Annotated in this window: 103 protein-coding genes, 1 other RNA gene and 5 pseudogenes (1 of these 109 running past the window's edge); 52 read left to right on the forward strand and 57 right to left on the reverse strand. The window is 66.8% G+C overall.

What is annotated here, in order from left to right; all coding sequences use genetic code 11:
* Positions 1-124: 124 nt before the first annotated feature.
* Positions 125-1540, reverse strand: a complete 1416-nt coding sequence (gene aspA / locus ON40_RS25540; protein WP_040826945.1) for an aspartate ammonia-lyase — start codon at positions 1538-1540, stop codon at positions 125-127.
* Between the two features lie 229 nt (positions 1541-1769).
* Here aspA and ON40_RS25545 point away from each other — a divergent pair, with 229 nt between their 5' ends.
* Positions 1770-2684 carry an aldo/keto reductase gene (locus tag ON40_RS25545; RefSeq protein WP_040826947.1) on the forward strand — a complete coding sequence of 305 codons (915 nt, stop codon included), beginning with the start codon at positions 1770-1772 and terminating at the stop codon, positions 2682-2684.
* Between the two features lie 80 nt (positions 2685-2764).
* Here the strand turns inward: ON40_RS25545 and ON40_RS25550 are convergent, their stop codons facing one another.
* The 4 genes from ON40_RS25550 to ON40_RS25565 form a co-directional block, all read right to left on the reverse strand.
* Positions 2765-3532: a 3-oxoacyl-ACP reductase gene (locus tag ON40_RS25550; protein WP_040827094.1), complete on the reverse strand. Its 768-nt coding sequence runs from the start codon at positions 3530-3532 to the stop codon at positions 2765-2767.
* A gap of 67 nt (positions 3533-3599) precedes the next feature.
* Positions 3600-4961 (reverse strand): aldehyde dehydrogenase family protein, encoded by a 1362-nt coding sequence (locus tag ON40_RS25555; RefSeq protein WP_040826949.1) that lies wholly within the window; start codon positions 4959-4961, stop codon positions 3600-3602.
* Between the two features lie 18 nt (positions 4962-4979).
* On the reverse strand, positions 4980-6353 hold the full coding sequence (locus ON40_RS25560) for a glutamine synthetase family protein (protein ID WP_040826951.1): 1374 nt from the start codon (positions 6351-6353) through the stop codon (positions 4980-4982).
* Positions 6354-6584: 231 nt separating this feature from the next.
* Positions 6585-7643, reverse strand: a complete 1059-nt coding sequence (locus ON40_RS25565) for a zinc-binding dehydrogenase (protein WP_218008866.1) — start codon at positions 7641-7643, stop codon at positions 6585-6587.
* A gap of 242 nt (positions 7644-7885) precedes the next feature.
* Here ON40_RS25565 and ON40_RS25570 point away from each other — a divergent pair, with 242 nt between their 5' ends.
* The 3 genes from ON40_RS25570 (at position 7886) to ON40_RS25580 (ending at position 10583) form a co-directional block, all read left to right on the forward strand.
* A complete protein-coding gene (locus ON40_RS25570; RefSeq protein ID WP_051193553.1) occupies positions 7886-8719 on the forward strand; it encodes a helix-turn-helix transcriptional regulator in 834 nt (277 codons plus the stop codon).
* Between the two features lie 302 nt (positions 8720-9021).
* Positions 9022-9684 carry a PadR family transcriptional regulator gene (locus tag ON40_RS25575; RefSeq protein ID WP_051193554.1) on the forward strand — a complete coding sequence of 221 codons (663 nt, stop codon included), beginning with the start codon at positions 9022-9024 and terminating at the stop codon, positions 9682-9684.
* A 212-nt stretch (positions 9685-9896) separates the two neighbouring features.
* Complete coding sequence (locus ON40_RS25580; RefSeq protein ID WP_040827102.1) at positions 9897-10583, forward strand: DUF899 domain-containing protein; 687 nt, start codon at positions 9897-9899, stop codon at positions 10581-10583.
* Positions 10584-10730: 147 nt separating this feature from the next.
* Here the strand turns inward: ON40_RS25580 and ON40_RS56120 are convergent.
* The 3 genes and pseudogenes from ON40_RS56120 to ON40_RS25595 form a co-directional block, all read right to left on the reverse strand.
* Positions 10731-10898: pseudogene (locus ON40_RS56120) on the reverse strand (methyltransferase family protein); the annotation flags it as partial.
* A gap of 906 nt (positions 10899-11804) precedes the next feature.
* Entirely contained in the window at positions 11805-12419 is a 615-nt protein-coding gene (locus ON40_RS25590; RefSeq protein ID WP_040826953.1) for a nitroreductase family protein, read from the reverse strand.
* A gap of 29 nt (positions 12420-12448) precedes the next feature.
* The gene (locus ON40_RS25595; RefSeq protein WP_040826954.1) at positions 12449-13345 is read right to left on the reverse strand and encodes an NAD(P)H-binding protein; all 897 of its coding nucleotides are present in this window, start codon (positions 13343-13345) and stop codon (positions 12449-12451) included.
* A 70-nt stretch (positions 13346-13415) separates the two neighbouring features.
* On the opposite strand from ON40_RS25595, the gene ON40_RS25600 reads away from it, so the two are divergent.
* Positions 13416-14000: a TetR/AcrR family transcriptional regulator gene (locus ON40_RS25600; protein WP_040826956.1), complete on the forward strand. Its 585-nt coding sequence runs from the start codon at positions 13416-13418 to the stop codon at positions 13998-14000.
* 13 nt (positions 14001-14013) lie between these two features.
* Here ON40_RS25600 and ON40_RS25605 read toward each other — a convergent pair whose 3' ends face one another.
* Entirely contained in the window at positions 14014-14886 is an 873-nt protein-coding gene (locus ON40_RS25605) for a sulfurtransferase (RefSeq protein WP_040826957.1), read from the reverse strand.
* A gap of 197 nt (positions 14887-15083) precedes the next feature.
* On the opposite strand from ON40_RS25605, the gene ON40_RS25610 reads away from it, so the two are divergent.
* Complete coding sequence (locus tag ON40_RS25610) at positions 15084-16436, forward strand: FAD-binding oxidoreductase (RefSeq protein WP_083895922.1); 1353 nt, start codon at positions 15084-15086, stop codon at positions 16434-16436.
* A gap of 3 nt (positions 16437-16439) precedes the next feature.
* Here the strand turns inward: ON40_RS25610 and ON40_RS25615 are convergent, their stop codons facing one another.
* Positions 16440-17318: a LysR family transcriptional regulator gene (locus tag ON40_RS25615; RefSeq protein ID WP_040827107.1), complete on the reverse strand. Its 879-nt coding sequence runs from the start codon at positions 17316-17318 to the stop codon at positions 16440-16442.
* A 264-nt stretch (positions 17319-17582) separates the two neighbouring features.
* On the opposite strand from ON40_RS25615, the gene ON40_RS25620 reads away from it, so the two are divergent.
* The 10 genes and pseudogenes from ON40_RS25620 (at position 17583) to ON40_RS56125 (ending at position 29744) form a co-directional block, all read left to right on the forward strand.
* Complete coding sequence (locus tag ON40_RS25620) at positions 17583-18770, forward strand: LLM class flavin-dependent oxidoreductase (protein WP_040826959.1); 1188 nt, start codon at positions 17583-17585, stop codon at positions 18768-18770.
* Positions 18767-19957: an acyl-CoA dehydrogenase family protein gene (locus ON40_RS25625; protein WP_040826961.1), complete on the forward strand. Its 1191-nt coding sequence runs from the start codon at positions 18767-18769 to the stop codon at positions 19955-19957. The genes ON40_RS25620 and ON40_RS25625 overlap by 4 nt, the downstream gene beginning before the upstream one ends.
* Positions 19958-20022: 65 nt before the next feature.
* Positions 20023-21690 carry an ABC transporter substrate-binding protein gene (locus tag ON40_RS25630; protein ID WP_040826963.1) on the forward strand — a complete coding sequence of 556 codons (1668 nt, stop codon included), beginning with the start codon at positions 20023-20025 and terminating at the stop codon, positions 21688-21690.
* On the forward strand, positions 21687-22643 hold the full coding sequence (locus ON40_RS25635; RefSeq protein WP_040826965.1) for an ABC transporter permease: 957 nt from the start codon (positions 21687-21689) through the stop codon (positions 22641-22643). Before ON40_RS25630 ends, ON40_RS25635 begins: the two co-directional genes overlap by 4 nt.
* Position 22644: 1 nt before the next feature.
* Entirely contained in the window at positions 22645-23538 is an 894-nt protein-coding gene (locus tag ON40_RS53730; RefSeq protein ID WP_083895923.1) for an ABC transporter permease, read from the forward strand.
* The gene (locus ON40_RS25645) at positions 23535-25205 is read left to right on the forward strand and encodes a dipeptide ABC transporter ATP-binding protein (protein WP_040826967.1); all 1671 of its coding nucleotides are present in this window, start codon (positions 23535-23537) and stop codon (positions 25203-25205) included. The genes ON40_RS53730 and ON40_RS25645 overlap by 4 nt, the downstream gene beginning before the upstream one ends.
* The gene (locus ON40_RS25650) at positions 25202-25948 is read left to right on the forward strand and encodes a DUF1684 domain-containing protein (RefSeq protein WP_040826969.1); all 747 of its coding nucleotides are present in this window, start codon (positions 25202-25204) and stop codon (positions 25946-25948) included. The genes ON40_RS25645 and ON40_RS25650 overlap by 4 nt, the downstream gene beginning before the upstream one ends.
* A gap of 284 nt (positions 25949-26232) precedes the next feature.
* Entirely contained in the window at positions 26233-27261 is a 1029-nt protein-coding gene (locus tag ON40_RS25655) for a mechanosensitive ion channel family protein (protein ID WP_157186418.1), read from the forward strand.
* A gap of 594 nt (positions 27262-27855) precedes the next feature.
* Positions 27856-28468, forward strand: a pseudogene (locus ON40_RS25660) (CatB-related O-acetyltransferase).
* A gap of 101 nt (positions 28469-28569) precedes the next feature.
* A pseudogene (locus tag ON40_RS56125) lies at positions 28570-29744 on the forward strand (macrolide family glycosyltransferase).
* An 846-nt stretch (positions 29745-30590) separates the two neighbouring features.
* Here ON40_RS56125 and ON40_RS25670 read toward each other — a convergent pair.
* Positions 30591-31991 carry a helix-turn-helix domain-containing protein gene (locus tag ON40_RS25670; protein WP_505788920.1) on the reverse strand — a complete coding sequence of 467 codons (1401 nt, stop codon included), beginning with the start codon at positions 31989-31991 and terminating at the stop codon, positions 30591-30593.
* Here ON40_RS25670 and ON40_RS25675 point away from each other — a divergent pair.
* Entirely contained in the window at positions 31970-32278 is a 309-nt protein-coding gene (locus tag ON40_RS25675) for a hypothetical protein (RefSeq protein ID WP_040826973.1), read from the forward strand. The genes ON40_RS25670 and ON40_RS25675 overlap by 22 nt on opposite strands.
* The gene (locus tag ON40_RS25680; RefSeq protein ID WP_157186419.1) at positions 32275-32568 is read left to right on the forward strand and encodes a hypothetical protein; all 294 of its coding nucleotides are present in this window, start codon (positions 32275-32277) and stop codon (positions 32566-32568) included. The genes ON40_RS25675 and ON40_RS25680 overlap by 4 nt, the downstream gene beginning before the upstream one ends.
* Positions 32569-32680: 112 nt before the next feature.
* On the opposite strand, the gene ON40_RS52100 is transcribed toward ON40_RS25680, so the two are convergent.
* Together ON40_RS52100 and ssrA are read right to left on the reverse strand one after the other, a co-directional pair.
* Positions 32681-32905: a hypothetical protein gene (locus ON40_RS52100; RefSeq protein ID WP_040826977.1), complete on the reverse strand. Its 225-nt coding sequence runs from the start codon at positions 32903-32905 to the stop codon at positions 32681-32683.
* 53 nt (positions 32906-32958) lie between these two features.
* Positions 32959-33328, reverse strand: a transfer-messenger RNA (tmRNA) gene (ssrA, locus tag ON40_RS49300).
* A 25-nt stretch (positions 33329-33353) separates the two neighbouring features.
* On the opposite strand from ssrA, the gene ON40_RS25690 reads away from it, so the two are divergent.
* The 3 genes from ON40_RS25690 to ON40_RS25700 all read left to right on the forward strand — a co-directional run bounded on the left by ON40_RS25690 (position 33354) and on the right by ON40_RS25700 (position 35260).
* A complete protein-coding gene (locus ON40_RS25690; protein ID WP_245567990.1) occupies positions 33354-34067 on the forward strand; it encodes a WD40 repeat domain-containing protein in 714 nt (237 codons plus the stop codon).
* Positions 34068-34165: 98 nt separating this feature from the next.
* Entirely contained in the window at positions 34166-34609 is a 444-nt protein-coding gene (locus ON40_RS25695; protein WP_218008868.1) for a nitroreductase/quinone reductase family protein, read from the forward strand.
* Positions 34610-34771: 162 nt separating this feature from the next.
* Positions 34772-35260, forward strand: coding sequence for a MarR family transcriptional regulator (locus ON40_RS25700; RefSeq protein WP_040826981.1), 489 nt, complete (start codon positions 34772-34774; stop codon positions 35258-35260).
* Positions 35261-35301: 41 nt separating this feature from the next.
* Here the strand turns inward: ON40_RS25700 and ON40_RS25705 are convergent, their stop codons facing one another.
* The 3 genes from ON40_RS25705 to ON40_RS25715 all read right to left on the reverse strand — a co-directional run bounded on the left by ON40_RS25705 (position 35302) and on the right by ON40_RS25715 (position 37845).
* Positions 35302-36165 carry an EamA family transporter gene (locus ON40_RS25705; RefSeq protein ID WP_174435070.1) on the reverse strand — a complete coding sequence of 288 codons (864 nt, stop codon included), beginning with the start codon at positions 36163-36165 and terminating at the stop codon, positions 35302-35304.
* Positions 36162-36635, reverse strand: a complete 474-nt coding sequence (gene smpB / locus ON40_RS25710) for an SsrA-binding protein SmpB (RefSeq protein ID WP_040827117.1) — start codon at positions 36633-36635, stop codon at positions 36162-36164. Before smpB ends, ON40_RS25705 begins: the two co-directional genes overlap by 4 nt.
* Positions 36636-36798: 163 nt before the next feature.
* Positions 36799-37845, reverse strand: a complete 1047-nt coding sequence (locus ON40_RS25715; protein WP_040827119.1) for a YeiH family protein — start codon at positions 37843-37845, stop codon at positions 36799-36801.
* Positions 37846-37946: 101 nt separating this feature from the next.
* Between ON40_RS25715 and ON40_RS25720 the strand changes: the two genes are divergently transcribed.
* Complete coding sequence (locus ON40_RS25720) at positions 37947-38870, forward strand: LysR family transcriptional regulator (RefSeq protein ID WP_040826983.1); 924 nt, start codon at positions 37947-37949, stop codon at positions 38868-38870.
* 17 nt (positions 38871-38887) lie between these two features.
* On the opposite strand, the gene ON40_RS52105 is transcribed toward ON40_RS25720, so the two are convergent.
* The 3 genes and pseudogenes from ON40_RS52105 to ON40_RS25730 form a co-directional block, all read right to left on the reverse strand.
* Positions 38888-39109 (reverse strand): hypothetical protein, encoded by a 222-nt coding sequence (locus ON40_RS52105; RefSeq protein ID WP_169541905.1) that lies wholly within the window; start codon positions 39107-39109, stop codon positions 38888-38890.
* 232 nt (positions 39110-39341) lie between these two features.
* Positions 39342-39650: pseudogene (locus ON40_RS56580) on the reverse strand (DUF8020 domain-containing protein); the annotation flags it as partial.
* Positions 39647-40963 (reverse strand): MFS transporter, encoded by a 1317-nt coding sequence (locus ON40_RS25730; protein ID WP_040826987.1) that lies wholly within the window; start codon positions 40961-40963, stop codon positions 39647-39649. The gene ON40_RS25730 and the pseudogene ON40_RS56580, both read right to left, overlap by 4 nt.
* 206 nt (positions 40964-41169) lie before the next feature.
* Between ON40_RS25730 and ON40_RS25735 the strand changes: the two genes are divergently transcribed.
* On the forward strand, positions 41170-42207 hold the full coding sequence (locus ON40_RS25735; RefSeq protein WP_040826989.1) for an AraC family transcriptional regulator: 1038 nt from the start codon (positions 41170-41172) through the stop codon (positions 42205-42207).
* 32 nt (positions 42208-42239) lie between these two features.
* Here the strand turns inward: ON40_RS25735 and ON40_RS25740 are convergent.
* The 15 genes and pseudogenes from ON40_RS25740 to prfB form a co-directional block, all read right to left on the reverse strand.
* Positions 42240-43829 (reverse strand): annotated as a pseudogene (locus ON40_RS25740) (long-chain-fatty-acid--CoA ligase).
* A gap of 61 nt (positions 43830-43890) precedes the next feature.
* Positions 43891-44472, reverse strand: a complete 582-nt coding sequence (locus ON40_RS25745) for an RBBP9/YdeN family alpha/beta hydrolase (protein WP_040826991.1) — start codon at positions 44470-44472, stop codon at positions 43891-43893.
* 100 nt (positions 44473-44572) lie between these two features.
* Positions 44573-45625, reverse strand: a complete 1053-nt coding sequence (locus tag ON40_RS25750) for a beta-keto acid cleavage family enzyme (protein ID WP_040826993.1) — start codon at positions 45623-45625, stop codon at positions 44573-44575.
* A 40-nt stretch (positions 45626-45665) separates the two neighbouring features.
* Positions 45666-46559, reverse strand: coding sequence for a TauD/TfdA dioxygenase family protein (locus ON40_RS25755; protein WP_040826995.1), 894 nt, complete (start codon positions 46557-46559; stop codon positions 45666-45668).
* On the reverse strand, positions 46556-47548 hold the full coding sequence (locus ON40_RS25760; protein WP_040826997.1) for a quinone oxidoreductase family protein: 993 nt from the start codon (positions 47546-47548) through the stop codon (positions 46556-46558). The genes ON40_RS25755 and ON40_RS25760 overlap by 4 nt, the downstream gene beginning before the upstream one ends.
* Before the next feature lie 456 nt (positions 47549-48004).
* A complete protein-coding gene (locus tag ON40_RS48335) occupies positions 48005-48643 on the reverse strand; it encodes a DUF4232 domain-containing protein (RefSeq protein ID WP_157186421.1) in 639 nt (212 codons plus the stop codon).
* A 606-nt stretch (positions 48644-49249) separates the two neighbouring features.
* On the reverse strand, positions 49250-50215 hold the full coding sequence (locus ON40_RS25775; RefSeq protein WP_040827001.1) for an AraC family transcriptional regulator: 966 nt from the start codon (positions 50213-50215) through the stop codon (positions 49250-49252).
* Positions 50216-50326: 111 nt separating this feature from the next.
* Entirely contained in the window at positions 50327-50569 is a 243-nt protein-coding gene (locus tag ON40_RS25780) for a WLR motif membrane protein (RefSeq protein ID WP_040827003.1), read from the reverse strand.
* A gap of 90 nt (positions 50570-50659) precedes the next feature.
* Positions 50660-50893 carry a WLR motif membrane protein gene (locus ON40_RS25785; protein ID WP_040827005.1) on the reverse strand — a complete coding sequence of 78 codons (234 nt, stop codon included), beginning with the start codon at positions 50891-50893 and terminating at the stop codon, positions 50660-50662.
* Positions 50894-50948: 55 nt separating this feature from the next.
* A complete protein-coding gene (recQ, locus tag ON40_RS25790) occupies positions 50949-53051 on the reverse strand; it encodes a DNA helicase RecQ (RefSeq protein WP_373281972.1) in 2103 nt (700 codons plus the stop codon).
* 123 nt (positions 53052-53174) lie between these two features.
* Positions 53175-54080, reverse strand: coding sequence for a permease-like cell division protein FtsX (gene ftsX / locus ON40_RS25795; RefSeq protein WP_040827009.1), 906 nt, complete (start codon positions 54078-54080; stop codon positions 53175-53177).
* Positions 54080-54769 (reverse strand): cell division ATP-binding protein FtsE, encoded by a 690-nt coding sequence (gene ftsE / locus ON40_RS25800; protein ID WP_040827011.1) that lies wholly within the window; start codon positions 54767-54769, stop codon positions 54080-54082. The genes ftsX and ftsE overlap by 1 nt, the downstream gene beginning before the upstream one ends.
* Positions 54770-54844: 75 nt before the next feature.
* A complete protein-coding gene (locus ON40_RS52110; RefSeq protein WP_157186422.1) occupies positions 54845-55003 on the reverse strand; it encodes an Rv3103c transmembrane domain-containing protein in 159 nt (52 codons plus the stop codon).
* Complete coding sequence (locus ON40_RS25805) at positions 54990-55850, reverse strand: mechanosensitive ion channel family protein (protein ID WP_040827012.1); 861 nt, start codon at positions 55848-55850, stop codon at positions 54990-54992. Before ON40_RS25805 ends, ON40_RS52110 begins: the two co-directional genes overlap by 14 nt.
* Before the next feature lie 148 nt (positions 55851-55998).
* Entirely contained in the window at positions 55999-57117 is a 1119-nt protein-coding gene (prfB, locus tag ON40_RS25810) for a peptide chain release factor 2 (protein WP_040827014.1), read from the reverse strand.
* 291 nt (positions 57118-57408) lie between these two features.
* Between prfB and ON40_RS25815 the strand changes: the two genes are divergently transcribed.
* The 5 genes from ON40_RS25815 to ON40_RS25835 all read left to right on the forward strand — a co-directional run bounded on the left by ON40_RS25815 (position 57409) and on the right by ON40_RS25835 (position 63318).
* Positions 57409-58218, forward strand: coding sequence for an SDR family oxidoreductase (locus ON40_RS25815; protein ID WP_040827016.1), 810 nt, complete (start codon positions 57409-57411; stop codon positions 58216-58218).
* A gap of 23 nt (positions 58219-58241) precedes the next feature.
* Positions 58242-59027 (forward strand): histidinol-phosphatase, encoded by a 786-nt coding sequence (gene hisN, locus ON40_RS25820; protein WP_040827018.1) that lies wholly within the window; start codon positions 58242-58244, stop codon positions 59025-59027.
* Positions 59028-59159: 132 nt separating this feature from the next.
* Positions 59160-60341: a citrate/2-methylcitrate synthase gene (locus tag ON40_RS25825; protein WP_245567991.1), complete on the forward strand. Its 1182-nt coding sequence runs from the start codon at positions 59160-59162 to the stop codon at positions 60339-60341.
* A gap of 272 nt (positions 60342-60613) precedes the next feature.
* Positions 60614-62005: an acyl-CoA dehydrogenase family protein gene (locus ON40_RS25830; protein ID WP_373281974.1), complete on the forward strand. Its 1392-nt coding sequence runs from the start codon at positions 60614-60616 to the stop codon at positions 62003-62005.
* A 71-nt stretch (positions 62006-62076) separates the two neighbouring features.
* A complete protein-coding gene (locus ON40_RS25835) occupies positions 62077-63318 on the forward strand; it encodes an acyl-CoA dehydrogenase family protein (protein ID WP_040827020.1) in 1242 nt (413 codons plus the stop codon).
* Positions 63319-63447: 129 nt separating this feature from the next.
* Here ON40_RS25835 and ON40_RS25840 read toward each other — a convergent pair whose 3' ends face one another.
* The 5 genes from ON40_RS25840 to ON40_RS25860 form a co-directional block, all read right to left on the reverse strand.
* Complete coding sequence (locus ON40_RS25840; RefSeq protein ID WP_051193558.1) at positions 63448-64416, reverse strand: DMT family transporter; 969 nt, start codon at positions 64414-64416, stop codon at positions 63448-63450.
* Complete coding sequence (locus ON40_RS25845) at positions 64403-65944, reverse strand: AMP-binding protein (protein WP_040827022.1); 1542 nt, start codon at positions 65942-65944, stop codon at positions 64403-64405. The genes ON40_RS25840 and ON40_RS25845 overlap by 14 nt, the downstream gene beginning before the upstream one ends.
* Positions 65941-66966 (reverse strand): FkbO/Hyg5 family chorismatase, encoded by a 1026-nt coding sequence (locus ON40_RS25850; RefSeq protein WP_040827023.1) that lies wholly within the window; start codon positions 66964-66966, stop codon positions 65941-65943. The genes ON40_RS25845 and ON40_RS25850 overlap by 4 nt, the downstream gene beginning before the upstream one ends.
* A 197-nt stretch (positions 66967-67163) precedes the next feature.
* Complete coding sequence (locus ON40_RS25855; protein ID WP_040827025.1) at positions 67164-68192, reverse strand: 3-deoxy-7-phosphoheptulonate synthase; 1029 nt, start codon at positions 68190-68192, stop codon at positions 67164-67166.
* 477 nt (positions 68193-68669) lie between these two features.
* A complete protein-coding gene (locus ON40_RS25860; protein ID WP_040827027.1) occupies positions 68670-69206 on the reverse strand; it encodes a TetR/AcrR family transcriptional regulator in 537 nt (178 codons plus the stop codon).
* A 135-nt stretch (positions 69207-69341) separates the two neighbouring features.
* On the opposite strand from ON40_RS25860, the gene ON40_RS25865 reads away from it, so the two are divergent.
* The gene (locus tag ON40_RS25865) at positions 69342-70310 is read left to right on the forward strand and encodes a zinc-binding dehydrogenase (protein WP_040827029.1); all 969 of its coding nucleotides are present in this window, start codon (positions 69342-69344) and stop codon (positions 70308-70310) included.
* A 39-nt stretch (positions 70311-70349) separates the two neighbouring features.
* Here ON40_RS25865 and ON40_RS25870 read toward each other — a convergent pair whose 3' ends face one another.
* Positions 70350-71030 carry a hypothetical protein gene (locus ON40_RS25870; protein WP_040827031.1) on the reverse strand — a complete coding sequence of 227 codons (681 nt, stop codon included), beginning with the start codon at positions 71028-71030 and terminating at the stop codon, positions 70350-70352.
* A gap of 223 nt (positions 71031-71253) precedes the next feature.
* Between ON40_RS25870 and ON40_RS25875 the strand changes: the two genes are divergently transcribed.
* The 7 genes from ON40_RS25875 (at position 71254) to ON40_RS25905 (ending at position 80367) form a co-directional block, all read left to right on the forward strand.
* The gene (locus ON40_RS25875; RefSeq protein ID WP_040827129.1) at positions 71254-71823 is read left to right on the forward strand and encodes a dihydrofolate reductase family protein; all 570 of its coding nucleotides are present in this window, start codon (positions 71254-71256) and stop codon (positions 71821-71823) included.
* Positions 71824-71837: 14 nt separating this feature from the next.
* Positions 71838-72191: a YciI family protein gene (locus tag ON40_RS25880; protein WP_040827033.1), complete on the forward strand. Its 354-nt coding sequence runs from the start codon at positions 71838-71840 to the stop codon at positions 72189-72191.
* 13 nt (positions 72192-72204) lie between these two features.
* Positions 72205-73497: an RNA polymerase sigma factor gene (locus ON40_RS25885; RefSeq protein WP_040827036.1), complete on the forward strand. Its 1293-nt coding sequence runs from the start codon at positions 72205-72207 to the stop codon at positions 73495-73497.
* A 170-nt stretch (positions 73498-73667) separates the two neighbouring features.
* Positions 73668-75320, forward strand: a complete 1653-nt coding sequence (locus ON40_RS25890) for an acyl-CoA synthetase (protein ID WP_040827038.1) — start codon at positions 73668-73670, stop codon at positions 75318-75320.
* Positions 75321-75467: 147 nt separating this feature from the next.
* The gene (locus ON40_RS25895; RefSeq protein WP_040827040.1) at positions 75468-77126 is read left to right on the forward strand and encodes an acyl-CoA synthetase; all 1659 of its coding nucleotides are present in this window, start codon (positions 75468-75470) and stop codon (positions 77124-77126) included.
* A gap of 57 nt (positions 77127-77183) precedes the next feature.
* Entirely contained in the window at positions 77184-77762 is a 579-nt protein-coding gene (locus ON40_RS25900; RefSeq protein WP_040827042.1) for a hypothetical protein, read from the forward strand.
* A gap of 706 nt (positions 77763-78468) precedes the next feature.
* On the forward strand, positions 78469-80367 hold the full coding sequence (locus ON40_RS25905) for a PepSY-associated TM helix domain-containing protein (RefSeq protein WP_245567992.1): 1899 nt from the start codon (positions 78469-78471) through the stop codon (positions 80365-80367).
* A gap of 334 nt (positions 80368-80701) precedes the next feature.
* On the opposite strand, the gene ON40_RS25910 is transcribed toward ON40_RS25905, so the two are convergent.
* The 3 genes from ON40_RS25910 to ON40_RS25920 are packed head-to-tail and all read right to left on the reverse strand — an operon-like array spanning position 80702 to position 81902.
* Positions 80702-81319: a maleylpyruvate isomerase family mycothiol-dependent enzyme gene (locus tag ON40_RS25910; protein WP_040827044.1), complete on the reverse strand. Its 618-nt coding sequence runs from the start codon at positions 81317-81319 to the stop codon at positions 80702-80704.
* Positions 81316-81570, reverse strand: a complete 255-nt coding sequence (locus ON40_RS25915; RefSeq protein ID WP_040827046.1) for an SRPBCC family protein — start codon at positions 81568-81570, stop codon at positions 81316-81318. The genes ON40_RS25910 and ON40_RS25915 overlap by 4 nt, the downstream gene beginning before the upstream one ends.
* Complete coding sequence (locus tag ON40_RS25920) at positions 81567-81902, reverse strand: ArsR/SmtB family transcription factor (protein WP_040827048.1); 336 nt, start codon at positions 81900-81902, stop codon at positions 81567-81569. The genes ON40_RS25915 and ON40_RS25920 overlap by 4 nt, the downstream gene beginning before the upstream one ends.
* A gap of 128 nt (positions 81903-82030) precedes the next feature.
* On the opposite strand from ON40_RS25920, the gene ON40_RS25925 reads away from it, so the two are divergent.
* Positions 82031-82894 carry a helix-turn-helix domain-containing protein gene (locus tag ON40_RS25925; RefSeq protein WP_218008869.1) on the forward strand — a complete coding sequence of 288 codons (864 nt, stop codon included), beginning with the start codon at positions 82031-82033 and terminating at the stop codon, positions 82892-82894.
* Positions 82895-83161: 267 nt separating this feature from the next.
* Here the strand turns inward: ON40_RS25925 and ON40_RS25930 are convergent, their stop codons facing one another.
* Both ON40_RS25930 and ON40_RS25935 read right to left on the reverse strand, forming a co-directional pair.
* Complete coding sequence (locus ON40_RS25930) at positions 83162-84646, reverse strand: HNH endonuclease signature motif containing protein (protein WP_051193560.1); 1485 nt, start codon at positions 84644-84646, stop codon at positions 83162-83164.
* A 517-nt stretch (positions 84647-85163) separates the two neighbouring features.
* Positions 85164-85742 carry a TetR/AcrR family transcriptional regulator gene (locus ON40_RS25935; protein WP_040827050.1) on the reverse strand — a complete coding sequence of 193 codons (579 nt, stop codon included), beginning with the start codon at positions 85740-85742 and terminating at the stop codon, positions 85164-85166.
* An 83-nt stretch (positions 85743-85825) separates the two neighbouring features.
* Between ON40_RS25935 and ON40_RS25940 the strand changes: the two genes are divergently transcribed.
* Positions 85826-86755, forward strand: a complete 930-nt coding sequence (locus ON40_RS25940; protein WP_040827052.1) for an NADP-dependent oxidoreductase — start codon at positions 85826-85828, stop codon at positions 86753-86755.
* An 11-nt stretch (positions 86756-86766) separates the two neighbouring features.
* Here the strand turns inward: ON40_RS25940 and ON40_RS25945 are convergent, their stop codons facing one another.
* Complete coding sequence (locus tag ON40_RS25945; protein ID WP_040827053.1) at positions 86767-87618, reverse strand: LysR family transcriptional regulator; 852 nt, start codon at positions 87616-87618, stop codon at positions 86767-86769.
* Between the two features lie 116 nt (positions 87619-87734).
* Here ON40_RS25945 and ON40_RS25950 point away from each other — a divergent pair, with 116 nt between their 5' ends.
* A complete protein-coding gene (locus ON40_RS25950; RefSeq protein ID WP_040827055.1) occupies positions 87735-88733 on the forward strand; it encodes a substrate-binding domain-containing protein in 999 nt (332 codons plus the stop codon).
* A gap of 71 nt (positions 88734-88804) precedes the next feature.
* Here ON40_RS25950 and ON40_RS25955 read toward each other — a convergent pair whose 3' ends face one another.
* Positions 88805-89041 (reverse strand): hypothetical protein, encoded by a 237-nt coding sequence (locus ON40_RS25955; protein WP_040827057.1) that lies wholly within the window; start codon positions 89039-89041, stop codon positions 88805-88807.
* A 12-nt stretch (positions 89042-89053) separates the two neighbouring features.
* Positions 89054-90799 carry a sodium:solute symporter family protein gene (locus tag ON40_RS25960; RefSeq protein WP_083895929.1) on the reverse strand — a complete coding sequence of 582 codons (1746 nt, stop codon included), beginning with the start codon at positions 90797-90799 and terminating at the stop codon, positions 89054-89056.
* Between the two features lie 228 nt (positions 90800-91027).
* Here ON40_RS25960 and ON40_RS25965 point away from each other — a divergent pair, with 228 nt between their 5' ends.
* The 3 genes from ON40_RS25965 to ON40_RS25975 are packed head-to-tail and all read left to right on the forward strand — an operon-like array spanning position 91028 to position 93836.
* Complete coding sequence (locus ON40_RS25965) at positions 91028-91576, forward strand: pyruvoyl-dependent arginine decarboxylase (RefSeq protein ID WP_083895935.1); 549 nt, start codon at positions 91028-91030, stop codon at positions 91574-91576.
* Positions 91573-92193 carry a hypothetical protein gene (locus ON40_RS25970; RefSeq protein WP_245567993.1) on the forward strand — a complete coding sequence of 207 codons (621 nt, stop codon included), beginning with the start codon at positions 91573-91575 and terminating at the stop codon, positions 92191-92193. Before ON40_RS25965 ends, ON40_RS25970 begins: the two co-directional genes overlap by 4 nt.
* Complete coding sequence (locus ON40_RS25975; protein WP_051193561.1) at positions 92193-93836, forward strand: GGDEF domain-containing protein; 1644 nt, start codon at positions 92193-92195, stop codon at positions 93834-93836. The genes ON40_RS25970 and ON40_RS25975 overlap by 1 nt, the downstream gene beginning before the upstream one ends.
* A 448-nt stretch (positions 93837-94284) precedes the next feature.
* Here ON40_RS25975 and ON40_RS25980 read toward each other — a convergent pair whose 3' ends face one another.
* Complete coding sequence (locus tag ON40_RS25980) at positions 94285-94767, reverse strand: MarR family winged helix-turn-helix transcriptional regulator (protein WP_051193562.1); 483 nt, start codon at positions 94765-94767, stop codon at positions 94285-94287.
* 169 nt (positions 94768-94936) lie between these two features.
* Between ON40_RS25980 and ON40_RS25985 the strand changes: the two genes are divergently transcribed.
* Together ON40_RS25985 and ON40_RS25990 are read left to right on the forward strand one after the other, a co-directional pair.
* On the forward strand, positions 94937-95407 hold the full coding sequence (locus ON40_RS25985; RefSeq protein WP_040827062.1) for a hypothetical protein: 471 nt from the start codon (positions 94937-94939) through the stop codon (positions 95405-95407).
* The gene (locus ON40_RS25990; RefSeq protein ID WP_040827064.1) at positions 95404-95793 is read left to right on the forward strand and encodes a nuclear transport factor 2 family protein; all 390 of its coding nucleotides are present in this window, start codon (positions 95404-95406) and stop codon (positions 95791-95793) included. Before ON40_RS25985 ends, ON40_RS25990 begins: the two co-directional genes overlap by 4 nt.
* Before the next feature lie 29 nt (positions 95794-95822).
* On the opposite strand, the gene ON40_RS25995 is transcribed toward ON40_RS25990, so the two are convergent.
* Positions 95823-96563: a DUF6319 family protein gene (locus tag ON40_RS25995; RefSeq protein WP_245567994.1), complete on the reverse strand. Its 741-nt coding sequence runs from the start codon at positions 96561-96563 to the stop codon at positions 95823-95825.
* A 381-nt stretch (positions 96564-96944) separates the two neighbouring features.
* Here ON40_RS25995 and ON40_RS26000 point away from each other — a divergent pair, with 381 nt between their 5' ends.
* The 4 genes from ON40_RS26000 (at position 96945) to ON40_RS26015 (ending at position 100737) form a co-directional block, all read left to right on the forward strand.
* Positions 96945-97730 carry a DinB family protein gene (locus ON40_RS26000; protein WP_040827068.1) on the forward strand — a complete coding sequence of 262 codons (786 nt, stop codon included), beginning with the start codon at positions 96945-96947 and terminating at the stop codon, positions 97728-97730.
* A 131-nt stretch (positions 97731-97861) separates the two neighbouring features.
* Entirely contained in the window at positions 97862-98671 is an 810-nt protein-coding gene (locus tag ON40_RS26005) for an SAM-dependent methyltransferase (RefSeq protein WP_040827144.1), read from the forward strand.
* Positions 98672-98700: 29 nt separating this feature from the next.
* Positions 98701-100014 carry a sensor domain-containing diguanylate cyclase gene (locus ON40_RS26010; RefSeq protein ID WP_040827070.1) on the forward strand — a complete coding sequence of 438 codons (1314 nt, stop codon included), beginning with the start codon at positions 98701-98703 and terminating at the stop codon, positions 100012-100014.
* Between the two features lie 78 nt (positions 100015-100092).
* On the forward strand, positions 100093-100737 hold the full coding sequence (locus ON40_RS26015; RefSeq protein WP_040827072.1) for a trimeric intracellular cation channel family protein: 645 nt from the start codon (positions 100093-100095) through the stop codon (positions 100735-100737).
* 12 nt (positions 100738-100749) lie between these two features.
* Here the strand turns inward: ON40_RS26015 and ON40_RS26020 are convergent, their stop codons facing one another.
* Together ON40_RS26020 and ON40_RS26025 are read right to left on the reverse strand one after the other, a co-directional pair.
* Complete coding sequence (locus tag ON40_RS26020; RefSeq protein WP_040827074.1) at positions 100750-102354, reverse strand: ABC transporter substrate-binding protein; 1605 nt, start codon at positions 102352-102354, stop codon at positions 100750-100752.
* A 56-nt stretch (positions 102355-102410) separates the two neighbouring features.
* Positions 102411-103397, reverse strand: coding sequence for an ABC transporter substrate-binding protein (locus ON40_RS26025; protein WP_040827076.1), 987 nt, complete (start codon positions 103395-103397; stop codon positions 102411-102413).
* Positions 103398-103697: 300 nt separating this feature from the next.
* Here ON40_RS26025 and ON40_RS26030 point away from each other — a divergent pair, with 300 nt between their 5' ends.
* A complete protein-coding gene (locus tag ON40_RS26030) occupies positions 103698-104264 on the forward strand; it encodes a TetR/AcrR family transcriptional regulator (RefSeq protein ID WP_040827078.1) in 567 nt (188 codons plus the stop codon).
* 64 nt (positions 104265-104328) lie between these two features.
* Here the strand turns inward: ON40_RS26030 and ON40_RS26035 are convergent, their stop codons facing one another.
* Positions 104329-105177 (reverse strand): hypothetical protein, encoded by an 849-nt coding sequence (locus ON40_RS26035; RefSeq protein WP_040827079.1) that lies wholly within the window; start codon positions 105175-105177, stop codon positions 104329-104331.
* 213 nt (positions 105178-105390) lie between these two features.
* Here ON40_RS26035 and ON40_RS26040 point away from each other — a divergent pair, with 213 nt between their 5' ends.
* Positions 105391-105924 carry a hypothetical protein gene (locus ON40_RS26040; protein ID WP_040827081.1) on the forward strand — a complete coding sequence of 178 codons (534 nt, stop codon included), beginning with the start codon at positions 105391-105393 and terminating at the stop codon, positions 105922-105924.
* 21 nt (positions 105925-105945) lie between these two features.
* Here ON40_RS26040 and ON40_RS26045 read toward each other — a convergent pair whose 3' ends face one another.
* Positions 105946-107475, reverse strand: coding sequence for an FAD-binding protein (locus tag ON40_RS26045; protein ID WP_040827083.1), 1530 nt, complete (start codon positions 107473-107475; stop codon positions 105946-105948).
* A gap of 149 nt (positions 107476-107624) precedes the next feature.
* On the opposite strand from ON40_RS26045, the gene ON40_RS26050 reads away from it, so the two are divergent.
* Positions 107625-108947: a hypothetical protein gene (locus tag ON40_RS26050; RefSeq protein WP_040827086.1), complete on the forward strand. Its 1323-nt coding sequence runs from the start codon at positions 107625-107627 to the stop codon at positions 108945-108947.
* A gap of 35 nt (positions 108948-108982) precedes the next feature.
* Here the strand turns inward: ON40_RS26050 and xdhC are convergent, their stop codons facing one another.
* Genes xdhC through ON40_RS26065 form a run of 3 tightly spaced genes read right to left on the reverse strand, consistent with a single transcriptional unit; the run spans position 108983 to position 113788 of the window.
* Entirely contained in the window at positions 108983-109864 is an 882-nt protein-coding gene (xdhC, locus tag ON40_RS26055) for a xanthine dehydrogenase accessory protein XdhC (RefSeq protein ID WP_218008870.1), read from the reverse strand.
* Positions 109857-112355 carry a xanthine dehydrogenase molybdopterin binding subunit gene (gene xdhB, locus ON40_RS26060; RefSeq protein WP_083895932.1) on the reverse strand — a complete coding sequence of 833 codons (2499 nt, stop codon included), beginning with the start codon at positions 112353-112355 and terminating at the stop codon, positions 109857-109859. The genes xdhC and xdhB overlap by 8 nt, the downstream gene beginning before the upstream one ends.
* Positions 112352-113788, reverse strand: a complete 1437-nt coding sequence (locus ON40_RS26065; protein ID WP_040827088.1) for a xanthine dehydrogenase small subunit — start codon at positions 113786-113788, stop codon at positions 112352-112354. Before ON40_RS26065 ends, xdhB begins: the two co-directional genes overlap by 4 nt.
* Before the next feature lie 595 nt (positions 113789-114383).
* On the opposite strand from ON40_RS26065, the gene ON40_RS26070 reads away from it, so the two are divergent.
* A protein-coding gene (locus ON40_RS26070) for a nucleobase:cation symporter-2 family protein (RefSeq protein ID WP_051193563.1) crosses the window boundary here: on the forward strand, positions 114384-115343 show its 5' portion. 411 nt of this gene lie beyond the right edge of the window; 960 of the gene's 1371 nt are visible here — the first part of the coding sequence; the start codon lies at positions 114384-114386; its stop codon lies beyond the right edge, outside the window.

Below are 115343 nucleotides of genomic sequence, written 5' to 3' on the forward strand. Positions count from 1 at the left end.
GCCGCGCTGAATTTCACACCGATTCGTCGGCGATGACGCGGGGCCCGGTCCGTATCCCCACGGACCGGGCCCCGTCTCTGTGTGCGAGCGCGGGATACCTTCGCCCGCAACGCATTCGCCGGAATCAGACGACGACGGGCTTCACCCCGGCGACCAGCTCGGGACGCAGGATGTCGGCGAGCCGCTCGGGCGGCAGCAGCCCCTTCTCCAGCACCAGCTCGGCCACGCCGCGTCCGGAAACCAGTGCCTCCTTGGCGATCTCGGTCGCGGCGAGATATCCGATATAGGGGTTCAGCGCGGTGACCAGACCGATGGAGTTCTGCACCATCGCGCGGGTCACCTCGGCGTTGGCGGTGATCCCCGCGACGCACCGTTCCGCGAGGGTGCGGCAGGCCGCACCCAGATGCACGATGCTCTTGGACAGCGAGTGCAGGATGATCGGCTCGAATGCGTTGAGCTGCAACTGACCCGCCTCCGCGGCCATGGTGATCGTCATATCGTTGCCGATCACCTCGAAGGCCACCTGATTGACCACTTCCGGAATCACCGGATTGACCTTGCCGGGCATGATCGACGAACCCGCCTGCACCGCGGGCAGATCGATCTCGTTGAGCCCGGCGCGCGGCCCCGAGGACAGCAGGCGCAGATCGTTGCAGCTCTTGGACAGCTTCACCGCGATCCGCTTGAGCACACCCGAAAGCTGAACGAACGCACCGCAATCCTGGGTCGCCTCGACCAGATTGGCCGCGGTCACCAGAGGCAGCCCGGTAATGGCGGCCAGATGGCCCCGTGCGGACTCGGCGTACCCCTCGGGAGCATTGAGGCCGGTGCCGATCGCGGTGGCGCCCAAATTGATCTCCTCCATCAGCACCACCGCCTCGGCCAGCCGGCTCTGATCCTCCTCCAGCATCACCGCGTAGGTGGAGAACTCCTGGCCGAGCGTCATCGGCACGGCGTCCTGCAACTGGGTGCGGCCCATCTTGAGCACGTCGTGGAATTCGGTCGCCTTGTCGGCGAAGGCGTTGCGCAGCACCGTCATCGACTCGAGCAGCTCGCGCACGGCCAGAATCGTCGCCACCCGCACCGCGGTCGGATAGGCGTCGTTGGTGGACTGACTGAGGTTGACGTCGTCGTTCGGATGCAGGTGCGCGTATTCGCCCTTGGCGTGTCCGAGAATCTCCAGGGCCCGGTTCGCGATCACCTCGTTGGCGTTCATATTCGTCGAGGTGCCCGCACCGCCCTGAATGACGTCCACGATGAACTGATCGCGCAGCCGACCCTGTTCGCGGATCTCCCGGCAGGCCGCCGAGATGGCCGCGGCCTTGTGCGGGGCGAGCAGACCGAGTTCCTCGTTGGCTCGCGCGGCGGCCTCCTTCACCGCGGCCAAGGCGGTGATCAGATGCGGATACGCGGCCAGCGGGGTGCCGGTGATCGGGAAGTTCTCGCTCGCGCGCAGGGTGTGCACACCCCAGTAGGCGTCGGCGGGAACGTCGCGGTCCCCCAGCAGATCGTGTTCGCGGCGGGTCACGGCGGTCGTCATCGTGCGGGCATTCCTTCACTGGGACGGGATGCGCCGTGGCCGGAAGGGTACCGCGGGCCGCGGCGCATCCCATAGGTTTCGCGCCGGTCGGCGCCCGGATGACCCTACGCCGATCCAGTGGTATATGCCACCATTTACTGGCATATACCAAATTTCGTTGGCCCATAGGCAGGTGGTGCAGCGGAGGGAACTGCTGCTTCGGTGGCCCGGGGTGGCTAGGGTGGTGGCCATGTCCACCGACTCACGTCCCGCCGCCGCATCCGGAATCTTCACCCTCGGCGGCGATCTGCCCATTCACCGCCTCGGCTACGGCGCCATGCAGATCACCGGTTCGGGCGTGTGGGGCGAGCCGAAGGACCCGGACGAGGTGGTGCGGCTGCTACGCCGCGCGGTGGAACTCGGCGTCAACTTCATCGACACCGCGGACTCCTACGGCCCGTTCGTCAGCGAGACCCTCATCCGCACGGCCCTGCACCCCTACGCCGACGATGTCGTCATCGCGACCAAGGCCGGTCTGACCCGGCCCGGCCCGGACGTGTGGCTGCCGCTGGGACGGCCCGAATATCTGCGCCAGCAGCTGGAATTGAGCCTGCGACACCTCGGGCTCGAGCGCATCGACCTGTACCAGCTGCACCGGATCGACCCGAAGGTGCCGCTGGCCGACCAGATCGGCGAGCTGGTGGCGCTGCAGAAGGAAGGCAAGATCCGGCACATCGGCCTGTCCCAGGTCACCGTCGCGCAGCTGGAGGCCGCGCGCAAACTGGCGACGATCGTCTCGGTGCAGAATCTGTACAACCTGGCCGACCGCAGCTCCGAGAAGCTGGTCGACCACTGCGAGACGAATCAGATCGCCTTCATCCCGTGGTTCCCGATGGCCACCGGTAAGCTCGCCCGCTCCGGCGGCCCGCTCGACGAGATCGCCAAGAACCACGAGGCCACCCCGTCCCAGCTGGCCCTGGCCTGGCTGCTGCGCCGCTCACCGGTGATGCTGCCGATCCCGGGCACCTCGAGCGTCGCCCACCTCGAGGAAAACGTTGCCGCGGCGACGGTTTCGCTGTCCGACGAGGACTACGCGGCGCTGTCCGCGGTGAGCGCCCCGCCGAATTCCTCGGGCGGCGTTTCACGACTGTTCAAGCGGCGCTGAGCTGAATTATCCTTGCTACCAACGCAATTCGGGCTGAGGCAGACGAGACTCCCGACTGCCCCAGCCCGAATTGCGCGTCCCTACAGCGGCGTCACGTACGCGCCCGCGATGCCGCCGTCCACCAGGAACTGTGACGCGGTGATGAACGACGAGTCGTCGCTGGCCAGGAAGGCCACCGCGGCCGCGATCTCCTCCGGCTCGGCGAAGCGGCCGATCGGAATGTGCACGAGGCGGCGCGCGGCGCGTTCGGGATCCTTCGCGAACAACTCCTGGAGCAGCGGAGTGTTGACCGGTCCGGGGCACAGGGCGTTCACCCGAATTCCCTGCCGGGCGAACTGAACTCCGAGTTCGCGGCTCATCGCCAGCACGCCGCCCTTGGAGGCGGTGTAGGAGATCTGCGAGGTGGCCGCGCCCATGACCGCGACGAAGGACGCGGTATTGATCACCGATCCCTTACCTCGGGTCAGCATGTGTTCGATGGCGTACTTGCTGCACAGGTAGACCGAGGTCAGATTGACCTGCTGCACCCGCTGCCAGGCGTCGAGGCCGGTGGTGAGGATCGAATCATCTTCCGGCGGTGAGATTCCCGCATTGTTGAACGCGATGTCGAGCCCGCCGTAGACCTCCACCGCAGTCTGGAACAGCGCCCGCACCTGCTCCTCGTCGGTGACATCGGTGCGCACGAACCGTCCGTCGACCTCCGCGGCGGCGGATTCGCCCGCGGCATCATCGATATCGGCGACCACCACCCGCGCGCCCTCCTGCGCGAAGCGGCGGACGGTGGCCAGGCCGATACCGCTGCCGCCGCCGGTGACGACGGCCACGCGATCCTGTAAGCGCTGCACGATGACTCCTCTGCGAACGAACTCCGGACGTTCCGGAGCGGGGAGATGTGAATGCGATGGTGCCGGACGGCTATTCGGTGGCGATGAAGACGTTCTTGGTCTCGGTGAACGCACGCGCCGCGTCCGGACCGAGTTCACGCCCCAGGCCGGACTGTTTGAATCCGCCGAACGGTGTCCAATACCGCACGGAGGCATGCGAATTCACCGACAGGTTCCCGGCCTCCACGGCACGCGAGACGCGCAGCGCCCGACCGACATCGCGGGTCCAGATCGAACCGGACAGCCCGTAATCGGTGGCATTGGCCAGCGCGATCGCCTCGGCCTCGTCCTCGAACGGCAGCACGGCCACGATCGGACCGAAGATCTCCTCGGTGGCAATCCGCTCGGACGCGCTGGCGGGCAGCACAACCGTTGGCGGATACCAGAATCCGGGCCCGGACGGATTCGTCCCGGTGTAGGCGACCGTGGTCGAGGAATCGACGAATCCGGCGACCCGCTCGCGGTGTTCGGCCGAGATCAGCGGGCCCATCTCGGTCGATTCCTCGGCCGGATCACCCACCCGCACCGCCCGCACGGCCGGTTCGAGAAGTTCCAGGAACGTATCGAAGACGCTGCGCTGCACCAGAATCCGCGATCTGGCACAGCAGTCCTGACCGGCGTTGTCGAACACCCCGCCGGGTGCGGTGGCCGCGGCGGATTCCAGATCGGCGTCGGCGAATACGATATTGGCGCTCTTACCGCCCAGTTCCAGGGTGACGCGTTTGACCTGCCGCGCGCATCCGGCCATGATCTCGCGACCCACCTCGGTGGATCCGGTGAAGACCACCTTGCGCACGGCCGGATGGGTCACGAACCGCTGCCCCACCACGGAGCCCTTTCCGGGCAGGACCTGGAAGACATCCGGCGGCAGCCCCGCCTCGAGGGCGAGTTCGCCGAGCCGGATCGCGGTCAGCGGGGTCAGCTCGGCCGGTTTGAGGACCACGGTGTTCCCCGCGGCCAGCGCGGGCGCGAAACCCCAGCCGGCGATCGGCATCGGGAAATTCCACGGCACGATCACCCCGACCACGCCCAGCGGTTCGCAGAAGGTGACGTCCACCCCGCCGGGCACGGGAATCTGGTTGCCCAGCAAGCGTTCCGGCATACCCGCGCAGTAGTCGAGCACATCGCGGACGTTCCCGGCCTCCCAGCGCGCATTACCGATGGTGTGCCCGGAATTGGCGACCTCGAGCCGGGCCAGACGGTCCAGATCGGCGTCCACGGCCGCGGCGAAACGACGCAGCAGCCGGGCCCGATCCCCCGGCGCGACCGCGCGCCAGGACGCCGCCGCTTCGGCCGCCCGCGCGATCGCGGCATCGGTCCGCGCGAGATCGGTCGATTCCACCGTGGCCACGGGCTGTTCGGTGGCAGGGTTGATCACCTGGACGGTTGGCACGCTATCACTCCTTTCGCCTCAGAGCCGTTCGAAGCCGCGCACGCGTTCCCAGTCGGTGACCGCGGCGTCGAAGGCGTCCAGTTCGACCTGCGCCGCGTTCCGGTAGTGCCGCACCACGTCCTCGCCGAACGCCGCCTGCGCCACCGTGCTCTCGCCGAACAGCTGCGCGGCTTCGCGCAGCGTACCGGGCACGCGCGGCCGCTGCGACCGGTAGGCGTTGCCGTGGAATTCGGGCTCGAGCGGAAGGTTGCGCTCGATGCCGTACAGGCCCGCCGCGATCAGTCCGGCCACGGCCAGATACGGATTCACATCCCCGCCGGGCACCCGGTTCTCCATGCGCAGCGACGAGCCGTTGCCGACCACGCGCAACGCGCAGGTGCGGTTGTCCCGGCCCCACGCGGCGACCGTCGGCGCGAAACTTCCGGAGACGAATCGCTTGTAGGAGTTGATGTTCGGCGCGTACAGATAGGTGAACTCGCGCAGGCAGTCCAGCTGTCCGGCCAGGAAGTGCCGCATCAGCGCCGAGGGTTCACCGTCGTCCTTCGCGAACACCGGCCGGTCCTGCTCGTCCCGCAGGCTCAGATGGATGTGGCACGAATTCCCCTCGTGCTCATCGAATTTCGCCATGAACGACAGGCTCCGGCCCTCCTGAGCGGCGATCTCCTTGGCGCCGGTCTTGTAGATGCTGTGGTTGTCGCAGGTGTTCAGCGCCTCGTCGTAGCGGAAGGCGATCTCGTGCTGGCCTGGTCGGCATTCCCCCTTGGCCGATTCGACATACAGTCCCGCGCCGGACATCTCGCCGCGAATGCGGCGCAGCAGCGGTTCGATCCGGGCGGTGCCGAGCAGGGAGTAGTCGACGTTGTACTGATTGGCCGCGGTGAGATCGCGATAGCCCGAACGCCAGGCCGACTCGTAACTGTCGTCGAAGACCAGGAACTCGAGTTCGGTGCCGACGTAGGCGCGTAATCCGTGCTCCGCCAATCGATCCAGCTGCCTGCGCAGCACCTGTCGCGGCGACACCGCGACCGGCACACTGCCGGATCTGCCGGTCGCGTCGACATGGGCGATATCGCACAGCACCAGCGCGGTGCCCGGCCACCACGGCACCAGCCGAGCGGTGCTCATATCCGGCCGCAACGCGAAATCGCCGTATCCGGTGTCCCAGGAGGACATCGCGTAGCCCTGCACCGGCGTCATCTCCACATCCACCGCCAGCAGGTAGTTGCACGCCTCGGCGCCGTGCGCGAGCACCTCGTCCACGAAATACCGTGCCGAACAACGTTTCCCCTGCAACCGGCCCTGCATATCGGTCACCGCGACCAGCACGGTGTCCAACGTCCCCTCCTCCACCAGCTCCACCAACTCGACCACACCCAGCATCCCCGTGCGCATCCCGAACCCCTCTCAGCGTCGACCAGCCCCAACGCTAGAGGACCTCGGGCTCGTCGGCCCGCCGAACACGCAATCGCGCTCGACGCCCACACCACCTCATGGCGCTGCCGTCGTCCACGCCACGAGGCCGCACGGAGCGATGCACCGGCAGTCCGGCTGTGGCCTGCGGACTTTCTCGCCACACCGTCCGGAGCGACCTCGACCGGGCCGCACTACTCGGGAGAGCAGTGGTCAGGGAACGAGGACAACCACATTCAGGCCGTGCGCATCGGCCGCGGTGGACAGCGCCGCCGCGGGATCGGCCAGACCGACGACGGTGACGTCCAGGACCGACAGATCCACAACGCCGTGACGAATCATCGACCAGATCTCGCGCACCGTCGTGTCCTGGCCCATCCAGGATCCGCGCACGGTCAGTCGGCGATGCATCAGGTCGTGGTAGGGAATGGGCAGTTCGTGGCGCACGCCGCCGACCAGAACCCAGGTCCCGTCGGTGCGGATCGCGTCGTACCCGGCCATGGTCGGCTCCGGACCGGGCACCATGCCGAGGGTGTCGATCACCGCGTCCAGCGGCCCGGCCGCCGCGCGGATCGCACGGGCGTCGGCCGCGCGATCACCGGACAGCGGCACGGTCAGCACGCGCGGATCCAGGCCGGCCAGCGCGTCGAGCGTCGTGCGATTGCGGCCGACCGCGACCACTGCGGCCGCGCCGCGCGCGAGTGCCAACAGGACGGCCGCCGCACCGAGCTGCCCGGTCGCACCGACGACGCCGACCGTGTGACCAGGGCGAACACCGGCCCGCTCGATTCCCTCCCCGGCGATGGACAGCCACGGCAGGAAGGCCAGCCGTTCGGGTGCGGGGTAGGCGTCCGCGCCGGGCAGCGCGACGAGGGTGCGCTCGGGTTGCAGCGCGCGCTCGGCGAACAGGCCGTCGCGCCAGATATCGCGCATGCGGTCCGTGGTCGGGGTGGGCCGCCCGTCGCCGCCGATGCCGGTCCAGCCCAACAGCGCCTCCTGCGCGTCGTCGGTGCGATTCGACCGGAATATCGCGGTGGCGACGGCGATATCACCCGGCTGCACCGCGAACACGTCGTCGGCGGTCGCGGTGACCCGTGCAATTCCGCCGGGGCCCAACACGATCGGTGTGGGGAACCCGCCGCGCCCTCCGGCCACCAGGTTCGCGGTGTACGCGGGGATCATCGCGGCGAGCACGTCGAGGGTTGCCCCGCCGCCGCGCAACCGCGGTTCGGGGACGTCAGCGAGGTGCAAGCCACTGTCGAGTGCTGTCATCTGCCATGCCTTCATGACCCCCAGTCCACCGCCGATCCGGAATGGTATCCAGAACCGCGTGATCGTGGAATCGGGAGTACCAGCATGAGCGGCTCGGCATGTCATAGCGTGCACCGACAGCAGCGCCTGGTCGCAGGCCACGATGGACGATGTCACAATCCGCACGACTCGGCATCGGTGGTTCGCGCCCCGGCGGCAGATGGTATCCAGGGGTATGTGATCGTGGAATCGGAGGCAATAGCATGAGCGGCTCGGTGAACGTCCGCACGAGGGTCGATGCCCGCCGATCGCAAACCCTGGCACGCCGCCGCGAACTCGGCGCATTCCTGCGCGCCCGCCGCGAACGCACCAGTCCCGCAGAGGTCGGCCTGCCCGGTTCGGACCGCCGCCGCACGCCCGGTCTGCGCCGGGAGGAACTCGCGGTGCTGTCGGGTGTCAGCACGACCTGGTACGCGTATCTGGAGCAGGGCCGCGATGTGAACCCCTCCGACCAGGTGCTCACCGCCATCGCCGACGCCCTGCGCCTGACCGGGGACGAGCGCGCTCATCTGCGCGCCCTGGCCGACGGCACGGCCGAGTCCGTTCCCCGGCCTCCCGCGGAAACCCTGACGCCCGAGGTCGCCGCCATCCCCGCACTCCTGTCCCCCGCCCCCGCGTACATCACCGGCGTGACCACCGACGTCCTGGCCTGGAACGACGCCGCGGCGGAATACTTCTCGGGCATGATAGGCCAATCTGCTTCCGCCACACCGAATCTCGCACGCTGGGTATTCCTCGACCCCGCCGCCCGGCGAATCCTGCTCGACTGGACCGAGGTTGCCCAATCCGTCCTGGCCCGGCTGCGCGCCAACGCCGGTCGCCACCCCGGCGACGCCCGATTCTCCTGCCTGGCAACCGAACTCCGCGAAGGCAGCGCCGAGGCCGCCGGTTGGTGGCCCCGCTACGACATCGCCACCAGCCACTCGGGCACCAAACGCCTGCACCACCCGACGCGCGGGCCGCTCACCCTCACCCACGCGTCGTTCACCGTCACCGACGCCCCGGACCAGATCCTCGTCGTCTATTCCGAGCCCTGACAACACCATTCGAGATACCAGGGTCCCCGGACTTGCAGGGATACAGTTCGCACAACTGCACCCCTACAAGTTGTGGCGGACTCCGTCCCCACCAACGCCGAGGCCGGTCATCGATGCAGACTCGGTCACGCCAGGATCTCCTGCCCGAGCGCCAGATCGCCGCTCCACAGGGCCGCCCACTTGTCGAACAGCTCGATCGCGAAGACTCGCACGATTCCTCCAATAGTATCATTGATACGGTCTCAAGGGACTAACTTATAGTCTCAGCGATACGGTGTCAACGGAACGACAGGGAGACGCGAATGCCTGAACTCGGGGCGCAGGACCACATCGTGCTCGGCCTCGTCGCACGTCACGGCCCGCTCACCCCCTACGAGCTCAAGGCCAGGGTCGAGGAGAGCGTCGACTATTTCTGGCCGGTCCCGCACGCGCAGCTGTACCGAATCCCCGCACGCCTGGCCGAACAGGGCCTGCTACGCGAGGAGGCCGAGGAGACCGGCCGCCGCCGCCGGGTATTCCACTTGACCGACGCGGGCCGCGAAGAACTCGAACGCTGGCTATCCGAACCGAAATGCCCGCCCGCGGAGACCCGCGATCCGGCCCAGCTGAAACTGTTCTTCGCCGACGTCGGCGCACCGGACGACGTGATCGCCCTCGCCCACGACCAGGCCGCCCAACACCTCCACTGGCTCGACCTGTACCGCACCCTCCAGGCCGAGATCGATCCCGAGGACAGCGTCCGCGCCGAATCCCGTTCCCGCATCCTCGAACTCGGCATCATGCACGAGCAGGCATACGTAGACTTCTGGAAGTCCTTGGCGCACAACCCAATTCGTTCGCCGAGCACGGGCCCCGGCGGAGCGTGTCAGCCCGACGAAAGCGAGGATCGCCAGGGCGATCGACGCGATCATCACCACGCCCATCGCAAGCGCGGTTCGCTCGCCCCACAGACCGACCAGGGGTGATACCGCAGCAGCCAGCGTGAACTGGAGAAAGCCGAGGAATGCCGAGCCGGTACCGGCATTCGCACCCGGTAGCCGAAATGCCGGAATGGGCCCCAACGACAACAGACGTTCGGAAATCCGGCCGAGAAAAGGCGGCGATCACCGATGAATTCCGCGAACGGACGCGGTCCACATCGATGACCCGCACGCTGCGGACCGTCAGGGAGGAACCCATGAGCACCGAAGCACTGCCGCCCGTCGTCGACGCCGACACCTGGCAACGCGAACTCGACGCGCTGCGCATCCGGGAGAAGGCCGCGACCCGCGAACTCGACGCGATCGCCGCCCAGCGCCGCCGCCTGCCGATGGTCGAACTGCCCGACTACACCCTCGAGGGCGAGCAGGGCCCGATCCGCCTGGCGGACATCTTCGACGGCCGATCGCAGCTGATCGTCTACAACCACATGTGGTTCGAGGGCGAACAGTGGCAGTGCCCCGGCTGCACCGGATTCACCTCGCAATTCACCCGCCTCGAGTTCCTGGACAACTACGACGCCCGGTTCGTCATCGTCACCCAGGGCCCGATCGACGAGGCCCTGGCCTACAAGCGCCGCGTCGGCAACAAGATGCCCTGGTACTCCACCGCGCACAGCCCGTTCGGCGCCGAGGTCGGCGCACCCCCCGACAGCGGCTTCGCGGTCAACGTCTTCCTCCGCCACGACGACACCGTCTACCGCACCTGGCACACCAACGGCCGCGGCACCGAACAACTCAGCCACACCTTCTCCCTCATCGACCTCCTCCCCTACGGCCGCCAGGAAGAGTGGCAGGACTCCCCCACCGGCTGGCCCCAATCCCCCACCTACACCCGCTGGGCCAGCTCCCAGGACATCGCCGCCGCCTACGGGGAGCCGGACTGAGGCACGTTCCGCCCGGAACAGCCGATCGGCCGAAAGATCAACGGGCCGAGACGAATCGGATGACCTGGGCATGGTCGCGGCCCGCAGCGAATCACCCAGCGGCGTAAGCACATATCCGTCGCCGACCCGGCTGACCAGCCCGAGCGAGGCGAGGTAGCGCAACAGCCGCGCGAGCCCGCCCTGGTCCACGGCCATCCGGTCGGCGAGTTCGGCGATCGAGCCGGGCGCTCCGGCCCGCGCGGCGGCGGCCAGCGCGTCCGCAACGCCCAATTCCGCTGCCACCGCGATGGTTCGGGTGGTCCACGCGCCGGTCATCAGCTCCAGCAGTGGCTTGGCCTGCTCGTGCGGCCCGCTCGAGCCGTGCGACCGCAGCGCCGCGCCTGCCGGGTAGCCGAAGCGCAAGTCGCCGATGGCCGCGCCAACCGGTCCAGCTGCGAAAGTACAGTGTCGTGCGGTCCGCGCCGGGGTCGTAGCCGCTCCCGTCCGCGACCAGGCCGCCCTCGGAGATCAACAGCGCGCGCAGCCCGGCCACCGTCACCTCATCCGGCGCGTCGAGGTGAAGCGTGAGATGGAATTCGTTGCGCTCCACGCGTTCCCGGTCGACCGGCTCGGCTAGTTCGGCGCGCGGCGTCGCCGAGAACACCTCGACCTCGCGTGCGCTCCCGTCCGGCGCAGGCACACGAATCCGCACGGCCCCGACCTCCAGCGCATCCACGCCGTAGCGCTCGGCGAGCCGGTCGCGCACCGTGATGCCGGGTGCCGCGTCCTCGACCTGCAGCCCCGCGGCTCGCAGACCGCCGACCAGCTTCTCGATCGACGTGCTGAACACCAGTACCGCGGGCGCACACCGACGTGCAGTACGCCGCCAGCGCCATGCGGCGATCGGCCGCCAGCCGCGGCGTCAAACCTGCCAGGACAGATCGGCGTCGGATTCGGGCACCGCGGAAAGACACTCGCCGATCACCTCGGCATCGACCGGTTCGAGCCCTTGTACCCACTGCCACATCACATCTCACTCCTCACCGCTGCAGCATGCTGGTTATGACCGAAGCACTGCCACATGGTCATGTGATGATCCGCCGGTTACCGCTAAATTTCCATCCGGAGGGAAGAATCCGGATCGAGCCGCAGGCACTCACAGCGGCCTGTGGCACCAGCCACTGCTGATCCGAGTCACCGGACTCCCGACAGAATTGAATGCTCCAGGCAGCAACACATCGGTCAGGCCGGGCTGCCCCACCGGTTGCGGTACGTGATGCGGTCGATCGCGGGGCGGGCACCGGGACGGAAGGTGTTCGTCGTCGTGTAGGCGACGGCGAGCATGGCTACCTGGGTGACGTCGTCCGGGATGCCGAGGATGTGTGCGACGTCCGACTCGTGCTCGGCGAGGTGGTAGCCGACGATGGTACTGCCGAGGCCGCGTGATCGCAGGGCGAGTTGCAGGCTCCACACCGCCGGATAGACCGAACCGTAGAAGGCGCTGAGCAGCGCGTTGTCGCCGGATGGCCGACCGTGCAGGCACGCCGTGACGTACACCGGGACCTGTTCCAGGACCGAGAGCAGATGCCGCCCGGAGGCGAGGGCGCGCGGCGGCACCCGGTCGCCGTATCTCGCGAACGAGGACTCGCCATCGGTGCGGACGATCTGCGCCAGAGCGCTTTTCGTGTCCGGGTCATCGATGACCAGCCAGCGGAAGCTCTCGGCGAACGCTCCGGCGATGGGAGCCTGCTGAGCGATCCGAAGGCATTCGGTGAGTACCTCGGGTTCGACCGGGCGACGCAGGTCCAGTTTGCGCCGGACCGAGCGGGTGGTGGTGAGCAATGTGTCGACGTCCATGAGCCGTTCCTTTTCGCGTCGGGGTGTACTTACTCGGCCTTTTCGACAGCCGCTCCTGTTGGCCACTGCCGCAACAGGTCTTGCTCGCGGGCCAGGAATTCGGCGAAGGTCGTGGCCGGTCGGCCGGTGAGATCGCGGACGGCCGAAGTGATTCCGGCGAGAGAGCCGCACGCGACATCGGCGTACAGCGCGGCAACGTCGGCGGCGAACCGGTCGGGAAGCCCCTGGGCTACGAGGTCGGCCGCGAAATCCACCGGGGGACGGTCGATGTAGACGATGGTGCGGCCGAGCGCCTCGGACAACCGAGCGGCGATCTCGGCGTGGGTGAGCGCCTCGGGGCCGGTCAGCACGAACCGCTGCCGGGTACCGAGATCGCCCCTCAGCAGGACGTCCGCGCAGGCCGCGATGTCGGCGCAGTCGATGTACGACACCCTGGCGCTACCGTAGGCGCCGAGGAGATCGCCGCCGTCGGTGAATGTGCCTGCGCCGGTGAGGAAGTTCTGCATGAACCCGCTCGGCTGCACGATCGACCAGTCCAGCCCCGACGCCTCGAGCCGCGCCTCGATCTCGGCGTGCCCACCCTCGGCCAGCAGACCACCCGGCCGGGCGCCCCGGACCGAGACCTTCACCACCCGACGGACCCCCGCGCGGACCGCCGCATCGATCACCCTGGTCTGCTGAGCGACCATCGGCTGCGGCCCCGGGGCCGGTCCCGCTCCCGGAGAACACAGAAACACCCGCTCGACACCGGACAGCGCGGCCTCGATCGAATCCGGATCGTCGAAGTCGCCTACCGCCAGTTCGCAGCCCAGCTCTCGCCCGCGGTCCGGGTCGCGCACGAACGCCCGCAACGGTATGTCCTGTTGCCGCAACCGCCGGACCAGATGGCGGCCGATCGAACCGGTAGCACCTGTCACCAGGATCATCAGCTACTCCTTCTAAAATCGAGGGACCCTCGGAATATATCTCGAGGGTCCCTCGACTTAGAAGGGTGCGATGGAGGAAACCACGCCACGAGTCCGCCGCCCGCGCGCGGATGCCCAGCGCAATCGAGAGCGGCTGCTCGCTGCCGCCGACGAGATCTTCGGTGCGAGCGGTGCCGACGCGCCGCTGGAGCATGTCGCGCGGCGGGCCGGTGTCGGCATCGGCACGCTGTACGGACACTTCCCGACTCGCCGCGCACTCACCGCCGCGCTACTGGCCGACCGGAACGAGGGCCTGTTCGAACGCGGCGACCGGCTGCTGGGCCGGCGGGTCACTGCCGACACCGTGGACGAGTGGGTGCGCGCGGTGGTCCAGCATGCCGCCACATATCGGGGACTGGCCGAGGTGCTCGCGGAGAGCATGGACGACGACAGCAGTGAACTGCACGCATCCTGCCTGCGCATGAACGGCATCGGCGCCGAACTCGTCGCCCGCGCGACCCGGTCGGCGACACTCGGTCCGGGTGTCACCGCCGCGGATGTGTTCACCCTCATCAACGCGGCCGCCTGGACCCGCGAGCACGCCGGACCCGATCAGGCAGATCGCTTGATCACCTTGGTATTCAACGGATTACGCGCATCGAACCGCTCGGCATAGGGCTCTGGGCGGGTCAGCTCGCCGGTGCGGTGTCGCCGGTCGCGATCGGCCGGGCGGTGTCCGCACTCCACTGCGACCACGACCCGGGGAACAGTGCCGCATCGACACCCAGAGTTCGCAATGCCGCGATGCCGACGGTCGCGGTGACGCCGGACCCGCAGTAGACGCCGACGACGGATGCGTCGGGGAGACCGGTGCGGCGGAACAACTCTTCGAGTTCGCTTGCGGGACGGAAGAATCCGCGATCGTCCAGGATGGCCGAGCCCGGTATGTTGCGCGCGCCGGGGATGTGGCCCGCGACGGGGTCGACCGGTTCGGTGTCGCCGCGGAATCGCTCCGGCGACCGCACATCGATGAGGACGCCGCGGTCGGGCACGGCGGCGGCCTCGCCGACGGTCAATGTCGCCGACTCGCCGTCGTAGAGGGTGCCGGGGTGGACGATGATGTCACCCTGCTCGGGATGTTCTATGCCGGTTGCCAATTCGTGCCCCGCGTCGGTCCAAGCCGCCAGACCGCCGTCCAGGATGCGGACATCCTGAATGCCCGCCGCACGCAGCACCCACCAGGCGCGCGCGGATCCCGCTCGATTCCAGTTGTCGTACAACACGATCGGGACGCCGGAGCGGACGCCCCACCCGCGCGCCGCGACCTGCAACGCCGGTCCGGTGGGCAACGGGTGACGTCCGAGGCCGGTGGCCGAATGATCCGACAGTTCGGAATCCAGGTCCGCGTAGACCGCACCGGGGATGTGTCCGCGCTCGTAGTCGGCGCGGCCGTCGGGACGATCCAGCTGCCAGCGGATATCGACAACGGTGATCGGTTCGGCGCTGTCGATCCGCGCGGCCAACTCCGCCACGGTGATCAAGGTGTCCGATCGCAAGCCCATGTCGCGACTCCTCTCGTCCGGATGAACGCAACTACATCTCCGGCGCCGTAGACACGGTTGGAATCGGCGAGATTACAACCGCGCCTGTCGGTTTCACCCGACACATAAGACATTTCGATCATTCGGCGCCTGTCGATGCCCGCGGTGGTGCGCGAGGATGAATCCCGGCGGTCGCCCGACAACCGAGGAGCACGCGAATGACCCTGCCTACGACCGCAATGCGGGCTTTCACCGGAACGGTGCTGCGGGGCAAGGACATTCCCGCGGCCTATCGGACGGACCGGTCCGGCTACGCGCCGACCGGGGAGCCGGAGGCATTGGTGCTGGCGGCGAACGTCGATGACGTGCGACGGGCGGTGACGACGGCGGCGGAGGCGGGAATGTCGGTGGTGGTGCGCGGAGCCGGCAGCGGGCTCGCCGGTGGAGCCGCCGCGGGCGCCGGATCACTGATTCTCGATGTCAGCGGGTTGAACCGCATTCTGGAGCTCGCACCGGCCGACGAACTCGCGGTGGTCGAGGCCGGAGTCAGCGCGGCGGCGCTCGACGCCGAGGCGAATCGGCACGGACTGTGCTATGCGCCGGATCCGGCGAGCATCGCCATCTCGACCATCGGGGGCAACATCGCGACCAACGCCGGTGGCCTGCGGTGCGTGAAATACGGTGTGACGGGCGATGCCGTGCTGGGATTGGACGTCGTCCTGGCTGACGGGCAGCTGCTGCACACCGGACGACGAACCGCGAAAGGCGTTGCGGGACTGGATCTCACGAGCCTGTTCACCGGTTCGGAGGGGATCTTGGGCGTCATCGTGGCCGCTACCCTGCGGCTGCGGCCCGTACCCATCGACACCATCACCGTCGCCGCATACTTCGACGAGGTCGAACCGGCCGCCGCCGCCTGCGCGGCGGTCCTGGCCGCACGCGTGCGACCGGCGATGCTCGAATTACTGGACGAGTCGTCGCTGCGCGAGGCACAGGATCTGCTCGGGGTGCGCGGGGAGTCGGCCGGTGCGTTCGTGGTCGCGCAAACCGACGGTTTCGGCGCCCGCGCCGAGGCCGATCTCGTCGCGAAGACGTTCGGCGAGTTCACCTCCCGGGTGCGGGTGGGCGACGATCCCGAGGCGGCGGGTGAATTGCTGGCCGTGCGCCGCGCGGCACTGCCCGCGCTGGAGCGGCACGGCCGAGTGCTGATCGAGGACATCGTCGTGCCCCGGTCGCAGATCGCGGCGGCGGTACGGCGGATCACCGAGATCGCCGCCGGGTACCACAGCCGGATCAACACCTTCGGCCACGCCGGAGACGGGAATCTGCATCCGATCATCGTGGTCCCCCGCGACGACGCGCGAGCCTACCCGCGCGCAGTCGCCGCGGCAGACGAAATCTTCGCCACCGCACTGGAATTGGGCGGAACGATCACCGGGGAACACGGTGTCGGCGTGTTGAAGCGCGCGTGGCTCGAGCGTGAGCAGGGACCCGCGGCACTGCGGACGCAGCAGGCGATCCGTCGCGCACTGGATCCGAACGGGCTGTTCAATCCGGGTAAGGCGCTGTAACCCTCACGCCACGCCGCGCAGCCTCCGTCCGGCTACCGATCGATAGTGGGCGGTGATCGCCTCGGCGGCGGAGGTCTCGATATCCGCGCCCAGACCGCGCCGAGTCACCAGCCGCACATCCACCGATCCCATCGCGGGCAGACCCATCACCTCTCCGATCCCGCTCGGAACCGCGGAATGGAACGGCAGCAACGCGATTCCCAGCCCCGCCTTCGCCGCGGCCAGCACACCGTCGAGATTTCCGGATTCGGCGGTCACCGACACCTCGTACCCCAACTCGGTGAGCTTGTGCACCGCGCGACGCCGCAGGCCACAGGGTTCCTCGAACGCCACCAGCGAAATCGGTCCGGGCTGCCTGGGCAGCAGCCACCCCGGCCCGGCGACCCAGCGCAATCCGAGTTCACCCACCTCGACCCCGACCGGATCACCGTTGCCGCCCAATACCACCGCGAGGTCCAGGGCGCCCTTGCCCACCGATTCGGTGAGTGTCGTCGAACGATCGATCCGGAAATGCAAATAGACGTCCGGATAGGCGGCGCGCAGCATGCCGAGCAATTCCGGCAGCAGCCCGTCGGCGGCGTGCTCGGTCGAGCCGACCGTGATGCGCCGCAGATCCGAGGGCAGGAATCGCGCCAGCATTTCGTCGTGCGCGGTCAACAGTTTTCGCGCCTCGACCACCAGCCGTTCACCGTCCGCGGTGAAACGTGAACTTCGGCCGTCCTTCTCCACCAGCGATCGCTTCAAGCGCCGCTCCAGCAGGCGAATGTGCTGGCTGATCGTCGGCTGGCTCAGGTGCAGGGCATCGGCCGCACGCCGGAAACCGCCAGTGTCGGCGATGGCCACCAGCGTACGCAGATGGGTCAGGTCCAGCGGATCTGCCATGAATTCTCGCCACCTCGGATCGACCGGAGATCTCACCGCATCGAAGCGCATTCCGGGCTCGGTGAATATGCTTTGAATCTGCCGGATCATAAATAGCCCGAACATCTTTCGGCTATCGGTTGCTATCGGCGATACGAATTGAAAACCGTGCGCCGAACTCTGGTTCCGGCCGGGTGGTCTACCTAATATTGCGACCTGTCGAGCGATGCTCGATGCCATTCCTTCGCCGCGAACCGGCGACTCGTTCGGCCCGAGAGGAAGATCATGACCGTCGAATCCGGCCCGGACGCGCTGCCCGCCACCGCGTCCCCCGAGGTCGAGTTCATCAGCCTGACCCACACCACCGCCTCGACCGAACTCGAGCCGATCCCTTCCCGGGGCATCGACCTGCCATTCGTGCGCCGGTACGTGCGAGCCCTCGAGGACGGCGGATTCGACCTGACACTGCTGCCGTACGGATCCAGCAGCGCCGATTCGTTCGTGCTGGCCTCGGCCGTCGGCCAACTCAGCGACCGGCTCAAGCCGATCGTGGCGGTCCGTCCGAATACGGTGTTCCCGACCGTCGCGGCCCAGCAGTTGGCCACCCTGGACCAGCTGACCGAGGGACGCGCGGTGGTGCACCTGATCTCCGGCGGCAGCGATGCGGAGCAGGCGCGGCAGGGCGACTATCTCCCGAAAGCCGAAAGGTACGCACGCACCAGCGAATTCATCGATGTGCTGCGCCGATCCTGGTCCGAGACGGGGGCGTTCTCGCACGAGGGAACGTACTACCGGTTCGACGGCTTCGGCCCCGGCTTCCCGCCGTACGCGACGCCGATTCCGATCTCCATCGGCGGACAGTCCGATGCCGCGTTCGAGATCGGCGGGGCCAAGGCCGACATCTTCTCCTTCTGGGGAGAACCGTTGGCGGACATCAGGTCTCAGATCGATCGAGTACACGCGATCGCCGCAGCCGCCGGACGCACCGACCGCCCGCGCATCTGGGTGACATTCCGTCCCATCACCGACCGCACCGACGACCTGGCCTGGGCCAAGGCCCGCGACTACGCCGATCGGATCTCCCACACCTTCGAAACCGGCGCCTACCGCAAGCGCGACCAGAGTGCGCCGCAGAACGTCGGCTCGCAGCGAGCGCTGGAATTCGCCCGCCGCCAGGAGGTGTACGACCGCGCGCTGTGGACCCGGACCGCGGCAGCCACCAATGGCCAGGGCGCGTCGACCGCGCTGGTCGGAAGCCCGGAGACGGTGGCCGCGGCGATCCTGGACTACATCGATCTGGGCGCGAGCCTGGTTTCGATCCGCGGCTACGACACCCTCAACGACGTGATCGACTACGGGCGCTACATCCTGCCGCTGGTCCGCCAGGAACTCGCGCATCGCAAGGCGACCGGGCGGCGCGGCGACCTGCAAGCGGATCATCCCGGCGCCCTGGTCGCGGCGGGCCGCCCATGACCGCGGTCACCGGTCGGCAGTCGCTGCTCGTGCCGGACACCACGCCGACGGCCCTGGCCGCGCTGACCGACGAAATCTCCTCGACCGCAGCGCAATACGATCGCAGCGCGGAGATTCCCGAAGCCGGGCTGCGGGTGGCGCACCGCGGCGGATACCTGACCGCGACCGTGGCCGGACGATACGGCGGCCCCGAACTGAGTCATCGTGAGGTGGTGCGGATCCTGGCCGCGATCGGCGAGGGCGATCCGTCGGTGGCGCTGATCGCCGCCAACACCCTGGCCGCCCACCAGGCACAGGCGGTGAACGGCAGCTGGCCCGAGGACCTCTACGGCGGCGAACTGGTCGGCCGCTCGGCCGAGCAGCCGACGCTGGTGAACGTCATCCGCGCCGAGCCCGAACTGGGCGCTCCGGCACGCGGCGGCCTGCCCGCGACGACCGCGCGCCGCACTGCCGACGGCTGGATTCTCAACGGCCGCAAGACCTTCGCCACCGGCGGCGCGGCACTGGCCTATCACCTGGTGTGGGCACGCACCGACGAAAATCCCGTGCGGGTGGGTCATTTCATCGTCCCCGCCGATTCCGGCGGCATCACCTGGCACGACACCTGGGATCATCTCGGTCTGCGCGCCTCCAACACACACGATGTCACCTACACGAATGTTGTTGTGGCGGCGGAGAACTTGATCGAGATCCCGTTCCGGGACGGTGTTTACCGGGACCCCGCCTCGGCCTCGGGGCCTACCTCGTTCGGTCACGTGGCGTTGTATGTCGGGGTGGCCCGTGCGGCACGCCGCGCCTTCGCCGACTTCGCTCGCACCCGCGTTCCGGCCGCACTCGGCCACCCGATCGCCGAGACCGAACGCATCCGGACCGTCGCGGGCGAGATCGAGGCACAGATCGTGCAGGCGGAAACCCTCCTGGACGGCACGCTGCGACGCATCGAAGCCGGAGAAAGCATTGCGGCGGAGAGCCTTTCGCTGATCAAGGTGTTGATCGCGCGTTCGGTGATCACCGCCGTGCAGACCGCCGTCGCGGCCCTGGGCAATGCGGCGCTGACTCGCCACCACCCGCTGGAGCGACATCTGCGCGATGTGCTGTGCGTACGCGTGCACCCGCCGCAGGAGGACACGGTCCTGCTGGCCGCGGGCCAGGCCGTACTGCACGCCGCCGACCGCCCCGCCGGATAGTCCGCACTCATCCGAACTTCCACCGGGACAACGTGTTCCGGCCCTGACCCGAGGAATCCTCCGTTATGCCGACCACGATCCGCGCACTGCGCAGGACCGCCGCCGCGGCCGCCGCCGTGCTGACCCTGCTGGCCGCCGCCTGCGGCGGGGCCGACCAGCCCAGCGGACCCACCGGGGTAGGAAAACAGCCCGTACGCGGGGGAACACTGAACCTCGCGTTCTTTCCCGACAACGCGGCTTTCGCCTGCATCGACCCGTTCCAGACCTACTGGATCGAGCACCGCACCCTGATCCGCAACTTCACCGACTCGCTCACCGATCAGAATCCGGACACCGGCGAGATCGTGCCGTGGCTGGCGACCCGATGGCAGATCAGCCCGGACGGGCTCGACTACACTTTCACCCTGCGCGACGGTGTCACCTTCTCCGATGGCGCGCCACTGGACGCCCCCGCGGTCAAGGCCAACTTCGACTCGTTCTTGCAGGAGAGCCGAGCTTCCGGCGGAACCGCCTACGGCGCCAGCTACATTCAAGGACTGCAATCGACCGAGGTCGTCGATGCCAAGACGGTCCGGTTCCACTTCGATCAGCCGAATTCGTCGTTCCTGCAGGCGACTTCGACCACGAACCTGGCCCTGCTCTCCCCGGCGTCACTGCGCAGGACCCCGCAGCAGCGCTGCCTCGGCGGCATCTCCGGGACCGGTCCGTTCACCCTCGACAACTACACCCCCGGACAAGGGGTGACGTTGAGCCGGCGGGCCGGTTACCACTGGCCGTCCCCGCTGACCAAGAACACCGGCGAGGCCTATCTGGACAAGATCCAGGTCAGCTATATCGCCGAGGACAGCGTGCGCACAGGCGATCTGGTCAGCGGGCAGATCGACATCGCGTGGCCGCGCAATCCGTTCACCGTCGAGGATCGGGACCTCATCGCACGTTCGGGAGCCTACCTGCGCTCGCGCTCACTACCGGGGGTGTCGTACGCGCTGTTCCCGAACGTATCCAACGGGCACCCGCTCGCCGACGCTCAGGTCCGGCAGGCGCTGTACCACGCGATCGATGTGAAGACGCTCGGCACAACCGTTTTCGGCCCGGACTATCCGGCGGTAGCGGGCGCGTTCGACAAAACGACACCGTACTTCGCAACGCAGGCCGCGAAGCTGAACTACGACCCGGCCCAGGCCGGGCGCATCCTCGACGCGGCGGGCTGGCGGCTGGCACCCGGTGACCAGTACCGCAGCAAGGACGGCAAACGACTGTCACTCACGCTGGCCGTCGATCCCACCGCCATCGGCTCGGAACTGTTGCAGGATCAGCTGCGCAAGGTCGGGATCGAGGTCCAGCTGAAGGTGATCACCGCGGCCGAACGATCGGCGGTCACCGCGAATGGTCAATACGACCTGCTCGGCAACTATTTCACCCGCGCCGATCCCGGGGCGTTGCAGTTCATTCTCGTTGAGGCGCTCGCCAATTCGAAGGCGCTCGCGCGCAACTCGCAGCAGCCCGAGACGGCGGCGCGCATTGCCGATCTGTTCGCCAGCGCGGTGCGGACCACCGATCCGGTCCAACGCCGGGACATCTATGGCCAGCTACAGAGCGCGCTGATCGACGAGGGCGTCGCCTTCCCTCTGTTCGAAAGGGTGCAGTACGCGGGAATCCGTAACCGGCTCAACGGTTTCCGATTCACTTCCGAGAGTTTCCTGGATCTGCGCGACGTCTGGATCAACCCGTGATCCGGTATCTCGCCGGGCGGATCGCGCAGGCGGTGGTGGTGCTGTGGGCGGCGTTCACGGTCACCTTCCTCGTGCTGTATCTGCTACCCAGTGACCCGGTGTCGATTCAGCTCAGCGCCGCGGGGATCGAAACCGATTCGCTGACACCGCAACAGCTCGCCGCGGCCAAAGCCCAGTACGGTCTCGACCGCCCGGTGCTCGACCAGTACTGGACCTTGCTGACCGGGGCATTGCACGGCGACTTCGGTATCTCGATCGCCAAACACGTTCCGGTAACCCAGCTGATCGGCGACCGGATCGGCGGAACGCTGCTGCTCAGCGCGATCGCAGGTCTGGTGGCCGTGGCGCTCGGCACCGGGGTCGCCTACCTCGCGGCGTTCGTTCGCCTCCGTCCACTTCAGGTGCTGCTGGACCGACTGCCCGCCCTGGGCGTCGCGGTGCCGACGTTCCTGGTGGGACTCGCGCTGATCCAGTACTTCTCGTTCGAACTGGGCTGGCTGCCGTCAGCGGGCACGGGCGACTGGAAACACCTGATCCTGCCGGTGATCACGATGGCTTTGCCCGCCGCCGCGCAACTGGCCCAGGTCCTGGGCCGCAGTTTTCAGGACACCCTGCAGGAGCAGTACATCGTCACCGCCCGCGCGAAGGGGCTCTCGCGCGGGCAGGTGCAGCTACGGCACGCACTCCGCAATGCCGCACTCCCCGCGCTGACCATTGCCGGTCTGCTCATCGGTGTGACCGTCACCAGCGCGATCGTCGTGGAAACCGTATTCAACCGCAATGGGATCGGCCGACTGGCTCAGGAGTCGGTGCTGGTCAAGGACGTTCCGGTGGTGCAGGCGATCGTGGTGCTCGCGGCAGCCGGGTTCGTGCTGGTGAATTTGATCATCGATCTGCTGTATCCGCTGCTGGATCCGCGGATCACCCACACCGCGACGGCCGAGGGAGACTGAAGTGGTACAGACCGTGACGGCAGCCGACACCGCGGTGGCCCCGCCGCAGGACGACGCCATCCACCCGCGCCGCGTCCGCCGGGCGCACTCGGCCCTGCGACTGTTCCGCCGTCCCGGATTCACGCTCGCGACCGTATTCGTCGCATTCGTGATCGTGGCGGCCTTCGCGCCGACGTTGTTCACCTCCGCCGATCCGTACGCCACCGAACCGGCGCAGCGCCTGCGCGAACCCAGTGCCGCACACCTTTTCGGCACCGACGACGTCGGTCGGGATCTGTGGGCCCGCACGCTGTACGGATCCGAGTTGACCGTGCGGGCGGCACTCATCGCCATCGGCATCGCGCTGTGCGCGGGGTTGGTGTTCGGAGTCGTCTCCGGTTTCTTCGGCGGCCGAGTGGACGCCGTCGTGATGCGGGGTATCGATGTGCAACTGGCGATTCCCGGGTTGCTGCTGGCGCTGGCGATCGTGACCGCTCTCGGCTTCGGCACCGTACCGGTGGCTATCGCGGTCGGGGTCGGGACGGTTCCCGGCTTCGCCCGCACGACGCGCGCGGAGGTGCTGCGGGTGAAGACACTGCCGTATGTGGAAGCCGCCCGCGCCGGAGGCGCCGGATGGCCGCGGGTACTGATCCGGCACATCCTGCCGAATTCGTGGGGGCCGGTCTCAGGCCTCGCCGTGCTGGAGTTCGGCACCGCGATCATTTCCGTTGCGGCACTGAGCTTTCTGGGATTCGGTGCCGCGCCGCCGCGCGCCGAATGGGGATCCCTCATCGCGGGTGGCCGCAACTACCTGTTGACCGCGCCGTGGGTGTCGCTGCTGCCGGGCGCGATGGTGGTAGTGACCGTGCTCTCGCTCAATCACATCGCCAAGACCTTGCAGCAGGTGCGGCGATGACCCGGGCGACCGTGGATCGGGTGCGCACCGGCGCGCCGTTAGTCGAAATTTTGGCCCTCAGCGCCGGATACCTGCGGTACGGCACGGTGACGCCCGCGGTACACGATGTGTCACTGTCCATCCATCCCGGCGAAATCGTCGCCCTGGTAGGCGAATCCGGCTCCGGCAAATCCACCACCGCACACGCGATCATCGGCCTGCTGCCCGACAACGGACGCATCACCGGAGGAGCAATCCATGTCGCGGGAGTCGACATCGCCTGTGCCCGAGAGAAACTCGTGCGCACACTGCGCGGCTCGACGGTCGCGCTGATTCCGCAGGATCCGATGGTCGGACTGAATCCGACCCAGCGAATCGGCACCCAGGTCGCGGAGGCCGTACGGCTGCGCGGCGTCCGTGGCCCACAGGTGAGAACCGAGGTCATCGACATTCTGCGCAAGGCAGGACTCGACGCCCCCGAGCGGCGCGCGCAACGCTATCCGCACGAATTGTCCGGCGGCCAGCGGCAGCGGGCGCTGATCGCGATCGCGCTCGCCGGTGAACCGGATGTGATCATCGCGGACGAACCCACCAGCGCTCTGGACGTCACCGTGCAGACACGCATCCTGGACCACCTCGAGTCGCTCGTGCGTGAGAGCGGAACGGCCCTGCTGATCATCACCCACGATCTGGCGGTGGCCGCCGATCGGGCCGACCGAGTCGTGGTGATGCGGCAGGGGCGCATCGTCGAATCCGGCTCTCCCACAGAGATTCTCGTCGATTCCGACAACGCCTATACGCGTCGCCTGATCGCCGCCGCGCCCGCGCTGGCCCACGGCGGAGTGCTTCGACCGCGGTTCGACGTACCGCGCGAACAGGTCGATCCGCCCGAACCGATCATCGAACTCGACTCGGTGACGAAACGTTTCGCGTCTCGGCGCGGGGGCTCGGTGGTCGCGCTGGACGAGGTGTCGGTGCGGGTCGCGCCGGGACGTACGCATGCCATTGTGGGAGAGTCGGGTTCGGGGAAGACGACCGCACTGCGCATCGCCATGGGGCTGACCGAACCCACGAGCGGCGCCGTCCGCTTCGACGGTCACGATATCGCCGGGATGTCGTGGCGGCGGATTCGTCCACTGCGACAACGCTTCCAGTTGGTGCATCAGAATCCGTTCGCCTCCCTGGACCCGCGATTCACCGTGTGCGAGAGCGTCATCGAACCATTGGTGTCGTTCCGGGTCGGCGACCGCGCCCGACGGCGAGCCCGCGCCGCGGAACTGCTCGACCAGGTGGCCCTGCCGCGCACGTTCCTGGACCGCCTGCCCGCCGAACTGTCCGGTGGCCAACGCCAGCGCGTGGCGATCGCGCGGGCGCTGGCATTGCGGCCGGACGTCGTCCTGCTGGACGAGCCGGTCTCCGCGCTCGACGTGTCGGTGCAGGAACAGATCCTCGACCTGCTCACCGACCTGCAACAGGGCCTCGGCCTGACCTACCTGTTCGTCTCCCACGACCTGGCGGTGGTGGCCCGTATCGCACACACCGTTTCGGTGTTCGAGAAGGGACGGGTGGTCGAATCCGGCTCCACGGCAGCCATTTTCCGCGATCCCGCCGATGACTACACCCGGCGACTGCTGGCGGCGATACCCGGCCGCCGCCGTCTCGACCGCAACGAAAGGGAAGAGCCATGACCACATCCTCGGAGACCCGCCGCGCCGACTGGCTGCGCTGGCGCGACGAGCGCGACGCTCTTGCCACCGCCGACCACGGACCCGCCGCCCTGACCGGAACACACTGGCTCAGCGAGCAACCGCTGCACATCGACGGGCTCCCCGGCACATGGGTCGAATCCGATGGCCACGCCATCGGTACGGGCCCCGGGTTCCAGGTCGATCTGACTCCGGGCGAGGAGCACCGTCTCCGAGATCTGCTGCTGCGGCCCATCATCCGCGCGGGACAGGTGGCGCTACGAGTATTCGATCCGCAGACTCCCGGCCGGACCGGTCTACGAGGTATCGACACCTTCGACTTCGATCCCGCGTGGGTGGTGCCCGGCACACTCGAAACCACCTCGGACACACTGCAACTCGAACACATCGACGGCTTCGTCAGCGAGAACGCCCGCGCCGCGGTCCGACTCTCGCTCAACGGCCGGGACATCGCGCTCGAGGGTGCCGGAACACCGGCCGGAGGTCTGCAGATCGTCTTCGCCGACGCCACGAACGGCGTAGAGACACAACGGTTCCGCTTTCTCGACGTCGCCGCTCCGGACGCCCATGGGCAGGTCGAAGTGGACTTCAATCACGCCTACCTGCCGCCGTGCACCTTCTCCGACCACTTCCTGTGCCCACTACCGCCGCCGGGGAATCGGCTGGAGTTCCCGATCCGCGCGGGCGAGACCCGGCTGCGGCGCATTGCCGAGGTCGCACGGTGACCCGCTGAGCGATGATCGGCGTCGGCACGGTCGGCGAGGTGCTCGATCTGCTGCAATCCGGCACCGAGCCCATGCCCACCCGGTGCGGTCTCCTTCGGAGCCGGTGCGCCGCGATGGCGTCCGAGGCGGCGAAGGGATCCATATCATCACCGGATCCATCCCGGCAAGGACTGTTGCTTGCCTGCTCGGGAGTTGTATTCTTCTGTCACACAGGGTGATTGAAGGTGGGCTGGGTCGATCGCTGGCGTCACGCGACGCTCGCTGAACAGGGAGCGTGTGTCACCATGGGAGACCGGGCAGAGTGGGTCAGTCTGGCGGTTACGGCCGCGATCATCATCGCACTGACGGTAGGCACCTGGTTTCTACTGAAACGCCTGGTCAAGACGCTGTCGGCCCGGCGCGGCGCCGAATCCGAGGTCTGGACCCGCATAGATGCGTGCCGCAGCCCCGCGGTCACGGTGCTGTTTCTGATCCTGATTCGCACGTACGGCGCCGTGCTGGAATTCCTTACCCACGGCAACCATTGGATCGGCACCGTGCTCGGACTGCTGGTGCTGCTGTCGTTCGGGTGGCTGGCCAGCCGCGGCGCGGCCGTCCTCATCGCCGTCATGGCGGTGCGGTTCACCCACTCCACCGGGGACGACCATCAGCGCCTGAGCCGGATCCGCACCCAGCTGGGCGTTTTCCAGCGCGCCGCCGCCGCGGTGATCTGGTTGGCAACCCTGATCTTCGCACTGCTGGACTTTCCGTCCACACGTGCGCTGGCCACGAGCCTGTTCGCGTCGGCCGGGCTACTGGGCCTGGTCTTCGGCCTCGCCGCACAGAGCACCCTCGCGAACATGATCGCCGGCCTGCAGATAGCATTCAGCGACTCCGTGCGCATCGACGACACCGTCCAGGTGAACGGCAAACACGGTGTGGTAGAGGAGATTACGCTCACCTACATCAGCATCCGAATGCAGGACAACCGCCGGATGATCGTGCCCGTCACCGATTTCGTGAACCAGCCGTTCGAGAACTGGACCCGCAAGAACGACAGCGCCCACGTCGACAGTTACCTGTATGTCGACCACGCGGCTCCCCTCGAAACCCTGCGTTCCCGCCTGCACGACATCCTCACCACCAGCGACCACTGGGACGGCGCGGAAGGATCGCTCGTAATCGCCGAATCCGACCGCGACTGCCTGAAACTCAAAATCACCGTCAGCGCCCCGTCCCTACACCAGGCGACCCGCCTCGGCGAACAGGTGGCCGAGCAACTCACCCTCTATCTGGTCCGGGAAATACCGACCGCGCTACCTCGCGAGCGATAGCCCCTGCCAGGCCCCGAGACTCGGCCGAACACTCGGACTACAGTCTTGGATGCTCGTGTGTAACAACAACTTCGATTTCAGGCGAGGGCTGTCGTATCAGTCCAGTGATGCATAACGTCTCACGGCGACTCCGACGAGGCATCCACGCCACCGATCAACTCGCCTGGGGCATCTGAAGCCCAACTCGGACTGGCCAGAAAACGCAATACAGCGCAGTCGTCGAAATCGTTTATCCGTCAACGATTGCGCGGCGAACACACGCTATAGCGCGGAAGACACGACCGGAACGCGGAATAAATGCGTCCGAAGGGATGAGCGCGATAACTCTGGCCTGATGCGGCCTGTGCGGCGCACGAGGTTGCTCGTCCCGTCGGTGGTGGAAGATGAGGAGATCCGAAATCCTTCCACTTTCAACGTATAGTGCACCCCCGGGCTCGCGGCAAGACCCTGGTCGTACCGCAGAATCTCTGGCCGAGGCCGGAACCGGTCGGAACGGGAGTAGGGCGACACATGTAGTGACATTTTCGACCGGCCGGACAGCCGCTTGCGAGCCGATCGCGAAGCCCGATCATCCACTCACAGAAGGAGTTTCAGATGCCCACCGGTCCGGCGCCCATCCCTGCGGATCCGACCGTGCTGCACCCCGTGCCCGGCCAGCCGCGGGTGGTGTTGCTGAAGCCCCTGGTCACCTCACCCCTGATCGAGGTCGGCGAGTTCTCCTATTACGACGACCCGGACGATCCGACCGCATTCGAAACCCGCAATGTGCTGTACCACTACGGACCGGAAAAGCTGATCATCGGCAAATTCTGTGCGCTGGGCACGGGGGTGAAGTTCATCATGAACGGCGCCAACCATCGCATGGACGCCCCCTCGACCTTCCCGTTCCCCACCCTGGGCGGCTCGTGGTCGGACCACTTCGACCTGCTCACCGACCTGCCCAACCGGGGCGACACCGTCGGCGGCAATGACGTCTGGTTCGGCCACGGCACAACGGTTCTCCCCGGCGTGCGGATCGGCCACGGCGTGATCATCGGTGCCGGTGCCGTGGTAACCAGCGACGTCCCGGACTACGGCATCTCGGCGGCAATCCGGCCCGACTCATCCGCACCCACTACAACGACCACGACATCGCTCGACTGCTCCGGTGGCCTGGTGGGACTGGCCCGCCGAGCACATCACCGATCACGTCCGGCAGCATCGCTGATCTCGAAGCCGCCGCCCCACACACGGTGTGACGCGCGCGCAAGGTCTTTCCACGAAAAGCCCTGTGCCCGTTCGCCATAGACTTGAAATGAGTGATCGACCATGCCCCGTCGCCCTGCGCACATCTCGATGATCGGCATCCCCATCGTCAGTCACGTCCTGCCGAGCCTCGAGATCATCCGCGAGCTGGTGGCCCGAGGGCATCGCGTGACCTATGCCAACGACCCGGCCGTCGCCGACCTGATCACCGCCACCGGCGTCGAATTCGTCTCGTGCACCTCCATATTGCCTGTTACCGACGACAACTGGCCCGACGATGTCATCGCTGTACAGAACCTCTTCCTGGACAACGCAATTCAGGAACTCCCGCAGCTGCGCGCCGCTTACGACGAGGACCGTGCGGACCTCTACCTCTACGACATCGGCGCCTACGCCACCGCGCGCGCCCTCGCCGAAACCCAGGACCGTGCCCTGCTGCAACTGTCTCCGACATTCGTGGCCTGGAAAGGCTATGAACAGGACGTCGCCGCACACCTGCGAGGACTGCCGGGCGCCGATGCCTACCACGCGAGGTTCGCGCAATGGCTCGCCGACTGCGGCACGTCCACCACGGACGTGGACGCCTTCTCCGGCCCGCCCGCCCGCGCGCTGGCGTTGATTCCCGAGCAATGCAACCGCACGCCGATCAAGTCGACACCGCCGCAATAACATTCGTCGCCCCTGCTTCGAAACCCGTAAGGCCGAGGAGAATTGGGACCGTCCCGCCGATGCGGAAAATGTCCTGTTGATCTCCCTGGGTTCGGCATACACCCGTCAGTCGGAGTTCTACCGCCGATGCCTGGCGGCCTTTGGCGACCTGCCCGGCTGGCACGTGGTCCTCCAGATCGGCAAACACACCGACCCGCAGGAACTCGGCGATATCCCACCCAACGTCGAAGTGCACCCCTGGATCCCCCAGCGGGCGAACCGGGCACGGGCGGACGCCTTCATCACCCACGCCGGTATGGGCGGCTGCGGCGAAGGCCTGCGAGCAGGCGTCCCGATGATCGCCGTCCCACAAGCCGCCGAACAGTTCGTCAACGCCGACCGCCTCGTCGAACTGGGCGTAGCCCGCCGCATCGACACCCAGGACGCCACCCCCAAACCTCCGAACAGCCCTGAACGACCTCATCACCGACCCCGAAGTCACCCACCGCTCGGCACAGTTGAGCGCCGACGCCCGAGCCGAAGGCGGAACCACCCGAGCCGTCGATCTCATCGAGAACATGCTGAACTGAGCATCAACCCGCAGAAACGCAGTGCGATCTCGGCTCAACGAGCCCGGCACCAGGACATCTGTCAACACCATCCGGACCACCTCACGGTCACGCGGTCAAACAACCGTACCCGCCGAATCACATGACCATGAGCCACTCCATTCCTGTGCACGGCAGTCGCATGAGTTGTGTCGTCGATCGACGATGCAATTCGTTCCCGCATGTGCGGCGAGCTCATTGCAACCCGAGCGCGCCCGAATGTTGCCGATTGCACCCAAGGATGAACACAACCGGTCCCCGTCCAGCCAGCTGGCCGCACCAAGGTCTAGGGTCAGCCGCACAGACAGTTACCAGCGATATCGGGCAAGATGCCACATGACGGGCAAGGTTCCCGCATCGGCAAACCCGGCTTGGACGGACCCTCGTCGACTGTGGGTTCCTGCACATAAGGTTTGTAACCCAGCCGGTCACCTTCATCGGCTCGATACCGTGGGGGTTGCTTTTTCCGGCGTATCTCGGCGATCTTATCAACGGTTACTCCGTCGAAGTACTTCTCGGCCGCCGCCGCACAGTCCTCATCGTTGGCTTGGGGATGATCCTTGATCCAAGTTACGACGTACTGATGGAAAACCCGACCATCAGAAGAGCGCATTCAACTACCCCACTCAGCATAGAAGCCTCCGGACGCCTCCTTGCCTGTGGGCGCCGCTCGTGTTGCCGCCAACACCAGCCACGCAAGGTCGGGCGACCTACCGCTCCTGCCAGCTTAGAGCCGAAAGCGGTTATGGTCACCTACTTTTCGGGCTTCAACCAAGTATGGCGATCTTGGCGGCTCGAACTGAAGACGGCAATGGCGCACAGGGACAGTTAAAGATAAGGGCGTCTGCTCTGCCGGCCGGTCCCGTCCAACCGGGCCGGGTAGATGTCACGGAACGCATCCCGCACGAGCGCCGCATCGACCGCGTCCCGCCCCTCGATACCGGTCACGACCTCCGACACCCGCCAATACGTGGAGGGCACCAATCGCCCCGACGTGACGGCCGTCAGCGTGGCATCCGCGGCCTCATCCGGCTTGCCCGCCGCAACGAGCGCCAAACCGAGATCCAAGTTCGCAGAAGCGATCCGGCGCGGCCGAGTGGTCACGGCACCGACGAGATCGGCGAGCACATGCCGGGCATACGATTCGGCTCCCGGGTCGCCGAGCCACGCCAACGTGGTAGCCACATACGCATCCGATTTCGCGGGGTCGTACCGGAAATGGTGTTCGGGCCGGTCGGGCATCCTCAGTCCGGACACCAGCCGCGCCACCTTCCGAAGAGCGCTGTAGGTGCCTGTACTGTCGCCGAGCCGCGCCAACGCCCGCCCTTCCTGCGCGGTCGCCTGGATGAATGCCGAACTGCCCGCCGGAGCGATCTCCTGCGCAGCACGCGACAGTTTCGTCGCCTGCTCGAACTCCCCTCCGGTCAACTGCTGCCAAGCCCTCGTTTCCAGGCACCACGCGGAGATCTCGGGATGCCCGGCCTCATCGGCGAGAGTCCACGTCAAGTGCCCGCGCGCAGCAGCAGCCGACAACTCACCCAGGTCTACATGGCAGGTACTCGCCAGGAGTGAAAGCCACCCGGCCGTCACAAGCAGCCGCCGATGCTGCGTCAGTGTCATCCGCGAATCCATCAGCCGACCGACATAGCCGAGATATGTACGGATCCGCACCAGCAATTCGCCCGGCGGAGTCGTGTTGTACGCCGACGCCAGATCATCGACCGCCGATTCCAGTTGCTCGAGGGTGTCGCCGCCGACGTCCGACACAGCAAGCCGCTGCAACCATTCCGCAGCGGCCTCCTCGCCGTCCGCCGGTTCGGCGAACAGAACGGAACCGATCCCGAGCGCATCGGAGTAGGCGCGCACATGTTCGGCCCTGATGCGACGCTCTCCCGTTTCCAGTTGCCCGAGAAGGGATTTCGAAAAGTGTGTGCGCGTGGCGAGCGTCGAGAGGCTGAGTCCGACAGACTCGCGTGCAGCTCGCAGACGTTCTCCCGTCATCTCGGTATCGCCGAGCACAGAACGCTGGCCCTCGTCCATCCGCTCATCGTATGCGCAGTTGTGGACGGATGTGGACGCGAATCCGTATCGCTGCGCCGACCTCGAAAGCAATGCTCGGAAGTGGGCCGCGACGCCGGGGTGAGCGGGGTGCACCACTTCACCATGCCCCAGCGTCGAGACCCTTCCAACAACGGGAGGCAGGGGAAGTGCGCAAGGTGCCAACAGCATTCGGGATAGTTGCCCCGGACAGCGATGCCCATAAGTGGCATTGGGCCCAAATCCATCGTCTCGCAAAACATCTCGGCTATGCCGTGATCTGGCAACCCGACGATTCGGTTATTCCACTCGCCGACCAGGCACGCAAAGCCGACGTCGATATTGCCATCGTCGCCAGCCCAGACCACCTCGGCCCGCTCGAACTGAACTCGCTCATGGCTGTTGTCGACGTCGAATCGGTAGTTCCACGACTGACGTTCTCCCGATGGGCCGACACACATGCCGGACGGATGGGATGAGCACCGCAGCAGGGTGGTGGATACTCGGCGGACTCATTGTCGTATTCGGCTGCGTGGTACTAGTTTTCGTGCGCAGGGAGCTGGACGACAACGAGGCAACGGAGGAACCGACCCGAATCCTGGTGTGGACCCACACCGCACCACCGCGGCCGTTCACCGTCGCACAGGCGCATCGAGTGATGCAGTTGCACCGGGCATGCCACCGCGACGAGTGCCCGCGCAAGCGCACGGCGTATCGAACGCTCGTCGAAGCGCAGCGATTGCGACCAGACAGTGGGCGCACCTGTTGAGATGCTCCGAACAGATGCGGGCAAAAATGGAATCAACAGTTCAACGGGGGGAATCCTATGCGACGCAACATTTCTCGACTCGCCTCCTCCATCGGTATGGCCGCATCCGAATTCATCCGAACGATCGAGAGAGGGGAGCCGGACCGATGAACCATGCACGCTGGAAGAGACCCTCCAGGAACACAAACTCGCCGAGGGCTACACCGAACCCGAGGACATCACCGAGGCCCGCCGCGAGATCCAACTCTCCATGGCACTGGCCAAGGCCGTGTACCACCGCCGCACCGAACTCGGACTCACCCGAACCGATCTCGCCGAACGCGCCAAGGCGTTGCACGCACCCCCTCCCCCTGAACGACGAAGGCCCGGTCCTGATGGACCGAGCCTTCTCAGTGGAGCTGCCGGGAATCGAACCCGGGTCCTCCGCCGCTTCTCCAGGGCTTCTCCGTGTGCAGTTCGCGGTGTCTCTGCTTGGATCTCTCGGTCTTGCGAACGAGCCGAGATGACGATCCCAGTCGCTGTTGGTTGTCCCGTCCTACTCCGCGACCGAGCAGGACGGTGAGCCTTCTAGCTGATGCCAGGGGCCGGGCCGAAGGCGAACCCGGGCTGACAGACACGCTCTACTGCTTAGGCAGCGAGAGCGTAGTCGCGCTGATGAGAATCGGCGCTTATAGGGTTGCAGCGACGCTTACGGTGGTCTCTTGCCTGCACCGACACGCTTCCCCTGAATCGACGCACGTAGTCGAAACCGTTCAGCCCCGTACTTCAATCCAAGTGCCCGGTTGGTGACCGGGCTGTTCATACTAACACCTCGCACCCCGTGGTCATTCCCGCCACTCCGGCGCATCGTCCTGCACACCGGCTCGGTGCTGTTCGGCTGGCAGGAGACCGCCTCGGTCTACGCCGGAACAAGCACCCACGAGGTGCGCATGATCGCCAAGGACGGCCGGTCCGAGCGCGTCTACCAGTGCGATGCGGCCGTATTCTCCTGCGCCACATCGCCGGACGGCCGCTACGTCTTCGCGGGTGACAACCATTCCTCGGTCTACTGTTTCGACTCCACCGGCCGCCGACTCTGGAAACTCGCCACCGGCTGCGGTTCGGCGTTCTCGATGCAGTACCACGCCGACAGGCTCTACCTGGTCACCACCAATGGCACCCTGGCCTGCCTCGATGTCAGCGAATCCGGCGTGCGCGACGCCGAGCAGGGCGTACTGCCGCAGACGCTGTCGGTGAAGGCTCCCGAGATCGCGGCGGTCACGCCCAGCGCCACCCTGGAGGTGACTGCCGACCCCGGCACCGGCGTCGTGGTCGAGTGCGTGCGCGAGGGCGGCAAACTTCGCGTCCACATAGCCTCGCCCGGTTATCAGAGCTCGTGGAACGTCCAGTTCCCGAAGGAGATTCGCGAGTTCGGCGCGCGAAATGTCGTCGACGGGGTCAATGAGTCGGCGCGTGGTGGCTTCTACCGCGTCCGCGGCGATATTCGCAGACTGAACTGATCACCGAGGCCCGCGGCGGCGATCGGCGACGACCGCTTCCAGAAAATACGAGATCCGTACTATATGTTTCTCATATCATTCGGCGTACGATCGGTCGCATGGATGCAGACAGATACCGTCGGATGACCAACACCATCAACAGGCTCATCACCGGCTTGCAACGCCTGGGCATCGCCTTCGGGCCGATGCAGTTGCTGACCGTCACGGGTCGGCGCAGCGGACGCTTGCTGACCTTTCCGATCGCGGTGAACGAACTCGACGGCGGCCGATATATCTTCCAGGCATTCCCGAAGGCCGCCTGGGTCGCCAATGTGCGCGCGGCCGAGACCGTCACTCTGACGCGTGGACGCAGATCCACCACTGCCCGCCTGGTCGAGCTGCCGGTGGATCAGCGTGGTCCGGTCCTGCGCAATCTGGTTGCCACCAGTCCGGCGAGTGTCGGATCACGGTTCGTCACCACGGGACTCGCCGAGGAGGCAACACCGGACGGGGTCGCCGCGGCCGCGGACCGGATTGCGGTATTCCGCGTCGAACCGGCCTGATCCGGTTCCGCCCCGGACGGATCGGGGCAACACCGCAGACACACGCCGCGATATCGTATGAGTTTCATACGATCCGACGTGAGGACAGCAGATGGGCGAGCGAAGCTTCGGCGAACCCTCGTTCGAGGGTGTCGCGGAACCGCGTACCGGCGAGGCCCGGGGATGAGCTCGGATGCCGATCGGACCGCGACGCGCCGACGCCGTCAGCTCACCGTCGCGGTCCGGGATGCATTGCGCGACTTGAATATTCAGCTTTCCCTGCTCAATCGACGTTTCGGCAACCGGGTCGAGCTCCGCGACATCGATTGGACCTGCCTGGATCTGATCAACCGGCACGGCCCGCTGTCCCCCACCGCACTGGGCCGCTTGGCTGGCGTGCACCCGGCCACCCTGACCGGAATCCTGGACCGCCTACAGAAGGCGGGCTGGATCGCACGCGAGCGCGACCCCGAATCCACCGACCGCCGCGCGGTCACCCTGCGCCCGGTGCGCGACCGCAATCCTGTTCTGTTCCAACTCTTCTCGGGAATGACCCAGCGCATGGACGAGGTCTGCGCCGAGTACACCGACGCCGAACTCGAGGTCATCGCCGATTTCCTCCGCCGTGCCGGCGCCGCCGGGCACGAGTCCGCGGAGGAACTGACGAATTAGCCACGGGTAACGGAGGGTGTCGATCGGTGTGACGACGAAATTCAGGCCGTGGCGATCAGCGCGACGGACCCCAGGGCCATCGCCATCCCGATCTTCTGCAAGGGTCCGGCCCGTTCGCCGAGCAGGACCATGGCCAACAGGACCGTTGCCGCCGGGTAGAGCGAGCCGATCACGCTGATCAGGGACAGCAGGCCGGAGTGGAAGGCATACTGCATGGCCACATTCGCCGCCACATCCAGAACGCTGACGTAGCACGCCAGCCGCAACGGCTCACCGCGCGGTGCCCGGAATTGACCGGTGACCAGCGCCGCCCCCCACACGACCACGGTCGCCGCGACGCGCGCGAACAGCACCGGCCATACGCCCGACGCGGGCGCGGTCGCGTGCAGGCAGACGAAGGCGAGCCCGAAGGCCACACCCGAGCCGACCGTCAGCAGTGCGACGCGACGATCGAAACGCAGCTTCCGGCCGCCGGTGATCTCCTCGGTCACGTCATCGGGCGATTCCTTGCTGACCAGCACCACCGCGATCAGCGCACACACGATCCCGACGTAGGCCGGTGGACTGGACCGCTCCCCGGTCACCATCCCGAGCAGCACCGGAATACCGGCGACCAGCACGGCCGTCAGCGGTGAGACCACCGCCATCGGCCCACTGGCCAGCGCCGCGTAGAACCACCACACCGCCAGCCCGCTCGCCACCCCCGAGGCCACGCCCCACAGCGTCGAGGCCGTATCGGAATGCCCGCCGACCAGCGGCGCGACGACCAGCAGAATCAGCACCGAGAGCGGATAGGACACGACCACCACCCGCAACGCCGCAACCCGCCGGGACGCGACCCCACCCGCGAAATCGCTCACGCCGTACCCGACCGCCGCCAGCATCGCCAGCAGAACTCCGATCAACGCATACCCTTCACACGCCGCCCGAGCTCCCGAGTCACCTCCCGCTCCATCGTGCGGCGCGCCAGATCCTGGCGCTTGTCGTAGTCCTGCTTGCCCTTGGCCAACGCGAGTTCCACCTTGACCTTGCCGTCGGAGAAATACATCGACAGCGGAACCAGCGTCTGGCTGCTCTCTTTGATCTTGCCGAAGAGCTTGTCGATCTCGCGTCGGTGCATCAGCAGTTTTCGGGTGCGGCGCGGCGAATGATTGGTCCACGTGCCGTGCCCGTATTCGGGGATGTGCAGGCCCCGCAGCCACACCTCACCGTCGTCGATGGTGGCGTACGCGTCCACCAGCGACGCCTTACCCTCGCGCAGGCTCTTGACCTCGGTACCGACCAGCGCGACCCCGGCCTCGTAGGTGTCGAGGATCGCGTAGTTGTGCCGCGCTCGCCGATTGGTGGCGATAACCTTGCGCCCCTGCTCCTTCATGTACACCCTTCTAACACATCCGCCCTGGTGAACGGCAATCGATTAATGCCCGCCCCGCCGCGCGGTCACCTCGCCCGACCAGCTTACGGACCTGCGCGGACCACACCCATCCATCAACAACTCGTCGGCTCGAAAACGTCCTGACGACGCGCGTACCGGGGAATCAGGATGCGATAAGCACGCCGGCGAGGGCGATCGCCGCCACCCAGACGGTGGAGACGACGGCCAGGACCAGGGGGCGAGCGCCGACCTTCCTGATGGTGGACGCGCGGACTCCGCAGCCCAGAGCGAACATCGCGGCGGTCAGCAGGACGGTCTGCGCGGTTTTGGCATCGTCCAGGATCACGCTGGGCAGCAGCCCGGACGAGCGGAGCAGAACGCAGGCGAGAAAGGCCACGACGAACAGCGGGACGAGCGGCGGACGCTTCACCTCGACGTCCGCGCCGAGCCGATTACGTTGCCGCACACTGAGAATCAGCATGACCGGCGCGAGCATCAGCACGCGCGCGAGTTTCACCACCACTGCAACGCCCAGTGCCGCACCGCCGACCGCGCTGCTGGCCGCGACGACCTGAGCGACCTCGTGGATCGAACCACCAGCCCAGAGACCAGCGGTCTTGCCGGACAGGCCGAACGCGTGCGACAGCAGCGGGACGACCGGAATCATCAGGGTGCCGAACAGGATGACCAGCGCGACCGCGGCTACCACCTCCTGCTCGTCGGCGTCGATGACACCGTCGACGGCGGCGACCGCGGCCGCGCCGCAGATCGAGAATCCGCACGCGATGAGCAGTCGTTGCGTCCAGCTGAGGCCGAGAAGTTTTCCGGCGAACATCGTTCCGGCGATGCCCAGGAAAACGATCGCCATCACGACGACGATCATGCCCCAGCCGAGATCGATGATATTTCGCAACATGAGCTGTAAGCCGAGGAGTGCCACACCCACTCGGAGGATTCGCTTGGCGGAGAACTGCAATCCGGGCTGAATGCGTTCGGGGATTCGCACCGCATTCGTCAGGATCGCCCCGAGCACAATCGCGATCAGCAATGGGCTGACCGTCGGCAGGAAATAATTCACCGTCATCGCGATCGCCGTGGCAAGCACGCACAGTGCCAGTCCGGGCAGCAGTGCGGCGATCGTGCGCGAGCGGCGTGATCGCGCGACATCCCCGACCGCGCCCGCCGCCTCGCCATTCACTCGAGTGCTCATGAATTCACAGTCGGGCATTACCGAAAGATGCGGAAGACCGATTTTCTACATGAGGCCATATCAGATGGACATACCCCCGGGTGAGGCTATATCGTCGACGCATGTCGAGGCGGTTCCCGGATTTCAGCGCATTGGAACTGCTGGTGGGCGTCGACGACTACGGGAGTCTGAGCGCCGCGGGCCGTAGGCTGGGGATTCCCCAGCCCAATGCGAGCCGAGCCGTCAAGCGACTGGAGCGGCAGTTCGGCGTGCCGCTGCTCGAACGCAAGACCAGCGGGTCGTCACTGACGGCGCAGGGAACCGTCGTCGCGCACTGGGCGCGAATCGTTCTGGCCGACGCCGATAAACTTCTCGATGTCGCGGAGGGACTGCGCATCGGGCATTCCCCGGAACTCACGGTCGGCGCGAGTATGACGGTCGCCGAACATCTGCTGCCGCGCTGGCTCGGCCGACTCCGCGGATTGCATCCGGAAATAACCGTTCATCTCCAGGTATACAATTCTTCCCAAGTATTCGAGCGAGTGATCACCGGTGAATGTGGGGTCGGATTCGTGGAATCGCCGACAGTTCCGCCCGAACTGCACAGTATTGCCGTCGCCCGGGACAGACTCATCGTCGTCGTGCATCCCGAACATCCGTGGGCGCGAACCGGGAAACCGATTCCGATCGCCGAATTGGCCGGGACACCGCTGGTGGTTCGAGAACCCGGTTCGGGTATGCGGGATACGCTGGATATGGCGCTGCAAGAATACGACCGGGCGGAGCCACTGTTGGAATTGGGCAGCGCCGCCGCGATTCGCACCAGCGTATTGGAGGGGGTCGGGCCCGCGGTGCTGAGCACCTTGGCCGTCGGCGATCACGTGAGTTCCGGCGCCCTGCGAACCGTCGAGGTCGAGGGCTTGGACCTGTCGAGACTGCTTCGAGCGGTGTGGCGCTCGCCCCGCCGCCTCGACGGCCCCGCGGGCGAACTCGTCCGCCTGGCATGCGGGGCCGGCGGCGGCCCGGAATGGGAGTCCGACCGATAACCGCCTCGGACGTGCGGTTATCCCGCGGCAGGCGCGGTCCGGGCCGGGTCCTTGCAGTACGGGAGGTTCGGCGGGCAGGGGGCCAGGACGGTCGAGAAGTACTGAATGGCCGAGAACAGCGTGATGGGACCGCCCGCCAGAATGAGTCCGGCCATCGATCCCACAGCGCCGAGGGTGGCCGCGCCCAGCACACACCCGGCGACGGTCGCCCCGACGAACGGGGCGAGCAGCACGATCACCCGGACTGGAGATCGCCGCGCCGACCGCACCCCCGACCAGACAGCCGATTCCACCGCCGATGACCGCACCGAGTACCGCGCTGACTCCCGCGGCGATGGCGATGCGCTGACCGAACGCGCCCAGGGCCTGCGAATCGCGCGGGGTGAACGATTCCGCGGCCTGCCGCACGGTGATGACCTCACCCCGCGACGGAGCCCGCGTCGGCCGCCCGTTACCGCGATCCGGCGTCAGGGTCGCGGTCTTACCGTCGACGCGGGCGGCGATCGGATGAGCGGTGTCACCGATATCGAAGGTCAACGTGACCGCGGCCACCGGACGATCCGCGCGATCGGTGAGAATCAGTTGGTCCGCGACGACTTTCAGCTTGCCGTCGGGCGTACTCACCACTGCCGATCCAGCCTGTCGCGCGACCCGGTAGTGCACCTCGCGTTGCTCGGTATCGGGCGCGGCATGGGCGGTGCCGGTCGTCACGGCTGCGGCGGTGACCGCGAGTGCGGTGATCAGAGCGGGTTTCGTGGACTTCATCGGATTCCTCATCATTCGTTGTGGATGGCGGCGAGTTTGCGCAGCCCGGCCGGGTACAGATATCGGCCCGCCGCCAGCGCGACGATCGCGACGACATAGGCCAGCGGAGCCGCGCGCAGTGCGGCGGTCAGGCCGTAACGGTCGGCGAGCAAGCCGACGACGAAGGGCCCCAACGCGATTCCGAGCAGACTGTCGGACAGGGTCAGCATCCCCATCGCCGAGGCGCGGACCGAGGAGTGCGTGAGATCGGCGACCACCGCGGCGATCGGGCCCGAGGAACCACCCGAGAACCACGCACCGATGCCGATCAGAATCAGTTGTGCCACACCGTGTTCGATGCTGAACCCCACGGTCAGGCACACCAGCGAGATGGCACAGAACACGACCGCGGCGAGCCATTTGCGCGACAGGTCACGACGGCCGATCCGATCGGCGGCGATGCCGCAGCACACCATTCCCGCACCGACCAGCAGCACCACACCCGACGCGGCGGCGGCTGCGGTATCGGTGGCCATCCTGTAGACGCGGTTGAAGAAGCTCGGCGTCCACGCCAGCAGTACCGCGGCGGTGAACAGCTGCGCGCCACCGCCGATATAGGCGCACCACACCGCGGGGTTGGTGAACAGCGTCGACACCGGAACACGGAAATCACTGTCCCGCAACGGTTCCGCCGATCCGTGGTCGGCATGCCGGGCGAGCTTGCGTTCACTGACCAGCGCACCGAACAGTGCGGCCAGCACCAGGCCGACCACCGCCATGGTCACGAACGACCAACGCCAGCCGAGATGAACCGCTATCGCACCGCCCGCGGCGACGCCGAGAACCGACCCGAACGAACCACCGGCCATGAAGGCACCGCCCAGCGCGGCATGGACTCTCGTGCCGAAAATGCCCAGTACCAAGGCGATTCCGACGCTTCCGTACGCCGCTTCCCCCACGCCTACCAGGAATCGAGCGCCGAGCATCTGATGGTAGTTCGCCGCGACGGCACACAGCAGCGTCGCGACACTCCAGAGCGTGGCCATCAGCACCAGACTCTTGACCCGACCCCACCGATCGGCCAGCAGTGACAGCGGAAACGTCAGCAGACCGACCATCAGCGCCACCACGCTGTTGAGCGATCCGAGCTGTGAATCCGTCAGTGCCCATTGGGGTTTCAGCACCGGAAATACGGCGCTCAGGACCTGCCGGGACATGTAGTCGGCGAGCAGCAGACCGAAGGTGAGCAGGAAGACCAGCCACGGATACATCCGTGTGCGGCCACTGTTCGCCGCCGTGCCGATCGGGCCGTCCGCCACCGGCGTCCTGGGGGTGGTGTGCAACTGCATGGATGCTCCTACGAACCGGCGAGCGGCGCACCGCTCAGCCGGACTGTGAAAGATACGGATGCGCCGCAACGCATTCCGGATTCGGCGCCGGGAATCGGATGCACACCCGTCTCGGTGTGACGTAGACGACACTAGGCCGGAATAACCCATCATGCTTTACTCTGGGGGACATAGATGCGGACAATTCGGGACACCGAAAGGCGGTCATGAAGCCCCTGGCGCGGTACGCGGCCTTGAACGATTACGTGGCTCTCGGGCAGTCCCTGGGCCTGGATCCGGCCCGGCTGGTCCGCGAGGCAGGGCTCGATCCCGCGAGTCTGAGCATGCAGGATCGATGGGTGCCCGCCTCGGCCGTCACCGAGCTACTGGAACGCTCCGCCGCCGAATCCGGCCGCGAGGATTTCGGGCTGCTGCTCGCCGAACGGCGACGCCTGTCCAATCTCGGCCCGCTCAGCCTCGTCATCCGCGAGGAGCCCGATGTGCGCAGCGCACTCGAGCTGATGGTCCGCCACCAGCACGCCTACAACGAATCGTTGTACATCCGGCTCACCGAACGCAACGGAATCGCCAGCGTCCGCCTGCATCTGGACATCGGCGAACACCGCAGCACCCGCCAGGCCACCGAACTCGCGATCGGCGCGATGCACGGCATCCTGCGGGGATTTCTGGGAGCGAGCTGGCAGCCCGCCGAAACCACCTTCACCCATCCCGCACCGCGCGATCGCACCACCCATCGGCGACTGTTCGGCTCGCAGCTGAAGTTCGACCACGAGTTCACCGGAATGACGCTGTACACAACGGATCTCGACACCGCGAACCCGATGTCGGACCCGCTGCTGCGCCCGTATACCCAGCAGTTGCTCGACTCGGTGAGCACAACGGCCGAGACGGCGGTTCGCGATCGGGTGCAGGAACTCGTGGAACTGCTGCTGCCGACCGGACGCTGCTCCGCCGACCAGGTCGCCCGCAGCTTGGGCGTCGACCGCCGCACCGTGCACCGCCGCCTGGCCGACGAGGGGTGCACCTATTCGGAGATTCTCGACAGTACCCGCATCGATCTGGCCCGCCGCGTGGTGGGGAATCGGGGACGCTCGTTCACCGAGATCGCCGAAATGCTGGGCTTCTCCAGCCCCGCCAGCTTCACCCGCTGGTTCCGCAGCCAGCACGGGTGCAGCCCGAGCCAATGGCGTCGGGCTGCGTCGAAAGATGCTGTCCACGACAGTAATACGGGCCCAGCATCATAGCGCGGCAATCGCGGCGAATCCCTTTTCCATGTTCAGCGGCCGGATGCCACAGCGGCGTCCGCCGGGCCGGGAATCCGCAGTTCGCGTTTGAGAATCTTGCCGCTCGCGGTGATCGGCAACGCATCGGTGAAGTGGATGTGCCGCGGATATTTGTAGGCGGCCAGGCGTTCCCGGCACCACGCGATCATCCCATCTGCCTCGAGTCGCGAATCCGGTTCGGGGACAACGAAGGCCACGATCTCCTCGCCGTGCCGTTCGTCGGGAACCCCGATCACCGCGGCCAGTGACACCCCCGGACAGGTCAGCAGGGTCTCCTCGATCTCGCGCGGATAGACGTTGAATCCGCCGCGCACGATCATGTCCTTCGCCCGGTCGACGATGTAGTAGCAGCCGTCCTCGTCACACCGGGCCAGATCACCGGTCCGCAACCACCCGTCGCGGATCGTCTCGCGGGTCGCCGCGGGCCTGTTCAAGTAGCCCTTCATCACATTGTGCCCGCGAATCGCGAGTTCACCCACGTCGCCGGCACCGGTGACGGTATTCCAGTCCGCGTCGATCAGCCGTGCCTCGATTCCCCAGACCGGCACGCCGATGGATCCGGGCCGCGGGTCCCGCTGCGGATCGGCGAAGATCGCCAGCGGCGAGGTTTCCGACAGGCCGTACCCCTCGAGAATGCGCACCCCGAAGCGCTGCACGAAACGCGAGTGGATCTCCACCGGCAATGCCGCACCGCCGGATACCGCGCGATGTAGGGTAGCGGCCACGTGCGAGGTGTCGATGTCATCGGAAATCGCTTGCAGCAGAGACCAATACATCGTCGGGACACCGGCGAAGAAGGTGATCCGCTCGTCGACCATCAATCGCAGGGCGACGGCGGCGTCGAAGCGCGGCATCAGCACCAGCGTGGCGCCGGTGGACAGGCCGGAGTTCATGGAGATGGTCTGACCGAACGCGTGGAACAGCGGCAGCGTGACCAGATGGGTGTCGGCCCGTTCCGAGCCACTGTCGAACAGTCGGTTGGCGGTGAGCGCGTTCATCACCATATTCGCGTGAGTCAGCTACGCGCCCTCGGGTTTTCCGGTAGTACCGCTCGTGTAGAGGATGACCGCGGTGTCGTCGGGCCGTCGCATCACCGTGTCGAAGTTCGCCGGTTGCGGCACGAGTGCGTGATCGAGCGTCTCCACTCCGGGGTACGGCGACGACGCGGCGGGATCGGCGGTGATCAGGAACATCTCCCGACAGCCCGGAGTCCGGCCGAATGCCTCGACTCCATATGCGCCCGTGGGCAATTCGCCATCACCCTCGAAGCAGATGTAGACATCAGCTTCGGAATCCTGCAGATGGTAGGCGATCTCGGCGGGCTCGAGCAGAATATTGAGCGGCACCACGACGGCTCCGGCCTTCAGGATTCCGTAGTAGACCGCGGGAAAGTCGGGCAGATTCGGGCAGGTGAGCGCCACCGTGTCGCCCGGCTCGACGCCACAGGCGATCAGCAGATCGGCCACCCGGCAGGCCCGGGAATCCAACTCGGCGTAGGTCATTCGATCGTCACCCGAGCGGACGGCGTCCAGGTGCGGATGGCGGCGGGCCGAATCCTCCAGCAGCATCGCGAGATTGAACACGGGCATCATCCTCGGTTTTCGATGGGTATGGATGCGCCGGACACTGTCGAGCGCACCTGGGTCACCGCGCACCCTCCACCAGATCGACGGTCTCGCTCAGCAACTCACGGGCTCGGCTCCACGGGCCGAAACCCGAAGCGGGATTGAGATGTCCGACATCGCCGAGGTCGATCAGTCGGCTACCCCACGCCTCGGCCATACCCGCGACCCGCCGGAAGGACGCCAGCGGATCGGTGGTACTCGCGGCCACGACACTCGGGAACGGAAGCTGGCCACGCGGAATCGGAAGCCACCCATGCTGCTTCAGCTCCTCCGTCGTCGGATATCCAGGGGGAAAAGGTGTTTCGATATCGGCGGGGGTGGCCAGCAAGGCGCTGTGAACATCCCGCGTCGGCTGCTGCGCCCAGTGCACACTGATCATCACCCCGGCGCTGTGCGCGACCAGCACCACCGGCCCGTCCACCTCGGACAACACCCGATCCAATGCCGCCACCCGAGCCGCCAGGCTCAGCTCGTCCTGCTCGAGCGCCGGCACGATGCGCACCCGCTCGAGCTCCGCGGCGAGCCTGGTCTGCCAATGATCGAGGACGTGATCGCGCAGTCCAGGGACGATCACCACGGTCGGTTCGAAATCGGATTGCACTGTGCTGCAACTCCTTCGGAGAGTAGGTGCGCCGGAACGAACGCGGAGGACAGAAACCGGCGAGCGGAGAACCGGACCGCTCGCCGGAGTGCCGCCCCGCTCAGGCGTGGTGGGTGAAACCGACCTGTCCCGGCTTGCGGTTCGGCGCGAAACCGATCTTCGCCAGCGTTTCGTCGGCATCGCGGTAGTGCTCGTCGAGCCGGTAGATCTGGCGCGCTTCCTTACCGGTCGCCACGTCCCGGCCCAGTTCTCCGGCGATGCGGACCAGCTGCTCGATCTGCTGTACCGAGGTCATCTTCTCGCCCTTGCGACCCCACAGCGTGTCCTCGTTACCGCAGCGGGTGTGCAGACCCATGGCGATCGCCATGGTGTTGACCGGGAGGCAACTGCGCATGAGCGTCTCCAGCGTCAGCACCGCGCCATCGGGAACGCGGCGGATGAACTCCATCATGTTGTACGGGTTCGGGCCGTCGAAGCCGCCGCCGATGCCGACCCAGGTGACCATCATCGGACCGGTGTACCTGCCCCGCCGGATCAGCCGCTCCACGGTCTCCAGCTGCGGAATGCTGGAGAGCTGGAAATGCGGCTGAATTCCGGCGGCCTGCAACCGCTTCAGATGTTCCTCGACCCAGCCCGGCCCGGCCGGGACGTACATTTCGCGATACGCCTCGTAGACCTCCGGCCTCGTGAACGACGTCCCGGCGATATCGTCGTCGGTCATCAATTCCACGATGTTCATCTGGCTGGTGTTGATGGCGATGGTGACCTGATCCGGCCTCGGATCCAATTCCGCGAGCATGTGGCGGGTGTCGTCGGACAACCACTTCGCATCCGCGCCCTCGCCCTCCGGCGCGAACGAGATCGACCCGCCGACCTGCAGGATCATATCCGGAACGGCCTCGCGCAAGCGGCTCAGCAGCTCGTTGAACTGCGACAGCCGCTTGGATCCTTTGCCGTCCAGCTCGCGCACGTGGATGTGCAGGACGGTGGCGCCGGCCTCGTAGCAGTCCACCGCCTGCTGGACGTGCTCGTCCATCGTCAACGGCAGGTCGTCGCGGAAATCGTCGAGTTCCCATTCCGGACCGTAGGGCGCGACGGTGATGACCAGCTTCTCCTGGTTCTCGGGAAAAAGGGCGTCGTCGTGAAAGAACATGATACAACTCCTGGCGAAATCTATTGTGGTGAAAGATATTTCAGAACGGCTTGTCGCCGATGATGCCCGCTCGTTCCATCTTGCGAACGTCGGGGAAGTAATCCTGCACCGCGTAGTGCTGGGTGCAGCGGTTGTCCCAGATCGCGAAGCTGTTCTCGGTCCACCGCCAGCGGACCTGATATTCGGGAACGCTCGCCTGCCGGATCAGATAATTCAGCAGCTCGGATGCGCCGGGGGCGTAGTCGATGCCGAAGCGCACGTTCTGCGGGGTGTGGTAATTGACGAAGTGCGTGGTGAAAGCGTTGACGAACAGCACTTTCTCACCGGTTTCGGGATGCGTGCGCACCACCGGATGCTCGGCGTCGGGGAACTGTTCATGCAGCCGCAGGCGTTCCTCGGTCGGCCGCATCGCACCGAAACTGGCCTCGATGGAGTGGCGTGCCCGCAACCCCTCGATCCGCGATCGCACCTCTTCGGGCAGACGCCGGTACGCCTCGGCCATATTCACCCAGATGGTGTCGCCGCCGACCGCGGGCGTCTGCACGCAGCGCAGGACGCATCCCATCGGCGGCGCCTCCCGAAACGTCGCATCGCAGTGGAAGGAGTTCTCGTAGTGCTCGGGTCCGCTGTCGAGATCCTTGTAGATGCGAACGAGGCCGGGATGCTCGGGATCGCTGCCCAGCACCGGATGATCCTCCAGCGGACCGAAACGTTGTGCGAGAGCGACATGTTCGGCTCGGCTGATGTTCTGATCGCGGAAGAACAGCACCTTGTGCTCGAGCAGCGCATCCCGCAGCGCGGCGAACAGGGTGTCGTCGCGGGCGACCTCGCCGAGGTCCAGATCGGACAGCTCCGCGCCGATGGCGCAGGTCAGCGGTCGTATATCGAATGGCGCTGAGCTGGTCGAAATATCAACGGGGGCAATGCTTGTCATGACAATCCTTCCTGGTCCACGGTGAGTACCGACGAGCCGATGCTCGCACCGGACTCCAGATCACGGTGTGCGGCAATCGCGTCCGCGAGTTCGTAGCGTTGATTGATGCCGATGCGGATGCGTCCCTGTGCCACGTGGGAGAAGAGTTCGTCGGCGAGTTCGGCGAGTTCGGCCGGATCGGCGATGTAGTCGGCCAGGGCCGGGCGGGTGACGAACACCGACCCTTTGACCGCCAGCTGCATCGCGTCGATCGGCGGGATCGGTCCGGACGAGGTTCCGAAACACACCAGAAGTCCGCGCCGCGCCAGCGAATTCAGCGACGATTCGAAGGTCGTGCGGCCGATGCTGTCGTAGACCACGCGGACACCCACGCCATCGGTCAGCTCGCGAACACGTTGCGCGACATCCTCTTCGGTGTACACGATGACGTGATCGCAGCCGTGCGCGCGAGCGATCTCGGCCTTGTGTTCGCTGGATACCGTCCCGATCACGGTGATACCCAACAGTTTCGCCCATTGGGTGAAGATCAGGCCCACCCCACCGGCTGCGGCATGCAACAGCACGATGTCACCGGATTGCAACGGATGGATGCGGCGAAGCAGGTACGCCGTCGTCAGACCGCGCATGGTCATCGCGGCGGCGGTGTCGAACGGAATCTCGCGCGGGAGCCGGATCAGATGTTCTGCGGGCATCACCCGCTCGGTGCTGTAGGCCCCCAGCGGACTGCCGGTGTAGGTGACCCGATCGCCCGCGGCGAAATCGGTGACACCGGGTCCGACGGCCTCGATCACCCCCGCGGCTTCCACTCCCATCCCGGCGGGAAGCGGCGCCGGGTACAGCCCCGTCCGGAAATAGGTGTCCGCGAAGTTCAGGCCCACGGCTCGGTGTCGAATCCGCACCTCGTTCTGGCCTGGTCGGCCGACTTCGACCTGCTCCCACCGGAGCACCTCGGGCGCACCGGTCTCGTAGAAGCGAAATGCTTGTGCCACAGGGTATCTCCTCCTCCACCGAGCGGGGACGCTCGTCCCCGACGACAGGTGCCGCACAGTTCGCGAAATTGCCCGTTCATCGGGCAGGTGGCGAATCTCGGCTCGCCGACCGTCGCACTGCCTCTGATGCAATCAACGGTAGGCATTCGAATGGAGATTTTCTTACCTCTGCGGGACATTATTCTGTTCATATCGGGACAATTGCCACGTCATGCGAGCCCTGCCCCGGGACCCCTGTTCCAGCGCTGTCAACCAGGAACGCGCCCAGGTCAGTAGTGGTGATGCCGCGCCTCCCGTCACGCGGATCGAGACCGAGGCGTTGCGGACGCCGGACGAACTTGCCCATTTCATTCAGCGGCCGTCCGATACGTCCGCTCGCTTCATGCAGCGAATCGGGGAACGAATTCCGCTCACATTTTTCGCGGTTCGTTCCCCGATTGCCGAAAAACTCGTATATCAGGCTCCGGCCTGAATCGGCTGAATATGAGCGGCGGTGGCGCCGGACGCTTTGTCTCCATTGTCGACCGGATTTCCGACGCTCCACGGCACAGCGAGTTGCGTGGTTTCGTTCGGCGGGGTGACCGAGACCTTCGTCGGCGTCCACAGCGTCGCCGGCTCGCCCGGCGGGAGGCTGCCCGAGGGGTCGATGTAATAGATGACGCTGTGCGCGCTGGTGCCCGGGGCGAGGGTCACGGGCGACGCGTTGCCCACTCGCGGCAGGGAGTAGGTCGAACCCGGTCCGACCAGATCGACTCCCGGGAAGCCGGACATGACGCAGGCATGTGTCGAGTGGTTGGTGAAGATGAGCGGCAGATTGTAGTGCGTACCAGCGGCTCCCAGCTGTCCCTGGACGTTCACGGGGACCTTCTTCTGCGAGCCGAGCCGGGCCGACAGGTCCGCGGTGTGGCAGGGCGATGCCGTATTCGACTGCTGCTCCCCCGTGGCGGCAGGAGGCGCGGGGGACGCGGCCTGCTGAGCGGACGATGCCTGCGGTGTCGTCCCCGGCGTCGCCGAATCGCTTCCCTGACAGCCCGAGACCGACAGCGCGACCCCTGCCACGGCGACAGCGATCCCCACCGGATGCCTGTATTTCACGCCCACTCCCATCGATATACGAAAGAGGTTTCGCCAACCTCCCACAATGTCCTGAATCCGGTGCAGACCTTACAGCCTCACCACCGCACCCGTGCTGCGACAACCTGCACTCGACGAAAATTCTGATATGCGCGATTTTTCACAGATCCGAGCTGTAAACGCTTTGCGACTGCCATGCGATATTTACCGAACCTCTGTGAGAAATTGGCGATATCCGGCGCAATTTCAGTGGTTCACCCGGTACCGAGACGTTCGACGAACCGCACTGTCCGCCGGTGGCGCCCGACCGGTCGGACAGCGCCATGAGCGCTGCGCCGGTTGAAGTCGCCCGCCATCCCCGTGCGGGCGACCCCGAGAACCGGCCGCACAATCCTGCCCTGTGAATGTATTCCCCTCCGAAACATCACAAGTGCAGGTCACCGCGAGCGCGGGCCGGCGCACGCCGAACCGGCGGGCGAGGTTGTGCTTGTTCGAAAACGTTAGGCGTCGACGCGGCCGGGTCTCTACCGTTTTCCGGCAAAGTTGCGACGTTTTTCGGCAAGCCCTACCTCGTCGTTGCGACGGCGGCAGCCGAATTGCGACGTGCCGCAGGAGGATCCGTGCCGGTTATCCCTCGGCGGCCATACCCAAGAGCTGGTCGCGCCACTGGGCCGGAGTCTGTCCGAAGTGCTGCCGGAAGCTCTCTCGGAACCTGCGTGTCGTGCTGAAGCCCGTCTCGAAGGCGATTCTGTCCATGTCCACGGGAAACGGGATGGACAGTCGCCGACGTGCGCGGTCGAGGCGGATCGTGCGCAGCATCGCGCCCGGCGCGAGCCCCTCGGCCTGTTTGAGCGCGTTGTGCAGCGTGCGCAGGGAGCAGCCGCACATCTCGGCGATGGCCTCCGGTGTCACCGTGTGGTCGCCGGCGTGGACCTCCATGAACGCACGCGCCCGTCGAGCGACACCCGAGAGGTTGTCGGGCGTGACGGGCCGGACCGGGTCGAGCACGCCATCGAGCAGTGCGAGCGCGCCCGAGAAAGCGACGGTGAAATCTTGCGCGGTCCACTCCTGGCGGCAGGCGACGAGTTCGCGGACCTGATTCGCCAGCAGGCGTACCAGCGGCCGCCTCTCGTCCAGGGCGAGCGGGGCGTCTGCGGCGCGGGCGAGGGTGATGGACTTTTCGGGGATGGTCATGATCAACGCACGAAGCGTCTCGTCCTGCCGCATGTACATGGGGTGGCCCCAGTGGAAGAACGCGAGTTTGCCGGGCTGGACGATCTCCCTCGAATCACCTTGTGCGAATTCGAATTTCCCTTCCAGCGGAATGAGGAGCCGGTAGCTGTTGTCACCGTCGTCTCGCACATTTCGTTGCGAGCGCTGGTAATCCAGCGGGTCGGACCGGAACTCGACGACCTGGAGCGGGCCCACCTCCTGGGCGAACGCGGAGGAATAGAAGTCGTCGCCGCTGTGGAAGGCCAGGCCGACCGATCCCTGCCTGGTACGAAGATAGTTGTGCCAGAGCGCAGCCCGATCGGTTCTGGTCTCGACATCGTTCGTGGAGACGCGTTCTGTCCGGTACTCGGGATCGGTCACACGGACACCCTTTCGCGTACCGCTTCGAGGCTACAAGGGCTTTCAACATACCAAGGCGCCGAAGCAGGCGCGCTCGGCCGAAATCCGAACTCGGTTGCGCTCGGAACCGGATCAGCCGGTGTGCACCTCGAGGTACAGCACCAATAGGGCGATCCACACGATCAGCAGGATGATCGTCGAAATCCGCGGATGCCCCAGATGACGATAGGTATGCGGACGCAACCAGCCGGTGTCGACAGTTCCATCGAGGCCGCGGCCGCGAGCGGCGACCGACTCGGGCGCATCCGCCTGATCCCGATCGGAACCACCGGATTGGGAATCGCCACCATCGGAGTGATGGTCGTGATGAACCATGCCCAGAACGCTATCCGGGTGCGCCTGCGGACTTACGTAATTCGCGCGAATCGGAATGGGTTCGTGCCGTTGCCGCAGGCGCGCGCCGACTCATGCCGGGCGTATCTCCAGATACAGGGCCAGAACCGCGACCCACACCGACATGAGCACGAGGGTGGACACCCGGGGCCGACCGAGCTGTTGCCGACGCGGCCACAGCCGGTGGTGGCGGGAATGCCCCGCTGCGCCCGGATGTGGCTCGGTGTCAGGCCCTGTCACCGTGAGGGTCGGCACCTCGGTGGGGCCCACGCCACCACCGGCCACATCATCGTTACCGAGCGTCATGTCCGAAAGTTACCCACATTTCGGGTTCCGATAAACGGATTGTTCGATGTCACGCTCAGTACCCATCGTCCGGCGGCGGTTCGAAATCCCAGTCCGGCGGCGGTTCGTGATCCCAGGCCGACGCCTCCGAAACCGGCTCCCGGGGCGGTTCCGGCCGGGCGGCGGCCCGGGTCCGCGACGCTGTGGGGGCCGGGCGCGAGGTCGAAGCAGCACGGGAGCGAGCCGGGGCAGGAGGCGGACTCGACGACGCGGGAGCAGTCGATTCGCCCGACTCCGGCTCCCCCGCGACCGTCTCCAGCACGCCGTCGCCGTATTTGGTGAGCTTGTTCTCCCCGATGCCGCTGATCTCGCCGAGCTGAGCCAGGCTCGCGGGTCGGCGAGCGGCGATCTCGCGCAACGTCGCGTCGTGGAAGACCACATACGCCGGAACGCCCTGCTCCTTGGCCGTGGCCGCGCGCCAGGCCCGCAGCCGTTCGAACAGCCCGGCATCGGCCGGAGCCAGATCGGCGGCGGCGAGACGAGATGCCTTGGCGCGCGGCGCTTTCGCCGCCTTGGCCCGTTCGGGCTCACGCCGCAGCGCGACCTGACGCCCCTTGAACAGCACCTCCTCGCTGGCCTCGGTGAGCACGAGGACGCCGTAGTCCCCCTGCACCGCCAGCAGGCCCTGCGCGAGCATCTGCCGGACCACCCCGCGCCATTCGACGTCGCGCAACTCCGCGCCGACGCCGAAGACCTTGAGTTCGGTGTGCTTGTGCTGCAACACTTTCGGATTGGACTTGCCGACCAGGATGTCCACGATGTGCCCGGCGCCGAAGCTCTGCCCGCGCTCGCGTTTGAGCCGCAGCACCGCGGAGAGAACCTTCTGCGCGGGCACCGTGCCGTCCCAGGATTCCGGCGGATTCAGGCAGGTGTCGCAGTTGCCGCAGGGTTCACCGCGTTGGCCGAAATAGGCCAGCAGCTGGGTGCGACGGCACTGCACCGTCTCGCACAGCGCGAGCATCGCGTCCAGATGCAGTTGCAACTGGCGGCGGTGCGCGGCATCGCCCTCGGAGGAGTCGATCATCTTGCGCTGCTGGACGACGTCGTTGAGGCCGTACACCATCCAGGCGGTGGACGGCAGGCCGTCGCGACCGGCGCGACCGGTCTCCTGGTAGTAGCCCTCCACCGATTTGGGCAGGTCCAGATGGGCGACGAACCGCACGTCGGGCTTGTCGATACCCATGCCGAACGCGATGGTCGCCACGACGACCAGCCCGTCCTCGCGCAGGAAGCGCGACTGGTTGGTCGCGCGGGTGCGCGCGTCGAGCCCGGCGTGATACGGCACCGCCTCGATGCCGTTGCGGGTGAGGAATTCGGCGGTCTTCTCGACCGAGTTGCGCGAGAGGCAGTAGACGATGCCCGCATCACCGGCGTGCTCCGAGCTGATGAAGCTCAGCAGCTGCTGATCGGCCCGGTTCTTCGGCTCGATCCGGTACTGGATGTTCGGGCGGTCGAAGCCCGCGACGAAATGTTTCGCACCGGTCAGATCCAGGCGTTCGGCGATCTCGCGACGGGTGGCCTCGGTGGCGGTGGCGGTCAGCGCGATGCGCGGCACATCGGGCCAGCGCTCGTGCAGCACCGACAACGCCAGATAGTCGGGCCGGAAGTCGTGGCCCCACTGCGACACACAGTGCGCCTCATCGATCGCGAACACCGACACCTCGCCCTTGTCCAGCAGTTGCAGCGTGGAGTCCAGGCGCAACCGCTCAGGGGCGAGATAGAGCACATCGAGTTCACCGGCGAGGAACTGCTGCTCCATCGTGCGACGCTCGTCGGGGAACTGAGTCGAGTTCAGGAAGCCCGCGCGCACGCCGAGGGCATTGAGCGCGTCGACCTGATCCTGCATGAGCGCGATCAGCGGTGAGACCACCACGCCGACACCCGAACGCACCAGCGCGGGGATCTGATAACACAGCGATTTACCGCCGCCGGTCGGCATCAGGACCAGCGCATCACCGCCCTCGATGACCTGCGAGACGATCTCGTGCTGTAATCCGCGGAAACTGTCGTAGCCGAACACACGCCGCAGAACCTGTTGCGCCGCATCGGGTTCGGCACCCGCGCCGGACTGATCGATCAGCGAATCGGCCACCGTCTCGAGCGTCTCCTGCGAACTCACCCCCGACATCCTACGGATCCTCGCCGACCGCGCGAGCACTCTCCCGCAGCCGCACCCGCCGCAAACACAACGCACCCGCTCCGAACGCTGGAGCGGGTGCGTGCGCGGGTAAGGGGTGCGGCGCTATTCGCGAACGTAGTAGCGCAACGTCCCGTAAGCCGTCGCGGCGGCGAAGACGATCCCGACCGGAACGATCGTCATCGCGACCAGCAGGACGTCGTCACCGGTGATGCGCGGGAACACCTTCGATTCGAACAGCGACCCCAGTGCCTGATCGATCACCAGCGGCCGCGCCACGAGCAACCCGATCACCGCCAGCACCGAACCGACGATCGCCGCGGCCACCGCCTCGAGCAGGAACGGCAACTGCGTATACCAGCGGCTCGCGCCGACCAGCCGCATGATGCCGACCTCCTCCCGCCGGGTGAACGCCGCGATCTGCACCATGTTCGCGATCAGCAGCACCGCCGCGAACGCCTGCAGCACCGCCAGGCCGAACGCCGCGTTGCGCAGACCGTCGAACAGGCTGACCAGGCGGTCGACCACATCCTTGTCGTTGCGCACGAACTTCACGCCGGGCCGGGCCTGGAATTTCTGCAGGATGCTCGGATACGCGCTGGCATCGGTCATCTTCACCCGCATCGAGGCAGGCAGCGGCGACTGTGCGACGTAGGCGGCCAGCTCCGGCTGATCCTTGAACGTCTTCTCCTTCGCCTCGCGGATCGCGTCCGCGCGGTTGAGGTATTGCACCGAGACCACACCCGAGGTGTCCTTCAGGTCCGAGAGCAACGTCTTGCACGGATCCTTCGAGCAGTCCACATCGGTGGCGGACACGGCGTCGTCCAGGTACAGCCGCACCTCGAGCCGATCCAGGAAGTACTGCTCGGTCTTGTCGGCCATCTTCACCGCGAGCAGACCGCCGCCGAGCATGGTCAGCGAGACCGCGGTGGTCAGGATCATCGCGATGGTCATCGTGACGTTGCGGCGCAGGCCGTTGAGGACCTCGCTCAGTAGGAACGCTCCGCGCATTACCGGCCCACCCCGTACACGCCGGTCGCCTCGTCGCGGACCAGGCGGCCACGATCGAGTTCCACCACGCGCCGGCGCATCGCGTCGACGATGTGGTTGTCGTGCGTGGCCATCAACACCGTGGTGCCGACGCGGTTGATCCGTTCGAGCAGGGTCATGATGTCCTGACTGGTATCGGGGTCGAGGTTGCCGGTGGGCTCGTCGGCCAGCAGCACCAGCGGCCGGTTCACGAACGCCCGCGCGATCGCGACACGCTGCTGCTCACCGCCGGACAGCTCGCTGGGCAGCCGGTCGGCCTTACCGGACAGGCCCACCAGATCCAGCGCCTCCGGCACCGCGCGATTGATGAACTTGCGGTTCTTGCCGATCACCTCGAGCGCGAAGGCCACGTTCTGCTCCACCGTCTTCTGCTGCAGCAGCCGGAAGTCCTGGAATACGCAGCCGATCCGCTGCCGGAGCTTGGGCACCTTGCGCCCGGCCAGGCGATCCACCCGGAAGTCCGCGACGTGGACCTCGCCTTCGGTGGGACGCTCCTCCTTGAGCAGCAGCCGCATGAACGTCGACTTACCCGATCCGGACGGCCCGATGATGAACAGGAACTCGCCCTTTTCCACCTCGACCGAAACATTGTCCAACGCGGGACGCGTCGAGGTTTTGTATGACTTGGTGACGTTCCGCAGGGTGATCACGAGGTGCCAGTGTAGCCAGCAATGCAAGTGCGCTCTCCGGCACACACCCGGTAATTGCCTCGTGTCACATTCGGGTCACTTGGTCTGTGTGGATGAAATCACCGATTTCGGAATCGTATTGGCAATCGGTGAGAACCCGCTGTGATCCGGGGTAGCGGGCTTGACGAATACGTACAAAACGAACGTGGCGACCCAGACGGCGATCAGAGCCGCGGTGGATTTACGCAGTTTCACTCATGCCCTCCCGGCGTAACGCCGCGGCCACCCGTACCCTGAGCTCGCGGCCGACTTCGAACTGTTTGCCCGGCAGCGTGCGGGCAACCATGCGGATGTTCATCTGGTCGACGGTGAGGTCCTCGAGTCCCATCACCGTGGGCTCGTCCAGCAGGAGCGATTTCAGTTTCCGATCGGCGAACGCCTTCGCGCCGACATCGTGCAGGATCTCGTTGACCTTGGTGATGTCGGAGGTCGCCGGAACGGGCACGTCGATCGCCGCGCGCGCCCAATCCTTGGACAGGTTCGTGACTTTCACGATCTGTCCGTTGGGCACCGTGATCACCTCACCGTCCGGATTGCGCAACGTGGTGATCCGCAACGTGATGTCCTCGACGGTCCCTTCGGCAGGGTAGGTCTGCCCGGTGACCGCGATACTCACCACATCGCCGAATCCGTACTGCCGCTCGGTGATCAGGAAGAATCCGGCCAGCAGATCCTGCACGATGCGTTGCGCGCCGAAACCGAGCGCGGCACCGATCACCGCCGCCGGGGCCACCAGGCCGCCGAGCGGAAAGCCCAAGCGCTGCAGCACTTCCAGCGCGACCAGGAAGTAGACGATGGACAGCAGCACCCAGGTGACCACCTGCGCCAGCGCGTGCCGGTGCTTGGCCGCTTCGGAGCGGACCAGCGAATCACTGCCCTGGAAGCCCGCATCGATCCGGCGGATGATCCGATCCCGGACGAACTGGGCGAACCGGCTGAACAGCATCGCGCCGATCACGAACAGCACGATCTCCAGGCCACCCGAGCGCGCCCATGCGCCGACCCCGGCCAGGGTCGAGCCGTCGGCGAGATTCGCGGTCATCCCCTCACCTCTGCCGACCTCGGCCCACACCCGTCAGAATCTGCCATGCTGCCACCCGAACACACGTCCAACAGGTTACTACGGCGCTCGCGTCGTTCGAAACGTCGTGATTGTGCCGTGATTGGCCTGATCCCGAGCAAACCCCGGATTACTCTTCCGCGCCCTGGCGCATCCGCCAACGGATTCCCTCTTCGATGAAGCCGTCAATCTCACCGTCGAGTACTGCTGTCGGATTGTTCACCTCGTAATTGGTGCGCAGATCCTTGACCATCTGATACGGGTGCAGCACATACGAACGCATCTGGTTGCCCCAGGACGCGCCCTCGGTGGTCTTGAGGGCGTCCATCTGGGCGCGCTCCTCCTGCCGCTTGCGCTCGAGCAGTTTGGCCTGCAGCACGCGCATCGCCGAAATCTTGTTCTGCAGCTGCGATTTCTCGTTCTGACAGGTGACCACGATGCCGGTCGGGATGTGCGTGATGCGGACCGCGGAGTCGGTGGTGTTGACGCTCTGCCCGCCGGGGCCCGAGGAGCGGTACACATCGACGCGGATATCGCCCTCGGGCACGTCGATGTGGTCGGTGGTCTCGACCACGGGCAGCACCTCGACCTCGGCGAAGGAGGTCTGGCGGCGGCCCTGGTTGTCGAACGGGCTGATCCGCACCAGCCGGTGCGTGCCCATCTCCACCGACAGCGTGCCGTAGGCATACGGCGTCTTGACCGCGAAGGTCGCGCTCTTGATCCCGGCCTCTTCCGCGTAGGAGGTGTCGTAGATCTCCACGCCGTACTTGTGCCGCTCGGCCCACCGGACGTACATGCGCATCAGCATCTGCGCCCAGTCCGCGGCGTCGACGCCACCGGCGCCGGAGCGGATGTTCACCAGCGCCTCGCGCTTGTCGTACTCGCCCGACAGCAGCGTGCGCACCTCCATCGCCTCCACGTCGGCGTGCAGGGCGGCGCGTTCGGCGTCGGCGTCGGCAAGGGCCTCGGTGGCCGCCTCGCCCTCCTCGGCCTCGGCGAGTTCGTAGAGCACCGGCAGATCGTCCAGGCGCTGCCGCAGATCGCTGACGCGGCGCAGCTCGCCCTGAGCGTGCGACAGCTCGCTGGTGACCTGCTGCGCGTGCTCCTGGTCGTTCCACAGGTCCGGATCGGCGGCCTGGTGTTCGAGCTCATCGATGCGACGGCGCAACTCGTCGATGTCGAGCACCGACTCGACCGTCTTGAGAGTCGTGTCGAGTTCGGCGAGATCAGCAGTGACGTCGGGATGCACGATGTCCCAATCTACCGTCCGCGCTCGGCACGATGAAATACGACGTCGGCGGGGCTGTGCCGGGCGCGGCCCGCGCGGTGCGCGCCGATCGGATCGGCGGACCGGGAGCGTGCCGGATCTGCCGCGCCGACAGCGCATTCCGGATTCGGGGGCAGTCTCGCTGAGCGGGATCGAATCGTCTGCGGCGCTTGTAGCCTCGCAGGGTGAAGGGCGTAAGCACCGTCGACGAGGAGGTTGTATGAGAGCGATCGGCACGGCCGCGCAGGGGTCCGGCAGCAGTGAGGTGCAGTCGTGAGCGTCCTCGCGGTCACCGGCAGCGCGTCGGGAATCGGCGCGGCGGTGGTCGCGCATCTGGAGAAGGCCGGACATCGCGTGATCGGCGTGGATCTGCACGACGCCGACGTCACCGCGGATCTGTCCACCGCCGACGGCCGCGCCCACGCGATCGCCGAGATCACCCGTCTGAGCGAGGGCACTCTCGACGGCTTCCTGCCCTTCGCCGGTGTCGCCGCCGCCACCGGGCGACCCGGGGATCTGGTCGTCTCGGTCAACTACTTCGGGGCCATCACCGTACTCGAGGGCGTGCTGCCGCTGCTGCGCAACTCCGACTCGGCCTCGGTGGTCCTGGTGTCCTCCAATTCCACGACGACGCAACCGAATTGGCCGGTCGATCTGGCCGAGGCCTGCCTGGCCGGCGAAGAGGATCGCGCGCGGGAGATCGCGAACTCCTTCGGTGAATGGGGTGCGATCCAGGCGTATCCGGCCACCAAGGCCGCCCTGGCCTGGTACGCGCGGACGCGGTCGGCGGATCTGATCAAGGACGGTATCCGCATCAACGCCATCGCCCCGGGCATCATCGACACCCCGATGACCCAGGAGGGCACCACCGATCCGCTGGTCGGCGAGGGAATGAAGGGCTTCCTGGGCGCGACCCCGATCGGCCGGGCCGGACGGCCGGAGGAGATCGCCGAACTGGCCGGATTCCTGATCTCGGATCGGGCCTCCTTCTTCGTCGGCTCGGTGATCTTCTGCGACGGCGGCATCGACGCGGCGTTCCGCGGTAAGGACTGGCCTGCGGTGTGGAGCTTCGAGCAGTCCTGAGCGTCCCCGGTAATCTTCAGGCCGTGACCGACCACACCGCCGACCTCGACCTCGCCCTGCGTCTGGCCGAGGAGGCCGACACGATCACCCGCGACCGGTTCGGGGCGCTGGATCTGCGGGTCGACAGCAAACCCGATCTGACGCCGGTCTCCGACGCCGACCTGGCCGTGGAGAAGGCGCTGCGGGCGACGCTGGGCCGGTACTGCCCGCAGGACGCGGTGCTGGGCGAGGAATTCGGCGGCAATGCCGAGTTCTCCGGCCGGCAGTGGGTGATCGACCCGATCGACGGCACGAAGAATTTCGTGCGCGGCGTTCCGGTGTGGGCGACCTTGATCGCGCTGCTGCAGGACGGTGTTCCGGTGGTGGGCGTGATCAGCGCGCCCGCGCTGTTCCGGCGCTGGTGGGCGGCCACCGGTTCCGGAGCCTGGACGAGCGTGATCGGCGCTGAGCCCGAACCGATCTCGGTGTCCGCGGTCGCCGAACTGGGCTCGGCGAGCCTGGCCATCTCGAGCCTGTCCGGCTGGCGCGATCTGGGCCTGCGCGAACAGCTCGTCGGCCTCACCGACGAGGTCTGGCGGACCCGCGGCTACGGCGACTTCTACAGCTACTGCCTGCTCGCCGAGGGTGCGGTCGACATCGCCACCGAACCCGAGGTCTCGCTGTGGGATCTGGCCCCGCTGGATGTGCTCGTCCGGGAGGCCGGTGGTTCGTTCACGGCGTTGAACGGCACTCCGGGCCCGCACGGCGGCAGCGCCGTGGCGACCAACGGGCTGCTGCACGAACAGGTTCTCGCCCGTCTGGAGAAGTGAGCAATTTCCCGGAAATTCGCTCGATTAAGCGAACGCTCGAAATAATTCACAAATATTCGCGTTGCAGGAAAATTCCCATGTTGACGTAAATCAATATTGACCGAGCCGATCATCGGCCGGACAGTGGTGGGCATGACGAACTCCAGCGAAATGACATCTGGCCGCGCGGACGGTCGCGATACTTTCATCGAAGTTCCGCGCGGACTGAAGAATGTCATCGTCACTGAAACCACCCTGGGCGACGTACAGGGCAGTGCCGGTTTCTATCATTATCGACAGTATTCGGCGATCGAATTGGCACAGCAATGCTCGTTCGACGATGTCTGGTTTCTCTTCGTGCACGGCCGCCTGCCCGATGCGGCGGAACTCGAGGGTTTTCGCGCCGAGATCGCCACATTGCGGGAGATCCCGGCCGACGTCGCGGCCGTCCTGCCCGCGATCGCGACGACGGGTCCGAAGTTCGCCCCGCTGAGCGGCCTGTCCGCGGCATTGTCACTGGTAGCCGTCGCCGCGGACCTGCCGCCGGTCTACGACGCCGACCCCGCGCTGCGGCGGCACAGCGCACTCGTGGTCAGCGCGGTGTCGCCGACCATCCTGGCCGCACTGTATCGCCTCCGGCAGGGCGCCGACCCGATCGCGCCGCGAAAGGATCTGACCTCGGCCGAGAATTGGCTCTATATGATTTCCGGCGAAATTCCGACCCCTGCGACCGCGGCGGCGATCGAGAAATATCTCATTTCCACGGTGGATCACGGATTCAACGCCTCGACATTCGCCGCGCGCGTGGCGACTTCGACCGGCGCGAATGTGGCTGCGGCGGTAGTGGCCGCGATCGGCGCGTTCTCCGGACCGCTGCACGGCGGCGCGCCGGATCGCGCGCTGGAATTACTGGACGAGATCGGCAGTCCCGAGGCGATCGACGACTGGGTGCGCGGGCGCATCCTCGCGGGTGAGCGGATCATGGGTTTCGGGCACGCGGTCTATCGGACCGAGGATCCCCGCGCCCGCATGCTGCGCGAGATCGCCCGGAGTATGGGTGGCGATCTGGTCGAGTTCGCCACCACCGCCGAACGCCGCGTGCTGGACCTGCTGGCCGAGCTCAAACCCGGGCGAACCCTGCCGGTGAACGTCGAGTACTACGCGGGCGTGGTGATGGAGTTGTGCGGGGTTCCGCGCTCGATGTTCACGCCCACATTCGCGACCAGCCGCGTGGTGGGCTGGTGCGCCAACATCCTCGAGCAGGCCGAGGATCCGCGGATCATCCGGCCCTCGGCCCGCTATGTCGGGCCGCCCGCGCCGCAACCGATCCCCTAGCCGATCCGAGCCGGGTCCCGTCGCGAGCACGGAAGTTGCCGGGCGGTCGCGACGGGGCCGGTCCCGGCCGGTCGGATTGTTCATCGCACCCGCGCTGTGGGTACGCACCGGCAGGGACATCACCCGCGCAACCGGTCCGGACCGGGGCGTTGTGGTCGAGATCGCGGTGTGTGTGCTCCCGGTTGGCGGCGTTCTTACTCTGGAGTAAGATAGACTTACTCTCAAGTAAGAAGCTGGGACCACCCGATCACCCCCACACCCCGAGAAGACTGGTGATTATGAGCACTCGAGACACCGCAACGAAGCGACGTCCGGATTCCGCCGTCGGGCTGAACCCGGTCAAGCGCGACTGGATGGGCGCGGCCATGCGAGTCATGACGACCATCACGGGCTCGGAGCTGGCTGAGAAGTACAACCTGCGCAAGCCCATCGAACGATGGACCTACGAGAGCACCAAGACCGGCTTCCGCACCCTCGGCGCGGCCACCCGCGCATTCGGCAAGGTGTCGGGCGGCGGTAAGCCGAAGCGGCTGCCCGCCAACGAATCCCGCGGCAAGGACTACTTCGACCTCACCCCGTCCGACGAGCAGCAGATGATCGTCGAGACGGTGCGCGACTTCGCCGGAGAGATCCTGCGCCCGGCCGCCCACGAGGCCGACTCCGCCACCGCGGCCCCGCGCGATCTGCTCGAGCGCGCCGCCGAGCTGGGCATCACGCTGATCAACGTGCCCGAGGAGCTCGAAGGCGCGGCCACCGAGCGCGGCGCGGTCACCAATTCCCTTGTCGCCGAGGCGCTCGCGTACGGCGATATGGGTCTGGCGCTGCCGATCCTGGCCCCGTCGGGCGTCGCGGTCGCGCTGTCCCAGTGGGGCACCGACGCTCAACAGAAGACCTATCTGGGCGCGTTCACCGGTGAGAACGTCCCGCAGTCCTCGGTCGTGATCAGCGAGCCGCGTCCGCTGTTCGATCCGTTCGCGTTGTCCACCAAGGCAACTCGCTCGCCCAGCGGCTACCGGCTCAACGGCGTCAAGAGCCTCGTCCCGGCAGCCGCCGATGCCGAGCTGTTCATCGTCGGCGCCGAACTCGACGGCCGCCCAGCGCTTTTCGTCGTCGAATCGGACACCCCCGGCCTGGTGATCGAGGCCGATCCGAGCATGGGTCTGCGGGCCGCGGGCCTGGGCCGGTTGATCCTGGACAACGTCCCGGTCGCCACCGACGCACTGCTGGGCGACGGCGATGCCGCGCAGCACGCCGAGGACTACGCCGACGCGGTGCGTCTGGCCCGGCTGGGCTGGGCCTCGCTGGCGGCCGGCACCGCCGGAGCCGTCCTGGACTACGTCAAGCCCTATGTGAAGGAGCGCGAGGCATTCGGCGAGCCGATCGCGCATCGCCAGGCCGTGGCCTTCATGGTCGCCAATATCGCCATCGAGCTGGACAGCATCCGTCTGGTCACCCTGCGTGGCGCATCCCGCGCGGAGCAGGGCCTGTCCTTCGCCCGCGAGGCCGCCCTGGCCAAGAAGCTGGCCACCGACAAAGGTATGCAGATCGGCCTGGACGGTGTGCAGCTGCTCGGCGGCCACGGGTACACCAAGGAGCACCCCGTCGAGCGCTGGTACCGCGATCTGCGCGCCATCGGCATCGCCGAGGGCCTGATTCTGGTCTGACGAGCCCCCGAATCCCACCGGTGTCGCGCGGGTAGTCCCGCGACCCCCATCCCCTTGATGGAGCCGAATCCATGATCAACCTCGAACTGCCCAAGAAGCTGCGGGCCAGCGCCAATCAGGCCCACCAGGTCGCGGCGGAGATCTTCCGCCCGGCCTCGCGCAAATACGATCTCGCCGAACACGAGTACCCGGTCGAGCTGGACACCATGGCCGCCATGGTGGAGGGCCTGGCCGACTCCGGCACGCAGGACATCTCCGGCGCGACCGGTGGCCGCAAGTCGGAGACCAAGGCGGACGGCGAGGCCGACTCGCACGCCACCGAGCTGCTCGGAAACTCCAACGGCGGCAATATGTCCGCACTGCTCAACGCCCTCGAAACCTCCTGGGGCGATGTGGGCCTGATGCTCTCGATCCCCTATCAGGGCCTGGGTAACGCCGCCATCGCCGCGGTCGCCACCGACGAGCAGCTCGAGCGCTTCGGCAAGGTGTGGGCCGCGATGGCCATCACCGAACCCTCGTTCGGGTCCGACTCGGCCGCGGTGACCACCACCGCCACCCTCGACGGTGACGAGTGGGTGCTCAACGGCACCAAGATCTTCGTCACCGCCGGTTCGCGCGCCACCCACATCGTGGTGTGGGCCTCGGTCGACCGCAGCAAGGGTCGCGCGGCCATCAAATCCTTCGTGGTGCCGCAGGGCGCACCGGGACTCACCGTGGCCCGGCTCGAGCACAAGCTCGGCATCAAGGCGTCCGACACCGCCGAACTGCGGCTCGAGGACTGCCGGATTCCGAAGGACAACATCCTCGGCAGCCCGGAAGTCAACGTGGAGAAGGGTTTTGCCGGGGTCATGCAGACCTTCGACAACACCCGCCCGCTGGTCGCCGCGATGGCCATCGGCGTCGGCCGCGCCGCGCTCGAGGAACTGCGCACCATCCTGACCGAGGCCGGTGTGGAGATCTCCTACGACACCCCCGCGATGAACCAGCACGCCGCCGCCGCGGAATTCCTTCGGCTGGAAGCCGATTGGGAGGCCGCCTACCTGCTGGCACTGCGCGCGGGCTGGATGGCCGACAACAAGAAGCCCAACTCGCTCGAGGCCTCCATGTCCAAGGCCAAGGCGGGCCGGATGGGCACCGACGTCACCCTCAAGGCGGTCGAACTGGCCGGCGCCCTGGGCTATTCGCAGCGCACCCTCCTGGAGAAGTGGAGCCGCGACTCGAAGATTCTCGATATCTTCGAAGGCACCCAACAGATCCAGCAGCTCATCGTCGCCCGCCGCGTCCTGGAACTGAACAGCACCGAGCTGAAATAGGCTGTCGCACAACGAGGAACCGGCGCGTGGTCTTTCGTGACCCGCGCCGGTTCTTTCGCTGCGGAGTAGTTGCGCCGGTCATGATGCGTTCTCGGCCAACAGAATTCAGCGACCGATGCGGTAGCCGAGTCAGTCCGGTGATCGTATCGACGCGGAGTCACCGACCGGACCGTCCGCCGCGGTCTCCTCGGCGGCAGTCGAATCGGCGGCGGACTCGGATGCCGACCGGGATTTTCGCTGCGCGATCGCGACGCCGAGCAGGCACAGGATTCCGCCGAGCAGGGCCAGGGCGGGCGGGAACTCACCGAGCGTGGGCCATGCCAGCAGCACGGTGAGGGACGGGACGACGTACGTTGTCGCGGCCAGGCGCCCCACCGGCATGTGCGCCAGGGCGTAGGACCAGGTCCAGAAGGCCAGCGCCGTTGGCAGAAGTCCCAAATACACTACTGCCGCAAGGTTTTCCGCCGAGGCATGAGCCACGTCGGTCACCAACTGGCCACTGAAGGGCAGGCAGGCGATCGCACCGATCGCGCTGGCGTATGCGGTGACCTGCAAGGGCGAGGCATGCGCGAGAGCGGGTTTCTGGAGGATGGCGCCGAGGGCATGCCCCGCGGCTGCGGCCAGGCACAGCAGCGCGCCGGTGATCGCGGTACGACCGCCACCGCTGGCAACCCCGGCCAGAATCGCCCCGACGAAGGCCACCGCGATACCGGCGAGCAGGGGACGTGGAAAGCCCTCGCGGAGGAACAGTCCGGCGAGCAACGCGACGAACAGCGGGCCGGTACCGACCAGAAGCGCGGCTATTCCGGCATCCGTATGCTGCTCACCCCAATTGAGCGCGACCATGTACAGCCCGAACCAGAACACTCCCATGCCCAGGATCCCGGGCCATGCGGCACGCGGCGGCAGTCCCTCACGTCTGGCCGCCACCACCGCGAGCAGCACCACGGCTCCGATCAGCAAGCGGCCCAAGGCCATCGAACCGGGGCGGAAACTCTCACCGGCATGCCGGATCGCCACGAACGCCGAGGCCCACAGCACCATGGTGACCAGTGCGGCGGCCGTCGCCCGGACAGAAATCGTCTCATCGCGCGTCATCGGGTACCTCCGTGTTCCATTCGCGCAGCGTTCGGCGAAGAATCTTTCCGGTGCCATTGCGTGGCAGAGCATCGACGAATTCGACGTCCTCCGGGACCTTGTACCACGTCAACGATGCCTCGGCACTCGAACGGATCGCTTCGGCCAGTTCACCTTTCGAGTGCACGCCGGGCTCGGCGACGACGTAGGCGCGCAGACTCGTCACACCGGTGCCCCGCCGCACGGCGCACACGGCGGCCTCACGCACACCGGCGACCGCGGTGATCAGGTCCTCCACCTCCACGGGGTGCACATTGGCTCCGGCGACGATCTCGATATCGTCCACTCGCCCGAGCAGCTGCACCAGGCCGTCGTCCACCCGCGCGGCGTCACCGGTCGTGAACCACTCGTCCGGTCGCAGCCGGTGCGGCGGCGCACTGCCCTGCCGCACGCCCGGACCGATGGTCGGACCGCAGATCTGCAGCCATCCGACCACACCGTCCGGCACCGGCTCATCCGCGGCGTCGATCACCCGCATCCGGTACGGCGGCAGGATGCGGCCGAGGCTGTAGGGATGGCTCTCCTCCGGGCCGTCGGCCAACACCGCGTGCCCGATTTCGCTTGTGCCACAGATGTTCACCAGTCGCCGCCCGAGCAGCCAGCGCAACCGATCCTCGATGGGACGGGGCAACATCTCACCGGCGACGAGCGCCAGGCGCAGCCAGCTCAGGCGATCGGCGTCGGGGTGGGCCAGTATCCGGGCATAGAAACTCGGCTGAGCATAGAAGACGCCGACCCGATGACGTTGCAGCACCGACAGAGCGGTCGCCGCATCCGCCCGCTCGGGCGTGAGCACCACCGCGGCCCCGCGCTGCAGTGGCAGGAGCACCGAATTGCCCAGGCCGTAGGCGAAATACATCCGCGACACCGAGTAGCAGACCTCGCCCTCGCGCAGCGACAGGACACTGCCGATCGCCCGGTCGAAATGCAACGCGTCGCCGTGCACATGGAAGCACAGGCGGGGCGCTCCCGTTGTGCCGGAAGTGAATACCGCGAAGGCGGGGGCATCGGCCGAGACCACCTCGGGAACATTGTCCAGGTCCGCCGCGCTGCTGTGTTCGGTCAGCTCCGCCGCCGTCACCGTGCGGCCGTGGAAGACATCCTGCAGGGCGGGATCGGCGACGACCAGCACCACCTCGGCGATCTGCTCGCCCGAGCGCAGTTCATCGGCGTGGAAGAAGGTGTTCACGGGCACGGCGACCGCACCGATGCGCAGTACGGCGAGAAACGTCGTCACGAAGTCGATGCTGTCCGGCAGTGCGAGCAGCACCCGGTCCCCGTACCGAATGTCCAACCGGCGCAGGCCCTCTGCGGCCCGGCGGACCCTGTTGTAGATGTCACCGTAGGTGTGGTGCTGCGCGCCTTGGATGTACGCGGTCCGTTTCAGCCAGCCGTTGCGCGCCGCGAGGTACTCCAGCCACACGGCCAGGTTGCCGACGTCCTCGCGGACCGCGGGCACGGCGGCGGGTACATCTGTCGAGGTGGTCATCGGCAGACCCCCTCGATCTCCACGAGCAGATCGGCTCGGCACACGTCGACGTTGAAGTACGCGATCTCGACGTGAGCGGGGAACACCAGCGTGCAGATATCGCGGACGACCGGAACATGTTCGCGATCACGCACATAGACCTTGATCTGATCGAGGTCCCGAACGCCGTACCCGCCGCCGTTCACCCCGTATCGGCCCAGGTTGTCGCTGCCGACGAGCACATCGATGTTGCGCAGGGTTTCCACGGTCTGCCGGGCGACGTCATCCACGTGCGCGGTGTCCTCCCCCAGGATGCTCGCCGTACCCGAGACGAACAGGCTGCCCGTTTCCTGCCCGTCGAGGAACGTCGCCCGCGCGAAGCTCGGAGACTTCGGCCCGTACCGGGACGGGTACTCGTAGGCCGGTGTCTGCCGCGGATTCTCCAGGTGCACAGTGCGACCCGGCTTCGCGGCGATGAAGCACAGATCGACGCCGGGACTCAAGGTGCCGATTCCGGTGGCCGCCGGCAGCTGCGGGAAGTGTTCGCTCCAGGCGGCGAACGCTTCGGACCGTCCGACGCAGAAGTCACGGTAGATCTCGACCCCGTCCGCGTTCGGACTGGTGATCCCGCCGATGAGGTTCCACATGCGGACCAGATCGGTGTAACCGCGCTCCCAGGTGAATCGCAGAGCGTTCTCGTACAACTCGCGCACCCGATCGCGGTATACGGATTGTGGTTCCAGACGTACCGCGTAGAACAGATGCTCACCGTCCTCGGCGAAGACGGCGGGACCGTCGGTACCGGCCCGCACCGGCAGATCGGTGCGCCAAATCTCTTCTGCCGGAACGTCATTCCCGCCGACCATGTGAGTGGTCAGACGTGGGGCGCTGCCGACCAGAGCAGGCGCGGCGGGCGTGCCGGCGAACTTGATCCGCCCCAGGATATTGCCGCGTGCCGCTCGGGCCGGTTCGCGAGATTCGGTGCAGCGGACCAGGTCGGACCGCAGGCCCTGCACACGGTCCCCAGAATTTTGGTGACTCATGAATGAACTCCTGATACTTATGAAATAAAACGTCAATTACGGCCAGAGCAGACAGCTATGACCCATCGCCTGCCGTTGAAATACCAATGGCAGGTCAATCGGAATCCGATCCGGTCGATATTCGTTCGCCGGGCGGTCAGCCGTTCAAGAAGGTGCCCCGCAGGAATTGATCCGGGTTTCGATCGTGCGTATACGGATCAGTTCCGACGGCGCCCGACCGCGCGTCGCCGCCGCGTCGATGCCGCGAGCACATCGAGCAGATCGACGGTATCCGCGAAGCCGATACACGCATCGGTGATGCTCATTCCGTATTCCACCGGTGCGGCTTGTTTTCCCTCCAGCAGGAACGATTCGATCATGACCCCGACGATGCCGGTCTGCCCGCTCGCGATCTGTTCGCCGATATCGGCGACGACGGCAGGCTGGCGGCGATGATCCTTCCCGCTGTTGCCGTGCGAGGCATCGATGACGACTCGCTCGGGTAGCGCGGACGCGCCCAGTTCGCGCAATGCGGCCTGCACCGAGAGCGCGGTGTAGTTCGGTCCGGAGGAGCCGCCGCGCAGGACGAGATGGGCGTCCGGATTGCCCCGGCTGCGGTGCACGACCGGCATGCCGTCGTCGCTGACACCGGGGAATGTGTGCGGCTGAGCGGCTGCCAGCATCGCGTTGACCGCCGCCTCGACGTCACCGTCGACGGTGTTCTTACAGCCGACCGGCATCGGCAGCCAGGAGGCGAGTTGCCGATGGGGCTGGCTGGTGACGGTCCGTGCGCCGATCGCGGCATAGCTGATGACGTCGGCAAGGTAGGCGGCGACGAACGGATCGACGAACTCTCCGGCGAGGGGCAGCCCGGTCGCGGCCGCGTCGATCAGGAACCGGCGGCCGATCCGCAGCCCCGCGGCGAGGTCTCCGCCGCCGTCGAGACCGGGATCGTGCACGAGTCCCTTCCAGCCCACGATCGAGCGAGGTTTCTCCAGATAGGCTCGCAGGACGACGATCAAGTCCTCGGAGTAGGACTCCGCCGCCGCGGCCAGCCGGCGAGCGTAGTCGAGCCCGGCGACCGGGTCGTGGATGGAGCACGGGCCGACGATGGCGACGACGCGGTCGTCGGTGCCGTCCAGGACGCGGCGCAGCGCGGCGCGATGCAGGCCGATCTCGGCCGCCCGTGCGGGATGTAGCGGGATATCGGCGGCCACCGCCCCCGAAGTGGGCAGAGATGTGAGCACAACGGGCGAGTCCCGGGCCGATCCGACGGAAGGTTCACCAACGCAACTTTCGGCGAACATGATAACTCCCTGGATTAAGTTGTAAATATCAGGATAAGCAGACGAGGATCTGATTCATTCGGTAGTCAATTGCGTCCGGCAATGCACGGGCAGGCTGCGCCGACCACCCGACAAAATTGCGCACCCCCGATTGCGCAGCCGCGTTCAGAGTAGCGAACCGCGCGCAGGCGGATCGTCACCGAGCCCGAAGAAAAGTAGAGCTATCCGATACTCCGGAATTAGTGGCATTGAATCCTCCAAGTGTGCCGCGCTCGCATCGGTGCGACATTTGACGGCTTGGCAGGTCTTCCGGGATGTTACGGCAGTCAGCGTAACATGCCATAGTTTGGTGTAACAGAACAAATTTCAACGGGCCGTCATTTGACGTCATGATACGTCAAACATATTGGGGCGGAGAGGATTCGGCGGCGCGCGCCCTCACCGCGTGACTTCGCCGAGCACCGCGCCGATGAGGCGGGCGGATCGGTCGGCGATCTCCTCGGTTGGACAGGGGCGGTCGTGTTCGAGCCACCAGACGATCGACTGGACGAACATCGCGGAGATGACGCTGGGGACCAGGGCATCCGGTTGCCTGCCGGGGAGGTGCGCGGTGGACATGGCGGCCAGCGCCGAACGCATCCGGTCGGCGAACCACGGGCTGCCCTTGCGACCGAGCAACGCGCCGTAGAGCCGGTGATACGCGTCGATGTGCCGGAAGAAATCGGCCCAGCGTTCCCGGGACGTCCGGGTGTCGTCACCACCCGCGGTCATCTCGGCCATGGCCTCGTCGAAGATCTGCTCGACCAGCTCGTATTTGTCCCGATAGTTCCGGTAGAACGCGGCGCGGCTGATCATGGCGCGCGAGGTCAGCTCACCCACGGTGACGCGATCGAATCCGCGCTCCTCGATCAGGTCGACCAGCGCCTCCCGCAGCAGGGCGCGAGTGCGGCGCACACGCACATTCGGTCGAGACAATTCTCGTTCTCCGTCTCGTTCGGGACGGTGTCGGTGATGTGGTTCTTGTGGGCCCGGTCCTCGCGATCGGACACTGCACTGGCGTTTCGAACGAGACAACCTGTCTCGTTCCGCACCGAGTGTAGGAGTAACGCTATGCGGGCTGTGCAGGTCACCCGATTCGGCGGACCGGAGGTGCTGACCGTCGATGACGTCGCGGATCCGACGCCGGATGCGGGTCAGATCCTGGTCGAGGTCGATCTGGCGGGAGTCGCTTACGGGGATGTGATCGTGCGCTCGGGCCGGTATCCGCTGCCGCTGCCCTGGACGCCCGGACTGGAGGTCGGCGGCCGGGTGATCGCGGTCGGTTCCGATGTGGACCGCGACCTGATCGGCAGGACCGTCGTCGCGACCACGGTCGGACAACGCGGCGGATACGCCGAGCGCGCGATCGTCTCGGCGGACTACGCGTTCCCGCTGCCGGACGGCCTGCCGCTCGATATCGCGCTGACGGTGTTCCAGGCCGGTGCGGTGGCGCGTGGCCTGCTTGCCGAGATGCGGGTCGGCAGTTCCGACACCGTGCTGATCACCGCTGCGGCAGGGCGAATCGGTTCACTGCTGATCCAGTTGGCGAAGTCGGCGGGAGCCACCGTCATCGGCGCCGCGAGCGGTGAGAAGTCAGCTGCTGTAATGGATTTCGGAGCCGATCGCGCGCTCGACTACGGTCTCGCCGAATGGCCCGGTCAGGTCCGGGAACTGACCGGCGGCCGTGGTGTGGACGTGGTGCTCGACGCGATCGGCGGCGACACCGCCGAGCAGGCGCTCACGGCCGTCGCGGACGGCGGCGGCCGAATCGGCTTGTACGGCTTCGCATCCGGCCGCTGGCCGGATCTGGACGCCCGAACGCTCGCCAGTCGCGGACTGACGGTCTCCGGTCCGCTGGGTGCGGTCATCCGCAAGTCCGATGCCGAACAGCGGGACGACGCCGCACAGGCGCTCGCCGCGGCGGCTCGCGGCGAGCTGACGCCGCGGATCCACGCCCGATTCCCCCTGGTGCAGGCCGCCGCGGCGCACCGCGAAATCGAACAATGTCACTCGATCGGCGCGGTGCTCATCACGCGCTAGATTCCCTTGTCTCGCAAGCTATTCGACTGCGACAGGATTTCAGCAGCCGTAGAGCTTACCGATACCCTCGGTGGGCGTCTTCTCGCTCAGGCAACCGAACGGGAGGATGCCCGCATCACTGATCCGGACCGCCGACTTGGTGGACTTGTCCTCGCAGATCAATCCGCTGGAATCCATGCGGCAGGTGTAATCGCCTGCGGCGATCCGTGATCCGTAGGGAAGCTGGTTGCCGTAGCCGCGCACGAACGGGCCCGGATCGCCGTGCATGGAGCCCACCGAGGCCTTGGTACCGGTGAAGTCAATCCAGTTGGCCACGAACTCACCCTCGCCGCTGCGGGCCGGCTGGGCCGGCGGATTCTTCAGATCGACCAGGCAGTACAGGCCCGGCATGCCCTCCTCGGAATCGCTGGTGCACTTGATCTTTGCGGTCGGGCTGTTGAAGGCGACGTCGCCGTCCTTCAACGGGGTGGTCGTACCGTCCTGGGTCGTCGCGGTGGCGAATTTCGCCGCGTCGGCGGGGCGGCCGTCCTGCACCCAGGCATCGACCGCGGCGAAGGACGCCCCCTGCCCCGGCGCCCTGCCCGACGAGTCAGTGGTCGAGGGAGCTGCCAAGGCGGAGGTGGCCGATTCGGTCGGCGCAACGGTGTGCGCGTGCTGATCGGTTGCGGTCGAACAGCCCGCCACCAGAAGTACGAGCACTGTCAATGCCGCGATACGCATACAACCCACCCTAGGGGCACAGCGCCACCCGCGCGAAAGCGCCGCGCGGCGCAGCGAACCTGTCGTACCCCCCTGCCATGCTGGAGCGACCGAGGGGCGGCGGATCGAAAAGAGATCTGACACATGTGGGTTCGGGAGACCGTTCGTGTCGATTTCGGGGATGTTCGTTCGACGGGTAGGTGAAGGGGCCGAATGGCGGCCGCACAACCGGAAGGACAACAGCATGCGCAAGCTCGTGGCGTTCGAGCATCTCACCCTGGACGGCTTCGCCTCGTCCGGGCAGGGCACGGGATTCGAATGGACCCACCGCGCCTACAGCGCGGAGCTCGCCGAGTACGCAGCTCATATCCAGGCCGATTTCGACACCGCCGTCTACGGACGCGAGACCTACCTCGGGATGTACGGCTACTGGGCGAACCAGCCCAACGAGGAGAGCTCGCCGCAGGAGCGGGCACATGCGGAATGGGTGAACGCGGTCGACAAGATCGTCTGCTCGACCACGCTGGAGTCGGCCGAGTGGAACAACACCCGGCTGATCACCGGACATCTCGCCGAGGAGTTCTCGCAGCTCAAAGCCGAATCCGGCGATACGATCGCAATCTACGCCAGCCCGAAGCTGGTGCACTCGTTCCTCGATCTGGGCGTGATCGACGAGTTCCGGCTCGTCGTGCACCCGGTGGTCATCGGTTCCGGAACTCCACTCTTCCCGGACAAGACGGCACTGGACCTGGAACTGATCGAATCGAAGTCGTTCGAATCCGGCGCGGTGTACCTCCGCTACCGGACCGCCTGAGCAAAGGACATCGGATGCGTCACCTACTTCTGATCCGCCTCGATCCGGCAGCCCAACCGGTCCAGGGCCCGGATCCCGCGCTCGCCGAGGATATGGGCAAGCTGATCGAGGAAATGACCAAGGCGGGCGTCCTGCTGGACACCGCCGGACTGCGGCCGCTCGACGAGTCGACGCGGATTCGGCTCTCCAGCGGCGAACTCACCGTCCTGGACGGACCGTTCACCGAATCCAAGGAGATGATCGGCGGCTACTGCCTGCTGCAGACCCGCTCGCGGGACGAGGCAGTGGAATGGGCTTCCCGGTTCCTGCGCGTGCACGGACCGGAGTGGACGATGGAGATCGAGGTCAGACAACTGGATCAGCAATGAGTCGACACCGACGATGAACAATGAGCCCGCGCCCGCCCGACGGGCGGTCGAGGCCGCCTGGCGGATCGAATGGCCGCAACTGGTGGCCGGGCTGACCCGCGTCGTCGGCGATATCGACACCGCCGAGGAATTCGCCCAGGATGCCCACGTGGCGGCGCTGGAACAGTGGCCGCGCGAGGGCGTTCCGGCGAATCCGGGTGGCTGGCTCATGTCCGTGGCGAAGCGTCGTGCGATCGACCGGTTCCGGCGTGATGCGACCTTCGCCCGCAAACTGGCTCTGCTCGGACGAGATCTCCTCGACGAGCAGAGGTCGGGATTTCCCGGTGCCGACGCGAATATCGGCACCGGGATATCCGATGACATGCTGCGCATGATCTTCACGACCTGCCATCCCGCACTCCCCCGCCAGGCGCGCGTCGCGCTGACTCTGCGGATGGTCGGCGGCTTGACGACCGAGGAGATCGCACGGGCCTATGTGGTGACCAAATCGACTGCGGCACAACGGATCGTCCGCGCGAAACGGATCATCAAGACACTCCGGATCCCCTACGAGGTTCCGGAGGAGAGCGAGCTCGCGGCGCGCGTGGACGCCGTACTCGAGGTGATCTATCTGATCTTCAACGAGGGCTACGCCGCCAGCTCCGGCGAGGATTGGATGCGTGGCGAACTCTGCGACGACGCGCTGCGCCTGGCGCGCATCCTGACCGTCCTGCTGCCGACCGAACCGGAAGTGCACGGCCTGGCCGCGCTGCTCGAATTGCAGGCGTCCCGGCTCGATGCTCGCAGCGACGCGGCCCGCCGCCTGGTGCCGCTGCCCGATCAGGACCGCTCGCGTTGGGACCAACTGCTGATACGCCGCGGATTCGCCGCACTCGGACGAGCGCATGCGACCGCCCGGCAACGCGGAGCGCCGCCCGGCCCGTACGCGCTACAGGCCGCCATCGCCGCCGCACACGCCTCGGCCCGCACCCCCGAGGACACCGACTGGCAGCGCATCGCCGGACTGTATGCGATTCTGGCCCAACGCTTTCCGTCCCCCGTCATCGAACTCAACCGCGCCGTGGCCATCACCATGGTGCACGGCCCCACGGCCGGACTCGAACTCGTCGACGCCGTCGAAGAGACCGGCATGCTGGACAGTTACCACCTGTTGCACGCGGTCCGCGCCGATCTGCTCGCCCGGCTCGGCCGCCACGCCGAAGCGCGCCGCGAATTCATCCGCGCCGCGGAACTCACCGCGAACGCCGCCGAACAGTCACATCTGCGGGCACGCGCCGAGGACTGCGCGAAGCCCGATCCGGGGTAGCTCTCCGCCCCCAGAGATCGTCGCCTTGCCGACGACCGACGGCTCCGGTTTCACACCTGGCACAGTTGGCCGAATTTCTGCATCCCGCGTCAGTTCCGGCTGCTACCGTCCACAGCACCCGGTCGGTAGGCGTGCGGGTTCGCACGGTAGGCGCGTGGAGGTGGTCGCAGATGACTTCGGTTCTGGAACAGTTGCAGCGCAAGGTGATTCACACGGTCGAGGCGGTCCGCGGTGTCAACGTCCTGCGGGAGCGCGGCATCATCGATATCGGCAATCTGCACGAGACGCTGCGGACCGCCCAGGAGGGCGCGGTCCTGGGCTCACAGGCGACCGCGGTGCGTCATGCGGCACGGTTGTGGCCCGAGCGCACGGCGGTGGTGGACGAGCGCGGCTCGCTGACCTACCGACAGCTCGACGAGCAGTCCACCGCCCTGGCGCGGGGCCTGCAGGGGATGGGCATCACACCGGGCACGGTGATCGCCATTCTGGCCAGGGACCACCACGGACTGCTGCTGGCGATGGCCGCGGCGGGCAAGGCCGGTGCGCGGGTCGCGCTGATGAACACCGGTTTCGCCAAACCGCAGTTCGCGCAGGTGTGCGAGCGGGAGAAGGTCAAGGCGGTGCTGCACGACAGCGAATTCGTCGGCCTGCTCGACGCCCTGCCCCCGGAGCTGCCGCGGGTCCTCACCTGGGTGGACGACGGCCACGAAATCCCCTCCGGCGCAACCACTATCGAACAGCTCATCGAGGCGAACCCGACCGACGAACTGCCGCTGCCGAAGAAGGTCGGCGGCTTCGTCATCCTCACCAGCGGCACCACCGGCCTGCCCAAGGGCGCGCCGCGCGGCAAGATCTCGCCGATGGCGACGGTTCAGGTGGTCGACCGGATCCCGTTCCCCCGCCAGGGCACCGCGATGATCGTGTCGCCGATCTTCCACAGCACCGGCCAGGCCACCTGGCTGGTCGCGGTCGCATTGGGCAATACCGTCGTCACCACGCGCCGGTTCGACGCCGAGGACACCCTGCGCAAGATCGCCGAACACCGGGTGCAGATGCTCGTGGCGGTGCCGACGATGTTGCACCGCATGGTCGAACTGAATCCGGAGATCCGCAAGAAGTACGACCTGACCTCGTTGAAGTCGATCGTGCTCGCCGGTTCGGCGCTCTCGCCCGAACTGACCGTGCGCGCCACCGAGGCGTTCGGCCACGTCCTGCACAACCTGTACGGCTCCACCGAATGCGCCGTCGCGACCGTGGCCCAGCCGCAGGATCTGGCGATCGCACCCGGCACCGCGGGGCGCGCGCCGGTCACCTGCGAAGTGGTGCTGTTCGACGACGACGGCCACCGGATCCACGACACACACGTCACCGGACGCATATTCATTCGCTCCGGCTCCCCCTTCGAGGGCTACACCGACGGGCGGCACAAGCAGATCATCGACGGCTACATGTCCTCCGGCGACGTCGGACATTTCGACGAGCACGGCCTGCTGTTCGTGGACGGCCGCGACGACGACATGATCGTCTCGGGCGGTGAGAACGTCTTCCCGCAGGAGGTGGAGAACCTGCTGCTGGAACGTCCCGATGTCTTCGACGCCGCGGTGGTCGGGGTAGACGACGTGGAATTCGGTAAGCGGTTGCGCGCGTTCGTGGTCGCCGAGCCGGGTAGCACGCCCGACGCCGAGGAGATCAAGGCCTATGTGAAGGGCACGCTCGCGCGCTACAAGGTGCCGCGGGAAGTGATCTTCCTCGACGAACTCCCGCGCAACACAACAGGCAAGCTCCTGCGTCGTGAACTGGTCGAGTATCGGATCACAGAGTAGGCCCGGCCGAACCTGTTGGGGGTACCGTCGGTAACAGAGACGCTAACCACATACGAGCAGGTCTGCTTGCTAGTGTTAGCACGCACTGGATCTCGATGTTGCGGTCAGCCCGGCCCAGGTCAGGCGGGATCGCGGAAGGTTGTACCTATGTCAGCTGTCCTTCCGTCGGCAAGCACCACCCTCCGCAAGGTCGGGGATTTGGCTCTGGGGGCCAACACGATGCGCAGGCGCGGGCTGTTCAACCCGCTGCGCCTCGATCATGCGGTGCGCTCGGTCGTCGCGATCGGCAAGTACGGCCCGTTCGCGGGCGTGGTCGTGCATTCCGCGCAGACCCGCCCGAACTCCCCCGCCATCGTCGACGAGCGCGGTGAGCTGACCTTCGGCGAACTCGACCGGCAGTCGAATGCGCTGGCACGGGCGCTGACTGCGCAGGGCATCGGCGAGGGCGACGTGATCGCGGTGCTGGCCCGCGACCATCGTGGCCTGGTGCTGACGCTGCTGGCCACCGGCAAGTTGGGTGTGCGCGCGGTGCTGATGAACACCGGATTCGCCAAACCGCAGTTCGCCGACGTGGCCGCCCGCGAGAAGGTCAAGGCGGTCCTGCACGACAGCGAATTCGTCGATCTGATGAGCGCGATCCCGGATTCCGTACCGCGCATCCTGACCTGGTCCGACGAGAAGGACGGCGTCGACGCGTCGGTGCCGACGCTCGATTCGCTGATGGCCGATCAGTCCACCGATCCGGTGAAGCTTCCGGCGAAGCCAGGCGGCATGGTGATCCTGACCAGTGGCACCACCGGCACCCCGAAGGGCGCGCCGCGAGACAAGGTGAGCCCGTTCATCTCCGCGCAGCTGGTCGACCGGATTCCGGTGCCGCGCGACGGCACGATCCTGATGGCCGCGCCGATCTTCCACGCCACCGGCCTGTCGCAGTTCACCATCGGCCTGGCGCTGGGCAACCGAATCGTGTTCCAGCAGAGGCGATTCGATCCCGAAGCGACACTGGCCAATATCGAGAAGTTCCGGGCCGAGGAACTGGTCGTGGTGCCGACGATGTTGCAGCGCATGCTCGATCTGCCCGCCGATGTCCTGGGCAAGTACGACATGTCCACGCTGAACGTCATTTTCGCGGCCGGTTCGGCGATTCCGCCGGATGTGGTCACCCGCAGCCTGGACTACTTCGGCGACTCCCTCTACAACGTGTACGGCTCCACCGAATGCGCCGTGATCACCGTGGCCACCCCGCCGGAGCTGCGCCGCGCGCCCAACACCGCGGGCAAGTCGCCGGTGGGCATCCGGGTCGCGCTGTACGACGAGCAGCGCAAGCGGATCACCGAGCCGAATGTGACCGGCACGATCTTCATCGAGAACCCGCACTCGTTCAAGGCGTACACCGACGGCCGCACCAAGGAGACCGTCGACGGCATGATGTCCAGCGGTGACGTCGGGCACTTCGACGAGACCGGTCTGCTGTTCATCGATGGCCGCGACGACGACATGATCGTCTCCGGCGGTGAGAACGTCTTCCCGCAGGAGGTCGAGCATCTGCTCGCCGACCGGGCCGACGTGCTGGAGGCCGCGGTGATCGGCGTGGACGACCGCGAATTCGGAAAACGCTTGCGCGCGTTCGTCGTTCCCGGCCCGGACTCCAAGCGCGACGTGCAGGAGATCAAGGATTACGTCAAGTCGAACCTGGCCCGGTACAAGGTGCCGCGCGAGGTGATCTTCCTGGACGAACTCCCGCGCAATGCCACCGGCAAACTGCTGCGCAAGCCGCTGGCGGAAATGGACGTCCCCGCCGAGTAGCACGGTCGGCGCCGCCTCACCGATGGTTCGGCGGTGCCGCCTCGGTATCATCTTCGGGTGATCCTCGACCCCGGCCGGTCCCCGGCCCGCGATTCGGCTGCGGCGCAACAGCGTCGGAGTGCGGTCGCCCGGCTGCGCGGGGGATCGGCCGGAGCCGTCTCCGGCGCGCTGGCCATCGAGGCGCACGGCTGGGCTGCCGGAGCCATGCCCCTGCAGTCGCGCACGCTACTGCTGCTCGTCGCGGCGTGTGCGGTGGTGGGCGCTCTGGTGACGGGTCTGCGCTCCCTGCACACCACCCGAACCGGCCTGGTCACGGCCCTGATCGGCGGGCAGCTGCTGGGCCATGCGGTGATGTCCCTGGACATGCTGGACATGCCGCATCCGGGTTCGCTGTGGAGCCCGGCGATGCTCATCGCACACATCGCGGCCGCATGCGCCGCATCCGTCGTGATCCACGGCGCGGAGGCCGCCTACCGAATCCTCATCGCCGCGCTGTCCCGTGCACTGCCGCTGCTGGTTCACCCGCCCGCCGCCGCTCCCCCGTCGCCGGTGCCGATCGCGCACCGCGACCACGTCATCCACCGGATCTTCGCCGCAGACTCCTGCCGGACTCGCGGCCCACCTCTGCCTGCCTGATCCCACATTCATCCATACACCCGTGCGCGCGAACATCTTTCGCGCGTTTCGCAGCACACCGATGATCGACCGGCCGCTTGCCGACGGCCCCGATCATCGTGTCGCAGGGTGAATCCTCGCACCACACCAGTGGATCGACGTACGTCGCACCGGATCGGTTGGCGGACAGACGCTCAGGCTTGCCTGGCGTCCGCCGATCGGCATCGCCCGCGCCGCATGTCGTGCGGAAGTACCGACGAAATGCCTTGTCATTTCCCATAGGTAACTGTGGCGAATTCAGGCCGGGCACTGTCGAATCGGTCGGATCATCTACCTGGCCTGAGCAATGCCTGCCGAGGTGAGAGCCGACCGGAGCGGCACAGCGCGACCGGAAAGTCCGGCACGACACTGCCGCTCGGACGCTGTCCGGCGTGATCGTCGGGCATCCGCCGATCGGACCGGAATGACCGTGCGTAGCCGGAACGTCCACAGGTGATCGGCGCGAGTCCGACCGGGCGTCCTACCGATCCGACCGGGCCACTGCCGAGCCTTGTCGATTCAGCGACTCCCGCCCGGAACCCCGCCGTGTGGTGTCTGACGAACGTGCCTGCCGGAACGCTCATCAGAGGAGAAGACGTCCGCATATGAGGGGCGGACGTCCTCGCACACCGAGGATTCACCCGGACAGCAGCGCATCCACGGGTGGCAGCCAACCAGGAGCAACATCGTGAGCACCACCAATCCCCCGATCCCGGACGCCACCGCCGAACCACCGGCCGAGTCGACCGCCGGCACACGTGACGATCCCGAGCCCACCCCCGCCGCCGATCCGCATATCGATCAGAACGGTTCAGCCACCACGCCTATCGGCATATCGGCCGATCGCACGGGCAGGCCGCCGACCGAGCCGTTCGACGAGTCGGCGGACGACAATCGGATGACCACTCCGGACGCTGATCTGTTTGCTACGCCGGCCGTACCATCGAGCGGATCGGCCGACGTCGCGAGTGCCGGATCACCCGAGGAGAGTTACCGGGCGCCGATCGGCACGCGGGACGCCGCGCCTCCGACGTCCACAGCCGACCGAGTACCTGCCGAGCCGGATCGAGTATCGCAGTCACACAACGGAATACCTGTCGAATCGACCGAAGGATCGGTGACCGCACAATCCGCGGAGCCATCGGCCGGGCGGTCGAATTCGCGCGGCGCGACCACTGCGCTGGCGATGCGGTTGCACTTCTATGCCGGGGTGTTCGTCGGGCCGTTCATTCTGATCGCGGCGCTCACGGGGGCGCTGTATTCGGTTGCTCCGACTCTCGAGTCGATCGTGAATCACGATCTGCTGCATGTCGATTCGACCGGACCCGCGCGGCCGCTGGCGGACCAGGTGGCCGCAGCCGTGGCCGTGGAGCCCAAACTCGCTCTGGCGGCGGTTGATCCGGCTCAGCACGCTGGGAATACGACTCGGGTGCTGTTCACCGATCCGTCGTTGGGTGAGTCCGAGCAACGGGCCGTGTTCGTGGATCCGGCGACCGCGAAATCGGTCGGTGTGAGTGTGGTCTACGGCAGTACGGGGGCGTTGCCGCTGCGGACGTGGATCGATCAGCTGCACCGGAATCTGCATCTGGGACAACCGGGTCGGCTGTACAGCGAGGCGGCCGCGTCCTGGTTGTGGGTGGTCGCACTCGCCGGACTGGTGGTGTGGGTACGCCGGGCGAGTTCGCGATACCGCGGCCTGCGTCGGCTGATGTGGCCGGATCGCAGCCGCAAGGGGCGCTTGCGGACGGTGAATTGGCATGCGGCCGTGGGAGTGTGGGTGCTGTTGCCGCTACTGTTCCTATCCGCGACCGGGATGACCTGGTCCACGTACGCAGGCGCGCACGTCGATGCGCTCAGAGCACAGTCGAGCTGGACGACGCCGTCGGTGAGCAGTGCACTGCCGGGATCGGCGGCACAACAAGGCAGCTCGTCGAGCATGCCCGGGATGGATATGCCAGGTATGGACATGCCGGGAATGAGTATGCCGGGCATGGACATGTCCCCGAGCACCGCCGGAACGCAACCATCCACCGACCGAATTGCCCAGGTGGACAAGGTTTTCGCCGTAGCACGCGGCCACCACCTCGACGGCTCGGTAGAAATCACGCTCCCCGCAACGGATCACACGGCATTCGTCGTGAAGGAACGCCGCATCTCCGGCTCACTCACCCAGGATGCGATCGCCGTCGACGGCGTCACCGGCGATGTCACCGACACCGTGCGCTACGCGGATTGGCCGCTGATGGCCGAACTCGCGAACTGGGGTATCGCCCTGCACATGGGGATGATGTTCGGCCTGGCCAACCAACTGCTGCTCCTGCTGACGATGCTCGCGCTGATCACCGTCATCGTGCGCGGCTACCTGATGTGGTGGCGCCGCCGCCCGCTGCGCGCGAGCCGATTCGCCCTCGGCACACCGCCGCGACGCGGCGTCCTGCGCGGCATCCACCCGGCACTCCTGACCGGTCTGGTCGTGATCGCCGCTGCCGTCGGCTGGTTCGCCCCGGTGCTCGGCATCACCCTGCTGGGCTTCCTCGTCGTCGACATCATCATCGGCCTGGTCCAGCGTCGTCGCGCTACAGCCTGAACCCACACACTCACCGCTGTCGGCCAACCTCACCACTCACGTATCCGACGGTGCATAGCCGAGGATGATCGTCACCGATATCGACAGCGTGCTTCGAGGTGCAACTCGAAGCACGCATGTCGGGGTTCAATCGGCTCACTGCTGATGCGCTGAACCCGAATCCGGTTGCGCCACTTTCCTGTCAACCTGAGGTCGCGCACCATGATGGCGCCCGAAGGTGATCATCAGAGCGCGCAAGGCGGTCCTGCATGATCGAGTTCGATGTTCCACTGCCCTCGACGAGCGATTCGCCACGCTGGGACGGATGCGGCACGCGAGCCTCGCAATGCGACGATCACGCGCCGATCCGAGCAGCCAGGACTGGTTGTCCTGAGCCGGTGAGTTCCCTGAGAACGCTGGGGCGGCCGGTGATCGCCAGGAGTAGCGCTTCACCGGTGCCGACAACCTCCGGCCCGGTGCCGTGCGACCAGTCGATATCGTCGGCGCGCAAGCGAAGTCCGCGGATTCGATGCCAGGCGCCCAGGCGCGGGTTGGGGAGGGTGGCGTCGAGAACACGAGTCAAACGATCTGTCGGGATCTGCCGTGGGACGCCCAGCGGGCGGCGGATGTCCTGGTGGTGGATGGTGCCGTCGACCAGTGCGATCATGCCGCCGAATCCGGCGGTCAGTCCGCGGGGCACCAGGTGCTCGTTCAGGAATTGCAGCAGACGCTCGGGGCCCAGCGAGCCGAACTCCTCGACGCCGGCCTGGTTGGCGCGCACGATCCGTCCCTTGGCGAAGCGCCGGAGCAGCCCCCAGCGCCCCAGTTCCTCGTAACTGATCATGTGCGCCACCACATCTCGAACCCGCCAGCCCTCACAGAGGGAGGGCTGCTCCCACTGTTCGGGAGTGAGCGTGGCGAGGAATTCGGCCAAATCCACTCGCTCCAGGCGCGCCATCTCCATATCGTTCATGCGGGATCGCCTCCCGTGGAATGATTTTCGGCGGTCTTCGCGAAAAGCTCGAGCAGGGTGCTCCATCCGCCGCCGCGCTCGGCGATGGTGTGCGCGATGCCCTCGCTCACATCGGCCATCTCGGACTGCCCGATGTGATACGCCGCAGGCCACCAGCTGCCGAACGATTCGGTGAAGAAGGCGAACGCCCGGTCGATCGGCAGGGCGACGGTCGCGGAGCCCCGCAGGATCGGAACGGCGGGTGTGCTCATGAGGGATACTCCTGTTCGGATTCGGGGATCGCCGCATCGGCGGCCTTCTGGAAAGCGGTGAGCGCGTCGTCCCAGATCCGTTGGAAATACGCCTGAATCGCGGCAAGCCCCTCCGGATTTATCCGGTAGATGCGCCGCGTGCCCTCGGGCGTGGCCACCACCAATCCACCGTCCCGCAACACCCGCAGATGTTGCGACACCGCCTGCCGGGTGATCGGCAGCGACTCCGCGAGCTCCCCCACCGACGACGGACGCCGAGCCAGACGCTCGAAGATCGCCTGCCGCATCGGATCACCCAGAATGGCCAGATCCACATCTATGAAAGCCGACACGAACGTAAGTGTACGCTTTCAAAGGCTGCTGACAAGGGGTTTGCTACGCCGGATAACGCGCGATCATCCGGCGAGCCCTCGGCGCAGGGCTCCGGCGAGTTCGGCGAGCTGACGGACTGGCCGAGTGCGTGGCCGGTATCCGGCTGAACAGCGCGGGACGGGTGATCCGCTTCGCGCACGACGGCAGGGAAGCTCCGGACACCGCGATGCCCGCGTCCACGACGGTGGCGGTCACCCTCGATGAGGAGGAGATCGGCACGGTATGGCTGGAACGTCCCGGCCCGCCCGGCGCGCTCGATCAGCTGCTGCTGGAACGGCTGGCCCTGGCCACCGCGTCGGTCGTGGAACGGTACGGTCCGGCGCACACCACCATGGCCGATCCCGCGCTGGTCGAGCTGGTGATCAGCGCCGGAACCGACGAACCGGCCCGTAATCGCGCACTGCGACTGATGGGTTTCGCCGCCGAACTGCCGATCCGCGTCGTTGCCGTGCACTCACCCGTAGCAATCGATCGGATCGGCAGCCTGATCTGCCCGGATCGTCCGGTGAAGGCCGCGACGGTCGCCGACGTGGGCGTCATCCTGGCGACCACCGTCGATGCGGCCCGGTTCCCGCCCGAGGTCCGAGCGGGCATCGGTGCGGCGGACAGTCCCGATCGTTCCTGGTCCGAGGCCCGTACCGCGCTGCGCTTCACCACTTCTCGCATCCCGATCATCCATCATGACGATCTGGGCGCACTGTCTGTACTGGACCGGATACCTGCGAACCTGTTGCAAGACAACGCCGATATCGCAGCAATAGACCGAATCGCTTCGCGCCCCGAAGATCTCGACACCCTCGATGCCTACTGCACCACAGGCTCGTTACGTCGAGCCGCCGACCTGCTACACCTGCACCACAGCAGCGTCGCCCGCCGCCTCGAAAACCTCGGCAGAACCCTGGGTTTCGACCTCACCGCCCCGCCGGACTCATGCGCGCGGGCCTCGCACTGAGGCTCTGGAGGTTGCTCCACGACGGACAGGTCGTTGGCAACGGTCGCTGATGATCGCTCTCTGCGGCTGTATCTCCTCGACGAGTCCGCCCGACCGACGCCTGTATGGTCGATCCGGACTCACAACCCGGCCCCGGCCACGTCATCGGACCATGCGAGTACCTCGGACGGCGAATTCCCTCCGGGTTCAGGTCGCGATACCGCCAGGTTGGCGTCACGGCCACAGACCAGACCGCGGTATCGCCGCTTTGGCGATCACGGCCCCGGTTCAGGCCGCGACACCGCCTGGTTGTCGCTCACGCAACCAACACCTATGCGCAGCGCGTTCTCGTTCCCGGCGAGCATGGATGCCCGCGACGATTTCTGCCAGCAGTTCCCCGGCGCGATGACGATGGTTCACTCGCGGAGTACCAGTCGGATCAATATGATCCGGCGCTATCCACGCCGTCCGGCCAGGGAACTGTGAATCTTCGTTCAGAACAACAGTTTTCCAACCAGTCTCCGTGTCATTGATCAGCAAATGACAGTGATCGCACGCCAACACCAGATTCTCGATATCGGTCGGACCACCCTTGCTGAAATCACGAACGTGATGCACCGCGCACAGCGACGCAGGCGCATCACACCCAGGCCGCGAACAACCACCCAGCGCAGCGATCAGCGAAAGCCGTTGCGCAGGTGAAGCCAACCGACGCATCCGACCCAAATGCAACGGCAAACCAGCATGGTCGAACACCGCCAGATACGGGCGAGACCGCTCAGCCAACCGCAACGCGTCGGTGATCGCCACCGCGCCACCGGTCGCAGTGGTCGCGACCCCGGACAGGCGCTCCACATCCTGCACCCGCATCGTCAACACGGTGGTAACCGGTATGCCTCGATGTGAGCCGAGTTTGCCGGTATCGACCAGCTCGCCGAGCAGCAGGGTGAACGCGTCATGGGTGCGTTGGGCAGCGGTGCGAGAATCACGCTGCGCCGCAGCAGCAATCAGCTCCGAATCCACGCGGTCCACATCAGCCCCGGGGCTGGCCGGATCATCCGGATTCCCCACACCGGGACGCGCGTACTTGGCCAGCACCGAATCCAGCAACGCCCGCAGTATCGGATCGATCTCCCCGCTGATCGCGGACATCCCATCCGCACGCTGCCGCCCGATCCTGACCCCGCGCATCCGAGCACGATCAGACTCGTCCGTGACTTTTCCATCCGGATCCAAATACGCCAGAATGCTGTCCCCAACCTTGCCCACATCATCAGGCGACCCGGTCTCGGCGAACTCGGTCAGGATCTGTTCCGCCGCCACACGATCGACCTCATCGGCCGCACGCGGGATCCTGATCATCACCGACGCAATACCCCGCGCATGCTCCACAGAAATATCCCCCGAACGCAACGCCGCTGCCACACAGGGCAACTCGGGCTCACGCTCCTGACCCGACAGATCACGGAACGTGCCCACCTTCGCCGCCGCACGCACGCGTGCGCCGGCCTCGGCATTCGACAATCGCAGGGTTTCCATCAGGAACCGTTTGATCGTCTTGGCACCCGAATCCACAGGAATCGACCGGGAATCCACCTCTATCAGCAGCCGATGCTGCACCGCAGCCAACATCCGCGCCGCACGCTCGACCCCACGCAGCAACTCCACCACCCCACGATCCGACAACGGAGCCAAAGATTGCTCGACCAAGTCACCTACCGCAGCCAACAGCACATCAGCTGTCGGCCCTCCAATCTCCCCCATCGAATCCATGTTCGAATTCTACCGAGAAAAACACCCCGAAACACCCCACCAACCGATGTGAAATCAGAATCTTCACCCTGGACAACTGACCCAATCATCCACGCACACACCAATTTTCAGAGAACCGCTGATCAATTCCAGTCTACGACGCCCCTGATCGCAACCGCACGACAAAACACGCACCCCAACCCGAAACCGCAACAGCACCCACCATTGTCGACAGCCCGCTGTCGTGATCACTTGTCGACGGGGCGCCGCGCCCAACGTTGCCGCGTCATCGACAACCGCTTCGGTTCGATTACGACATCTGCGCCCACCCAGATCGTCGCCCCCGAGGTTCGCCCCGAACGACAGACAGGGAACTCGAAGATCTCAGGCAGCAGCGACAGGACAGAGAATGCCCCGACGGCACTCGACTCGCGGCGGATCGGTCGACGTAGGTGATTCGAAGGATCGGCCCGGCACTCGCCTGCACCTGCGACGAGTCTGCATCGTTCACCTCCCAGAACCAGAGTGTTCGACTCGATCACGGTCGGCTCTGGGATTCCGCTACGGCTTGCACTTCGGCGAGGGTTCGGCGGGCGAGTTCGCCGAATTCGTCGTGATTGGCGGGGTCGCTCCAGCGCTCGTAGGCGATCTTCCAGGCGATCCCGCAGAGTTCGGCGACGACGCGGGCGGTGAGCTCGGGGACGCCGCGGCGTTCCAGCGCTTCGATCATCGACGCGGTGAGACCCAGACCTTTGAGTGCCTCGCGTTCCCGCAGTTCCGGGTGGGCGGCGATGACCGCTTGCCGCCGGGCGGCGAACTCGCGACGTTCCGGAGGGAAGGCTTCTCTGCCGATCACGTCCAGGGCGTGCGCCACCGCTTCGAGCGCCCCGGCCTCGGCCGGGGCGGCGGTGATTCCGTCGACGAGCAGTCCGGTCATCGTGCCGCCGCCGAACAGCACCTCCCGTTTGTCGGGGAAATGCCGGAAGAAGGTGCTCTTGGTGAGTCCGGCGCGCTCCGCGATCTCGATCACCGTCGTGTTCTCGTAGCCGCGCTCCTCGAACAGTTCGAGGGCAGCGACGACGAGTCGCTGCGATGCGTTGGGTTGCCAGCGGGCCATGCCCACATCGTACCGGGACTTGGTCCCGTCACTGCGGTATAGTGATGGCACCAAGTCCCGTTACTGTTTCTCTGGAGGTCGCAATGAGTCGAGCCGTCATCTACGAGACGTTCGGCGGTCCCGAGGTGCTGGAGCTGCGGAAGGTTCCGGAACCGCATGCCGGACCGGGCGAGGTCCGCGTCCGCGTCACCGCCGCCGGTCTGAATCCCATGGACTGGCTCATCGCCGCGCAGCCCGAGGCGGCGGCGCAGTTCGGCATCACCGTGCCGGCCGGTTTCGGTTACGACTTCGCCGGCGTGGTGGACGAAGTCGGCGACAGCGCAACGGGTTTCGCTGTGGGCGACCGTGTCTACGGTGGTGCGATGGGTCGGGCCGCCGCCGATTTCGTGGTGGTCGATACGCGCGCCGGAGCGGCCGAAGGGCTCTGGCACACACCGGAGGGCATCAGCGACGAGGTGGCGGCCACGCTTCCCGTAGCCGGTATGACCGCGGCCGCCGCGTTGACGGCGATCGATCTGCGATCCGGCGACACCGTCCTGGTCGGCGGCGCAGCAGGCGGTGTGGGCGTATTCGCCGTCCAGCTTGCGAGACTCGCCGGAGCCAGAGTGCTCGGGACGGCTTCGGAAGGCACCTTCGAATTCCTGCGCGGATTCGGCGCCGAACCGGTCACCTACGGCCCCGGACTGGCGGATCGGGTGCGTGCCCTGGCCCCGGAGGGCGTGACCGCCGCCACCGATCTGTTCGGCACCGAAACGGCCGAAACCGCACTCGCACTGAGTGTTCCGCCCGAGCGGATCTCCACTGTCGCCGCAGGGCCCACCCCTCCCGGCGGCGTGCGCGCGACCGGCGGAATCAACGCGGGCCCGGACGATATGACACGGATCAGCGACGCGATCCTCGCCGGAACGCTCACCGTGCCGATCGCCGCGACCTTCCCGATCGAGAAGATTCGCGATGCGGTGACAATGCAGGCCGGACGTCACGTGCACGGCAAGATCGTTGTCACGCTCTGACCAGCACGGGCTCAGCGAAAGCTGTCCACCGCAAGCTGGACGAAACTGCGGACCAGGGGGCTCGGCGCGGCCTCGGATTGCGCCACCACCAGGTGGCTCGGGGGACGATCGTGGAAGGGGACGACGACCAGACCTGTGGGAAGGGGCTGATCGAGGGGCGCGAGAGCGGAGGTCGCGTTCCACAGGACCGCTTGCAGGCATTCCTGGATGGTCCGCACGATCGGTGACGAACCGTCCGGTGGGCCGCCGGTCCAGTACGCCGCCCACAGTGGGTCGGCGTTGTCCGGGAGCCGGACCCAGCGGCGGTCGGTCAGATCGTCCGAGCCGATCGACTCGCGCCCGGCCAGTGGGTCGTCCCCGCGCAGCACCACGCCGACGGGGATCCGGCGCAGGATTCGGGTGCTGATTCCGTTGTCCTCGAACGGAGTTCGGGTCAATGCCACGTCGACCAACCCGGCGCGCAGCCCGGCGGTCGGATCGCCGAGGTCGGCTTCGCGGATACTCACCTCGACCGACGGATGCTGCTCCCGGAATCGGGTGACCAGCGTTCCCGCGACGAGTTCGGCGGTATCCGCGAGCGTGCCGATCGTGAGCGTGGTGGCGCCGGCCGCGGCGGTCACCCTGGTGCGAAGCAGGTCGGCGTGTTCCAGCAGCGCGACCGACTCGTCGTACATCACCGTCCCCGCGTTGGTCAGGGTGACACCCTTCGAGGTGCGCTCGAACAAGGTGACGCCGAGTTCGTCCTCGAGCTCCCGGATCGCGCGGCTCAGCGGCGGCTGGGTCATGTGCAGACGACGCGCCGCGCGGCCGATGTGCCGCTCCTGTGCGACGGTCACGAAGTACCGGAGCGAGCGAAGGTCCACCGCAACACGATACCCACGCGGTATCGGACGTGCGGAAAGGGTGTTGGACGCGCTACGGCCGGGTCGGGAAATATCGAAATCAGCTCGCCGACACAGGAGTTCGAAAGGAGTTCGACATGACCGACGAAACCCTCACCATAGGAACCTACCGATACGATACGACCGCGGCACTGTTCGACGGCAGCGTCGGCCTCGACGGCACGGACATCGTCATGCGGACCGCGGCCACGCTGCCGGAGATATTCGAGCGAGCGGTGCGCAAGGACGAGTACGACATCGCGGAACTCGGCCTCACCTTCTACCTGCGCCTGCTGGAATCCGGGCTGCCGTATGTCGCGTTGCCGATCTTCCCGAACCGCGTGTTCCGGCATTCCTGCGTCTTCGTCAATACACACAGCGGAATCAATGGCCCGGCGGACCTGACCGGACGGACCATCGGCGAATTCGGCACCTACGACCAGGACTCGGGCGTGTGGGCCAAGGGAATCCTGATGGACGAGTACGGATTCGATCCCGCCGCGAACCGCTGGGTGATCGGCGGACTCGAATACGCCTCGCCGCCTTTCGATTTCATCCCGCACCCGCACCCTTCGAACGTGGAGGTGACCAACGCCCCCGCCGACGCGACATTGAGCGAGATGCTCGATGCCGGTGAGATCGACGCATTGTTCTCGGCGAACGTCCCGCAGTGCGCACTGGACGGATCCCCGAACGTCGCCCGCCTGTTCCCCGATTTCGAACCGCTCGAGCGCGATTACCACCGCCGCACGGGCATCTTCCCGATCATGCACACCGTCGTCGTCCGGCAGGATCTGCTCGACGCCCGCCCCGACCTGGTCCGCGAGGTCTACGACACCTTCTGCCGCGCGAAAGACCAAGCCGCCGAACGCTACCGCCGACACCGCAGGCTGTACCAGGTCCAAACCATGGTGCCGTGGATGAATGCCCTGATCGAACGCAACGAGGCCCAGTTCGGCCCGGACCATTGGCCCTACGGCATCGCCGCCAACCGCACCGCCCTGGACACCTATCTGCGCTACCACCACGAACAGGGCCTGTCCCCGCGTCGCCTGCAGATCGAGGACGTCTTCGCCGCACAATTCCTCGACACCTGATCCAACGAGTCGGCCGCGACGGCACAGCTGCCGTCGCGGCCGATCGTTTCACTACCGCGTGAGCGTCCCGATTACTCTGTGGGACTGCTGGATTCGGTGTGACGGGGCACCTGCGTGGGCCGCAGGCGAACCCAGATCAGGAATCCGACGGCGATGACCGCCATGACGATCCCCGACCACAGATTGGTGTTCCAGCCGCCACTGCGCTGCAGATCCGCGGCACTGTGGTTGACGGCCCCGACGATGATCAGAATCACCCCGTAGATGCCGAGCAACCCGCCGACGATTGTGCGGATATCGAAAAGCATTACGTCACTTCCTTATCCGAAGAAGATGTTCAGCGCGATGACCAGGACCAGGGAAATCCCCGCGAGCAGCACCGGACGCTGGTACCACGGCAACGTGGCGGCGTCGGCATCGGTCAGGCTGGACTTGGGGGTCTGCGAGTACACCAGCCCGACCAGTTCGGCTTCGGGTCTGGGCGCGGTCACCAGACTCACCACGACGCTGAGCACGATATCCACCACGAAGGCCACACCGGCGGCCAGGAAGCTCGAGCCCTGACCGGACAGGTTGATCACCCCGGTCTCGCTCAGAATGAAGATGAAGATCGCGGACAGGGTGCCGAACACCAGACCGACCCAACCGGCCGTCGCGGTCATCCGCTTCCAGAACATGCCGACGATGAACGTGGCGAACAGCGGCGCGTTGAAGAACGAGAACAGCGTCTGCAGGTAGTCCATGATGTTCGAGAAGTTCCCGGCGATGAACGCGGTGAAGACCGCGACCACCGTGGCGCCCACGGTCGCCCAGCGCCCGACATTCAGGTAGTAGCCGTCCGGCCGGTCCTTCTTCAGGTACTGCTGCCACAGGTCGAAGCTGAACACCGTGTTGAACGCGGAGATGTTCGCCGCCATGCCCGCCATGAACGCGGCCAGCAGACCGGTCAGCGCCACACCCAGAAGTCCGTTGGGGAGAACGTCTTTCATCAGGTACAGCAGCGCGTCGTTGTAGGTGACATCGCCCTTGCCGGTCGCCTTGTACTCCGCGATCTGCGGCACGATCAGCGCGCTGACCATTCCGGGGATGACGACGATCAACGGGATGAACATCTTCGGGAACGACCCGATGATCGGGGTGCGCCGCGCCGCGGAGATCGAATGTGTGGCCAGCGCGCGCTGCACCTCGACGAAGTTGGTCGTCCAGTAACCGAACGAGAGCACGAAGCCCAGACCGAACACGATGCCGATCACGGACAGGACGCTGTTGGAGAAGCCGCTGAGCTCGTTACCCGGCCAGGAGTGGATCTGCTGTGCGGCGTCGGGCACCTTGGCGGCAATCTGGTGCTTCAACCCGCTCCAGCCGCCGACGCGATGCAGGCCGACCAGCGTCAGCGGCAGCAGCGCGGCCACGATGACGAAGAACTGCAGCACCTCGTTGTAGATCGCGGCCGACAGACCACCGAGCGTGATGTACGACAGCACGATCGCCGCGGCGACGATGATCGACACCCACAGCGGCCAGCCCAGCAGCACGTTCACGATCGAACCCAGCAGGTACAGGTTCACACCCGCGATCAGGACCTGGGCGATCGCGAAGCTGAGCGCGTTGACCAGGTGCGCGCCCGTGCCGAACCGCCGGCGCATGAACTCCGGCACGCTGCGCACCTTGGAACCGTAGTAGAACGGCATCATGACCACGCCGAGGAACAGCATGGCCGGGATCGCGCCGATCCAGTAGTAGTGCATGGTCGGCATGCCGTACTGGGCGCCGTTGGCGGACATGCCCATGATCTCGACCGCGCCGAGGTTCGCCGAGATGAACGCCAGACCCGTGACCCAGGCGGGCAGCGAGCGCCCGGACAGGAAGAAATCGATGCTCGAGGACACCCGCTGACGGGCCAACAAGCCGATGCCGAGTACGAAGACGAAATAGATCGCGACGAGCACGTAGTCGACGGGTGAGGCGTCCAGGCGCAGCCCGCCGCCTTCGGCCAATATTTCGTGTGCCGGGCCTCCTGCCAGCACCGATTCGACAATTCCTGGTGGCGCTGCAGCGGGTGGCATGCGGCCCTCCTGTCCGGTAAATCCTCATTCGACCACTTGGTCGTGTCCGGATCTTAGCGGGCCGTTAGCGTTCACATCCGAGGTATGCACCGACCGGCCGCCGGGCGTTCACGCAACCGGGGGTGATACGCGACAGATATGAAACGATGTTTTTCAGTTCCAGGAAGTTTTGCCGCAAGATCACCCTTCAAAATGCAACACTGGGATCCCCGGGGGAAGGATCACAGGATGCTCATAACCCACCGACACCACGGCACATTCGGAACCGGAAGTACCGCCCCACCCCGCCCCGCCGCGCTGACCATCGAGGTCGGCGCGGCGGTCGGAGTGGGGTCCACCAGAATCTCCGCATTCGACGCCGCGCTGCGCGAACTCGGTGTGGGAGAAGCGAATCTGATCCGCCTGTCGTCGGTGATCCCGCCACACGCCACGATCGAGCGGACCCGCAGGGTGCGCAAACCCATCGTCTGGGGCGATCGGCTGTACTGCGTGTACGCGGTGGAATTCGCCGAAACCGAGGGCGCGACGGCGGCGGCCGGAATCGGCTGGACCGTGCGCGACGACGGCTCGGGCGCGGGCCTGTTCGTCGAGCACGAGGCCGAAACCGCCAGGGCGGTCGACGAACTCATCCACGCGAGCCTGACCGAGATGACCGCGGCCCGCGCCGGGATCTTCGGGCCGGTGTGCACCAGCACGATCGCGGCCACCTCCGATGGACGGCCGACCTGCGCACTGGCCCTGGCGGCGTACCACACGGCGGGATGGAACCAACCGTGACCGAACCCGAGGACCCGGAAAGATCAAGTCGTACAGCGACTTCGGCTGCCGGCGGCATCCAGGTCAGCGTCGAGACCACGATTCCGGATCCGCAGATCGAACGCTTCCAACTGCTCTACGAGGACGCGTTCGGTCCATTACGCACTCGGGCGATCGCACGGCAGGTTCTGCATCCGGGCGAATTCCATCAGGAGATGACAGATCCGCGAATCCAGAAGCACGTGGCCCGCGCGCCCGACGGCGAACCGATCGGTCTGACCACGTTGACCCGTCACCTGGAGACCGTTCCGTGGATCAGTCCCGAATATTTCGCGGCGCGTTTTCCCCAACACGCCGAGCGTGACGCGATCTACTATGCAGGGTTCACATTGGTCGCGCCGGGCGCGCGACAAGGGGCCGCATTTCATGTCATGATCGAATCAGTCGTCCGGATATTGGCGGCGGAGCGCGCGGCCGTCGGCTGGGACATCTGCTCATACAACAACTCTCGCTTCTCGTTCGCCGACGCTCTGCGGACGGCGATCGGTGAACGAGCCACCGTCGAGATCGCAGTGGAGGATTCCCAGACTTACTACGCGGCACGGTTCATCGGGGACGGAGCGGACAAGGGGGACTGATGATGCTCAGCGAACAGCACACGGTCGACCTCCGGCATCTGGCCGGGCCATTGTGGCGCGCATTCGTGCCGATGATAGCCGCGGTCATGATCGCGCTACCCCTGCTCACCGCCGCGGAAGCGGTCGTCACCACCGTCTTGGCGGCGGTCGTCGTGATGACGGTGGCGATGATCGCCGTCGGCGTGCACCGACATCACCCGCCCGCACCGATGCCGTGGTATCTGCTGGCCGGATCGGCCGTACTGTTCGGTTTCGGCATCACGCTGCGCGACCTCATACCGGCCGAACAGTACCTGTTCGACGATATGTTCACCCTGTCCGGATATGCCGGTGTCCTACTCGCGGCACTGCTGTGGCTCGCGCCGCGCCGCGTGCACGGCGGCGGCAACGATCTGCTGCTGGACTCCGGGCTGATCGGCCTGGGCGCACTGCTGGCCTCGTGGACGTTCCTGATCTCGCCGATCCTGAGCAGCGGACACGGTGCGAGCGCGGTGATCGCGGCCTGCTACCCGGTCATCGATGCGCTGCTGCTGACCGTGGTCACCCATTCGGTGGTCACCGCGATGCGCTCGGAAACCTCACTGCGCCTGCTGCATACGAGTCTGCTGGCGATCCTGATCGCCGATTTCGGCTACAACCTGGTGGCGGCCGGGTCGATCCACCCGCCGCTGCAGATTCTGCTGGTTCCGCTGCTGGGCGCGTATCTGCTGGTGGGGCTGGCGGCGCTGCATCCGACCATGGTCACCCTGGGTCAGCAGCAACGCATCCGGCCCGATCAGTCGCGTCAGCGGGCCAGTGTCATCGCGGTCGCACTCGTGGTCGCCTCGCTGGTGCCGACCATGGGCCATCGGCCCGGCGTGGTGGATCGAGTGGTGGTCTCCACATTGCTGGCCGGACTGCTGATCGGCGTGCTGGCGCGCAGTGAGCGCGCGATCGGGCGCAGCGCACGCAGCGAGCGACGCGCGCAGTATCAGGCCGATCACGACATGCTCACCGGTCTGCTGAACCGCTCGGCGCTGCTGCGCGCCCCCGCCCGCAATCACGAGCGGTGGGCCGGGCGCACACTGTGCCTGCTGTTCATCGATCTGGACGGCTTCAAATCCGTCAACGACAGCTACGGCCACGCCATCGGCGACGAGCTGATCGCCAACGCCGCGGCCCGCATCCGCCGGGTCATCCGGCACGACGATGTGGCCGCCCGCTACGGCGGTGACGAGTTCGTCGTGCTGACCTGCGCGAACCGCTCGGACACCGCAACCCTCGCCGAACGACTGATCGCCGCGTTCGGCAATCCCTTCGAACTCAGCGTCGGCGCGGTCTCGATCACGGCCAGCATCGGCATCGCCGTGGGCTCCGCCCGCCCGGCGGGCTCGGTGCACGAGATCCGCGGCCACACCGCCGCGTGCCCGGCCCCGGCCGAGGCATTCCTCGCACAGGACGTCCCCACACCGCTCCCGACGGAGCCCACCCCCGCCGAAACCTCGGTCTACGACCTACTGCGCGAAGCGGATTCGGCCATGTACCACGCCAAGGAATACACCCTCGGCTACGTCTTCCACGACGAGATGCGTCACCAGGGCCACCCCGAATCGCGCCGAGTCTGGCGCCGCGAAAGTCACAAAACCCGCGAAACCGCCGTCTAGCTCGGCGGCTGCCGCGGTTATCGAACCGGGCCCGTGGTGACCATTCGCCCGCAGGTTCGCACCTGCACCGAACGCACCGGGAGATCCATGCCTCTCGGAATTGCTTCGTGGTTCGTGGCCGTCACAGGGGCCAGGGCCTCGGCTCGACGACGCCTGCCGGACCCGGCGGAGCGCGCTGCGAGGACCGCAGCGACGACAGCGGAGGCGAGCAGGGCGATCAGATGCAACAACAACGCGCACTCCTGGGCGATCGGGAACCTGTGCAACGCACGGTTCGCTGGTGGACAACTCGCGCGGTAGGCGGCTGCACTCTGTCGCCGCTTCCCCGCACCACGGTTCGATGACGCTGCATCGAGGTCCGGATCGCCGCTCGGTCCAGTTCATTCGATGCGACTGCACTGATCAGCGATCCACTGGCAAACAATCCATCGGGGCCCCCGCGCCGGTGTTACGTCGCGGCTGTCGCCGATCCGGCGGGAGCGGTCTCCAGATCCTGTGCGACGGCCGCCAGCACGCGGTGCAGGACCGGCGCCTCGCCGTCGCCGAGGTAGCGGGCGAAATGGCCACGGACGCCGCGTACGTGGGTCGGCCATGCCGCTTGCAGGGCTCGAACTCCCTCGGGGGTGAGCGTGACCAGGGTCGCGCGCCGATTGGCGGGGTCGATCCGGCGTTCGGCGTAGCCGGATTTCTCCAGGCCGTCGACGATGCGGGTGAGTCCGCTGGCGCTGTAGAGCAACGCGGCGGCCAGATTCCGCATGTACATCGCCTGGCCCGGCGCTTCGGACAACTGCACCAGGGCGTCGTAGGTGAGCAACGTCATGCCGTGTTCGGCGCGTAGCTCGGCGTCGAGGGTGCGGGTGAGCAGGGCGTGCGAGCGCAGGTAGAACCGCCACGCACTTTCTTCGTCGGTGCTCAACGCCTCGACCTCCATACCCACGTCTCCTTCGCCGGTTTCGCATTCGGACAATACACCCCGCAAGACTCCATACGAAGATATTACTCATGCGAACAGTTGCTATAGAGAGTGTTGTGATGCATAGTGTTCGTGTTCGTAGCGATATGCGTCACATGGACGCCCCACATGAGGAGTTCTGCGAGTGATGGGTTTTCGGCAGTACCGGCAGCGACGGCGGGTCGTCGGCCTGTACGTGGAGCGGAATACGCTCTATGCCCTACGCGACCACGACCACCCCGGTTACCGGACGCTGACCAGCGACGACGAGCGCGCGGCCTTCCTGGCGCCGGTGCCGGTCGGACTGCAGAAGGCAGAGGTCACGCTCACCGGCGAGTCGGGCGACGACGCAGCCCCGGCGAGCGAAGAGGAGGAATTCACGCCGGTCGTTCCGGCCAACGCGAAAAATGTTCCGGTGTACTGGATCTCGGTGTACACCTGGGACGGCGGCGAATATCGGGCCTGGTCGTTCCACCCGCGCGCGGCATTACGCCTGCATCGGCAGATTCAGCAGCTCATCACCAGCGCGGACACCCCGGGCCGTGACGAACCCGCATCGGCCACGTCCCCGCCGACGACATCGCCGATCGTCACGCCGCAGGCCGGGGCCCTGGCATGACCGGCGCAACCCATGCCCAGCCCCTCGACGAACAGGTGCGGGCCGTGCTCGACCGCTACGACACCGCACTGGCGTGCGGCGACAGCGCCGCGGTCACAGCCGTGTTCGCCGAATACGGCGCGTGCTACCCCGCCGATGACAGCGCCGCATTCGGTACCGATGTCGACACGTACTACCGCCAGGTGTGCGCCACCGCACGTCCGGCCCGGCAGCGACGTGTGCACTACATCGCCTCGGGTGGGGAGGTCGTATTCGTCACCACCACCCTGACCCCCTCGGGCGAGGCGGACAGCATCGCCCCGGCCGGTGAAGTATTCATCCTGCGCCGACGCGGGCAGCAGTGGGCGATCCTGGCCCACCTCGGATCACGCGGGCAAACCCCGTAATCGACCGACGGCGCGGAGTCGAAAACCCTCTAGCCCGAAAGTTCGTCGAGAAGGCGACGCGCCTGCTCGAGTTCGGACTGGAGCTGTTCCACCTTGACGCGCTGGGAGTTTCGCACCGACTCCAGGACCGAGTCGACCACCTCGGCCACCTCGGGGTGCAGGAGTTTGGCGGCCTGGGCCACCGACGAGCCCGCGACGGTCAGGCCGCGCACGGTGCGCTTCTTGCCGTTGACGACGTCGACGGTCCACTCCCCGTCGGCGGTGCCGGACAACGTGACGGTGACCTCGGGGGTCTTCGCCTTGCGGGCGGGGGCGGCCTTCGCGGGGCGGGCGGGCTGTTTGGCGCCGGGCTTGGCGTTCTCGGCGGAGCTGTCGGACTCGGCGGCGGGCTTGGGCCCGGCGGGCTTGGCGACGGCCGGGGCCGGTTGCGCGGGGGCCGCGGTCTCCTGGGCCGGGCTCGGCGGCTGCGGCGACGGGGTGACGGACGACGGCATGCTCACTGGGGTGTCCTTCCTGGGTTTCGCGGCGGCCGGGGGCGCGGTGCGCCGGGCCGGTTTGGTCAGCGTCACTTCGGTGGGCGAGAACGACAGCACATCCTTGGAACCCGTGGGCCGCACCTGGAGGAAATCGCCCTCGGCGGGATCACCGAGCGCGAGCACCTTTCCCGAGCGACCCTCGGGCACCCCGACCGCTTCCGCGGTGAACCACACCATCGGTGGGCGATCGGCGGCGAGGTCCGCGGCGATCTGCCGAATTTCTGTGTCGGACAACGGCTGCGGCTTCGTTCGACGCGATGACATGGTGCACTCCGGGCGGGTTCGTTGACGTCTGCGTGCCAAGAGCATGCCCCATAGCACCGACAAGTCCACATCGCCGGATGCGGCTCGGCCTCGCACTGAAGGCCAGCAATCCCTCGGCAAAACCCAGCTGCCGTAACCGCACCGCCACCTCCGACCCGATCCCGCGTACTCGACCAACCAGGAGAATCGTAGGGGCTGCGGAGAACTCGCGACGCCGATTGCCGCAACCGCCCACACCGATTCCATGTCACACAGCAATCTTCGGGTATTCCTCCTCGGCGCGGACAGCCGGGCCGTTACCGGGTAATGTCCGGACTCCATGAGGAGTCCGGCGGTCGACGGGGCGATGCGATGAGTTCGGCACATCTGCCCGCGTTGCACGACGAGCGCCGCGCCGTGCTCGACTTCTGCCGCGATCTGAGCGCCGCGGACCTCGGCGCGCCCAGCGCGGCGGCGGGCTGGTCGGTCGCCGACGTGCTCATCCACATGACCACCGTGCTGCGCGCGATCCTCACCCCGACCGCCGCGGCCTATATGACCACCCGCGACGTGGAACGCCTGAACGAGCGACTCGTCGACGAAAAGCGTTCGCACACAACCAAACAGCTCCCCGGCGAATTCGAGACCTGGAGCCGCCGCGGCATTGCCGCCCTGACCGTGCTGACCATGCCCGGACTCAACGCCATCCGCATCCCGTACGGCGAATTGGGCTGGTACCCACTCGAACTCGCGCCGGCCATGCTGGTGTACGAATGGCACACCCATGTGCGCCACGACATCGCCCCGGCGCTGGACCGCCCCACTCCGCCCACCGACGCGCGCCGGATGACCTCGATCCTGCGCTGGCTGACCACACTGCTCGAGCATTCGCACCGCGAGGCGTTGAGCTGGCTCGACACCTCGGTGGCACTGACCCTCACCGGTCCGGGGGGCGGCACCTGGCGGCTCGAGCCACGCGGCGGACGGCTGCGCGTGCGGCCGGGACGCGCCGCCGGGGCCACGGCCCACATCGCGGCGATGTCGGTGGAGTTCCCGCAGTGGAGCACCCGGCGGCTGCCCTGGCGCGCCTGCGCCGTCGCGGTGACCGGCGACACCGAGATCGGCACGCGCGTACTGGACTCGATCAACCTCGTGTGATTCCCGCCGAAGTTCACAGTTCCGACTCATACAGCGCGGTTAGCATGCAGATGCACCCGTCCCGGGGTGACCGGGTGCCGGACGACCCGTCGCGTGCGGGCGGTCGGATCGCGAATACGAAGGGGATTCGAGTGGACAGGCCGACATGGGCGCCCGACGGCGTCGACATGACGAAGGCGAGCCCGGCGCGGATGTACGACGCGTTGCTGGGCGGCTCGCACAATTTCGAGATCGATCGCAAGGCCGCGGAGATGGCCAGACAGCTGGTGCCCGATCTGCCGCGACTGGCCCTGAGCAATCGGGCCTTCCTGCGGCGGGCGGTCCGGTATCTGTCCGACGCCGGTATCCACCAGTTCCTCGACATCGGCTCGGGCATACCGACCGCGGGCAATGTGCACGAGGTGGTCCAGGCGATCGATCCGCGCAACCGCGTGCTGTACGTCGACATCGATCCGGTGGCGGTCACGCACGCGCGGACCATCCTGGTCGGCAACGACCACGCCGACGCTCTGGAAGCCGATCTGCGCAAACCGGCGGATCTGCTGGCACGGGCCGCGGACAGCGGATTGATCGACTTCACCCGACCGGTCGGCGTGCTGCTGATCGCGGTACTGCATCTGGTGCAGGATCACGAGGGCCCGCGCGAACTGGTCGGCGAGTTGCGCGCCGCGGTGCCCACCGGCAGTTATGTGGCGATCTCCCATTTGAGCTCGGCCCAGCGGCCCGGCGACGCGGCCCGGCTCTGTGATCTGTCGGAGAACCAGTCGCACACCGGCATCCGATTCCGCGACCGCGCGAGCATCACCGCCATGTTCGACGGGTGGGAGATGGTCGAGCCCGGCGTGGTCGAATTACCGCTGTGGCATCCCGAATCCGACCGGGACCTGCACGAGACGCCGGGGCGCTCGCTCGGTCTGGCGGGTGTGGGCCGTAAGGTCTGACCGGGGGCGACTCGGACAGGGGTGTTCAGGTGGGTTCGCACGATCTGGCGGTGCGTTGGGCGGACGCGCTCGACGGCGTCGTCGCCCCCACGCTGACCCGCACCCAGATCGAGGCGCTGCTGGCCGGACTCTGCGAACAACTGCTGGCCGCGCTGCGCGGGGACAGTGGCCTGGACTGCGCGCGGATCGCCGCCGCGGCGCTGGTCGCGGCCAACTACCGGGACGAGACGGCGGTCAGCCGCACCGTCTCGGTGATCTGCCGGGACATGGTCCGCGCCGCTGTCGGAACGCCCGATCCGCGACGGGACGGGGCGCTGCCCGATCCGGAGCGGGTGCGCGAACGCGCGATCGACGTGGCCGCGGAATTCGCCGCCGGATTCACCGCGGCCCTGCGCGCGGCGGCCTTGTCCGAACAGGAGACGACCGTGGCCGCGGCGCTGTCGGCGATGCGGGAGGCCCAAGCGCAGCGGCAGTTGTCGCAGGCGCGGTTCTCGGCCATATTCGCGGGCGCCTCGGTCGGCATCGGCACCATCGACGTGCGCACCGGACAGGTGGTGGACGTCAACGCCGCGATGGCCGAAATGTTCGGCGCCCCAGCGGAATCCATCACCGGAATGCAGGTCGCCGACGTGCTCGGGCCGATCAACATCGGGCCCGCCTACGCGCAGTTCCAGCAACTGCTGGAGGGCGGGATCGACCGTTTCCGGCTGGAGACCGGGTACACCCATCCGAGCGGGCATCGCACCGCGATCGACCTGTCCATGTCGGCGGTCCGCGACGAGCAGGGGCAGATACGTTTCCTGATCGGCGTCGCGGTGGACATCACCGAACGCAAGGCGCTGTCGGATCAGCTGTGGCACGACGCACATCACGACAATCTGACCGGCCTGGCCAACCGGGTGCTGTTCTTCGACCGGCTCGCCCACGCCACGCCGTCGATCGGCCTGTGCTATCTGGATCTGGACGGCTTCAAGGAGATCAACGACGCCTACGGGCACACCGTCGGCGACCGGGTGTTACAGGCGGTGGCCGAGCGGTTGCGGGAGGTCGCCGAACCCGGCGGGCTCGCGGCGCGGCTGGGCGGCGACGAATTCATCGTGCTGATCGAGAAATGCCGGGACGACACCGGACTGCAGATCCTGTCCCGGCGGCTACTGGACGCGCTGTCCGATCCGATAGTCATTGCGGGACATACGATCTCGGTGGGCGCGTCGATCGGGACGGCGCTGGTCGACGAACCTCCCGCCGCCATCGACGATCTCATGCACACCGTCGATACGGCCATGTACCGCAACAAGTCCGCGCGATCACGTCCGGGGCTGCACACCCGGCGCAAGCGCTGAGGTCTTCGCCCGCCCGACGATCGGCCCGGCCTACTATTCTGCGATAGCCCGGAGTTGACCGGACGGTGAAGGGATTCGATGATCGCGCTGACCTCGACGGCCGAGGATGTGCAGCGGGCCGCGGACCTGCTCGGCGTATTCGCCTTCGGGGTTTCCGGTGCGCTGCTGGCGGTCCGCAAGGACTACGACATGGTCGGCATCGCCGTGCTGGCCTGTGCGACGGCCTTCGGCGGCGGCGTGGTGCGCGATGTGGTGATCGGGGCGGTGCCGCCGGTCGCGCTGACCGATCCGTGGTACCTCGGCCTGCCGATCCTGGCCGCGGCGATCATCTTCCTGTGGCGGCCGCCGCCCCGGCTGGTCGCGACGCCGCTGGATCTGGCCGATGCGGTCGGCCTGGGCGTGTTCAGCGTCACCGGCACGGTCGCCGCGTATCAGCACGGGTTGGCCACGGTGCCCGCGGCGCTGCTCGGCGTACTCACCGCGGTCGGCGGCGGACTCATTCGCGATGTGCTGGCCGGTGTGCAGCCCAGCGTGCTGCGCCCGGATCAGGAGATCTACGCGCTGCCCGCACTGCTCGGCGCGAGTGTGGCCGCGGCACTGCTGCACTTCGGCGCGCTCACCGCCTGGACCGGTGCGGCGGCGTCGGCGGGCGCGGTCGTCTTCCGGGTGCTGGCCCTGCGCTATCACTGGCACGCGCCGCGGGCCCGGCGGCGACGGGGCTGAGCCCGCCGCCGGTCACCGGTGCAGCCAGGTGTCGAAGAACTGCAGCCGGGCCGAGGCTTCGAACTTCAGGTCCGACACCGCCGCGGACGCCCCGATCGTCTGGGACAGCTCGATCGTGGGGATCCACAGTCCGTTGTCCAGGACCTGCTGCTGCGCCTGGCCGATGAGCTCGGATCGCGCCGCGGCGTCGGTCGTCTGCAACTCACCGGACAACGTCCGGTCCAGATCCGGAATCGGGCCGCGCACATTGAAATTCTGACCGTCCAGTCCGAAGACGGTGCGCAGGATGTCACCGTCGGCGCGGGTGGTGTTGTAGTAGAGCGCATCGAAGTCCTTGCGGCTCTGGCGCGCTGCGTACTCCGCGTCGGACGCGGGTTCCAGGCGCAGGTCCACCCCGACGGTTCGCAGCTGCTGCTGGACCAGTTCGAGGATCGCCTGGTTCCCGGCGAAGGCATGGCTGAACAGCACGCCGAAGGACAGCCGCACACCGTCCTTGACCCGGATGCCGTCACTGCCCGGCGCCCAGCCCGCCTTGTCCAGCAGCGACTTCGCGGTATCGGGGGCGTAGCCGAGACGTTTCGAAAGATCCACGTACTCAGGTGTTTTCGAGGCCAGCGAACTGGTCGCGGTCTTGAACTGCGGCCCCAGCACGGTGTCGACGAGTTCCTTGCGGTTGATCGCGGGCAGCAGTGCGGCGCGCACCGCCGGATCGCCCAGCGGACCGCGGGTCAGATTCGGCTGGATACCGAACGGGACACCGGGATTCGGCGTGACGAGCAACCGACCGCCGGAACCCTCGATCTGCGGGGCGTCCTGCGGCAGTGCATCACTCACCGCGTCGAGCTGACCGGAGGACAGGCTGCCGGTGCGGACCCCGGACTCCGGGATCACGGTGAATTCGATCCGGTCCAGATACGCCGCCCCGTGATGGCCGAAAACTGTTGAACCCCAGTTGTATCCGACACGCTTGGCCAACGTCGCGGAGGCGCCCTGCCGGTATCCGGCGTAGGTGAACGGCCCGCTGCCGATATCGTTGCCCAGGCAGCGTCGATCGGCGGGCTGGGCGGTCGTGGCGTCGGCGAGAATGCCCAGCTGCGGCGTCGAAGACGCCTGCAGGAACTGCGCATTGGCACGGTCGAAACCGACCTGCGCGGTGAGCGGATCCAGCACGGTGGTCCCGGTGTACCCGGCCAGATAACTCGCCGCCAGCTGCGCCTTGGCCCCGGTGAGCGTGTGCACGATGGCGTCGAAGTTCTTCTGCACGGACGTCGCGGTCAGGGCGGTGCCGTCGCTGAAGGTGACCCCGGGTCGCAGATGGAAGGTGAACGTCCTGGCATCCGGGCTCACCTCCCAGCTCTGCGCCAGCCAGGGCGTGATCGCGCCGGTCTTCGGATCCTGGTCGGTCAGCGAATCCACGATCTGCCGTGTGACATAGAGGGTTTGGTTGGTGCCGGACTGGGCCGGATCCGAGCAGGTCGACGCGAGCGACAGGCCGTAGCGCAGGGTTCCGCCGGGTCGCGGCGGTCCGGCGGCGTCACCGGAAGGGGTTCCGGAACCGCAGGCCGCGAGTGTGAGCGTCGCGGTGAGTGCGCAGAAGGAAGCGAGAAGGCGTTTCATGGTCGATCTCCGGGGAGGCTGTGCTGCGTGGGTCGTCGAGTCGCCGGGGTGCCCGGTCACGGGGCTTTCTTCGGCAGTCCGGGCGGATTGATCCGGCTCTGCTGCACCGCTTCGCCGCCCAGGCCCCAGCGGTCGAGCACCTTGCGGTACAGGCCGTGGTCGATGGCGTACTGCAACGCCTGGTGCACCGGGCCGATCAGACCGTTGTCCTTCTTGGTGAGCACCGCGATCTCGGCCTGCAACGCATCACCCGCACCGGAGAAGGTCGAGACGATCTTCGTCTGTCCCGTGGTGGCGACGTGGTAGGCCGCATCCGGATCGGGGCCGAGGAAGCCGTCGAGACGGTGCGAGGCCAGCGCCAGGTAGTAGTCGGTGGTCTTCTGGTAATAGGCGATCTCGATCTTCGGCAGGCCCTGGGCCACGTTCTGCTGATCCCACTGCACCAGCAGCTGTTCCTGGTTGGTGCCGCTGCCCACGCCGATCCGCTTGCCCGCCAGCGATTCCCGGTCCTTGTAGGTCCAGTTCGCATCCTTGGGCAGCTCCAGCGCGAGCGTGTCCTTGCGGTAGGTGGCGAAGTCGTACTTCTCCTTGCGTTCCTCGGTGACGGTCACGTTGGAGATGAACGCGTCCACCGCGCCGGAATCCACGGCGACGAAGTTCTGCGCCCAATCCGCGGTCCGCACATCGAGTTTCAGCCCGATGACGTCCGCGACCAGCGAAGCGAAGTCCAGTTCCGAGCCGATCACGGTGCGGTCGTCGGTGGCGTAGAAACGCAGTGGCGCACCGGCATCGGCGGATCCGGTGACGATCAGCGTGCCGCGATCGCGGATCGCGGCGGGCACCTGCGCGGCGATCGAATCCACCTTGTCCGCGTGTACCCGGCTCGCCTGCTGCGGCGAGAGATCGTAGGTCTGCCCGTTCACCGAGCGGACCTCGTCACCGGTGCCGTCGCCACCGCCGCACGCGCCGGCCACCAGCGCCACGGTGCTGAGCACGGCGGTCAGCACCACGGTGCGCCGCCGAATTCCTGCCTGGACCCTCATCGAATCGCCTTGTCCTCCATCGAGCCTGGCGGTTGCACTGTGCCCGCGAGCCGGATCGTCGCGACGTCCGCGAGCCAGGTCTGCACGGTCGCCCCAGCTGGGCAACACCGACGCTAGGTGCGAACCCGTTGGCGCGTCTGCACTCTCGATCGCCGTGAATCGAACGCTGTTTCCTGCGCGGCAGGTGTGCAGTGCCTTCGGATCGGCTGTGCAGTCGCCCGAACGCACACCCGAGGAGTCAATCGGAGAATTTCTCCTCTTATCATTGGAGGCGGCAGTGTGCACCTCACGGGAGGCCCCATGGACGCAACGACGCGGCCGATGCGCGCCGATGCGCGCCGCAACTACGAGCGCATCCTCGAATGCGCTCGCCAGATGTTCGCCGAACTGGGGACCGAGGCGCCGCTGGACGAGATCGCCCGCCGCACCGGTGTCGGCCCCGGCACCCTGTACCGGCACTTCCCGAATCGCGCGGCACTCATCGAGGCCGTCTACCGCTCGAGTATCGAGGCGCTCAGCAGACGCGCGGCGGAATTGCTCGATGCGGACTACACGCCGCTGGAAGCTCTGGACCTGTGGGTGCGCGCGCAGGTCGACTTCGTGATGAACCGGCGCGGCCTCGCGGTCACCCTCAAGGCCGCCCTGGACCGCGACTCGGACACCTTCATGCTGTGTTCCACGATCGCCACCGAGGCCGCCGCCGCTGTGCTTCGACCCGCGCAGGAGGCCGGACTCGTTCGCCCGGAACTGGAACCGAAGGACCTGATCCGTCTCGGTCACGGCATCGGAGCAGCCTGCGAACAGACTCCCGAGGCCGCCGAGCGGCTGCTCACGGTCGTCCTCGCGGGGCTGCGCACATCGCCCTGAGCACCGCGTACATCGCCTCGAGCACCGCGACGTCATCCGGGTGGGAGCCCGGAAACCGGCAACCTCAGCCCGCGGCGCCGAGTGCGAGTTCGTAATCGCGACAGCGAGCCGAGAGGGTGAGCCCCGCCGTGGCCAAGGCCGTGCGGACGCGCTGGTCGTCGTGCTCGAAAACGCGCAGCACCAGGGCCTGTGGCACCTGGTCGTGCAATTCGGTGATGACCGCGCCGACCAATGCGGCCAGACCGCCGGGATCCACGTCCTGATAGGTGAACCCCTCCCCTGCATCGATGTACGCCGCGCTGCCGACGACCGAGGTGGCCACGCTGGCTACCGGATCCACCGAACCCGGTGTCAGCAGGGCGACCACGAGCGCCTCACCGGCCGGTTCGGTGGATTCGGCGAGGGCGTGCAGCACACAGTCGACCGGTTCGGCGAAGCTCAGCGCCATCGGAGCCCGCCAGGTGCGCGGTTCGGCGGTCCACACGCGGGCGTGTTCACCGACCGCGACCGCGCCGAGCGCGGCGGCCGCACGTCCCTCGGGACCGATGTCGGTGCCGCGCCACCGCAGCACCCGGTAGCCCAGTGCCCGCGCCTGTCCGGCCGCACCGGCCAGCAGCGCCTTCACGACGGCCTCCTCGGCAGCGGTGGCCGGTTCGAAATCATAGTGCCCCAACCGAATTCGGCGGGCATATCGCGACACGTAGACAGGTTCGGTCAGAGCCCGCGCATGTTCATCTCCGGTCAGGGCGGCCCAGCCGAGCAGTTCGCCGTCGCGCCGGGCGGCCAGGATCCCCAGTCGGCCGCGCGCGGGCCCGAGATCCTCGGCGACAGCCAGTCCGGCCGCACCGGCCAGCTCGTTCGCCAGGCGCAGACCTGTTCCCGGATGCCGATCCCATTCGAGCACCAAGTCCATATCCGCACAGTAGCCACGAAATTTGCTGTTCGATTACCAGACACGGTGCGCGGCGCTGGTGAGCCCAGTTCGAGTCACATCGTTCTGCTCTATCACGATCCAGACTCGTGTGATACATCGCCAGCTCGAAGTGGTGCTAACGTTAGCGAACCCAAGGTTGCCAATCGGTAACAGGGAATGTAGTTCAGTCGGGCTTCAGCAAGGAGAATTGCGATGACAAGCTCACTGCGACTCGGCCGCACCCGTACCGCCGCCGCACTCGCGGCAGCCGCTTGCCTCGGCGGGACAGCCCTCGCGAACGCCATACCCCTCACCGTCGATCCGCACCCCAGCGCGGCCGCCAATCTGGTGACCAACGCGAATTTCCACAGCGGGCTCAGCGGCTGGTCCGGCCACGTCTACCACGCGAACGTCGGCGGCAGCGGCGCCAGCGTGCACGACAACGGCTATATCGGCCAGGACGTCCCGGTGACCAACGGGGGGCGGTACACCTATTCGGTGCGGGCCGGTGCGAATCCGGGCGGTTCGGTACTCGCCCTCGCGCTGGATTCGCGGACCGGCGTGGCGTACGTCAGCCGGTCGGTGACCTCGCCGACCACCGTCGGCCAGACCTTCACCGCGGTCGGCCCGACGGTGTACATCGCCTGCCAGGCCACCGGCGCCAGTGCGGGCGGATGGTGCAACGACTTCAGTCTCGTCGCCGCACCCGGAGCGTCCAGCGGGTCGGCAGGCACCGGCTCGGGCTGAGGCCGCGGCGGGCCGAGGCCCTCACCCGAGCATGTCCAGTGCGGCCAGGTGACTGAACAGCACCGAGGCGCCGATCGGATTGCCGCCGCCGGGATACACCGTGCCGCTCACCGCGGCCATGGTGTTGCCGGCGGCGTACAACCCGCGAATCGGCTCCCCGGACGCGGTCAGAACCCGCGCCGCGCTGTCAGTGCGCAGACCGCCCTTGGTGCCCAGATCCGAGATGCCGAAGGCGGCCGCGTGATACGGGCCCGCGCCGATCGGCACGAGCGGTGATTCCCCGTTGGAGAACGCCCGGTCGTACGCCTCGTCGCCGCGCCCGAAATCCTCGTCGCGGCCGCGTTCGGCCAGCTCGTTGAACCGGGCCACCGTCGCGACCAGCGCCGGGCCCGGCACCCCGATCCGCTCGGCGAGTTGCTCGAGCGTATCGGCGGTGTGCCACAGGCCCGCGGCCTCGTACTGCTCCGGCTCGACCGTCGGCACATTCGTCGCCTGCACCGGCGGGACCACGCCGTTGCTGTCGTCGTAGATCATCCAGTACGGCAATGTCGTTGCGCCACTGCGCATCTGCTCGATGACCTCGCGGCCCACCCGATCATAGGGCGCGGATTCGTCGACGAACCGCACCCCGTCCTGATTGACGAACAGACCGCCGGTGAACCACAGCGCGAAGGCCGCGCGCCCGTCCGGATGGATCATCCCGGGCGACCACCACGCCTGATCCATCAGGTCGGTGTCGGCGCCGATCGCTATCGCGGCCTCGTGCGCGCGGCCCAGATTGCCCCACGGACCCATGGTGTCCCGGGCCGTGCCGGGCACACCGTATCGCTCGCGCAGCTCCTGGTTGCCCTCGAAACCGCCTGCGGCCAGGATGATTCCGCGGCGGGCGCGAATGGCGGTGCGCACGCCCTCGCGTTCGACGACGGCCCCGGTGACCGCGCCGTCCTGCACGATCAACTCGGCCAGCGCGGTGTTCAACCGCAGTGCGGCGTTCGGAAACTTCGACAACGCCAGCAGGAAGCGGCCGATCAGGGCCCGGCCGCCGATCAGTGTGCTGGGCTGTTCCTCGCCGAGCCGGTCGGTGGCCAGCGGGCCGCGCACCGATTCACTGAGCGCGCCGAGCCGATCGGCGGGCAGCGGAGTCGGGATGATGTGCCGATTACCGTCCAGACGCGCCCCGGCCGCCTTGCCGAAGTAGTCCGGCCACGGAAAGACCTGGAAGGAGAAGCTGTCGTCCTGCTCGAGGTACTCGATCACCCCGCCGCCGCGACGCACGTAGGTGTCCTGCAACTCGGCCGGTGTGCGGTCGCCGACCACCGCCCGAAAATAGGTGAGTGCCTCGTCGAGGGTGTCGTCCACGCCCGCGCGGCGCAGCACCGGATTGCACGGAAACCACATGCCCCCGCCGCCGGAATACGACGTGGTGCCGCCGAATTTGTCGGTCGCCTCCACGACCAGCACGCTGTGCCCTTCACGCGCGGCGGTGTACGCACCGCACAACCCGCCGCCCGAACCCGCGACCAGCACATCGACTTCTTCGTCCCAGTTCACACCGCACCACTTCCGCCGGAAAAAATCTCCTCCGACGGTAGCCAGCGCGGACCTGCCCGGAAGGCAACTGTCCCGATCATTGGACAGCGACTTCTCAGCTACCAGCGTTTCACCTGTCCCATTCGGACGGTGCGGGTAGTTTTGACCGGGTGCGATATGCGCACGGAACCGTGGAGTCGATCACCGCATTCCTGGCGACCATTGTTGCCGGGCTGTCGCTGACGTTACCGGTCGACTTTCGATGGGGCATCGACTCCGGTCCACTGCAGCTCAATATGCTCGCCAACAGTCAACCGCGGGCAATTGCCGCCGGGGCGATCGTCGCGGTGATCGTGTCGACCTTCGCCGCGACCGCGTTGAACGAGCTGGTCGCCTGGTGCACGGCGTTGTTCGGCATCGCGGTGCTGTTCGTCAACCATCTGCTCGGGCGGTCGGCCGGGCCGGAATCCTCGCTGACCACCCTGAACTTCCTCGATGCGCTCGCGGGCGGCGTGCTGCTGGGTGGTCTGGGTGCGGCGGTGCTGCATCGGCGGACTGCGGCGTTCGGGTGGACGGTCGGCGCGATCGGCAGCATCGTGATCGTCGAGGCGCTGCCCGCCCCGTTCCGCACCGGAATGGCCGACCACCACGTCCGCGCGAACTGGGTGCCGGGCAATTCCCCGCCGACGTGGATGATCGGCCTGGTCCTGGTGTTGATCGCGATCAGCGCCTATCTGAACCGACGCCAGCCCCCGGCGAACCGGCTGTCGGTGGAGCTGCCGATAGCGCCGATCGTGACCGGCGTCATCCTGATCGCGTCCCGGCTGTTCCTCGCCGGATGGATCGCACGTCATGCCGACAGTGCGTTGTCGATCGCGGTCTGCGCGGCGGTCACGGTGGTCATCACGGGTGTCGCCGCACTGCTGCTACCGGGCCGCGACGGCATGTTCGTCCTGCTCGCCGCGGCCCTGACCGCCTCCGGGAACGCGGTGGTGCCCGCCGCCATCCCGCAATGGTCCGTCGCGATCCTGATCCTGCTGTGCGCGGCCGGGGTGCTGATCGGGGTGCGCTGGTCGTCCCTGCCGATCGCACTGACCGCCGCGGCGGCCCTGGCGTTGGCCGCGGTGCTGCTGACGCACGTGCACAACTCCGTCACCGACGCGATCGTCGAGGTGGCGCTGGTACTGATCGCGGGCTACTGCCTGGGCACCTCCCCGCCGCGGCACAGCGCGAGCCGGGTGTTGGCGATCGTGATCCTGCTGGTCCCCTCTGTGATCATCGCGCTGCGCGCCCGCCTCAGCTTCGGCACCTGCGATATGGTCGGCGCCGATCGCGCGGTCGTGTGCGAGTTCGACGAGCGCACGTCCGCGGCGCCCGGGTGGACGGCCTTGGCGATGATCGCGGGATACGCGGTTTTCGCCTACGTGATCAGCCGCAAACCAATGGTCCCGGAAGCCGCTCCGACCACGCCTCGAACGACCCCCTCCCCCTGAAACCCTCTGTCCTACAAGGAATGTGCGGCACTCGATCACACCTGCGGTCCCGAATGCGGGAGCGGAATTCGGGGGTCCTGCGGCATTCGGGGTGACGCGGCGGCGCGGTCGCGTTCGAAGGTGAGCAGCAGGTCCGCGGCGACGCTGACCGCGATGGTGGCCGGATCCTTGCCGGTGATCTCGGGCAGGCCGATGGGAGTGCGGATGCGGGCGATGGATTCGGCGGTGTGACCACCCTCGGATTCGAGCCGGCGGCGGAACCGAGCCCATTTCGCCGACGAGCCGATCAGGCCGATCGACCCGAAATCGCCGCCGCGCAGGGCCGCATCGCAGAGGGCGGCGTCCTCGGCGTGGTCGTGGGTCATGATCAGCAGGTGGGCGCCGGGCGGCAGTTCGGCCAGCACCTGTTCGGGCAGCAACGGCACCTCGTGCACGTGGATCCGGGCCGGTGCGTCGCGCAGGACGGACAGTCGCCGGTCATCGAGCATCTCGTGCCGGGTATCGATCAGATGCAGGTCGAGATCGTGGCGAGCGAGGATGCGCGCGAGTTCCAGCCCGACGTGCCCGACCCCGAAGATCGCGACGGCGGGCACCACCGGCAGCGGTTCCAGAAGCAGCACAACGGTTCCCCCGCAACACTGCACACCGTGCCGGTTGATCACCTTGTCGTTGAGCGCGAAATCCATCAGCTCCGGCTGCGGGTCCGGCGAGTCGATCAGCTCGCGGGCCCGCTCGATCGCGACCGCCTCGACATTCCCTCCACCGATCGACCCCCAGGTATCCGCCCGTCCCACAACGAGTTTCGCCCCGGCAGGACGCGGCGCATGCCCGCGCACGGCGGCGACGGTGACCAGCACCCCGGGCTCGCGGCGGTCCCGCAACCGCGCTACCGCCGTCACCCAGGTCAGCTCAGCCATGACCGAGAACTCCTGTGCCGTCCGGGATCTCACCCATCGGCCGATGCCCCGCACGCGCGATGCCCGGTCGCGCGGCGCCTCTCCCGTCACCGGCCGGACCCGCCCCGACCGGAACCGGATCGGCGAACGAAACCTCCTGCATGGCAACCTCATCCGCGTGCATCCCGCGACGCGCCCGTTCGATCGCCCAGTACACCGCCTCCGGTGTCGCGGGTGAGGGCAGATCGATGCTGATCGTGGCCGGACCGAAGGCCGCGACCGCCGCCCGCAACGCCTCACGCACCGAGAACGCCAGCATCAGCGGCGGCTCACCCACCGCCTTCGAGCCGTAGACCGCGCCCTCCTCGGTGGCATCGGCCAGCAGTTCGACATTGAACTCCTCGGGCATCTCCGAGAAGCTGGGCAATTTGTAGGTGCTGGCGGCCTGGGTCAGCAATCGGCCGCGGCCGGGTCCGTCGCCGGTGTCCCAGCGCAGATCCTCCAGGGTGAGCCAGCCCGTCCCCTGCACGAAACCACCCTCGATCTGACCGATATCGATCAGCGGGGACAGACTGTCGCCCACGTCGTGCACGATGTCGACCCGCCGGATGCGGTAGGCCCCGGTGAATCCGTTCACCTCCACCTCGCTGGCCGCCGCGCCGTAGGCGAAGTATTTGAACGGCGAACCGCGCATACTCGCCGCATCCCAGTGCAGTCCCTCGGTCCGATAGAAACCGGCCGCGGACAGCTGCACCCGCTGCCGGTATGCGGTCCGCACGAGATCGGCCCAGGCGACGCCGTCACCCGAAACGCCCAGCGGCCGGGCCACGCCGTCCACGATCCGGACATCCGCCGCATCGCAGCCGAGCCGGGTCGCGGCCACCTGCGAAAGTCGTTCGCGCAGTTGCTCACACGCGTTCTTGATGGCCCCGCCGTTGAGATCCGCACCGGAGCTGGCCGCGGTGGCCGAGGTGTTCGGCACCTTATCGGTGCGGGTCGGGGCCAGGCGCACCGTATCCAGCGGGACGCCCAGGGTGGTCGCGGCGACCTGCAACATCTTCGTGTGCAGACCCTGGCCCATCTCGGTGCCGCCGTGATTGATCAGGACCGAGCCGTCCTTGTAGATCAGCACCAGCGCACCGCCCTGATTGAACGCGGTCAGATTGAACGAGATGCCGAATTTGACCCCGGTGATCGCCAGACCTCGTTTGACGTGCCGATGCGCGGCATTGAACGCCTCGATCTCCCGGCGGCGCGAGGTCAGATCGGCGTTCTCGTGCACTTGCTGCCACACCGCTTCGATCCGCTCCGGCGTGCGCACCAACTGCCCGTAGGGCGTGCACTGACCCGCGGAATAGAAGTTGCGACGGCGCAATTCGGCCGGATCCAGACCCAGCAGCGGTGCGCAGCGCCCGAGCAGATCCTCCATCACGAGCATGCCCTGCGGCCCGCCGAATCCGCGGAAGGCGGTGTTGGAAGTCTTGTGCGTCTTGGCGATTCGGCCGCTGATGCGGGCGTGCGGAATCCAGTAGAGGTTGTCGACGTGGCACAGCGCGCGAGCCAGGACCGGTTCGGACAGGTCCAGACTCCAGCCGCCGTCGGCGGTGAGGGTCGCGTCCAGTGCGCGCAGGCGGCCGTCGGCGTCGAATCCGGCCCGCCAGACGGCATGGAATCCGTGCCGCTTGCCGGATATGGTCAGATCCTGAGTCCGGTTGAGCCGCAGGCGAACCGGACGTCCGGTGAGAGTCGCACCGAGCGCCGCGACGGCCGCGAACCCGTGCGGCTGCATCTCCTTGCCACCGAAGCCGCCGCCCATCCGCAGGCACTGCACCGTCACCTCGTGACTGCGCAACCCCAGCACGTGCGCGACGATCTCCTGCGTCTCCGAGGGATGCTGCGTGCTGCTCTGCACGAAGATCTGCCCGGACTCGTCCACCATCGCCAGCGCGGCATGCGTCTCGAGGTAGAAGTGCTCCTGCCCCGAGAATTCCAGCTCACCACTGAAGATCCGCGCCGATTCGGCGAATCCGGTGTCGATGTCGCCGCAGCGGATCTGCGGCTGCGCACCCTGGAAACTCCCGGCCTCGATCGCATCGGCGATGGTGATCAGCGCCGGGAGCGGTTCGATATCGACCTCGACGGCCGCCGCGCCGAGCCGAGCCGCCTCGAGCGTCTCGCCGAGCACCCAGCAGACCGGATGCCCGTAGAACATGATCTCGGTGGGGAACAGCGGTTCGTCGTGCTTGGCTCCGGCATCGTTGATTCCGGGCACATCCTCGGCGGTGAGCACCCGCACCACTCCCGGCACCGCCAGCGCCGGCGCGGTGCGCAACGAGGACACCCGCGCATGCGCGCACATGACCTGCACGGGGTAGGCGTGCAGCACATCCTTGGTCCGATGCACCAGGTCGTCGGTGTAGAGCGCGGCACCCGTGACGTGCAGAGCGGCACTCTCGTGCGGCATCGGCACACCCACCGACGGGTTCTCCGGTCGCTGCGACAGATCACTCATACCGCCGCTCCCTCCGTGGTGCGCGCATACATCTCGCGCAGACTCTGTGCGAGCATGGCGCGGCGGTAACCCGCGCTGGCGCGGTGGTCGTCCAGTGGGGTGCCCTCGGCTTCGAGAACCCGCGCGGCCGCCTCGATGGTCTCGGGCGACCAGGGAAGGCCGGACAGCGCCGATTCGGTGTCGTAGGCGCGGACGGGGGTTTCGGCCACTCCGCCCAGTCCGATTCGGACCGAACGGACCACGTCGTCGTCGACATCGATCGCGAAAGCCACTGCGACGCTGGAGATATCGTCGAAGCGACGCTTGGCGATCTTGTGGAATCCGGACAGTCGGGCGAGCGGGCGCGCAATGCGCACGGCACGGATCAGCTCATCGGGGCGGCGCACACTCCGCCGATATCCGGTGAAGTAGTCGGCCAGATCCACCTCGCGCTCCCCGGCCGGGCCCGCCAGCACCACCGACGCGCCCAGGGCCAACAGTGCCGGTGCGGCGTCACCGATCGGCGAGCCGGTGCCGAGGTTGCCGCCGAGGGTTGCGCTGTTCCGGATCAACCGGGAGCCGAACTGCGGGAACAGTTCCGCCAGTAGCGGCACCTCGCCTGCGAGTCGTCGCTCGAGTTCGGTGAGGGACAGGGCCGCGCCGAGTTCGAAACGATCGGGTTCGACGTGCAGGACCCGCAGTTCGGGCAGCTGATCGATGGCGATCACGTAGTCGGCGCGGCGGGCGCGGATGTTCACCTCCACACCCCAGTCGGTGCAGCCCGCGACGACGTCGGCGTCGGGGTGCGTGTGCAGCAACGTCACCGCCTCGGTCAGCGTCGCGGGCCGGACGAAGGTGCGGCCATCCTGCTCGAGTACGGTCGGCGCCGGTTCGGGCGGCGCGGCCGCACCGCGTCGGGCGAGCGGATCGTCGGCGTCCGGTGTGCCGATCGCGAAGGCGGCATCGCGGATCGGTCGATATCCCGTACAGCGACACAGATTTCCGCTCAGCGCGTGCAGATCGAATCCGTTCGGGCCATGCTCGGAATCCGCCAGGCCATCGGCTGCCACCCGGTCGGGCCGGTAATATTCCGCGGCCATACTGCATACGAATCCCGGTGTGCAGTAACCGCATTGGGAACCGCCGCGAATCGCCAGCTCGCGCTGCACCGGATGCAGCGCCTCCGGCGTACCCAGCCCCTCGGCGGTGACGACCTCCTGCCCGTCCAGTGCGGCGACCGGAATCAGGCAGGCGTTGACCGCGATCCATTCGGTGCGCCCGACGATCCCGGGGCGAGCGAGCATAACCGAACACGCACCGCATTCCCCCTCCGCGCAGCCTTCCTTACTCCCGGTGAATCCCCACTGCCGCAGGAATTCCAGCAGAGTCGTCGTCGGCGCGGCCGGAGAAATCGGCATGACTTCTCCGTTCACCGTGATCCGCGCCGTTACCATGGCAAACCCTCTTTTCGCTGTCGATCGAATGAGCGTGCGGTCGGGTCGAGGACGACAATCACCATTTTAGGCGGCTTTCTGCATCGAGCGTGCCAGGCGAATTCGGTGGCGCATATCGATCTGCGCCGGAAATCCGGAAGGGGTGGACGACACCGTCCGGAACGAGACGAAATACCCGGTCAGCAACCGTGCGCGACGCGGCCGGGAATCCAGACCCGGCGGTGAGCGAGACGACGCAGATCGCACTCGACACCCATCCCGATCACCTCCTCACATCGGTCGTGCAACACGCTGGAATTTCAACGTACTCACCGCCCGCACGACCGGTCAAGCATCGCCGCGAGCACCCCACACCTTTGGGATGATCCTCCAAACGACACAACGCATTTCATCGTTCCGATCGGATTATCCACCGAACCGGCGCGACAGGGGTGTTACCTCCGGTAAACATATCGTTGCGGCACGGCCGGGCATCGACTCGTGGCATTTACGCTTGCGCCGCGGGACGTTCGTCTCACGAATTTCCCGCGACACTTTCGCGCCGGGAGTTCCGGCCGTCGTCGGCCGGTATATCCGCTCGCCCAGGAGGCTTGCCATGTCATTGCGCTTCTCGCGTCCCTCGCGCAATCCCGACGACGGGCCGCCCCATCCGGTCGACGAGGTGCCGCCCCCGGCCCGGCTCGCGCTCCTGGGCCTGCAACACCTGGCGATCATGTACGCCGGTGCGGTCGCGGTTCCGCTGCTGGTCGGCGGCGCGCTGAAACTGCCGCAACACACGATCGGCACTCTGGTGAACGCCGATCTGCTGGTCTCGGGGATCATCACGATCGTCCAGTCCGTCGGCATCGGCAGAATTCTGGGCGTTCGACTGCCGCTCGTGGCGGGGGCGACGTTCACGGTCGTCTCGCCGATGATTCTGATCGCCGAACAATTCGGCGGCGGTGCGGCGGGACTGCCCACGGTGTACGGCGCGATTCTGGTGTCCGGCGTCTTCGGTCTGATCATCGCGCGCTTCTTCGCCACGGTGGTTCGCTTCTTCCCGCCGCTGGTGTCCGGTTGCGTGATCTGCGTGATCGGGCTGTCGCTGATCGGTGCGGATGCCGGGCTGATCGCTGGCAACGACTCGAAATCGCCTGAGTACGGCCAGATTTCGCATATCGGCCTGGCCGGGCTCGTGATCCTGATCATCGTGCTGATCCACCGATTCACCCGCGGCCTGATCAGTCAGCTGGCGGTACTGCTCAGCATCGTGATCGGGACGATCGTCGCGATCCCCATGGGGCTGGTGCATCTGTCCGAGGTCGGTAAGGCCGGATGGTTCGGGATCTCGCATCCGTTCCTGTTCGGCGCGCCCCAATTCCACATCGCCGCAATCATTTCCATGTGTGTGGTGATGCTGGTGACGTTCACCGAGTCGACCGCGGACATCGTCGCGGTGGCCGAGATGGTCGACAAACCGCTCCAGCCGGGCGATCTGGCGCGCGGCCTGGCCGCCGACGGCCTGTCCGGCGTGCTGGCCGGATTGATGAACTCCTTCCCCGACACCGCGTTCGCC

The sequence above is a fragment of the Nocardia jiangxiensis NBRC 101359 genome, from assembly GCF_000308615.1.
Taxonomy (GTDB): Bacteria; Actinomycetota; Actinomycetes; order Mycobacteriales; family Mycobacteriaceae; genus Nocardia; species Nocardia jiangxiensis.

Excerpts from the sequence above, each read along its gene's own strand:
- ON40_RS26025 (WP_040827076.1), bottom strand. The coding sequence starts at position 103,397 with ATGAGGGTCCAGGCAGGAATTCGGCGGCGCACCGTGGTGCTGACCGCC.
- ON40_RS25700 (WP_040826981.1), top strand. The coding sequence starts at position 34,772 with ATGAGCTCGGATGCCGATCGGACCGCGACGCGCCGACGCCGTCAGCTC.
- ON40_RS25625 (WP_040826961.1), top strand. The coding sequence starts at position 18,767 with ATGACCGCGGTCACCGGTCGGCAGTCGCTGCTCGTGCCGGACACCACG.
- ON40_RS25750 (WP_040826993.1), bottom strand. The coding sequence starts at position 45,625 with ATGTTCTTTCACGACGACGCCCTTTTTCCCGAGAACCAGGAGAAGCTG.
- ON40_RS25850 (WP_040827023.1), bottom strand. The coding sequence starts at position 66,966 with ATGAGTCACCAAAATTCTGGGGACCGTGTGCAGGGCCTGCGGTCCGAC.
- ON40_RS25560 (WP_040826951.1), bottom strand. The coding sequence starts at position 6,353 with ATGCGCACGGGGATGCTGGGTGTGGTCGAGTTGGTGGAGCTGGTGGAG.
- ON40_RS25730 (WP_040826987.1), bottom strand. The coding sequence starts at position 40,963 with ATGCAGTTGCACACCACCCCCAGGACGCCGGTGGCGGACGGCCCGATC.
- ON40_RS25990 (WP_040827064.1), top strand. The coding sequence starts at position 95,404 with ATGACCGGCGCAACCCATGCCCAGCCCCTCGACGAACAGGTGCGGGCC.
- ON40_RS25935 (WP_040827050.1), bottom strand. The coding sequence starts at position 85,742 with ATGGCCCGCTGGCAACCCAACGCATCGCAGCGACTCGTCGTCGCTGCC.
- ON40_RS25890 (WP_040827038.1), top strand. The coding sequence starts at position 73,668 with ATGACTTCGGTTCTGGAACAGTTGCAGCGCAAGGTGATTCACACGGTC.
- ON40_RS25840 (WP_051193558.1), bottom strand. The coding sequence starts at position 64,416 with ATGACGCGCGATGAGACGATTTCTGTCCGGGCGACGGCCGCCGCACTG.
- ON40_RS25720 (WP_040826983.1), top strand. The coding sequence starts at position 37,947 with ATGTCGAGGCGGTTCCCGGATTTCAGCGCATTGGAACTGCTGGTGGGC.
- ON40_RS25885 (WP_040827036.1), top strand. The coding sequence starts at position 72,205 with ATGAACAATGAGCCCGCGCCCGCCCGACGGGCGGTCGAGGCCGCCTGG.
- ON40_RS25960 (WP_083895929.1), bottom strand. The coding sequence starts at position 90,799 with ATGCCACCCGCTGCAGCGCCACCAGGAATTGTCGAATCGGTGCTGGCA.
- ON40_RS26035 (WP_040827079.1), bottom strand. The coding sequence starts at position 105,177 with ATGGACTTGGTGCTCGAATGGGATCGGCATCCGGGAACAGGTCTGCGC.
- ON40_RS25980 (WP_051193562.1), bottom strand. The coding sequence starts at position 94,767 with ATGGAGGTCGAGGCGTTGAGCACCGACGAAGAAAGTGCGTGGCGGTTC.
- ON40_RS25755 (WP_040826995.1), bottom strand. The coding sequence starts at position 46,559 with ATGACAAGCATTGCCCCCGTTGATATTTCGACCAGCTCAGCGCCATTC.
- ON40_RS25865 (WP_040827029.1), top strand. The coding sequence starts at position 69,342 with ATGCGGGCTGTGCAGGTCACCCGATTCGGCGGACCGGAGGTGCTGACC.
- ON40_RS25615 (WP_040827107.1), bottom strand. The coding sequence starts at position 17,318 with ATGGCAGATCCGCTGGACCTGACCCATCTGCGTACGCTGGTGGCCATC.
- ON40_RS26015 (WP_040827072.1), top strand. The coding sequence starts at position 100,093 with ATGATCGCGCTGACCTCGACGGCCGAGGATGTGCAGCGGGCCGCGGAC.
- ON40_RS25880 (WP_040827033.1), top strand. The coding sequence starts at position 71,838 with ATGCGTCACCTACTTCTGATCCGCCTCGATCCGGCAGCCCAACCGGTC.
- ON40_RS25715 (WP_040827119.1), bottom strand. The coding sequence starts at position 37,845 with ATGAGCACTCGAGTGAATGGCGAGGCGGCGGGCGCGGTCGGGGATGTC.
- ON40_RS25630 (WP_040826963.1), top strand. The coding sequence starts at position 20,023 with ATGCCGACCACGATCCGCGCACTGCGCAGGACCGCCGCCGCGGCCGCC.
- ON40_RS25575 (WP_051193554.1), top strand. The coding sequence starts at position 9,022 with ATGCCTGAACTCGGGGCGCAGGACCACATCGTGCTCGGCCTCGTCGCA.
- ON40_RS25655 (WP_157186418.1), top strand. The coding sequence starts at position 26,233 with ATGGGAGACCGGGCAGAGTGGGTCAGTCTGGCGGTTACGGCCGCGATC.
- ON40_RS25965 (WP_083895935.1), top strand. The coding sequence starts at position 91,028 with ATGCTCATAACCCACCGACACCACGGCACATTCGGAACCGGAAGTACC.
- ON40_RS25590 (WP_040826953.1), bottom strand. The coding sequence starts at position 12,419 with ATGGACGTCGACACATTGCTCACCACCACCCGCTCGGTCCGGCGCAAA.
- ON40_RS26000 (WP_040827068.1), top strand. The coding sequence starts at position 96,945 with ATGAGTTCGGCACATCTGCCCGCGTTGCACGACGAGCGCCGCGCCGTG.
- aspA (WP_040826945.1), bottom strand. The coding sequence starts at position 1,540 with ATGACGACCGCCGTGACCCGCCGCGAACACGATCTGCTGGGGGACCGC.
- ON40_RS25545 (WP_040826947.1), top strand. The coding sequence starts at position 1,770 with ATGTCCACCGACTCACGTCCCGCCGCCGCATCCGGAATCTTCACCCTC.
- ON40_RS25895 (WP_040827040.1), top strand. The coding sequence starts at position 75,468 with ATGTCAGCTGTCCTTCCGTCGGCAAGCACCACCCTCCGCAAGGTCGGG.
- ON40_RS25645 (WP_040826967.1), top strand. The coding sequence starts at position 23,535 with ATGACCCGGGCGACCGTGGATCGGGTGCGCACCGGCGCGCCGTTAGTC.
- ON40_RS25930 (WP_051193560.1), bottom strand. The coding sequence starts at position 84,646 with ATGGATTCGATGGGGGAGATTGGAGGGCCGACAGCTGATGTGCTGTTG.
- ON40_RS25580 (WP_040827102.1), top strand. The coding sequence starts at position 9,897 with ATGAGCACCGAAGCACTGCCGCCCGTCGTCGACGCCGACACCTGGCAA.
- ON40_RS25735 (WP_040826989.1), top strand. The coding sequence starts at position 41,170 with ATGAAGCCCCTGGCGCGGTACGCGGCCTTGAACGATTACGTGGCTCTC.
- ON40_RS25695 (WP_218008868.1), top strand. The coding sequence starts at position 34,166 with ATGGATGCAGACAGATACCGTCGGATGACCAACACCATCAACAGGCTC.
- ON40_RS25940 (WP_040827052.1), top strand. The coding sequence starts at position 85,826 with ATGAGTCGAGCCGTCATCTACGAGACGTTCGGCGGTCCCGAGGTGCTG.
- ON40_RS25825 (WP_245567991.1), top strand. The coding sequence starts at position 59,160 with ATGACGAACTCCAGCGAAATGACATCTGGCCGCGCGGACGGTCGCGAT.
- ON40_RS26065 (WP_040827088.1), bottom strand. The coding sequence starts at position 113,788 with ATGGTAACGGCGCGGATCACGGTGAACGGAGAAGTCATGCCGATTTCT.
- ON40_RS25975 (WP_051193561.1), top strand. The coding sequence starts at position 92,193 with ATGATGCTCAGCGAACAGCACACGGTCGACCTCCGGCATCTGGCCGGG.
- ON40_RS25650 (WP_040826969.1), top strand. The coding sequence starts at position 25,202 with ATGACCACATCCTCGGAGACCCGCCGCGCCGACTGGCTGCGCTGGCGC.
- ON40_RS25600 (WP_040826956.1), top strand. The coding sequence starts at position 13,416 with ATGGAGGAAACCACGCCACGAGTCCGCCGCCCGCGCGCGGATGCCCAG.
- ON40_RS25835 (WP_040827020.1), top strand. The coding sequence starts at position 62,077 with ATGATCAACCTCGAACTGCCCAAGAAGCTGCGGGCCAGCGCCAATCAG.
- ON40_RS25985 (WP_040827062.1), top strand. The coding sequence starts at position 94,937 with ATGGGTTTTCGGCAGTACCGGCAGCGACGGCGGGTCGTCGGCCTGTAC.
- ON40_RS25565 (WP_218008866.1), bottom strand. The coding sequence starts at position 7,643 with ATGACAGCACTCGACAGTGGCTTGCACCTCGCTGACGTCCCCGAACCG.
- ftsX (WP_040827009.1), bottom strand. The coding sequence starts at position 54,080 with ATGCGCGGAGCGTTCCTACTGAGCGAGGTCCTCAACGGCCTGCGCCGC.
- ON40_RS25955 (WP_040827057.1), bottom strand. The coding sequence starts at position 89,041 with ATGCTTTTCGATATCCGCACAATCGTCGGCGGGTTGCTCGGCATCTAC.
- ON40_RS25805 (WP_040827012.1), bottom strand. The coding sequence starts at position 55,850 with ATGACCGCGAATCTCGCCGACGGCTCGACCCTGGCCGGGGTCGGCGCA.
- ON40_RS26020 (WP_040827074.1), bottom strand. The coding sequence starts at position 102,354 with ATGAAACGCCTTCTCGCTTCCTTCTGCGCACTCACCGCGACGCTCACA.
- ON40_RS25680 (WP_157186419.1), top strand. The coding sequence starts at position 32,275 with ATGAGCACCGCAGCAGGGTGGTGGATACTCGGCGGACTCATTGTCGTA.
- xdhC (WP_218008870.1), bottom strand. The coding sequence starts at position 109,864 with ATGGCTGAGCTGACCTGGGTGACGGCGGTAGCGCGGTTGCGGGACCGC.
- ON40_RS25870 (WP_040827031.1), bottom strand. The coding sequence starts at position 71,030 with ATGCGTATCGCGGCATTGACAGTGCTCGTACTTCTGGTGGCGGGCTGT.
- ON40_RS25570 (WP_051193553.1), top strand. The coding sequence starts at position 7,886 with ATGAGCGGCTCGGTGAACGTCCGCACGAGGGTCGATGCCCGCCGATCG.
- ON40_RS25950 (WP_040827055.1), top strand. The coding sequence starts at position 87,735 with ATGACCGACGAAACCCTCACCATAGGAACCTACCGATACGATACGACC.
- ON40_RS25780 (WP_040827003.1), bottom strand. The coding sequence starts at position 50,569 with ATGGTTCATCACGACCATCACTCCGATGGTGGCGATTCCCAATCCGGT.
- ON40_RS25845 (WP_040827022.1), bottom strand. The coding sequence starts at position 65,944 with ATGACCACCTCGACAGATGTACCCGCCGCCGTGCCCGCGGTCCGCGAG.
- ON40_RS26040 (WP_040827081.1), top strand. The coding sequence starts at position 105,391 with ATGACAAGCTCACTGCGACTCGGCCGCACCCGTACCGCCGCCGCACTC.
- ON40_RS25610 (WP_083895922.1), top strand. The coding sequence starts at position 15,084 with ATGACCCTGCCTACGACCGCAATGCGGGCTTTCACCGGAACGGTGCTG.
- ON40_RS25915 (WP_040827046.1), bottom strand. The coding sequence starts at position 81,570 with ATGAGCACACCCGCCGTTCCGATCCTGCGGGGCTCCGCGACCGTCGCC.
- ON40_RS26030 (WP_040827078.1), top strand. The coding sequence starts at position 103,698 with ATGGACGCAACGACGCGGCCGATGCGCGCCGATGCGCGCCGCAACTAC.
- ON40_RS25605 (WP_040826957.1), bottom strand. The coding sequence starts at position 14,886 with ATGGGCTTGCGATCGGACACCTTGATCACCGTGGCGGAGTTGGCCGCG.
- ON40_RS25595 (WP_040826954.1), bottom strand. The coding sequence starts at position 13,345 with ATGATCCTGGTGACAGGTGCTACCGGTTCGATCGGCCGCCATCTGGTC.
- ON40_RS25910 (WP_040827044.1), bottom strand. The coding sequence starts at position 81,319 with ATGAACGATATGGAGATGGCGCGCCTGGAGCGAGTGGATTTGGCCGAA.
- ON40_RS25620 (WP_040826959.1), top strand. The coding sequence starts at position 17,583 with ATGACCGTCGAATCCGGCCCGGACGCGCTGCCCGCCACCGCGTCCCCC.
- ON40_RS25670 (WP_505788920.1), bottom strand. The coding sequence starts at position 31,991 with ATGCTGTTGGCACCTTGCGCACTTCCCCTGCCTCCCGTTGTTGGAAGG.
- ON40_RS25875 (WP_040827129.1), top strand. The coding sequence starts at position 71,254 with ATGCGCAAGCTCGTGGCGTTCGAGCATCTCACCCTGGACGGCTTCGCC.
- smpB (WP_040827117.1), bottom strand. The coding sequence starts at position 36,635 with ATGAAGGAGCAGGGGCGCAAGGTTATCGCCACCAATCGGCGAGCGCGG.
- ON40_RS25785 (WP_040827005.1), bottom strand. The coding sequence starts at position 50,893 with ATGACGCTCGGTAACGATGATGTGGCCGGTGGTGGCGTGGGCCCCACC.
- xdhB (WP_083895932.1), bottom strand. The coding sequence starts at position 112,355 with ATGAGTGATCTGTCGCAGCGACCGGAGAACCCGTCGGTGGGTGTGCCG.